Origin of the sequence: Kosakonia arachidis (assembly GCF_900116535.1) — a bacterium.
Taxonomy (GTDB): Bacteria; Pseudomonadota; Gammaproteobacteria; order Enterobacterales; family Enterobacteriaceae; genus Kosakonia; species Kosakonia arachidis.
The window spans coordinates 1-81,578 of record NZ_FPAU01000011.1 but is presented as its reverse complement, the minus strand read 5'-3'; the positions used below and the strand labels follow the sequence as shown (position 1 = coordinate 81,578).

The 81,578-nt window shown below is 53.4% G+C and carries 74 protein-coding genes and 6 tRNA genes; 19 read left to right on the top strand and 61 right to left on the bottom strand.

Translation table 11 applies throughout. The annotated features are described in order from the left end of the window. Nucleotides 1–387: 387 nt before the first annotated feature. From hemG to pepQ, 4 genes are read right to left on the bottom strand one after another with little or no spacing between them, the layout of a single operon-like run. Complete coding sequence (gene hemG, locus BM427_RS23605; protein WP_090126743.1) at nt 388–930, bottom strand: menaquinone-dependent protoporphyrinogen IX dehydrogenase; 543 nt, start codon at nt 928–930, stop codon at nt 388–390. An 11-nt stretch (nt 931–941) separates the two neighbouring features. After that, nucleotides 942–2,393: a Trk system potassium transporter TrkH gene (gene trkH / locus BM427_RS23600; RefSeq protein ID WP_090126737.1), complete on the bottom strand. Its 1,452-nt coding sequence runs from the start codon at nt 2,391–2,393 to the stop codon at nt 942–944. A 40-nt stretch (nt 2,394–2,433) separates the two neighbouring features. After that, nucleotides 2,434–3,048, bottom strand: coding sequence for an IMPACT family protein (locus BM427_RS23595; protein ID WP_090126734.1), 615 nt, complete (start codon nt 3,046–3,048; stop codon nt 2,434–2,436). Next, nucleotides 3,048–4,379 (bottom strand): Xaa-Pro dipeptidase, encoded by a 1,332-nt coding sequence (gene pepQ / locus BM427_RS23590; RefSeq protein ID WP_090126731.1) that lies wholly within the window; start codon nt 4,377–4,379, stop codon nt 3,048–3,050. The genes BM427_RS23595 and pepQ overlap by 1 nt, the downstream gene beginning before the upstream one ends. 188 nt (nt 4,380–4,567) lie before the next feature. Between pepQ and fadB the strand changes: the two genes are divergently transcribed. Both fadB and fadA read left to right on the top strand, forming a co-directional pair. Beyond that, nucleotides 4,568–6,757 (top strand): fatty acid oxidation complex subunit alpha FadB, encoded by a 2,190-nt coding sequence (gene fadB, locus BM427_RS23585; protein ID WP_090126728.1) that lies wholly within the window; start codon nt 4,568–4,570, stop codon nt 6,755–6,757. Nucleotides 6,758–6,766: 9 nt separating this feature from the next. Beyond that, nucleotides 6,767–7,930 (top strand): acetyl-CoA C-acyltransferase FadA, encoded by a 1,164-nt coding sequence (gene fadA, locus BM427_RS23580; protein WP_090126725.1) that lies wholly within the window; start codon nt 6,767–6,769, stop codon nt 7,928–7,930. Between the two features lie 185 nt (nt 7,931–8,115). On the opposite strand, the gene fre is transcribed toward fadA, so the two are convergent. Together fre and ubiD are read right to left on the bottom strand one after the other, a co-directional pair. Next, nucleotides 8,116–8,817 (bottom strand): NAD(P)H-flavin reductase, encoded by a 702-nt coding sequence (fre, locus tag BM427_RS23575; RefSeq protein WP_090126722.1) that lies wholly within the window; start codon nt 8,815–8,817, stop codon nt 8,116–8,118. After that, on the bottom strand, nt 8,814–10,313 hold the full coding sequence (gene ubiD / locus BM427_RS23570; RefSeq protein ID WP_090126719.1) for a 4-hydroxy-3-polyprenylbenzoate decarboxylase: 1,500 nt from the start codon (nt 10,311–10,313) through the stop codon (nt 8,814–8,816). The genes fre and ubiD overlap by 4 nt, the downstream gene beginning before the upstream one ends. Nucleotides 10,314–10,491: 178 nt before the next feature. On the opposite strand from ubiD, the gene rfaH reads away from it, so the two are divergent. Continuing rightward, nucleotides 10,492–10,980: a transcription/translation regulatory transformer protein RfaH gene (rfaH, locus tag BM427_RS23565; protein ID WP_035889526.1), complete on the top strand. Its 489-nt coding sequence runs from the start codon at nt 10,492–10,494 to the stop codon at nt 10,978–10,980. 7 nt (nt 10,981–10,987) lie between these two features. Here rfaH and tatD read toward each other — a convergent pair whose 3' ends face one another. The 9 genes from tatD to udp all read right to left on the bottom strand — a co-directional run bounded on the left by tatD (nt 10,988) and on the right by udp (nt 18,932). Beyond that, complete coding sequence (gene tatD, locus BM427_RS23560) at nt 10,988–11,770, bottom strand: 3'-5' ssDNA/RNA exonuclease TatD (protein WP_090126716.1); 783 nt, start codon at nt 11,768–11,770, stop codon at nt 10,988–10,990. A 39-nt stretch (nt 11,771–11,809) separates the two neighbouring features. Further along, nucleotides 11,810–12,574 (bottom strand): Sec-independent protein translocase subunit TatC, encoded by a 765-nt coding sequence (gene tatC / locus BM427_RS23555; protein ID WP_090126713.1) that lies wholly within the window; start codon nt 12,572–12,574, stop codon nt 11,810–11,812. A gap of 2 nt (nt 12,575–12,576) precedes the next feature. Beyond that, nucleotides 12,577–13,101 carry a Sec-independent protein translocase protein TatB gene (tatB, locus tag BM427_RS23550; protein WP_090126710.1) on the bottom strand — a complete coding sequence of 175 codons (525 nt, stop codon included), beginning with the start codon at nt 13,099–13,101 and terminating at the stop codon, nt 12,577–12,579. A 3-nt stretch (nt 13,102–13,104) separates the two neighbouring features. Beyond that, complete coding sequence (gene tatA / locus BM427_RS23545; protein ID WP_090126707.1) at nt 13,105–13,368, bottom strand: Sec-independent protein translocase subunit TatA; 264 nt, start codon at nt 13,366–13,368, stop codon at nt 13,105–13,107. A 115-nt stretch (nt 13,369–13,483) separates the two neighbouring features. Beyond that, a complete protein-coding gene (gene ubiB / locus BM427_RS23540) occupies nt 13,484–15,124 on the bottom strand; it encodes a ubiquinone biosynthesis regulatory protein kinase UbiB (RefSeq protein WP_090126704.1) in 1,641 nt (546 codons plus the stop codon). Then, nucleotides 15,121–15,726: a ubiquinone biosynthesis protein UbiJ gene (ubiJ, locus tag BM427_RS23535; protein WP_090126701.1), complete on the bottom strand. Its 606-nt coding sequence runs from the start codon at nt 15,724–15,726 to the stop codon at nt 15,121–15,123. Before ubiJ ends, ubiB begins: the two co-directional genes overlap by 4 nt. Nucleotides 15,727–15,737: 11 nt before the next feature. Continuing rightward, nucleotides 15,738–16,493: a bifunctional demethylmenaquinone methyltransferase/2-methoxy-6-polyprenyl-1,4-benzoquinol methylase UbiE gene (gene ubiE, locus BM427_RS23530; RefSeq protein WP_090126697.1), complete on the bottom strand. Its 756-nt coding sequence runs from the start codon at nt 16,491–16,493 to the stop codon at nt 15,738–15,740. 66 nt (nt 16,494–16,559) lie between these two features. Further along, nucleotides 16,560–17,996, bottom strand: coding sequence for a DNA recombination protein RmuC (rmuC, locus tag BM427_RS23525; RefSeq protein ID WP_425280071.1), 1,437 nt, complete (start codon nt 17,994–17,996; stop codon nt 16,560–16,562). Nucleotides 17,997–18,170: 174 nt separating this feature from the next. Next, nucleotides 18,171–18,932 carry a uridine phosphorylase gene (udp, locus tag BM427_RS23520; RefSeq protein WP_035889531.1) on the bottom strand — a complete coding sequence of 254 codons (762 nt, stop codon included), beginning with the start codon at nt 18,930–18,932 and terminating at the stop codon, nt 18,171–18,173. 261 nt (nt 18,933–19,193) lie between these two features. Between udp and BM427_RS23515 the strand changes: the two genes are divergently transcribed. Beyond that, nucleotides 19,194–20,000 (top strand): dienelactone hydrolase family protein, encoded by an 807-nt coding sequence (locus tag BM427_RS23515; protein WP_090126694.1) that lies wholly within the window; start codon nt 19,194–19,196, stop codon nt 19,998–20,000. Nucleotides 20,001–20,282: 282 nt separating this feature from the next. Here the strand turns inward: BM427_RS23515 and metE are convergent, their stop codons facing one another. Continuing rightward, nucleotides 20,283–22,544, bottom strand: coding sequence for a 5-methyltetrahydropteroyltriglutamate--homocysteine S-methyltransferase (gene metE / locus BM427_RS23510; RefSeq protein WP_090126691.1), 2,262 nt, complete (start codon nt 22,542–22,544; stop codon nt 20,283–20,285). Nucleotides 22,545–22,789: 245 nt separating this feature from the next. On the opposite strand from metE, the gene metR reads away from it, so the two are divergent. After that, the gene (metR, locus tag BM427_RS23500) at nt 22,790–23,743 is read left to right on the top strand and encodes an HTH-type transcriptional regulator MetR (protein WP_090126685.1); all 954 of its coding nucleotides are present in this window, start codon (nt 22,790–22,792) and stop codon (nt 23,741–23,743) included. Here the strand turns inward: metR and BM427_RS23495 are convergent. From BM427_RS23495 to pldB, 3 genes are all read right to left on the bottom strand, one after another. Beyond that, entirely contained in the window at nt 23,631–24,530 is a 900-nt protein-coding gene (locus BM427_RS23495) for a carboxylate/amino acid/amine transporter (RefSeq protein ID WP_090126682.1), read from the bottom strand. The genes metR and BM427_RS23495 overlap by 113 nt on opposite strands. 104 nt (nt 24,531–24,634) lie before the next feature. Then, complete coding sequence (gene yigL / locus BM427_RS23490) at nt 24,635–25,435, bottom strand: sugar/pyridoxal phosphate phosphatase YigL (protein WP_090126679.1); 801 nt, start codon at nt 25,433–25,435, stop codon at nt 24,635–24,637. A 22-nt stretch (nt 25,436–25,457) separates the two neighbouring features. Continuing rightward, complete coding sequence (gene pldB / locus BM427_RS23485) at nt 25,458–26,450, bottom strand: lysophospholipase L2 (RefSeq protein WP_090126676.1); 993 nt, start codon at nt 26,448–26,450, stop codon at nt 25,458–25,460. 108 nt (nt 26,451–26,558) lie between these two features. Between pldB and rhtB the strand changes: the two genes are divergently transcribed. After that, nucleotides 26,559–27,179, top strand: coding sequence for a homoserine/homoserine lactone efflux protein (gene rhtB, locus BM427_RS23480; protein WP_090126673.1), 621 nt, complete (start codon nt 26,559–26,561; stop codon nt 27,177–27,179). 81 nt (nt 27,180–27,260) lie between these two features. Here the strand turns inward: rhtB and rhtC are convergent, their stop codons facing one another. The 3 genes from rhtC to pldA all read right to left on the bottom strand — a co-directional run bounded on the left by rhtC (nt 27,261) and on the right by pldA (nt 30,709). After that, complete coding sequence (gene rhtC / locus BM427_RS23475) at nt 27,261–27,884, bottom strand: threonine export protein RhtC (RefSeq protein ID WP_090126670.1); 624 nt, start codon at nt 27,882–27,884, stop codon at nt 27,261–27,263. A gap of 61 nt (nt 27,885–27,945) precedes the next feature. Then, nucleotides 27,946–29,772 carry an ATP-dependent DNA helicase RecQ gene (gene recQ / locus BM427_RS23470; protein WP_090126666.1) on the bottom strand — a complete coding sequence of 609 codons (1,827 nt, stop codon included), beginning with the start codon at nt 29,770–29,772 and terminating at the stop codon, nt 27,946–27,948. A gap of 67 nt (nt 29,773–29,839) precedes the next feature. After that, a complete protein-coding gene (gene pldA, locus BM427_RS23465) occupies nt 29,840–30,709 on the bottom strand; it encodes a phospholipase A (RefSeq protein ID WP_090126663.1) in 870 nt (289 codons plus the stop codon). A gap of 160 nt (nt 30,710–30,869) precedes the next feature. Here pldA and yigI point away from each other — a divergent pair, with 160 nt between their 5' ends. Together yigI and rarD are read left to right on the top strand one after the other, a co-directional pair. Continuing rightward, nucleotides 30,870–31,337 carry an acyl-CoA thioesterase YigI gene (yigI, locus tag BM427_RS23460; protein WP_090126660.1) on the top strand — a complete coding sequence of 156 codons (468 nt, stop codon included), beginning with the start codon at nt 30,870–30,872 and terminating at the stop codon, nt 31,335–31,337. A 55-nt stretch (nt 31,338–31,392) separates the two neighbouring features. Beyond that, entirely contained in the window at nt 31,393–32,289 is an 897-nt protein-coding gene (gene rarD, locus BM427_RS23455) for an EamA family transporter RarD (RefSeq protein ID WP_090126657.1), read from the top strand. A 91-nt stretch (nt 32,290–32,380) separates the two neighbouring features. On the opposite strand, the gene corA is transcribed toward rarD, so the two are convergent. The 8 genes from corA to lptM all read right to left on the bottom strand — a co-directional run bounded on the left by corA (nt 32,381) and on the right by lptM (nt 39,373). Next, nucleotides 32,381–33,331 carry a magnesium/cobalt transporter CorA gene (gene corA / locus BM427_RS23450; RefSeq protein WP_007369161.1) on the bottom strand — a complete coding sequence of 317 codons (951 nt, stop codon included), beginning with the start codon at nt 33,329–33,331 and terminating at the stop codon, nt 32,381–32,383. Between the two features lie 153 nt (nt 33,332–33,484). Next, nucleotides 33,485–33,541, bottom strand: a complete 57-nt coding sequence (gene ysgD, locus BM427_RS26400; RefSeq protein WP_367888890.1) for a YsgD/CorL family protein — start codon at nt 33,539–33,541, stop codon at nt 33,485–33,487. A gap of 148 nt (nt 33,542–33,689) precedes the next feature. Continuing rightward, on the bottom strand, nt 33,690–35,852 hold the full coding sequence (gene uvrD / locus BM427_RS23445; protein ID WP_090126653.1) for a DNA helicase II: 2,163 nt from the start codon (nt 35,850–35,852) through the stop codon (nt 33,690–33,692). A 137-nt stretch (nt 35,853–35,989) separates the two neighbouring features. Then, a complete protein-coding gene (yigB, locus tag BM427_RS23440) occupies nt 35,990–36,706 on the bottom strand; it encodes a 5-amino-6-(5-phospho-D-ribitylamino)uracil phosphatase YigB (RefSeq protein WP_090126650.1) in 717 nt (238 codons plus the stop codon). Next, entirely contained in the window at nt 36,706–37,608 is a 903-nt protein-coding gene (gene xerC, locus BM427_RS23435; protein WP_090126647.1) for a tyrosine recombinase XerC, read from the bottom strand. Before xerC ends, yigB begins: the two co-directional genes overlap by 1 nt. Next, complete coding sequence (locus BM427_RS23430) at nt 37,605–38,312, bottom strand: DUF484 domain-containing protein (RefSeq protein ID WP_090126644.1); 708 nt, start codon at nt 38,310–38,312, stop codon at nt 37,605–37,607. Before BM427_RS23430 ends, xerC begins: the two co-directional genes overlap by 4 nt. Further along, a complete protein-coding gene (gene dapF, locus BM427_RS23425; RefSeq protein WP_007369166.1) occupies nt 38,309–39,133 on the bottom strand; it encodes a diaminopimelate epimerase in 825 nt (274 codons plus the stop codon). The genes BM427_RS23430 and dapF overlap by 4 nt, the downstream gene beginning before the upstream one ends. 36 nt (nt 39,134–39,169) lie before the next feature. Further along, nucleotides 39,170–39,373 carry an LPS translocon maturation chaperone LptM gene (gene lptM / locus BM427_RS23420; protein WP_090126641.1) on the bottom strand — a complete coding sequence of 68 codons (204 nt, stop codon included), beginning with the start codon at nt 39,371–39,373 and terminating at the stop codon, nt 39,170–39,172. Nucleotides 39,374–39,510: 137 nt separating this feature from the next. Between lptM and cyaY the strand changes: the two genes are divergently transcribed. After that, entirely contained in the window at nt 39,511–39,831 is a 321-nt protein-coding gene (gene cyaY / locus BM427_RS23415) for an iron donor protein CyaY (protein ID WP_090126638.1), read from the top strand. A gap of 43 nt (nt 39,832–39,874) precedes the next feature. On the opposite strand, the gene cyaA is transcribed toward cyaY, so the two are convergent. Then, nucleotides 39,875–42,418: a class I adenylate cyclase gene (gene cyaA, locus BM427_RS23410; protein ID WP_090126634.1), complete on the bottom strand. Its 2,544-nt coding sequence runs from the start codon at nt 42,416–42,418 to the stop codon at nt 39,875–39,877. A gap of 311 nt (nt 42,419–42,729) precedes the next feature. Between cyaA and hemC the strand changes: the two genes are divergently transcribed. Genes hemC through hemY form a run of 4 tightly spaced genes read left to right on the top strand, consistent with a single transcriptional unit; the run spans nt 42,730 to nt 46,789 of the window. Beyond that, nucleotides 42,730–43,671, top strand: a complete 942-nt coding sequence (gene hemC, locus BM427_RS23405; protein WP_139234458.1) for a hydroxymethylbilane synthase — start codon at nt 42,730–42,732, stop codon at nt 43,669–43,671. Beyond that, a complete protein-coding gene (gene hemD / locus BM427_RS23400; protein ID WP_090126628.1) occupies nt 43,668–44,408 on the top strand; it encodes a uroporphyrinogen-III synthase in 741 nt (246 codons plus the stop codon). Before hemC ends, hemD begins: the two co-directional genes overlap by 4 nt. A 21-nt stretch (nt 44,409–44,429) precedes the next feature. After that, a complete protein-coding gene (gene hemX, locus BM427_RS23395) occupies nt 44,430–45,590 on the top strand; it encodes a uroporphyrinogen-III C-methyltransferase (protein WP_090126625.1) in 1,161 nt (386 codons plus the stop codon). 2 nt (nt 45,591–45,592) lie between these two features. Further along, complete coding sequence (gene hemY / locus BM427_RS23390; RefSeq protein ID WP_090126621.1) at nt 45,593–46,789, top strand: protoheme IX biogenesis protein HemY; 1,197 nt, start codon at nt 45,593–45,595, stop codon at nt 46,787–46,789. A 528-nt stretch (nt 46,790–47,317) separates the two neighbouring features. Here hemY and BM427_RS23385 read toward each other — a convergent pair. The 17 genes from BM427_RS23385 to trxA form a co-directional block, all read right to left on the bottom strand. Beyond that, nucleotides 47,318–47,394 (bottom strand) — tRNA-Pro (locus BM427_RS23385). Between the two features lie 39 nt (nt 47,395–47,433). Then, nucleotides 47,434–47,520: transfer RNA gene (locus BM427_RS23380), tRNA-Leu, on the bottom strand. 28 nt (nt 47,521–47,548) lie between these two features. Further along, nucleotides 47,549–47,624, bottom strand: a tRNA-His gene (locus BM427_RS23375). Between the two features lie 69 nt (nt 47,625–47,693). Then, a tRNA-Arg gene (locus BM427_RS23370) sits at nt 47,694–47,770 on the bottom strand. A 102-nt stretch (nt 47,771–47,872) separates the two neighbouring features. Next, entirely contained in the window at nt 47,873–49,258 is a 1,386-nt protein-coding gene (thrP, locus tag BM427_RS23365) for a bifunctional threonine/serine APC transporter ThrP (protein WP_090126618.1), read from the bottom strand. Nucleotides 49,259–49,514: 256 nt separating this feature from the next. Beyond that, nucleotides 49,515–50,255 carry a lipopolysaccharide N-acetylmannosaminouronosyltransferase gene (wecG, locus tag BM427_RS23360; protein WP_090126615.1) on the bottom strand — a complete coding sequence of 247 codons (741 nt, stop codon included), beginning with the start codon at nt 50,253–50,255 and terminating at the stop codon, nt 49,515–49,517. Between the two features lie 11 nt (nt 50,256–50,266). After that, on the bottom strand, nt 50,267–51,619 hold the full coding sequence (gene wzyE, locus BM427_RS23355) for an ECA oligosaccharide polymerase (RefSeq protein ID WP_090126612.1): 1,353 nt from the start codon (nt 51,617–51,619) through the stop codon (nt 50,267–50,269). After that, complete coding sequence (locus BM427_RS23350; protein WP_090126609.1) at nt 51,616–52,695, bottom strand: TDP-N-acetylfucosamine:lipid II N-acetylfucosaminyltransferase; 1,080 nt, start codon at nt 52,693–52,695, stop codon at nt 51,616–51,618. The genes wzyE and BM427_RS23350 overlap by 4 nt, the downstream gene beginning before the upstream one ends. Then, on the bottom strand, nt 52,692–53,942 hold the full coding sequence (gene wzxE, locus BM427_RS23345; RefSeq protein WP_090126607.1) for a lipid III flippase WzxE: 1,251 nt from the start codon (nt 53,940–53,942) through the stop codon (nt 52,692–52,694). Before wzxE ends, BM427_RS23350 begins: the two co-directional genes overlap by 4 nt. 1 nt (nt 53,943) lies before the next feature. Beyond that, nucleotides 53,944–55,074 (bottom strand): dTDP-4-amino-4,6-dideoxygalactose transaminase, encoded by a 1,131-nt coding sequence (gene rffA, locus BM427_RS23340; RefSeq protein WP_090126604.1) that lies wholly within the window; start codon nt 55,072–55,074, stop codon nt 53,944–53,946. 4 nt (nt 55,075–55,078) lie between these two features. Beyond that, on the bottom strand, nt 55,079–55,756 hold the full coding sequence (gene rffC / locus BM427_RS23335; protein ID WP_090126601.1) for a dTDP-4-amino-4,6-dideoxy-D-galactose acyltransferase: 678 nt from the start codon (nt 55,754–55,756) through the stop codon (nt 55,079–55,081). Between the two features lie 17 nt (nt 55,757–55,773). Continuing rightward, entirely contained in the window at nt 55,774–57,036 is a 1,263-nt protein-coding gene (gene wecC / locus BM427_RS23330; RefSeq protein WP_090126596.1) for a UDP-N-acetyl-D-mannosamine dehydrogenase, read from the bottom strand. Then, nucleotides 57,033–58,163, bottom strand: coding sequence for a non-hydrolyzing UDP-N-acetylglucosamine 2-epimerase (wecB, locus tag BM427_RS23325; protein ID WP_090126593.1), 1,131 nt, complete (start codon nt 58,161–58,163; stop codon nt 57,033–57,035). Before wecB ends, wecC begins: the two co-directional genes overlap by 4 nt. Before the next feature lie 56 nt (nt 58,164–58,219). Further along, the gene (gene wzzE, locus BM427_RS23320; protein ID WP_090126590.1) at nt 58,220–59,266 is read right to left on the bottom strand and encodes an ECA polysaccharide chain length modulation protein; all 1,047 of its coding nucleotides are present in this window, start codon (nt 59,264–59,266) and stop codon (nt 58,220–58,222) included. 13 nt (nt 59,267–59,279) lie between these two features. Next, complete coding sequence (wecA, locus tag BM427_RS23315) at nt 59,280–60,383, bottom strand: UDP-N-acetylglucosamine--undecaprenyl-phosphate N-acetylglucosaminephosphotransferase (RefSeq protein ID WP_090126587.1); 1,104 nt, start codon at nt 60,381–60,383, stop codon at nt 59,280–59,282. Nucleotides 60,384–60,627: 244 nt separating this feature from the next. Then, nucleotides 60,628–61,887 (bottom strand): transcription termination factor Rho, encoded by a 1,260-nt coding sequence (gene rho, locus BM427_RS23310; protein ID WP_004386383.1) that lies wholly within the window; start codon nt 61,885–61,887, stop codon nt 60,628–60,630. A 343-nt stretch (nt 61,888–62,230) separates the two neighbouring features. Continuing rightward, nucleotides 62,231–62,560 (bottom strand): thioredoxin TrxA, encoded by a 330-nt coding sequence (trxA, locus tag BM427_RS23305; protein WP_090126584.1) that lies wholly within the window; start codon nt 62,558–62,560, stop codon nt 62,231–62,233. 144 nt (nt 62,561–62,704) lie between these two features. On the opposite strand from trxA, the gene rhlB reads away from it, so the two are divergent. Both rhlB and gppA read left to right on the top strand, forming a co-directional pair. Beyond that, complete coding sequence (gene rhlB / locus BM427_RS23300) at nt 62,705–63,973, top strand: ATP-dependent RNA helicase RhlB (protein ID WP_090126581.1); 1,269 nt, start codon at nt 62,705–62,707, stop codon at nt 63,971–63,973. A 5-nt stretch (nt 63,974–63,978) separates the two neighbouring features. Continuing rightward, nucleotides 63,979–65,463: a guanosine-5'-triphosphate,3'-diphosphate diphosphatase gene (gene gppA / locus BM427_RS23295; RefSeq protein WP_090126578.1), complete on the top strand. Its 1,485-nt coding sequence runs from the start codon at nt 63,979–63,981 to the stop codon at nt 65,461–65,463. A 29-nt stretch (nt 65,464–65,492) separates the two neighbouring features. On the opposite strand, the gene rep is transcribed toward gppA, so the two are convergent. Then, nucleotides 65,493–67,514 (bottom strand): DNA helicase Rep, encoded by a 2,022-nt coding sequence (gene rep, locus BM427_RS23290; RefSeq protein ID WP_090126575.1) that lies wholly within the window; start codon nt 67,512–67,514, stop codon nt 65,493–65,495. Nucleotides 67,515–67,776: 262 nt separating this feature from the next. On the opposite strand from rep, the gene ppiC reads away from it, so the two are divergent. Further along, nucleotides 67,777–68,058, top strand: coding sequence for a peptidylprolyl isomerase PpiC (ppiC, locus tag BM427_RS23285; protein ID WP_001140255.1), 282 nt, complete (start codon nt 67,777–67,779; stop codon nt 68,056–68,058). A gap of 32 nt (nt 68,059–68,090) precedes the next feature. Here the strand turns inward: ppiC and BM427_RS23280 are convergent, their stop codons facing one another. The 3 genes from BM427_RS23280 to ilvC all read right to left on the bottom strand — a co-directional run bounded on the left by BM427_RS23280 (nt 68,091) and on the right by ilvC (nt 70,522). Next, nucleotides 68,091–68,456 (bottom strand): DUF1360 domain-containing protein, encoded by a 366-nt coding sequence (locus BM427_RS23280; protein ID WP_090126571.1) that lies wholly within the window; start codon nt 68,454–68,456, stop codon nt 68,091–68,093. After that, on the bottom strand, nt 68,456–68,893 hold the full coding sequence (locus BM427_RS23275; RefSeq protein ID WP_090126568.1) for an RrF2 family transcriptional regulator: 438 nt from the start codon (nt 68,891–68,893) through the stop codon (nt 68,456–68,458). Before BM427_RS23275 ends, BM427_RS23280 begins: the two co-directional genes overlap by 1 nt. A gap of 153 nt (nt 68,894–69,046) precedes the next feature. Further along, complete coding sequence (gene ilvC, locus BM427_RS23270; protein ID WP_090126565.1) at nt 69,047–70,522, bottom strand: ketol-acid reductoisomerase; 1,476 nt, start codon at nt 70,520–70,522, stop codon at nt 69,047–69,049. 155 nt (nt 70,523–70,677) lie between these two features. Here ilvC and ilvY point away from each other — a divergent pair, with 155 nt between their 5' ends. Then, on the top strand, nt 70,678–71,568 hold the full coding sequence (gene ilvY / locus BM427_RS23265; RefSeq protein WP_090126562.1) for an HTH-type transcriptional activator IlvY: 891 nt from the start codon (nt 70,678–70,680) through the stop codon (nt 71,566–71,568). On the opposite strand, the gene ilvA is transcribed toward ilvY, so the two are convergent. From ilvA to ilvL, 6 genes are all read right to left on the bottom strand, one after another. After that, the gene (gene ilvA / locus BM427_RS23260; protein WP_090126559.1) at nt 71,565–73,109 is read right to left on the bottom strand and encodes a threonine ammonia-lyase, biosynthetic; all 1,545 of its coding nucleotides are present in this window, start codon (nt 73,107–73,109) and stop codon (nt 71,565–71,567) included. The two genes, ilvY and ilvA, sit on opposite strands and share 4 nt — an antisense overlap. 2 nt (nt 73,110–73,111) lie before the next feature. Next, entirely contained in the window at nt 73,112–74,962 is a 1,851-nt protein-coding gene (gene ilvD, locus BM427_RS23255; protein ID WP_090126556.1) for a dihydroxy-acid dehydratase, read from the bottom strand. A gap of 99 nt (nt 74,963–75,061) precedes the next feature. Next, nucleotides 75,062–75,991: a branched-chain-amino-acid transaminase gene (gene ilvE / locus BM427_RS23250; protein WP_090126553.1), complete on the bottom strand. Its 930-nt coding sequence runs from the start codon at nt 75,989–75,991 to the stop codon at nt 75,062–75,064. A gap of 17 nt (nt 75,992–76,008) precedes the next feature. Beyond that, nucleotides 76,009–76,278, bottom strand: a complete 270-nt coding sequence (ilvM, locus tag BM427_RS23245) for an acetolactate synthase 2 small subunit (protein WP_007369196.1) — start codon at nt 76,276–76,278, stop codon at nt 76,009–76,011. Continuing rightward, a complete protein-coding gene (gene ilvG, locus BM427_RS23240) occupies nt 76,278–77,921 on the bottom strand; it encodes an acetolactate synthase 2 catalytic subunit (protein ID WP_090126551.1) in 1,644 nt (547 codons plus the stop codon). The genes ilvM and ilvG overlap by 1 nt, the downstream gene beginning before the upstream one ends. 139 nt (nt 77,922–78,060) lie before the next feature. After that, nucleotides 78,061–78,159, bottom strand: coding sequence for an ilv operon leader peptide (gene ilvL, locus BM427_RS23235; RefSeq protein WP_015966468.1), 99 nt, complete (start codon nt 78,157–78,159; stop codon nt 78,061–78,063). 319 nt (nt 78,160–78,478) lie between these two features. Between ilvL and BM427_RS23230 the strand changes: the two genes are divergently transcribed. Then, nucleotides 78,479–79,999, top strand: a complete 1,521-nt coding sequence (locus tag BM427_RS23230) for a YifB family Mg chelatase-like AAA ATPase (protein ID WP_090126548.1) — start codon at nt 78,479–78,481, stop codon at nt 79,997–79,999. Nucleotides 80,000–80,023: 24 nt separating this feature from the next. Here the strand turns inward: BM427_RS23230 and BM427_RS23225 are convergent, their stop codons facing one another. Further along, nucleotides 80,024–80,362 carry a MaoP family protein gene (locus BM427_RS23225; RefSeq protein ID WP_090126545.1) on the bottom strand — a complete coding sequence of 113 codons (339 nt, stop codon included), beginning with the start codon at nt 80,360–80,362 and terminating at the stop codon, nt 80,024–80,026. Nucleotides 80,363–80,468: 106 nt separating this feature from the next. On the opposite strand from BM427_RS23225, the gene hdfR reads away from it, so the two are divergent. Beyond that, nucleotides 80,469–81,302 (top strand): HTH-type transcriptional regulator HdfR, encoded by an 834-nt coding sequence (gene hdfR / locus BM427_RS23220; protein ID WP_167518543.1) that lies wholly within the window; start codon nt 80,469–80,471, stop codon nt 81,300–81,302. 98 nt (nt 81,303–81,400) lie between these two features. Here hdfR and BM427_RS23215 read toward each other — a convergent pair. Both BM427_RS23215 and BM427_RS23210 read right to left on the bottom strand, forming a co-directional pair. Next, nucleotides 81,401–81,476: transfer RNA gene (locus BM427_RS23215), tRNA-Trp, on the bottom strand. An 8-nt stretch (nt 81,477–81,484) separates the two neighbouring features. Then, nucleotides 81,485–81,561 (bottom strand) — tRNA-Asp (locus BM427_RS23210). Nucleotides 81,562–81,578: the final 17 nt, after the last annotated feature.

Below are 81,578 nucleotides of genomic sequence, written 5' to 3'. Positions count from 1 at the left end.
AATCTGAGCCATGATCAAACTCTTCAATTTAAAGTTTGATGCTCATCGAATTAAACTTCGTAATGAATTACGTGTTCACCCGTGAGACTTGGTATTCATTTTTTGTCCGAAGACATCAAGAATCCATGTCACCTGAGTGCCCACACAGATTGTCTGATAAATTGTTAAAGAGCAGTGCCGCTGTATTTTCGCTGCGGCGCGGGGTGTGCATATTACGCTTTCCCGCTGTGAAGTCAACTGATTATTTTCAGATTTCTTCACCTGACAGGCCGGTGTGTTTGCCGTTGTGCCGTGTCAGTGGAGGCGCATTATAGGGAGTTAATTCCGGCTGACAAGCATAAAATTAAAAAAAGTTATCGTTCGCTCATTTTTCAGGCGTAGCGCCCATTAAACGCCCGATTTGCTGTTTAACTGCGCTATTTCACGGGCAAAATTCGCCACCTGCTGCCAGTCGGTATAGACAACTTCTTTACGCCTATCCGTTTCGCCTCCCGTCATCTTCATAATCAGTTGGATCATGAGTCGGTCGTACCATCGGTAATGCGGGTAACGCAGCGCACCAGCAAATACGGCGCAGTGATCCGGCTGCCAGGGCGACGACAGCAAAAACTTGCGCGTATAGCTGTTCGTTTGTGGCGAGCTTTTCTCCGGTTTGCGCGCGACCAGGTTGACGGAGAAGAAGGCCCCCGGCAGCTTGTTTAATTGTGAGAGGTGCTTTTTCACAAAATTGGCCAACGCCGGATGAAAGTGCCCATAACGGATGGACGCACCAATGACCACTCGCTCATATTTACTCCAGTCAATCTCTTGCGTGCGATTCAGGTTAACCACATCTGCACAGACGCCAAGATCGTTAAGCTCTGAAGCCAGATAAGACGCAATCTCCCGCGTTTGCCCATCCCGGGTCGAGAAAAGAATTAATGTTTTCACGTCACACTCCATTATTCGCGCCAGAAGGTCGGGGTAAACAGTACCAACAGCGTAAAGACCTCCAGACGACCAAACAGCATATTTGCGATGAGCACCCACTTGGCGACCGGATTCATACTGGCAAAATTATCCGCTACCACGCCCAGCCCAGGCCCAAGGTTATTGAGTGTCGCAACCACAGAGGCAAATGCAGAAAAATCATCAACCCCCGTGGCGATGATTGCCAGCATACTGACGATAAATACCAGCGCATAAGCGGAGAAGAAGCCCCACACTGCTTCAAGGATACGTTCCGGCAATGCACGATTCCCCAACTTAATGCTGTATACAGCATTCGGATGCACCAGTCTTTTCAGTTCACGGTTGCCTTGCTTAAACAGGAGCAGAATGCGGATCACCTTCAGACCGCCGCCCGTTGAACCGGCGCAACCGCCAATAAAAGCGGAACAGAGCAACAATACCGGCAAAAAAAGCGGCCAACGGGAGATACTGTCGGTCGTAAATCCGGCCGTGGTCGCCATCGAGACCACCTGGAAAAAAGCCTGGTTAATGGTCGTTAACGCCGAGCTGTAGATATTATGAAACCACAGCACCACGGTGCAGATGACCACCAGCGTCAGTTGTACCCCAATAAACATTCTGAATTCCGGATCGCGCCAGTAAACTTTCAGGCTACGCCCGCTCAGCAACGAGAAGTGCAGACCGTAGTTACACCCGGAAATCAGCAGGAAGATAGCAATGATGGTGTTGATAGTGGGGCTGTTGAAATAGCCAATGCTGGCATCATGCGTGGAAAAACCACCAATCGCGATGGTGGAAAAGCTATGCCCAATGGCGTCAAAAGCGGGCATTCCAGCAAACCATAGCGCCAGCGCGCAGGCTACCGTAAGCAACACATAAATAAGCCATAAGGTTTTCGCCGTCTCGGCAATACGCGGTCGCATTTTGTTATCTTTCAGCGGCCCCGGCATTTCGGCGCGATAGAGTTGCATCCCACCCACACCCAGAATTGGCAGGATGGCCACCGCCAGCACGATGATTCCCATCCCGCCGAACCATTGCAACATCTGGCGATAGAAAAGAATCGCGTGCGGCAATGAGTCCAGCCCAACCAGCGTGGTCGCCCCGGTTGTTGTCAGGCCTGAAAAGGATTCAAAAAAAGCATCTGTCACCGTCAGATTCGGGCTTTCGGCAAAGACGAAAGGCAGTGCACCCACACTCCCCAACACCGTCCAGAATAGCACAACGATCAAAAACCCTTCGCGGGACTTCAACTCCCCTTTCTCGCGGCGATTCGGCCACCAAAGAATGGAACCAATCACCAGTGCGACAAAGAAGGTCTGCGTGAATGCACGGCCCGCGCCATCACGGTATATAAGGGCTACCAGTCCGGGTAAGATCATCGTTCCGGAAAAGAGGATGACCAGCAGTCCAACGATTCGAGTTATGGCGCGAAAATGCATCTCTGCCGCTTCCTTAGGTGTTCAGAAAATCAGATGGGGATTATTCTTCAGTTTTTAACAATTGCAATGTGCCACGGCTGAAATCAGCGAGCCTTGTCGAAAATGCGTCCAGCCTGCTGTGAGGAAGCGCCACCCGCAGATACACGGTAGCCTGATACTCGCTCGCAACAATTTTCCCCTCAAATTGCTCAAGCAACGTTTCGACTCCGCTCAATTGTGCGTAATCACACCGCAAAGTATATTCGGTTAAAGGCATTTTGCGGGTTGTCGCAAGTTGATTAAGTGCCTGCTGAACACCGCCGCCGTAGGCTTTCACCAGCCCGCCAGTTCCCAATAAGATGCCGCCATAATAACGCACCACCACTGCCGTAATTTCGCCGACACCACAGCCCATCAACTGAGCCAACATCGGCTTCCCTGCGGTACCCGCCGGTTCGCCATCGTCAGAAAAGCCCAATTGCTGCGAATCATCCGGCGGCCCGGCAACCCACGCCACACAATGGTGGCGGGCGTCCGGGTGTTCCACCCGAACAGTTTCGACAAACGTCTTCGCCGCCTCAACGCCGTCGGTATGTGCCAACAGCGTGATAAAACGGCTCTTTTTGATCTCCTCATTAAAGGTGACCGGCGCAGCCGGTATCAGCCAGCTCTCCATTACGCCAGCTTCTGATCCCGCGTCATATTTTCAATACTGTTTTCATGGATAACCACGTTATCTTCGATACGGATACCGCCAAACGGTTTTAAGGCGTCAATTTTATGCCAGTTGAAATGTTTGCTAAGCGGCCCCTCGCGCCACGATGAGAGCAGTGATTCAATAAAGTAGATACCCGGCTCAATGGTCAACACCATACGCGGTTCGATCACACGCGTGCAGCGCAGGTAGGGATATTTTGACGGCGCAGCCAGATGCGTACCACTGTCATCCTGCATGAAGCCCGCGACATCATGCACCTGCAACCCCAGCGGATGCCCAATACCGTGCGGCATAAACGGCCCGGTGATGTCCTGCTCAACCATCGCTTCTTCGCTGATATCGGTGATGATTTGATGGCGACGCAGCAGCTTCGCGATACGCTGATGAAACTGAATATGGTACTCAACGTAATTGACGCCCGCTTTCATGGTGGCGATCAGCGCCAATTGCTCTTCATTTACGTCTTTCACCAACTGCGCATAATCGGTGTCGCTGTTCGCAGCCCAGGTACGCGTCAGATCGGCAGCATAACCATTGTATTCCGTGCCAGCATCCAGCAGAAAGCTACGCATCTCCGCCGGCGCACGGTGATCAAGTTTGGTGTAATGCAGCACCGCCGCATGCTCGTTTAGCGCCACAATATTGCTGTAAGGCACATCGGTATCACGATGGCCAGTCGCAGTCAGATAAGCCAGATTGATGTCGAACTCGCTCATTCCGGACTGGAAGGCTTCATGCGCCGCGTGATGGCCCATTACCGCCGTTTTCTGCGCTTCACGCATACAGGCCAGTTCATAATCGGTTTTGTAGGCTCGGTAGTAATGCAGGTAATCAATCACCCCTTTCGGGTTGATGTTGTTGGCGGCGATGTCGAGGCCCAACGCGCGTTCGGCAATCGGGCCAATGTAGGCGATATTGCCACGCGCCACAGGCAACTGGCTGCCAATGCCGTCCGCTTTCGGCAGCGCAATCACCTCAACCTCTTCGGTCCAGAATGAAGTCGGCAGCGGTTCAACGTTGTGCCAGTAATCCACTGGCAAGTAGAACCACAGCTTCGGCTTGTTCACGCCATCCACCAGCAGCCAGCAGTTCGGCACCTGCGTCACCGGCACCCAGGCTTTAAACTGTGGGTTCACTTTAAACGGATAGGGATGGTCATCAAGAAAGACGTTAAATAACTCGCCAGAGTGAATAAGTAACGCGTCAAGCTTAAAGCGCGCCAGCACATCACGGGTGCGTTCCTGTAACGTAACAATATGATTTTTATAAAGCGCTGCCAGTGAGTCCATCGTTTTTCCTTCTGTTTATTGCGACCTCAAGTCTCCGCATCTTAGCACACCTGCCCGTCACTGGGTGATTTCCACCGAGCGTGATCCGTCCGGCAATTTTTAATCATTTATTTGCAATTTATTAACATAAAAACCACACTTCGCTTCATCTGGTATGACCAGATCATCGCTGGATTCAGGAGACTGACATGCTCTACAAAGGCAATAACCTGTACCTCAACTGGCTGGAAGATGGCATCGCGGAACTGGTGTTTGATGCGCCCGGCTCAGTTAACAAGCTTGATACCGCTACCGTCGCCAGCCTTGGCGAAGCGCTGGCCATGCTGGAAAAACAATCAGATTTAAAAGGGCTGCTGCTGCGTTCAGAGAAAGCGGCCTTTATTGTCGGTGCCGATATCACTGAATTCCTTTCCTTGTTCCTCGTGCCGGAAGAGCAGTTGAGCCAGTGGCTGTACTTTGCCAACAGCGTGTTTAATCGCCTGGAAGATTTGCCCGTCCCAACGATCTCTGCGGTGAATGGCTATGCGCTCGGCGGCGGCTGTGAATGCGTGCTGGCGACAGACTATCGTCTGGCGACGCCAGACCTGCGTATTGGCCTGCCGGAAACCAAACTTGGCATCATGCCTGGCTTTGGCGGCTCAGTACGTATGCCACGCCTGCTGGGGGCAGACAGCGCGCTGGAGATCATCGCAGCCGGGAAAGATGTGGATGCCGAACAAGCGCTGAAAATCGGTCTGGTGGATGGCATTGTGAAGCCGGAAAAACTGCGGGAAGGGGCCATCGCCATTCTGCGACAAGCAATTAATGGCGATCTGGACTGGAAAGCAAAACGCCAGCCGAAGCTGGAGCCACTGAAGCTCAACAAAATTGAAGCTGCTATGAGTTTTACCATTGCCAAAGGCATGGTGATGCAAACCGCCGGGAAACACTATCCAGCACCGATCACGGCGGTCAAAACCATTGAAGCTGCGGCAAGATTTGGCCGCGACGAAGCGCTGAAGCTAGAAAACCAGAGCTTCGTTCCGCTCGCACACACCAACGAGGCCCGTGCGCTAGTTGGGATTTTTTTGAACGACCAATATGTAAAAGCTCAGGCGAAGAAACTGACCCAAAATATCGAAACGCCCAAACAGGCTGCGGTACTTGGCGCAGGCATCATGGGCGGCGGCATTGCTTATCAGTCAGCATGGAAAGGCGTGCCGGTATTAATGAAGGATATCAACGAGAAATCCCTTGCACTCGGCATTAATGAAGCAGGTAAGCTGCTGAATAAACAACTCGAGCGCGGCAAAATCGACGGTCTGAAGCTGGCCAGCGTGATTGCAACCATTCATCCCACACTAGAATATGCCGGTTTTGAACGCGCCGACGTGGTGGTCGAAGCTGTGGTGGAAAACCCGAAAGTGAAAAAAGCGGTGTTGGCGGAAACAGAGGACAAAGTCCGTCCGGATACCGTACTGGCCTCAAACACTTCCACTATTCCCATCAGCGAACTCGCCAGTGTGCTGAAACGTCCGGAAAACTTCTGTGGTATGCACTTTTTCAACCCGGTACATCGTATGCCGCTGGTTGAAGTGATTCGTGGTGAAAAAACGTCCAATGAAACCCTCGCTAAAGTGGTAGCCTGGGCGAGCAAAATGGGTAAAACGCCGATCGTGGTTAATGACTGCCCGGGATTCTTCGTCAACCGCGTACTGTTCCCTTACTTCGCAGGATTCAGCCAGTTGCTGCGCGACGGCGCAGATTTCCGCAAAGTCGACAAGGTGATGGAGAAACAGTTCGGCTGGCCTATGGGCCCGGCGTATCTGCTGGACGTTGTAGGCATCGATACCGCACATCACGCTCAGGTGGTGATGGCGACTGGTTTCCCGCAGCGCATGCAGAAAGATTATCGCGATGCCATCGATGCGCTGTTTGAGAAAGAGCGTTTTGGGCAGAAAAACGGTCTCGGTTTCTGGCGCTATAAAGAAGACAGCAAAGGCAAGCCGAAGAAAGAAGAAGACAGCGCTGTTGACAGCATGCTGGCAGAAATCAGTAAGGGCAAACAGGATTTCAGCGATGAAGAGATTATCGCCCGCATGATGATCCCGATGATCAATGAAGTGGTGCGTTGTCTTGAAGAAGGCATTATCGCCAGCCCTGCCGAAGCAGATATGGCGCTGGTGTATGGTCTTGGCTTCCCGCCGTTCCACGGCGGTGCGTTCCGCTGGCTGGATACGATCGGCAGCGCAAAATATCTCGATATGGCACAGCACTATAAGCATCTCGGGCCGCTGTATGAAGTACCGGCCGGGTTGCGCGAAAAAGCGCGCCGCAACGAGCCTTATTACCCTGCAGTAGAACCTGCGCGCCCGGTGGGCGAGTTAAAAACGGCTTAAGGAGTCACAATGGAACAGGTTGTCATTGTCGATGCAATTCGCACACCAATGGGCCGTTCAAAAGGCGGCGCTTTCCGCAACGTGCGCGCGGAGGACCTCTCCGCCCATCTTATGCGTAGCCTGCTGGCACGTAACCCGGCGCTGGAAGCGAGCGCTATTGACGATATTTACTGGGGCTGCGTACAGCAGACGCTGGAGCAGGGTTTCAACATTGCCCGCAACGCCGCGCTGCTGGCGGAAATTCCTCATTCCGTTCCTGCCGTCACCGTCAACCGGCTGTGTGGTTCATCAATGCAGGCACTGCATGATGCAGCACGGATGATTATGACCGGCGATGCACACGTCTGTCTGGTGGGTGGCGTTGAGCATATGGGCCATGTGCCAATGAGTCACGGCGTCGATTTCCATCCCGGCATGAGCCGCAATGTCGCAAAAGCGGCGGGCATGATGGGGTTGACCGCCGAAATGCTGTCGCGCATGCACGGTATTAGCCGTCAAATGCAGGATGCGTTCGGAGCACGTTCCCACGCCCGCGCCTGGCAGGCCACGCAATCCGGCGCGTTCAAAAACGAGATCATTCCCACCGGTGGCCACGATGCCGATGGCGTATTGAAGCAGTTTAACTATGACGAAGTGATCCGTCCGGAAACAACCGTTGAAGCACTGTCCACGCTGCGACCGGCTTTCGATCCGGTTAGTGGCACGGTGACAGCCGGAACATCATCCGCTCTGTCAGATGGCGCCTCCGCGATGCTGGTCATGAGCGCCAGCCGCGCCCGAGAATTGGGCCTGACGCCACGTGCCCGCATCCGTTCAATGGCGGTGGTTGGTTGCGATCCGTCAATTATGGGTTACGGCCCGGTTCCGGCCTCGCAACTGGCGCTGAAAAAGGCCGGACTGACCGCCAGCGATATCGATCTGTTTGAGATGAATGAAGCCTTTGCCGCACAGATCCTGCCGTGCATAAAAGATCTTGGGCTGATGGAGCAGATCGACGAGAAGATCAACCTGAACGGCGGTGCAATCGCTCTCGGCCATCCGCTGGGGTGTTCAGGTACGCGCATTAGCACCACGTTGCTGAACCTGATGGAACGCAAAGATGCTCAGCTTGGTCTGGCGACAATGTGTATTGGTTTAGGTCAGGGGATCGCTACGGTGTTTGAACGCGTATAACACTTTAAACGAATCTGTCTCAGGGCTATGTGTTCCAGAGCAAGGCGGCAACTAAATGAACCCCCGGTCACATAGATATACTATGTGATCGGGGTGAATGAAGGCAGCCAACACAGCGACGGAAGGTATGGCGAAGAGGGAATATCGTTGCCGTTTTTCCCGCCTGTCAGGGGCGGGTTTTTTGATCAAATGAAAGCAAACGCATCGCCAAACAGGCGATCTTCACGTGCGCCGCGCTCATTGCAGAACAGGTCACGGGCAATCTTCGCCATCTCGAAACGACCTGCGATATAGATATCGTGTTCGGAGAGCGAACCAAAATCCTGCATCACCGCTGCCAGCACCGTGCCGGAGCGACCACGCCAGCCCTCTTCCGGCTGCTCAACCACCGGCACCACACGCAGATTCGGGTGATCAACCGACAGGGCTTCCAACTCGGCCAAATCGTACAGATGCTTTTCCTCGCGCCCGCCCCAGTAAATACTTACTTCACGGTTCGGGTTTTGCGCGAGGGTGGTCAGCAGAATCGAGCGCGCATAAGAGAAGCCAGTACCGCCCGCGATCAGCACCATCGGGCGCTGCCCGTCATCGCGTAGCCAGGCATCGCCATGTGGAATATCGATAACAATTTCGCGGTCTTTCAGAATGCGATCCATCACCGCCATGGCATAGAGATTCAGCTCTGACGCACCAATATGCAGTTCAATATAATCATGCTGATCCGGCGTAGATGCCATTGAGAAAGGACGCTTATCCCGCTCATCCATTACCACCATCAGATACTGACCAGCGCGAAACGAAAAAGCCGCCTCCGGCACTAAACGGACACGATATACGGTATCAGTGATGGCATCTACCGAGGTCACTTTACAGCTTAAGGTTGTCATGCGCTCTCTCTGTCGGGTCTATTTTCGTCATTCAATATGGCCAGTTCATCCCAGATGGCGTCAATTCTCGCCGTCACCTGAGGATCTTTTTTGATTGGGCGTCCCCATTCACGCTGGGTTTCCCCTGGCCATTTATTGGTGGCATCCAGCCCCATTTTTGAGCCAAGACCGGAAACCGGCGAGGCAAAATCCAGGTAATCAATCGGCGTGTTTTCCACCAGGACCGTATCCCGCGCGGGATCCATACGGGTGGTGATCGCCCAAATCACATCATTCCAGTCGCGCGCGTTCACATCGTCATCGCACACGATCACAAACTTGGTGTACATAAACTGGCGCAGGAAAGACCAGACGCCCATCATGACGCGTTTTGCATGGCCCGCGTACTGTTTCTTCATTGTCACGACGGCCAGACGATAGGAGCAGCCTTCCGGCGGCAGATAGAAATCGACAATTTCCGGAAACTGCTTTTGCAGGATCGGCACGAACACTTCATTTAACGCCACCCCCAGCACCGCCGGCTCATCTGGCGGACGACCGGTATAGGTGGAGTGATAAATCGCGTCTTCACGCCGGGTAATGTGCGTTACCGTAAAGACCGGGAAATTATCCACTTCATTATAGTAACCTGTATGGTCGCCATACGGCCCTTCAGGGGCCATTTCACCCGGCTCAATGTAGCCTTCCAGTACAATTTCAGCGCTGGCAGGCACTTCAAGATCGCTGGAAACGCACTTCACCACTTCAGTTTTTGTACCGCGCAGTAGCCCGGCAAAAGCGTATTCAGAGAGCGTGTCCGGCACCGGCGTTACCGCGCCAAGAATAGTTGCTGGATCGGCGCCCAGCGCAACCGACACAGGGAAACGTTCGCCGGGGTGCGCAGCCTGCCACTCCTGGAAGTCCAACGCACCACCACGGTGGGAGAGCCAGCGCATAATCAGCTTATTTTTACCTATCCGCTGCTGACGATAGATCCCCAGGTTCTGCCGCTCTTTGTGCGGGCCACGAGTCACCGTCAGCCCCCAGGTAATCAGCGGTGCGGCATCGTCCGGCCAACACTGCATGATCGGGATGGTGGTCAAATCGACCTCGTCGCCCTGCAACACTTTTTGCTGACAGGGCGCGCCGCGCAGTCGTTTCGTCGGCATATTCAGCACTTGCTTAAACTGCGGCAGCTTATCGAAGAGATCGCGGAAACCTTTTGGCGGCTCAGGCTCTTTCAAGAACGCCAGCAGCTTACCCACTTCACGTAGCGCGCTGACATCCTCCCGCCCCATACCTAATGCGACGCGACGCGGCGTACCGAACAGATTACACAGCACAGGCATTGCATAACCTTTCGGATTCTCAAACAGCAACGCCGGGCCGCCAGCACGTAGTGTGCGATCGGCTATTTCGGTCATTTCCAGATAAGGGTCAACCGGCAGCGTGATGCGCTTCAGTTCCCCTTGCTGCTCAAGCAATGTCAAAAAGTCGCGTAGGTCGTTGTATTTCATGCGGTGTATTATCGCCTCCAGATAAGCGCTTTATTATACGGTGTTCAATCTGAGGTTGCTGTATTTTTGTTAAATCGACGTGAAATTAAGCAGCTCCTGGCGCGGACGTTATAATCAATTTAGCCATCATGCTGCGGTTTTGATATTCTTTCGCCCGAACTTACGGAAAAGAGTCATTATGCAATCCTGGTATCTACTTTACTGCAAACGAGGCCAGCTCCAGCGCGCCCAGGAACATCTCGAACGCCAGGCGGTCAGTTGCCTGACGCCGATGATCGCCCTGGAAAAAATCGTACGTGGCAAACGCACAATCGTGAATGAACCGCTTTTTCCCAACTATTTGTTTGTAGAGTTTGATCCCGAGGTGATTCACACCACCACCATTAACGCCACGCGCGGCGTCAGCCACTTCGTGCGTTTTGGTATGCACCCGGCCCGCGTTCCCCCCTCGGTTATCCACCAGCTTTCGGTCTATCAACCGGAAGGCGTGACCGATCCCGAAACGCCCTTTCCTGGCGATGATGTCGTGATTACTGAAGGCGCACTTGAAGGTTTGCAGGCCATCTTTAAGGAGCCTGACGGCGAAACACGCTCGATGTTGCTGCTGCATATGCTGAATAAGCAGGTGCTGCAAAGCGTCAAAAATACCGATTTCCGTAAGGCATGAAGCGGCGTTAAAACGCGATGCCAAACAGACGCTGCACGTTTTTATCCGTCACCGAATCCAGCCACTGAACCTCTTCGCCACGAAGCGATGCAACCGTGGCGAGAATATGTCCCAGCAACGCCGGTTCATTACGCCGCGATACGGGCTTCGGCACCAGATCGCGCGGCAACAGGTAAGGCGCATCCGTTTCGATAAGCAGCCGCTCGGCTGGGATCAGTGGCACCACTTCGCGTAATTCCTGCCCACGGCGTTCATCACACACCCAGCCGGTAATTCCGAGGTACATACCGCGATCGAGGCAATCTCTGGCCTCCTGTGCCGAACCGGTAAAGCAGTGCAACACGGCGCCTGGTAGCTTATTCAGCCACGGATCTAACAACGCGAGAAAGCGTTCATGCGCATCGCGACAATGCAGGAAAACAGGCATGTTCAGTTCGGCCGCCAGCGCCAACTGGGCGCTAAAGGCGTATTCCTGTTCACGCGGCGTGGAGAAATTGCGATTGAAATCCAGCCCGCACTCCCCCACTGCCACCACTTCCGGCAATGATGCCAGTGTACGGATAGCCTGCGCGGTTTCCGCCGTCCAGTAACTGCTGTCATGAGGATGCACGCCCGCTGTTGACCAGCAGTGACGGTAGCGCTGTGCTTGCTGTTGCGCCTGCCGACTCTCATGAAGATTGGTACCAGTTATCAACATGCCCGAGACGCCTGCCGCCTGCGCACGGAGGACCACCTCATGCTGATCTCTGGAAAACTGCGAACTGGTCAGATTGACGCCAATATCAAACATGCTCTTCCCCATACGAAAACCGCCCTGACGGGCGGTTTGTTACTCTTCACTGGTTTCTGTGTCGTTCTCATCATCGCGCATACGTCGCTTGCCGACGTAAAAGCGGGCGCAGAAAACACCAATTTCAAACAGGCAATACATCGGTATTGCCAGCAGCGTTTGCGAGAAGACATCCGGCGGGGTCAGCAGCATGCCAACTACAAATGCACCGACCAGCACATAAGGGCGCTTTTGTCGCAGATCGGCAGGCGTGGTAACGCCCATCCAGCACAGCAGCACAATGGCTACCGGCACTTCAAACGAAACGCCAAAAGCCATAAATAGCGCCATGACGAAGCTGAGATAGCTGGCGATGTCAGTAGAAACCTGCACGCCTTCCGGCGCGGTATGCGTCAGGAAACCAAACGCCAGTGGAAACACTACAAAGTAGGCGAATGCCATGCCGATATAGAACAGCAACGAGCTGGAGATCAGCAGCGGCACGACCAGGCGACGCTCATGCTTATACAACGCCGGGGCAACAAACGCCCATACTTGGTACAGAACAACCGGTGCCGAGAGGATCAGCGACACCATAAAGGTCAGCTTGATCGGGGTGAAAAACGGTGAGGCAACATCCGTGGCGATCATTGTCGCCCCGACCGGCATCTGTTTGATAAGCGGAGCGGAAACGAGCTGATAAATATCATTCGAGAAGTAAACCAGCGCGAGAAAAATCACCATGACGGCGATAATGCAGTTCAGCAGACGCTTACGCAGCTCTATAAGATGCGCAATAAGCGGTTGGGTATCATCTACAGCCATATTCAGGATTTATCACTTGAAGAAGGTGAGGAGTCAGAAACCGGGGCCGTCTCTTTTACCACCGGGTTCACCGTCGGCGATTTTTTCTCTTCATCGTCTCCGGGAGCTTGTTGCGGCGCGCTGACCTGATGCTCAGCGGTAGACGGCGTAACACCTTCGCGCTGCGCTTCGCTCTCTTTCACCACCGGGTTATGGATAGTATTTGCTTCATCGCTCGCTTTTTCCGTATCGTGAACGCTGTATGAGCGCTTCATCGATTCCGCCGCCTGGCGCAGTTCGTCCATTGACGCTTTTAATTCCGGCGTCAGGTTTTCCAGACTCGCTTTCTCAACCTTTTTCAGACTGTCCTGGAACTCCTGAAGCTTCAGTTCCTGCGTTAATTCATTCTGCACCGTTGTCGCCAGCGAGCGTAATGCGCGGACCCAGCCCGCAATAGTACGCACTGCTACAGGCAGACGCTGAGGCCCCAGCACAACGAGGCCGATAATAAAAACGAGTAACAGTTCGCCAAAACCTATATCGAACACGAATTACACCTGCTCTTTGTCGTGACGTTTTTCGTCTTTTTTAGCGTCGTTGGATTTTGCATCATCAGAGAGGGATTTCGCTGTGAAATCTGCATCTTGTGCCAATTTATCCTGCTTTTCCTCTTTATCGTCATCGCTGATAGCTTTCTTAAAGCCTTTGATGGAAGCACCGATATCGGAGCCAATCGAACCGAGTTTTTTCGTTCCGAACAGCAGCACGACGATAACTGCAATAATCAACAACTGCCAAATGCTGATACCACCCATACATAGTCCTCTGTAACAGATGATGTTAAAAACAGGCCCCAGTATACACATTATCCATTACGCTGCCTCTTTGTTGGCAGCGTCTGTGCTTCAGGCCCCCGATGCGCGCTAATGCTTAGCGTGTCTTGTACCAACCTACCAGCCAGACAGCAATACCGCCGGCGATACCCCACAAGGGAGCAAGCCCCCAGTCGGGCCGGTTGATCAGCAGTAGCGTCCCGCTAAGCAACAATGTTGCGCCAATACCAAACAGATAACGGGATTGCCCCTGACGTACATGGTTAGCCTGTAGTTCGCTGGCAATCTTATCAACGCTCAACTGCAAATACTTACCTTGCTGCAAACCGTTGTAGATCAGTTCAGGAAGCTCCGGCATTTTCTCTATCCAGAACGGTCCCTTCTCTTTTAACGCCCGGACCAGCGCAGGAATACCCACCTGATCTTTGATCCACGTTTCAAGAAAAGGTTTCGCCGTTTTCCATAAATCGAGCTGCGGATAGAGCTGACGGCCGACACCTTCAATGTAGAGCAAGGTTTTTTGCAACAGCACCAGTTGCGGCTGCACTTCCATATTAAAGCGACGGGCGGTATTAAAGAGATTCAGCAACACGTGGCCAAAGGAAATTTCCGCCAGGGGCTTCTCAAATATTGGCTCGCACACCGTGCGAATGGCGAATTCAAACTCTTCGACATTGGTGTCCAATGGCACCCAGCCGGAGTCGACATGAAGTTCCGCCACTTTGCGGTAATCACGGTTGAAGAAGGCAATAAAATTCTCCGCCAGGTAGCGTTTATCCTCTTTGTTGAGCGAACCCACGATGCCGCAATCAATCCCGATATACTGGGGATCTTCCGGATGGTCATAGCTGACAAAAATATTGCCAGGATGCATATCGGCATGGAAAAAACTGTCGCGGAAAACCTGGGTGAAAAAGACCTGCACGCCGCGCTCAGCGAGCAATTTCAGGTTGGTGCCATTCTTTTCCAACGCCACAACATCCGAGACCGGAATACCGTAAATGCGCTCCATTACCAGCATATTCTGGCTACAGTAGTCGGAATAGATTTCCGGCACGTACAGCATCGGGCTGTTCTCGAAATTACGCCGTAATTGAATCGCATTGGCAGCTTCACGCAACAAATCCAGTTCATCAATCAGCGTTTTTTCATATTCCCGTACGACTTCACGCGGACGCAAACGACGGCCATCCGGCAGCAGACGCGGAACCCACGCCGCCAGGCGGTAAATAAGCTTAAGATCGGCTTTGATCACCGGCAGAATATCCGGGCGGATCACCTTGATCACCACTTCTTTACCGCTCTCTTTCAACCGTGCGGTATGAACCTGAGCAATCGATGCAGACGCCAGTGGTACAATCTCAAAGTCATCAAACCAAGTTTCAACAGGCAGATCGCCCATCGCTTTTTCGATTTGCTGTTTGGCAAGGTGCCCATCAAATGGCGCGACACGATCCTGTAGCATCGCCAGTTGATCAGCAATCAGCGGCGGGAAAAGATCGCGGCGGGTAGAGAGCATTTGACCGAATTTGATCCACACAGGTCCAAGTTCCTGCAATGCAAGACGCAGTCGTTCACCAAGCGCTTTATCTTTGTGCCGGTTCGGCATCCAGAACAGCATCCTGCGCCAGATCCTCAGTGGCAGGGTGATACGCATTCTGGGAATGAGCTCATCAAGCCCGTAACTCAAGAAAGTCTGGATGATGAAATAGAGCCGCCGCAGTTCACCTGGCGTCATTTGCCCTCCAGTTTATCCAGCCGTTGAGCTAATGCTTCCGTTGCACGTTCCACGGCCATCATCTCCTCTACAAACCAGGCCACTTCAAGAGCGCCCGGCGCGACACGCCACTCTTCGGTTAACGCTTCAGCGACGTAGCGTTGTTGACGCTGAACGCCATGGCGCAGTATGCGAGCCCCACCGCGCAGGAATTTACTGATACCCTCGGCGGCAATATCACCCGTCCAGGGAGCAAGCACCTCAGCGGGATCGAACTCAGCGAGATCGGCAAGCGCTACCAGGTTTTGCACAACCTGTATATCCCCCTGTACTTCCAGCTCGCCGCTGCGGATAAGCGCAGTCATTTGCTGACGATCACGCAGTTTCGGTAACACCCGCAGTTGGGTAATAACCGAACAATCAGCCTCGCCTTCCCATTCGCTCAGGACGTCAATCTGCTGCTCACTGAACACCAACACAAACGGTGAGGAAAATTCCTGCAAAACAACGCGTAAAACTTTGCCGTACAGACGCTGACGCGCAGAAATCAGCGCGCTCTCTCGGTAGAGAAAGGTGTTCAGCACACGTTCGATTCCGGCGGCCACCATCGGCTTAAAAGGCATACGCACTCCTGTCAGAATTTGTAGCCACGGTGCAAAGCAACAATACCGGCGGTCAGATTGTAGTAGTCAACGTTTTCAAAACCCGCGTCCTGCATCATCGCTTTCAGGGTCTCCTGATCAGGATGCATACGGATAGATTCTGCCAGATAGCGGTAGCTTTCGGCATCGCTTGCTACCAGTTGGCCAATGCGCGGCAGAACATGGAAAGAGTACGCGTCATACACTTTGCTCAGAGGCTCAATAATCGGTTTGGAAAACTCCAACACCAGAAGGCGCCCGCCCGGTTTCAACACACGCAACATGGAGCGCAGCGCTTGCTCTTTTTCCGTTACGTTGCGCAAGCCGAAAGAGATAGTAATGCAGTCGAAGGTATTATCCGGGAACGGCAACGCTTCTGCGTTTGCCTGCACATATTCAACATTACCGATAATGCCGATGTTGCGCAGCTTCTCGCGTCCCATTTTCAGCATTGAGTCATTGATATCAGCCAGCACAACCTGCCCGGTTTCACCCACCAAACGCGAGAATTTTGCGGTCAAGTCGCCAGTGCCGCCAGCCAGATCGAGGACTTTCTGCCCACGGCGTACACCGCTGCAATCAATGGTAAAACGCTTCCATAAACGGTGTATTCCCATCGACATCAAATCGTTCATAACGTCATATTTTGACGCGACCGAATGGAAAACATGCGCCACCATGTCGGCTTTGTTTTCTTTGGCGACGGTCTGAAAACCAAAGTGTGTTGTCTCTTTTGAATCTTCCGCCATCTTAGTGCCTGCTGTTTAAGAATTTGTTTGTGAAGTGTATCAGATTGGACGCAATTGCCCTATGATTCAACCGCCCGATGAGGCCTTTGCGCCAGGTTCCTCGTGCTGTGTTGCATCGTCTAACTGATTGTCTTCATTATATTCGTTTAATGTTTCCTGCCCTGCCCTCAGGCGAAACTCTTCATCCTGCGCCTGCGCTTCAGCCGTTAATTCTGGATTAATCTCACGCTTGATCTCAACGCCAAGGCCGCGAAATGCCTCCGCCTGCGCCAGCACGTTGCCGCGCCCGGCGGCGAGTTTTTTCATCGCCTGGCGGTAGTTGTCCTGCGCTTTATCCAGGCTCTGGCCGATGGACGACATGTCATCAACAAACAGGCGCATTTTGTCATACAGCCGACTTGCCCTTTCTGCAATCTGCTGGGCGTTGCGGCTTTGATGCTCATAGCGCCAAAGGTTGGCAATAGTGCGCAACGCCACCAGCAGCGTGGTCGGGCTGACCAGCATAATGTTATTCTTCAGCGCTTCCGTTATCAGTTCGGGCTGCCTGTCGAGTGCGATCAGGAAGGCCGGTTCCACTGGAATAAACATCAGGACATAGTCGAGGCTTCGCAGGCCAGGCAACTGCTGATAATCTTTGCGCCCCAGCAGGCGAATATGATTACGTACCGAGGCGATATGCTCCTGCAACGCAGCTTCGCGGGTAAAATCATCCTCGGCGTTAAAGTAGCGCTCGTAGGCCACCAGCGCCATTTTGGCGTCAATCACCACATCCTTGCCCTGCGGCAAGCGCACAATCACATCCGGCTGCATACGCGCGCGGCTGTCGTTTTCCAGGCTGACCTGGGTTTCATACTCATACCCTTCGCGCAGACCAGAGGCTTCCAGCACGCGAGTCAACACTACTTCGCCCCAGTTGCCCTGCGTCTTATTATCGCCTTTCAGCGCGCGCGTCAGGTTGATAGCTTCCTGCGCCATCTGGGCGTTCAACTGTTGCAGATTGCGGATTTCATGCGCCAGCGTATGGCGTTCGCGCGCTTCCTGGCCAAAGCTATCCTGCACCTGGCGGCGAAAACCGTCGAGTTGCTCGCGCAGCGGTGTTAGCAGCCCGTTCAGACTCTGGCGGTTCTGTTCATCCACCCGTCGGTTGCTCTGCTCAAAAATGCGGTTCGCAAGGTTTTCAAATTGCTCGCTGAGACGCTGCTCGCTGCTGTGCATCTGGCGTAGCTTCTCTTCCGCATGTAACTGGGTGGATTCCAGTCGGGTGGTGACTTCACGAAGATCGGCTTCCAGCGAGCTGTTGATATGTTGCAGGCTGCGCAGTTCGTTATTGAGCAGTTCGCACTCTTCACGCCAGTGCTCGCTCTGAACTAACTGTTGACGGGCTGCGCTCAGTTCACTAAACACATCACGCTGCTCGGCAAGCAATTCCGCCTGCTGTTGCGCCCCACGCCAGCTTGCAGCCAGCCAGCCGACCAGTAGTCCAGCCACTACCAGCGCTGCCATGACGATGATTGAAGTCTCCACCACGCCTTCTCCATACCTTATCCGTACAAGCGGGAATTGTGCTGTATAAACGTCCAGTTGGGAAGGGCTTTTCCTGCGAGGCGCTACGCAGAAACGAAAGGGGTTTTGTCGGGCCCGGTAAACGCAGCGTTATCGGGCACCGGAAGAGGGGAATTACAGCAGGCGACGTGCGGCTTCTACCACGATTTTGACGGCGTGGCTTTCGGTCTGTTTCATCGTTTCTGCATTCGGGATCTCCTGCTGGGTACGGTTCACAATCACCCCAGCCACCATCCCGGCGCGCAGTCCCTGGCTTGAACACATGGTCAGCAGCGTCGCGGATTCCATTTCATAATTCATCACCCCCATTGATTGCCACTCTTCCATTGATCCTTTAAAGCTTTTCACCACGCGTCCGGAGAATGTGTCATAACGCTCCTGGCCCGGGTAAAATGTGTCGGAAGATGCCGTTACGCCAATATGTTTGGTTGCTCCAATCGCATCCGCCGCTGCAACCAGCGCCGTGGTGCAGGCAAAATCAGCCACCGCCGGGTATTCCATGGGTGCAAAATGCAGGCTGGCGCCATCAAGACGCACGGAGGCTGTGGTGATCAGTACATCGCCAACATTGATATGCGGCTGAATCGCCCCGGTCGTGCCGACACGCAGAAAAGTACGTATGCCAAGCTGCGCCAGTTCTTCGACGGCGATAGAGGTTGACGGACCGCCAATACCGGTGGAACACACAATAACCGGTTTGCCATCCAGTTCGGCACGCCAACTGGTAAATTCGCGGTGAGATGCCAGCTTGACCGGCTTATCCATCAGCGCGGCGATCTTTTCCACACGTTCCGGATCGCCAGGGACGATAGCCAGCGTAGCCCCTTGTAAATCGTTTTTGGTGAGACCGAGATGAAAAACGTCAGACCTGGACATAACAGACTCCTCTGTGGTTAGTTTTATCAGGAGAGGCAAAACGCCACTTTACAGAAGGCGCTTGTCCGTTTTCGTGATTGGCATCACCATGAAAGAAAATGTTTGCACACCATTTCACTAAATTAGTGACGCATATCACATTGATATACTGTATTTCACAACGCAGCAGCCAGAATAGTCGATGAAACGGGGATTTGCGCGCGCGACAGGCCTTCCCGTCTATAGTTATTGGAGCGCTAATAAAAGGGTATGGAGAATGCCATGACAACCAACAAACAACCGGGCTTTGCACCTGCGGCTTCGCCTCACGCTTCCACCATCGTTCACACACCGGAGGAGGCCCTAATCACAGGCGAAACCTCCATTCCCACGCAGGGCGACAATATGCCCGCATTTCACGCCCGCCCCAAAAATGCCGATGGCGCGTTGCCGATCGTCATTGTGGTACAGGAGATTTTCGGCGTACATGAACATATCCGCGATATCTGCCGCCGCCTGGCGCGGGAAGGTTACCTCGCTATTGCGCCTGAGCTCTACTTCCGCCAGGGCGATCCGAATGATTTCACCGATATCCAGACGCTACTGAGCGGGCTGGTCAGCAAGGTGCCAGATGCCCAGGTACTGGCCGATCTCGACCACGTCGCCAGTTGGGCGGCTCGCAATGGCGGTAACGCACATCAGTTGTTGATCACCGGTTTTTGCTGGGGTGGACGTATCGCCTGGCTGTATGCGGCGCATAACCCGCAGTTGAAAGCTGCGGTGGCCTGGTACGGTAAGCTGGTGGGAGAGAAATCTCTCAACTCGCCTCGCCACCCGGTAGATGTCGCGACCGATCTGACCGCGCCAGTGCTGGGTTTATACGGCGCACAGGATACCAGCATTCCGATCGAAAGCGTGGAAACCATGCGTCAGGCTCTGCGGGCAGCCAACGCCATTGCCGAGATTGTGGTTTACCCTGAAGCGGGCCACGCCTTTAATGCCGATTACCGCCCGAGTTATCATGAAGCGTCGGCAAAAGATGGCTGGCAACGCATGCTGACATGGTTTGCTCAGTACAGTAAAAAATAGTATCCGTGCCGGGGAAACTCCCCGGCCAATAATGTTGAAGAGATAAAGCGCTAATATGAGAGTTTCTTGAATTTCTGATCGTATTAAAAATGGGATGGAAACTGATTTATATGGAATCTTCTTTTTTCATTAAGAAAAGTTCCGTGGGATCAATAAACTGCTATTCCCTTGTCAGAAAAAAGAAATCACCCCACAAAAACACGCTACGACAGCATTCTGAACCATGACACGATCCCCATTAAAAAAACGCCGCCGAGGAACAACCCGGCGGCGCATGGCTGTTTACTGCTGACGCAAGTTCTGCGCGGCTTTCACCATATTAGCCAGCGCGGCGCGGGTTTCCGGCCAGCCCCGGGTTTTCAGACCGCAATCCGGATTCACCCACAGACGCTGTGCTGGAATGCGTTGTGCCGCTTTTTGCAGTAGGGCTTCAATCCATTCCACGCTTGGCACGTTCGGTGAGTGAATGTCGTATACGCCCGGCCCGATTTCGTTCGGGTATTCAAACTCTTCGAACGACTCCAGCAGTTCCATATCCGAACGCGAGGTTTCGATGGTGATCACATCCGCATCCAGCGCGGCAATGGAATCCATGATGTCGTTGAATTCGCAATAGCACATATGTGTGTGGATCTGCGTGTCATCCTTCGCCACCGCCGCATTAATACGGAACGCTTCCACGCCCCAAGCAAGGTAAGCCTCCCAGTCGCTGCGGCGCAGCGGTAAACCTTCGCGCAGTGCCGGTTCGTCGATCTGGATGATGCCGATACCAGCGGCTTCAAGATCGGCCACTTCATCACGCAGCGCCAGCGCGATCTGTTTGGCGATGGTTTCGCGGGTGACATCTTCGCGCGGAAAAGACCAGCAGAGGATAGTGACCGGCCCGGTCAGCATGCCTTTGACCGGTTTGTCGGTCAGCGATTGTGCGTACTTCGCCCACTCGACAGTAATCGCTTCCGGGCGGCTCACGTCGCCGATCACCACCGGCGGCTTCACGCAGCGCGAGCCGTAGCTCTGCACCCAGCCATTTTGCGTAAAGACGAAACCATCAAGGTGTTCACCGAAGTATTCCACCATGTCATTACGTTCTGCTTCGCCGTGTACCAGCACATCCAGCCCCAAACGCTCTTGTTCTATAATCGCTTGCTTAATATGTTCAGCGATGCCGGTGCGGTAATTGCCCGCATCTAAACGTCCCTGTTTAAAATCCAGACGCAAGCCGCGGATCTCGGTGGTCTGTGGGAACGAGCCGATAGTTGTGGTCGGCCACGCTGGCAGATTGAAACGCACGCGCTGCGCTTGCGCACGCTCCACATACGGACGTGCGCGCTGGCTGTCCTGCGCAGTGATCGCCGCCAGACGTTTTGCCACCGCCGGGTTGTGCACACGGGTAGAGTGGCGGCGCGCCTGGATCGGGGCGCTCCATTCATTCAGTTTTTCTGTGTTACCGCTGTTCAGAGCATCACGCAACAGCGCCAGTTCTTCGCATTTTTGCAAGGCGAAGGCGAACCAACTTTTTACTTCGGCATCAAGACGCGTCTCAACGCTCAGATCGACCGGGCTGTGCAGCAGCGAGCAGGAAGAGGCGACCCACAGCGGGCGTTTACCGACCACATCCTTAATCTGCGCATATTTCTCACTCAGATCGGTGCGCCAGACGTTACGGCCATTCACCAGACCGGCAGAGAGCAGCCAGTCGGCAGGCAGACGCTGATGCAACTGCGCAACGTTGTCTTTACCGTGTACCAGATCGACATGTAAACCCTGCACCGGCAACGCGGTAATGGTGTCCAGGTTCGGCGTAATGCCTTCGAAATAGGTGGTCAGCAGCAGTTTTACCTTGCCATTCAGCGCGTCATACGCCGTTTTGAAGGCATCCAGCCACGCTTGTGGTAGCTCCAGCACCAGCGCCGGTTCATCGATCTGCACCCACTCAATACCGCGTTTCGCCAGTTCGGACAGTACTTGCTGGTAGACCGGCAGGATGTCGTTCACCAGGCTTAAGCGGTCAAACTGTTCGCCTTTCACTTTGCCCAGCCACAGGTACGTGACTGGCCCAAGCAGCACGGGCTTCACCTTGTGGCCCAACACCAGCGCTTCGTCCACCTCATCCAGCAGTTGCGTCCAGGTCAGTTTGAACTGCTGACCTTTGCTGAATTCCGGCACCATGTAGTGGTAGTTGGTGTTAAACCATTTGGTCATCTCTGCCGCTGCTGCCGGTTCGCCAGTCGGCGCGCGACCTCGGCCGATACGGAACAGGGTGTCGATATCGACAGAGCCGTCTTTGTTCTGATGACGAGCCGGCACATTGCCCAGCAGCAGGCTGGTGGTCAGAACATGGTCGTACCAGGCGAAATCACCGACCGGAAGCAGGTCGATTCCGGCCTGTTTTTGCTGATCCCAGTGACGGGCACGCAGCTCGCGTCCTACCGCCAGCAGGTCTTCACGAGAAGAATTCCCCGCCCAGTAACTTTCTTGCGCTTTCTTCAGCTCGCGACGCAGGCCGACACGAGGAAAACCGAGGGTGTGGTTATGTATTGTCATGTCTTCTTCCTTTGTTTTTCTGATTCTGAATGTAAAACTCTAAATAGTTCGGCTGGCAGGAAGGCGGCAACGTAGTGCGTCCCCAGGAGCTTACTGAAGTAAGTGACTGGGGCGCGCAAGGCAGCCAACGCACCTGCAAGTCGAAATATGACGAGTTTAGACGTCCAGATGTTTACACATCCATATTGTAAAGGTACTGTATAAACCTCAAGCGCAAATTGTTCATGCCGGGGTGAAGGACATTCATGATCGAAATTAAACATCTGAAAACGCTACAGGCGTTACGAAACAGCGGGTCGCTGGCAGCAGCAGCGGCAACGCTGCATCAAACGCAGTCGGCGCTTTCCCACCAATTCAGCGATCTGGAACAACGCCTCGGCTTCCGTCTGTTTGTGCGTAAAAGTCAACCGCTGCGTTTTACGCCCCAGGGCGAGATCCTGTTGCAACTGGCCAGCCAGGTACTGCCGCAAATCAGCCGTGCGCTGCAGGCCTGTAACGAGCCACAGCAAGCCACATTGCGCATCGCTATTGAATGCCATAGCTGTATTCAATGGCTGACGCCCGCTCTTGAGAACTTCCGCCAGAATTGGCCGCAGGTGGAGATGGATTTCAAATCCGGCGTGACCTTTGATCCACAGCCCGCACTGCAACAGGGTGAGCTGGACCTGGTAATGACATCCGACATTCTGCCGCGCAGCGGTCTGCACTATTCGCCGATGTTTGATTTTGAAGTTCGGTTGGTGCTGGCACCGGATCACCCACTGGCGGCAAAAACACGCATCACGCCGGACGATCTTGCCAGTGAAACGCTACTGATCTACCCGGTGCAGCGTAGCCGCCTTGATATCTGGCGTCATTTCCTGCAACCGGCAGGCATCAGCCCGGCTCTGAAAAGCGTCGATAACACGCTATTGTTGATTCAAATGGTTGCCGCACGGATGGGGATCGCGGCACTACCGCACTGGGTGGTGGAGAGTTTTGAACGCCAGGGTCTGGTAGTAACCAAAACCCTGGGCGAAGGATTGTGGAGCCGGCTGTACGCAGCGGTACGCGATGGCGAGCAACGTCAGCCGGTTACGGAAGCGTTTATTCGCTCAGCGCGGAACCACGCGTGCGATCACCTGCCTTTTGTGCGGAGCGCGGAGCGACCCAACGGCGATGTACCCACAGCGAAGCCATTATCACCGAACCACCAATAATAAAGCTCGGCCAGTGCGGCTGTTCTTGCCAGATAGCGAGATTGACCAGCAGCCCGGCGGGAACATGTACATTGTTCATAATGCCAAGCGTCCCGGCGTCAACCTGCGTTGCGCCATAGTTCCACATAAAGTAACCCAGACCGGAAGCGACCACGCCCAGCCATACCAGCACGCCCCACTGCAGGGTGGTTGTCGGCAGCTTCTGCGGGTTACCCATCACAAACCACGCAGTGGCGGCAACGATAAACGCCCCCAGATAGAACCACGCAAAAGCGTTGTGCTGTGGCATGGGGCGCATTTCCATCAGGCGTTTATAACCGACCATGCCAATGGCGAAACTGATGTTTGCCAACTGCACCAGAATCAAACCGATCCAGAAGTGATCGCTGATTTTGTCATAACGAATAATCGCTGCGCCAATCACCGCCAGCCCGGCGCTTAGGGCGTAGCTCCAGCGCAGCCCACGCTTGCTCAGCAGATCGTAAATCAGCGTAACGTACAGCGGCGTGAAGACAGTAAACAGCAGGAATTCAGAGACCGTCAGGTAGAGATAGGCCTGGAAGCTAAACAGATACATGATGCCAAGCTGCATCGCGCCCACCATCATATACAGGCCAATGGTCTTCAGGTTGTGCCCGCGCGTGCGCAGGAACGGTAAGAACACCAGCGCCGCCAGCCCCACGCGCATCAACACGGAGAAATAGCTGTCGACATGGCCAGCAAGGTATTCGCCAATCAGGCTAAAGGAAAAGGCCCACAGGATCGTGGTGATGATCAGTAACGCCACAATGAAGCTCTCTCAAAATAGTAAGGCTTCATTGTAGCTAACTCAATTGCGCAAAGTTTGAGTATTTGGTTGACGTATGATTATTTAACAACCAAATGTCAATCTTATTGCAGGAACAATTTACGCAGGTAATGTGGCACGGCGTTATCCGCATTGGTGCCAATCACTTCCAGCTCCGGATACAGATCTTTCAGGCGCTGATGGGCATTGCCCATAATGCAGCCTTTACCGGCCATCGACAGCATTTCAGCATCGTTCATGCCATCGCCAAAGGCGATACAATCCTTCAGACCATAGCCCAGCGCACCGGCAACGGCTTCCAGCGCATGCCCCTTCGATACGCCGCCCGCCATCACTTCCAGGCAGGTTAGTGTCGAGAAACTGACGTTGACACGGTCTCCCCAGCGCGCATTGATCGCCTGCTCCATCGGCAGCAGTTTTTCATGGCTGTCACAGGTGAAAAAGACCTTGCTGATGCCTTCCGGTTCCAGTAAGCCCGGCTCATAAAGCGAATACTGGAACACCGCTTCTTTGAAAAAACGCATCTGATCAGGGCGATGGCGGTTCATGAACCATTCGTCGTTACGGTAGACATTGGTAATGATATCTTTCTCGTTGTGCATTACACCGAGCAGTTCGCTGGCGATATCGCGATCCAGATTGTGGCTAAAGACCAGATTTCCATCAGTATCGTGTACGCGCGCGCCGTTGGAGGTGATCATATACGCCTTGATGCCGAGATTATCGCGGATTTGCCCGACATCGACATGGTGGCGGCCGGTAGCAAAGACAAAATTGACGCCGTGGCCGGTCAGCAGTTTTAACGTTTCTTTCGCGAACGGTGACAGTGTGTGGTCAGGGGAGAGCAACGTACCATCTAAATCAGATGCAACAACTTGGTACATAGGAAAATTTTACCTCAATAATTTAGTTATGCCGGTCGAAGAATTCGACGATGGCGTTGAGTGCGACCGAGCGCATAGTGTCCTTTTCAAAAAGGATCTCATGGTACGCGCCGGGTATAACAAACGGTTTTCCCCCTTCACAAGGGTGGCCCGCCGCAGCGCGAATTTCGCAGAAGCGTTGTTGCATGCGGTTATCCACCACATGCTCCTCTTCCGCCTGAATAATCAATGTTGGCGTGTCATCGTTTGCCGCCCCGGCCAGTGCATGTTCTCCGGCCAGAATGCCTTCACGCACCCAGTGCCACGTCGGCCCACCCACACGCAGCGTCGGTTCGTCGGCATAAAAACGCAGATTGCGCCGGTAACGCTCGCGGCTGTGGGTCAGCACGTTAATCGCGAACGGCAGCGCGCGCCAGCTTCCGGTCCCGATGGCGTAATTTTCACGAAGACGCGGATAGCTTTCCGCCAAGTCAAGCAACGGGCGCACCATCCACTCCGGCAGACGAATGATAATTCCGAACATTGGCGCGCACAGGGAAATAGCATCACAGGCATGCGGATGACGCTGTAAGAAGAGCGTGGCGATCGCGCCGCCCATCGAATGCGCCAGTATATAACGTTTTCGCCAGGGACCATCGGCGACTTCCTGCTGCCAGAATGCAGCCAAATCATCGACATAATCGCTAAAGTTGACCACATGCCCCCGGTGCGTATCCGCCAACATCCGCCCGGAACGCCCCTGCCCGCGGTGATCGATAATCAACACATCGTAACCGAGGTAGAACAAGTCATACGCCAGTTCGGCGTATTTGACGTAACTTTCAATACGGCCCGGACAAACCACAATCACCCTATCGTGGCGATGATCGTGAAAGCGGACAAAACTGACGGGTACGTTATCGACACCGGTAAACACGGCTTCTTCACGCGAGCGCCAGAAATCCATTAGCGGCCCCGTGGTAAATGCTGCGAACGCTTTTTCTCTGGTTTCCCAGGCCGTTTTTTGCCGAAACATCGCAATTTCGCCCCTGTTAGCCATGTAAAATCGTTTTTTTGTGACCAATAGCAAAATCCACTAGCAATAGCGTATTGTGGCATAAAAACAGACAAGCAGGAATTTCTCATGACCTTCGAATGGTGGTTCGCCTATCTACTGACCTCAATCATTTTAAGCCTCTCGCCCGGTTCCGGCGCGATTAACACTATGACCACGTCCATCGGCTACGGCTATCGCGGCGCGGCGGCTTCTATTGCTGGGTTGCAGACCGGCCTTGGCATTCATATCGTGCTGGTCGGCGTCGGGCTGGGCACGCTATTTTCTCGTTCCGTGCTGGCGTTTGAAGTGCTGAAATGGGCGGGTGCAGCCTACCTGATTTGGCTGGGTATTCAGCAGTGGCGCACCGCTGGCGCTATCGATCTCAATACGCTGGCGAAAACCCAGTCGCGCGGTCGGCTGTTTAAGCGGGCGGTATTCGTTAACCTGACCAACCCGAAAAGCATCGTTTTTCTTGCCGCCCTGTTCCCGCAATTTATTGTGCCGCATCAGCCGCAGGTGATGCAGTATGTGGTGCTTGGGGTCACAACGATCGTCGTCGATATCATTGTCATGATTGGTTATGCGACGCTGGCGCAGCGCATTGCCGGCTGGATTAAAGGCCCACGCCAGATGAAGGCGCTGAATAAGGTATTTGGTTCGCTGTTCGTGCTGGTCGGCGCGTTGCTGGCTTCTGCCCGCCACGCCTGAGGCAGATGCCCGGTAGCGCTACGCTTACCGGGCCTGAAAAATCAGCATACCAGATAATGAAACACCATCCGGCAGATGAACTTAACGGGAGATAATCAGGTGGATGCCGAAGCCAGCAAACAGCGCGCCGGCAAAACCATCAATCCATTTCGCCAGACGCTGATAACCGCGACGCATTGCCGGCAGCGCGAACAGGCTGGCCACGATGGTAAACCAGGCCAGTGTTTCCAGCACAATCAGCACAAAAATACCCCAGCGCGCGCTGGTGCCGACGCTATCGCCGACAAACAGTGAAAATACCGAGCCGAAGTAAATGATCGCTTTCGGATTCGCCAGATTGGTCAGTAACCCTTTCAGAAAACTGCGGCTGCTGCTGGTCGCCAACTCCACTTTCGGTGCACCAACTGCTTTCTGACGCTTTTTCAACGCGCCACGCAGCATCTGATAACCCATCCAGCATAGATAAAGACCACCGCCGACCATAATAATGCTGTGCAACCACGCCATTTTTTCGAGAATCAGGTTCAGACCGAGCAGCGCCACGCCAGCCCACACCATTACGCCACAGGTGATACCGAACACACCCATCATCGCCTCTTTACGCGAGCGGCTAATGGCAGTTTGCGAAACGAAGAAGAAATCCGGGCCGGGGCTCATCAGGGCAACAATATGCACTAGCGCCACGGTAAGAAATAACATCAACATAGAGAACCTGCGGGAAGATAATTCAGTGAGTGACTATCCTGGCACTTTTCGACTGCTAAAACTACTCTTCGTCGCCATCGACATGCGCGCGGATAAGCGCCATAAACTCCTGGCCGAAACGCTCAAGTTTGCGCGTTCCCACGCCGTTCACGCTAAGCATTTCCCCCGGCGAAAGTGGCATCTGCTCGGCCATCTCGATCAGCGTTGCATCGTTAAACACCACATAAGGCGGGATATTCTCTTCATCGGCAATCGCTTTTCGCAATTTACGCAGCTTGGCGAACAGCTTGCGATCGTAATTGCCGACAGCGGCTTTCTGCATCACTTTTGGCTTCAGCGCCACCATTCGCGGCACCGCCAGCATCAGCGGTACCTCTCCACGCAGCAGCGGACGCGCTGCTTCCGTTAACTGAAGCGCAGAATGCTGAGCGATATTCTGGGTAGCAAATCCCATATGGATAAGCTGGCGGATCACGCTTACCCAGTGTTCATGGCTCTGCTCGCGACCAATGCCATACACCGGTAATTTATCGTGACCGAATTCACGGATACGCTGATTGTTCGCACCGCGCAGCACTTCCACCACATAACCCATACCGAAACGCTGGTTAACGCGATAAATGGCCGATAACGCTTTTTGCGCGTCCTGCAAACCATCGTACTGGCGCGGCGGATCGAGGCAAATATCGCAGTTGCCGCAGGGCTCCTGTCGTCCTTCACCGAAATAGTTGAGCAACACCAGACGACGGCAGGTTTGCGCTTCAGCAAATGCGCCCATCGCATTGAGCTTGTGCCGTTCAATATCCTGCAAAGGCCCAGCCGGTTTCTCTTCCAGACAACGGCGCAGCCACGCCATATCCGCCGGATCGTAGAACAGCATCGCTTCCGCAGGCAGGCCGTCACGCCCAGCACGGCCAGTTTCCTGATAATAGGATTCGATATTGCGCGGGATATCGAAATGCACCACGAAACGTACGTTGGGCTTGTTGATCCCCATGCCGAACGCCACGGTTGCCACCACGATTTGTAAATCATCGCGTTGGAACTGCTCCTGTACCCGCGCACGCAGTTCGTTATCCAGCCCCGCATGGTAAGCCGCCGCACTGAAACCACGGCTTTGCAGACGTTCGGCGGTGTCTTCAACCTTCGCCCGGCTATTGCAATAAATGATGCCACACTTGCCGCGCTGCTCCTGCACATAACGCAGCAGCTGATCGAGCGGCTTAAACTTTTCCATCAACATGTAGCGAATATTCGGGCGGTCGAAGCTGCTGACCTGGATCAGCGGATCGTTTAAGCCCAGCAGACGTTCGATATCGCGCCGCGTAGTGTCATCAGCCGTCGCGGTCAGGGCCATAAAAGGCACAGACGGGAGCATCTGGCGCAGATGGCCAAGCGCGGCGTACTCCGGGCGGAAATCGTGACCCCACTGGGAAATACAGTGCGCTTCGTCAACGGCCAAAAGCACCGGATTCCACTGGCGTAACTGGTCAAGGAAGTTGTCGAGCATCAGGCGCTCGGGCGCGATATAAAGCAGACGTATCTGACCGTTGCGACAGCCGTTGATCACGTCAAACTGCTGCTCACGGCTTTGGGTAGAATTCAGGCATGCCGCCGCAACGCCGTTGGCAAGTAGCTGGTCGACCTGATCTTTCATCAGTGAGATCAGCGGCGAAACCACCACCGTCAGCCCCTGCAGCACTAGTGCTGGAATTTGATAACACAGAGATTTTCCGCCGCCCGTCGGCATCACCACCAGACAATCGCGGCCACTCAGTACGGTGTCGATAATATCCTGCTGGCCCGGGCGGAATTGCTGGTAGCCGAAGGTCTCTTGCAAGACCTGCTTAGCCAGCGATTCCTGATTCAATACTTCCGCCTGCGCCACAATGACCCCATTAGCCTGAAATAAAAACAGGCGCTATTTTCAGCGCCTGCGACAGAAACTGCAATGCTTAAAACAGATCGTTGAGCATTACACCCACACCAACACGAGTTTGTTTGAAATTATAGTCAATCAATGATTCGCCGTAGCCGCTGTAAACCTGGGTGTAGAACCGGACGTGTCGGGTTATCGGATAGCTGATTCCGATTTCCGCACCGCCGTAACCGGTATTCCAGTTGTACTGCCCTTTGGCGCTGAGGATTGCCTCGCCCAGTTGATAACCAATCTTCAACTGGTAATAGCCCATGTATTTGGTGATGTCCGGGTTATCGTCGATGGAACCCACCACATACCAGGGCTTCACTTCAACCATCCAGTTGCCGTTTTGTGCCATCAGGCGGGTGTAGATGCGGTTCCAGCTACGCGACGTCGGGTCGGAGCGGCCGTTTGAATCGTGGTTATAACCCATCTCCACATCCCGTAACGTCCAGCCAGCAAACTCATAATCGGTGGAGAAACCGAGGAAAAGCTGCGGCTCGTAGTTGGTTTCGCGGAACGGAGCTGACTCGGCGCTATTGGAGAGCTGCCACCAGGATTTCTGCGTATAGGAAGCCCCAAAAACAGAATTGGGCCCCAGAATCCCTCGCCACAGAGGAAACGCCAGGCTGAGCTGAAACTTCACTTCGTCCTTACGCGCATTATCTGACCAGTTATAGGAGCGAATCGCATCTTTGTTCAGATCGCTGGTATCGGTATAGATCACATAGTTGGTGTCATAAGGATAAAGCGTGAACGGATTATCGTGATCCTGCAATAAATTGGCGATGATACTACCGCGCACGGCGGGGGCATCATGGACTTCCTTTACCGTAGCTTCTTGTGCGTATGCCATAAAAGGCAGTGCAAGCACTGCGAAAAACCAACCCAGAGAGGTCCGCATCGGTTTTATGCTCCCAAATCATATTGTTGAATTGAATAAGTTCCCCACAACTATTCTACATATTTATAGAGTCACTGCGCAGGTATCGGTTCTTAAACTGGAAATCAACAAATAACAGGCATAAAATCAACACCTCATTAACACATCGGATCAGATTGCTATGTCAGCCGTTCTCACAGCGGATCAAACCCTTAAGCTGGTGGGCGAGATTTTTGTCTATCACATGCCATTTAACCGTGCGTTAGGTCTTGAGCTGGAACGTTATGAAAAAGAGTATGCGGAGTTGAAATTTACTCATCAGCCAATGATGGTGGGCAACTGGGCGCAAAGCATTTTACATGGCGGCGTCATCGCCTCGGCGCTGGACGTCGCAGCCGGTCTGGTCTGCGTTGGCAGCACGTTAACCCGCCATGACACTATCAACGAAGAGGAGTTGCGCCAGCGTTTGTCGCGCATGGGCACCATTGATTTACGCGTCGATTATCTGCGCCCTGGGCGCGGCACACGCTTCACCGCAAGCAGCAGTTTGCTACGTGCGGGCAATAAAGTTGCCGTGGCCCGCGTAGAGCTGCATAACGAGGATCAACTGCATATCGCCAGCGCGACAGCCACCTATATGGTGGGGTGAGGCGGTTGTAGAAATCGGGTAACATACGGTTACTTTTCAGTAAAGAGTTTTCCCGATGGATGCAAAACAGACGCGGCAGGGTGTGCTACTCGCCCTGGCCGCTTATTTCATTTGGGGGGTTGCCCCGGCCTATTTCAAAGTGATTTGGTACGTACCGGCTGACGAAATTCTCACTCACCGTGTCATCTGGTCCTTCTTCTTTATGCTAGCGTTGATCAGCGCCAGCCGTCAGTGGAGCAACGTAAAAGCGTTGTTGCAAACGCCGAAAAAGATCCTGCTGTTGGCCATCTCCGCCGTGTTAGTTGGCGGCAACTGGCTGCTGTTTATCTGGGCGGTGAACCACAACCATATGCTGGAAGCCAGCCTGGGTTACTTTATTAATCCACTGGTGAATATTCTGCTGGGGATGTTGTTTTTGGGCGAGCGTTTCCGTCGTATGCAGTGGCTGGCGGTACTGCTGGCTGCCGTCGGCGTATTGGTGCAACTGTGGACGTTTGGCTCGCTGCCGATCATTGCGCTCGGTCTGGCATTTAGTTTTGCTTTTTACGGCCTGCTGCGTAAAAAAATTGCGGTCGATGCGCAAACCGGCATGCTGGTAGAAACGCTATGGCTACTGCCGGTTGCGGCGGTGTGGTTATTTGGCATCACGGATAGCCCAACCAGCCATATGGGGCAAAACAGCCTGTCACTGAACTTGCTGTTAATGGCCGCTGGTGTAGTGACGACGATCCCTCTGCTGTGCTTTACCGGCGCGGCAATGCGTTTGCGTTTATCGACGCTGGGGTTTTTCCAGTATATCGGTCCGACGCTGATGTTCCTGCTGGCGGTGGCTTTCTATGGCGAGCATCCGGGGCCGGATAAGATGGTGACCTTTGGTTTTATCTGGCTGGCGCTGGCGATTTTTGTCATGGACGCGGTATATACACAGCGCGGTTTACGCAAAAACGGATGATGAAAAGTTTGTGCCGCCTCTTTCCAAATACGCTGAAGCGGCGCGTGCAATCCAAGCTAAATGAAAAAGGGCAGCAGCGCCGCCCGTTGTCTTATAGCCAGTTGCGGCGCTTGAAGTAGAGATACGGCGCCAGTCCGGCGAGGATCATAAAGACAATCGCGCCAGGGTAGCCGAAGCTCCAGTGCAGTTCGGGCATAAATTCAAAGTTCATCCCGTAGCTGGATGCCACCAGCGTCGGTGGCAGGAACACCACGGAAACGACCGAGAAGATCTTGATGATGCGGTTCTGCTCGATATTGATGAACCCCATCGCCGCCTGCATCAGGAAGTTAACCTTCTGGAACAGGGATTCATTGTGCGGCAGCAGAGATTCGATATCGCGTAGGATCTCGCGCGCCTGCTCCAACTGGCCGGCCGGTAAACGCGCCTTGCGCACCAGGAAGTTCAGCGCACGCTGGGTATCCATCAGACACAGACGCACCTTCCAGCCGATATCTTCCTGCTCCGCAAGCGTTGAAAGCGCGTCGTCATATTCATCGCCCTGCTGGCCTTCCATAATGACGCGGCTCAGCTTTTCCAGATCGCTGTAGATGTTTTCGATCTCATCCGCCAGCTGTTCGATTTTGGTTTCGAACAGATCCAGCAACAGTTCATAAGCGTTACCATCAACCATCTCCTGGCTGCGGGCGCGCATACGATAGAGTCGAAACGCGGGTAATTCGCGCTCACGCAGCGTGAACAAGCGACCTTCGCGAATGGTGAATGCTACCGTTGAGTTACCGGCATGATCTTCAGCGTCTTCAAAAAAGAAGAAGGAGTGGATGTGCAGCCCGTCTTCGTCCTCGAAAAAACGCGCGGAGGCTTCGATGTCTTCCAGTTCAGGACGGGTGGCCAGGTTCTGACCCAGTTCCGTTTGCACACGGGTTCGTTCATCTTCGTCCGGCTCGACCAAATCAACCCAAACCGAGCTGGCAAGGTGTTTGATTTCGTCAGCCTCAAGACGGGTTAAACGATTGTTTTCCAGTTGAAATGCGCTCAGCATGGCCGGGACTCCCAGTGCAAAAAATATTGGACAGTTCGGTGGGCACACAAGAAACGAATTGGGTTTCAGACCATTAAACAGACTGACTCAGCGCGACGGGGAAACATGCAGGTCGCTGACAACCTCTGAGGCTATCAGCATGAGAAAATAGCCTTAGGAGTTGTTCCTGTGGAACAGGAGATTGAGCCAGTATCTACTGGGTGTGTCCAAGGCGAATGTCCTCTTAGCGTGTTCGTGCGCGCATGTTACGCCAGCACTCAGGAGGCGTCAACACGCAACGAAACGCGAAAGAGCAATATTTGCCCCTCAGCGTATAAGGCTAGCAGATTATTACAAAATAATGATATTTTTCTGAATGTTAGACGGTTTCTAGCTTCGCATAGGCGGCCACCAGCCATTTAATACCCTGCCCCTGGAAAGCCACCTGCAAACGGCTGTGTTCACCGCTACCTTCCATGTTCACTACCGTACCTTCGCCAAACTTCGCATGGCGCACGCGCTGGCCAAGTTTATAGCCGGTATCGCTCTGCGCAGTTGGCGTTCCCATGCGCTGATGACTGACCGGGCGACTGATACTGGCGCGTAAACGCACCTCTTCCACACACTCTTCCGGTAGCTCGCCGATAAAGCGTGAAGGACGGTGATAAACCTCTTTTCCGTACAGACGACGCGTTTCGGCGTAGGTTAAGGTTAGTTTCTGCATCGCACGCGTCACGCCGACATACGCCAGGCGGCGCTCTTCTTCCAGACGTCCGCCCTCATCCAGTGACATCTGGCTCGGAAACATGCCCTCTTCCATGCCAACAATAAAGACCTGGGGGAATTCCAGACCTTTTGCCGAGTGCAACGTCATAAGCTGCACTGCATCCTGCCAGGTGTCCGCCTGCCCTTCACCCGCCTCCAGCGCGGCGTGGGAGAGAAACGCCTGCAACGGCATCAAATCTTCATCTTCTTCGTTGTAGCTGAACTGCCGCGTGGCGGTGACCAGCTCCTCTAAGTTCTCAATACGCGTCTGGCCTTTCTCGCCCTTCTCCTGCTCGTACATCATGCGCAGACCAGAGTCGTTCACCACCCGGTCGGTTTGCACATGCAGCGGCATGTCGGCCGTTTCCTGGGCCAGCGCGTCAATCAGTTCCAGGAAGCGTTGCAGAGCACTTGCGGCACGGCCCGCCAGCGCTTTTTCCTGTAACAGCTCACGCGTCGCCTGCCACAGCGTCAATTGGCGATCGCGGGACGTCTGACGCACGACATCCAGCGTGCGATCGCCAATGCCGCGCGTCGGCGTATTCACCACGCGCTCAAACGCGGCATCATCATTGCGGTTGGCAATCAAACGCAGATAGGAGAGAGCATCTTTGATCTCCTGCCGTTCGAAGAATCGCATACCGCCATAAATGCGGTACGGCATACTGGCCTGCAACAGCGCCTCTTCCAGCACGCGCGACTGGGCGTTGCTGCGATAAAGAATGGCGCACTGTGTCAGTTGCCCGCCGTTGTCCTGCCAGGCTTTGATACGGTTTACCACAAAGCGCGCTTCGTCCAGCTCATTGAATGCGCAATAGAGTGAAATCGGTTCACCATCGACGCCGTCGGTCCACAGATTTTTCCCCAGACGCCCATTGTTATTCTCAATCAGGGCGTTAGCGGCGCTAAGGATATTACTGGTGGAGCGGTAGTTTTGCTCCAGGCGAATAGTCTGCGCGCCTGGAAAATCTTTCAGAAAGCGCTGGATGTTTTCCACCTGGGCACCGCGCCAGCCGTAAATGGACTGATCATCGTCGCCGACGATCATCACTTTGCCGGTATCACCCGCCAGCAGGCGAATCCATGCGTACTGAATGTTGTTGGTATCCTGAAATTCGTCCACCAGGATATTGGTAAAGCGTTCACGATAGTGCTGCAAAATATGCGGTTTGTTCAGCCACAACTCATGGGCGCGCAGCAGTAGCTCGGCAAAATCCACCAACCCAGCACGATCGCAAGCTTCCTGGTAAGCCTGATAAACTTTCTGCCAGGTCTGCTCAACCGGGTTACCGAAACTCTGGATATGATGCGGACGAATGCCCTCATCTTTCTGACCATTGATGTACCACATTGCCTGACGCGGAGGCCACTGCTTCTCATCCAGATTCATCGCTTTAATCAAGCGTTTCAGCAGCCGGAGTTGATCTTCACTGTCGAGGATCTGGAAATCCTGCGGCAGATTGGCGTCCATGTGGTGCGCGCGCAGCAAGCGGTGCGCCAGGCCGTGGAACGTACCCACCCACATTCCGCCCTGCGAGGTGCCCATCAACTGACCGATACGGTGGCGCATTTCTGCCGCCGCTTTATTGGTAAAAGTGACCGCCATGATCGAGTATGGCGAGCAGTTCTCTACGGTCATTAGCCAGGCGATACGGTGTACCAACACGCGCGTCTTACCACTCCCCGCCCCGGCCAGCACCAGCATATTGCTGCGCTCTGCGGCTACGGCGTCGCGCTGTTTGTCATTGAGGCTGTCGAGCAGATAAGAAACGTCCATAGGTACCGTCGTGTCGTCGTCAGGAATTGAACGAAGCGCCCGGTGGCGCTTCGCTTACGGGTCTACGTTACCGTAGGACGAATAAGCGTAGTGCCATCCGCCAAAAACCCTGGTATTTTATACAGAACAATTGGTGATTATATCAGCGTCGTGAGGGATGCCAACCGCGAAATTTCCATATGCGGTAACAAACGGCTGTTCGTCGCCTGTAGCAGATCGGCACCTTCCGGTTTGATCCAGCATGCCTGCATGCCGCAACGGATCGCGCCCGCAACATCTGTGGTCAAATCGTCGCCAACATGCAGAATATCCTCTACCGCTACACCAAGGCGATCTGCGGCCAGATGGTACATGTCGCTGAAGGGTTTTGAACGTCCATCCGGCCCGGCGCGCAGCACAAATTCAAAGTAATCGCCCAGCCCAAACAGTTCCGGCTGCGCGTTACCGTTGGTGATCGCCACCAGAGGCCACTTCGTTGCCAGCCTCTTCAGCGTGTCGTGGGTTTCCTGCGGCACATCAATGCGACTGCGCCATTTGGCAAAATTAACCATCGCGGCCTGTGCGCCCACGGCGGCTTCCTCGACTGTCAGCCCGGCGTTCAGCATCGCCTGTTCAACGGCACGTCGCCGCCATTCGGTAACGTCGTGATAGATCTCGGGCTCGGTTTCCCGCAGCGACCAGCGCAGACGCTTGAATTCTTCATTTTCCAGACCGTTCAGTGCCGGATGATAACGTTGCACAAATGCCAGCGCTTCCTGTTCGGTACGCTGGATCACCAGCCGGTTGTCGTAAAGGGTATCGTCCAGGTCAAAAGTGATCGCGGAGATCTGACCCAATGGGCGGTAAAAACGCATTATTTCCCCCGTTTGGCGCGCGGGTGCGCGGCGTCGTATACCGATGCAAGATGTTGAAAATCGAGATGGGTATAAATTTGTGTCGTTGAGAGATTGGCGTGACCGAGCAGTTCCTGTACCCCGCGTAGATCGCCGCTCGACTCAAGCATGTGTGTGGCGAATGAGTGCCGCAGTTTATGCGGATTTACGTGACTGTGAAGCCCCTGGCGGATCCCCCACTCGGCAAAACGTTTTTGCACATTACGCGCCGAAATTCGTTTCCCCAGCTTCGATAAAAACAGCGCATCCTCTTCTGCGCCAAACAGCCCACGCAGGTCGAGCCAGTGCTCGATCCAGGTCACCGCACTGCGACCAATAGGCAAACGGCGCTCTTTGCTTCCCTTGCCCATTACCCACACTTCACCACTTTCCAGATCCAGATGTTTGATATCCAGATTCACCAGTTCCGAAAGACGAAGACCAGCGCCGTACATCACTTCCAGCATGGCCCGATCACGCACTGCCAGAGGATCGTTAAGATCGATATCCAACAGTCGGTTCACATCATCAACGTCAATATTCTTCGGCAAATGCCGCGGCGCTTTCGGTGACGAAATGCCCTTTGCCGGGTTTGCCGGCAGCTCGCCCTGGCCGACCATCCAGTCAAAGAAACTGCGCAGCGCCGAAAGTCTCAGCGCCAGACTTGCCGGGCCGAGCCCGTTTCGTCGGCTGCGAACGGCAATTGCGCGCACCATTGCAGCATCACATTGTTGCCAGCTTTTCAGGCCGGTTTCACTGGCCAACGCAATGATGGCATCAAGCTGACGCTGATAATTAAGCAGCGTAATGGGGCTAAGTTGACGTTCAACACCAAGGTAGCGCAGGAATTTGCTGACGGCAGGTAATAACGGCGAATCGCTCATACGCGCTCGATCCAGCGTTCCAGAAGATCCGGCAGCATCTGCGCTATCTCATCTAAAAGCTGAGTGCCCTGACCTTGCTGGTAATGGTGAACATCACGGCTGCTGAACAGCACCACGCCAAGGGAGCCGTCCGGCCCCATTAAGGACATGGCCACAGAGCCGATGGCTTTCGCTTCCGGCAACAGCAACAGTAGCTCCGGCCCGTTTAATGAGCCGAGATAGTGGTGCTGCTGGCCTAAGCGTTGAATGCGCAATGATTCAAACGCCTGCCGGGAGAGCGCAAGATGTGTGTAGCGGGAAGGTGCGCCCAGACGCCAGCGATCGGGAAACAGGCGGATAGTCGCACCCGCCAGCCCCAGATCGCGCGCCCAGCGATGAAAACGGCTAAGCATCTCTTCAAGGCTGCCAGCGGACGCCAGCCGACTTTGCAGACGCAGCAAACGATAGAATAACCCTTCGTTTGCGCTCGCCTGTTCCATCAACAAGGTCATGTTCTCTTCCAGCGCATTGATGTGATTACGCGAGCGCGCCATGTGCCATTCCACGAGAGAAACCGTGCCGCGCACCGGGTGCGGCACGCGCATTTGCTCGACCAGTCGCGCATTGTGGATAAAGAATTCAGGATGGTGCAGCAGATACTCCGCGACCGCCTGGTCATCCAGTTCGGCCAACGGCTCCTGCTGCTCTTCTCCTATATGCTTCATAGATGAATAAACCCGTCATAGACATGTGCCGCCGGGCCAGTCATAAACAACGGTTGACCCGGTCCTTTCCACGCGATATCAAGCCGACCGCCCGGTAATTCAACACGAACATTCTCAGCCAGTAAATCCTGTTGAATACCGACTGCGACAGCCGCACAAGCGCCGCTACCGCACGCCTGGGTTTCACCTGCACCACGTTCAAAGACGCGCAGACGAATGTGATCCCGTGAGACAACCTGCATAAAACCGATATTGGCGCGCTCAGGAAAGCGCTCGTGGCTTTCCATCACCGGCCCCAAGGTTTCTACCGGCGCGGTGTCCACGTCATCAACCTGAATCACGCAGTGCGGATTACCCATCGAAACAACGCCGCACAGTATGGTTTGCTCCGCTGCCCGCATAATATAGGTCTTTTCCGCTTTGTTAGCGCGGAATGGCACCTGCGACGGTTCGAAGTTTGGCTCTCCCATATTGACGCGTACCAGTTCGTCTTCCGTTACGCTCAATACCATACGGCCATTCGCCGTACTGACGCGAATATCACGTTTATTGGTTAACCCTTTCAGGCGAACAAAGCGGGCGAAACAGCGCGCGCCGTTACCGCACTGCGACACTTCACTGCCGTCGGCATTGAAAATTCGGTAGTGAAAATCGAGTTCGGGGTCGTAGGGAGGCTCAACCACCAGCAGTTGATCAAACCCAACGCCAAGGTGGCGATCCGCCAGACGACGGATCAGTTCCGGTGAGAAAAAGACATTCTGCGTTACCGCGTCGACGACCATAAAATCGTTGCCAAGGCCATGCATTTTTGAGAACTGCATCATCTACTCCAGTTGCGCGGATACAGAACGGTAGCGTCAGTAATTCACCTGACTCGGAGAGCCCTCGTCACCACGATCGTTGCTATCCGGCGAGCTCGGCTGGATCGTGCTGGTTTGCGTTTTGATTGGCGGCGGCGCGTTTTTATCCGCAGGAGGAAAATAGAGCGGCCCCTTCAGACCACAACCCGTCAGGCTGAACAGAGTCAGCAGTACGGTCATCGCGCGAAACACATCTTTCATTATGAGTTGCCTGTAAGTTCATTCTTTCTGCTTTCTATCATCGCAGGAGAAGACACAAAAGCAAGAGTTTGCTGGTTTAGGGCATCGGGAAATATTTCGCGTTATACTGCTGCCATCATAAAAAACAGGAAAGCAGAATGAACGACAGTGAATTTCATCGCCTCGCCGACAGCCTGTGGCTCACCATCGAAGAACGCCTTGATGACTGGGATGGCGACAGCGACATCGACTGCGAAATCAACGGCGGCGTCTTAACCATCAGCTTTGAAAACGGCAGCAAAATTATCATTAACCGCCAGGAGCCGCTGCACCAGGTGTGGCTGGCAACCAAACAGGGCGGCTACCATTTCGATCTGAAGGGTGACGACTGGGTTTGCGATCGCAGCGGCGAAACCTTCTGGGATCTGCTGGAGCGAGCAGCCACGCAGCAAGCGGGCGAAACGGTGACTTTTCGTTAATATTACGCGCCGGATAAGGTGTTAATGATTTATCCGGCACGTGTTACGAGAAATATTGCTGCAACAGCGGTGCGTCGTTGTCCTGATTCGCCGGTGTTGCGGTGCTGATTGCCTGATTGCGGAACGGGATCACCTGCGCACGCCCTTCCGTATTCACAATTTGATAGAACTGCGGCAAGTTGAAGTTAATAAAGCTGGAGCCGTAAGTGAAGCGGTCATGGGATGACGAGTAGAAACGGCTTACATCCCGCACCAGCTCCTCTTTGCTGCCTTCACAGTGATGATAGACTTCCGCGCGGTTGCTCTCATCCAGGATATAGATGTTAAAGCCTTCTTCACCGGTCTCTTCAAAGAAGAACTGAATAATCCCTTCGCTGGCAAAACCATCCACCACCGCCGGTAATTCGACGTGATTGGTTTCAACCTGCACGGAAAGGCCATGCAGTTTGTTATGGGAAATCGCACCATAAAACTCGATCGCGTTTTCCAGCTTCTGTACCGACACATTCAGGCGTTCAAAGAACAGTCCCCAGGTCTGGCCTGCCACGCGCAATGCTTTAAAGCGTCCGGTTTCCTGGCGCGTACTGGAAAGACGCAGCTCAATACACTCAGAAATCAGTTGCTGGACACGGGTTCGAATCAGGCCGCGCAGGTGTTGGCTGTAGCAGAACACTTCAACGCTATCCGGCGGTGCCGCATCCTGGTGCATTTTGCCGAGAATCGTTTTCAGCGCTTCAATCATCGCCTGCTCGCCGTTGAAATGCAGAGTACGCACCTCATTCCACGAATTACGGTAGAGCAGATCCACACTTCCGACGAGGCAGTTTTGCTGCTCGCCGAAGCTGAAGACATCAAGCTTACGGAAGTCGAAATGCACCACCTGATTACGGAACGCCGCAGTCGGGTCGTACTCCAGATTGACGATGATAGCCAGGTGACGAATTTCGCACGGGCTATAAAGTGCTTTCGGAGTCGGTGCAGGCAGGCGCAGCGGGAAGTGATGCGATACATCCGCGACCATTTCCTGCAATTTCGCCAGATCGACCACATCATTGCCTTTAATAAACAGACGCGTGCGCGAGGTCAACAGCCCATTAAACCAGGCCCAGGCCACCAGCTTATTCAGATAACGGTTATATTCCAGCGGCTGATGGCTGACGATTGAATCCATGTTCGGCGCACGATTGTACAGATACCAGCCTGTGCGGTTGGCGCGGCCTGGAGGAACATGAATAAAGGTTAAATTGGGTTCAGAGAGATCCGGTGAAATCTGTGGGTTCACAAGCGTTACTTTGCCCGGCAACGCCTCAAAGGCGGCATACAGTTTACGGGTCAACACCCCAATATCCTGCGGGCTGGCGGAAACGCTCAGATTATTACGCCGGGCGAAACGGATCAGATTGCGGTAGCTCTGCATCATCGCGTCGAGCAGTTCATTGTGCGCTTCGCGTACCTGATCGATTTTCCAGTTGGCGCGGTTATCCAGCATGACCACGCGCGCATCATCCCAGCCCCACTCTTTCACCAACTGCGCGATCACTTCACGACGCCAGCCGACACAGGCCCGTTCACGGCTGAGCTTCTCGCACACTTTTAAGTAGAAACATCGACGCGCCAGATCGAGACGGGTGGTGTCTTCGATGGCAACCAGATATTGCGTTACGCGTTCCAGCATCATGCAGTAATGATCAAGACCGAAGGAGACGATCTCACCATCATGCAGACGCTGTTTAATATCTTTCGCCAGCAGGCGCGTATTAGGATATTCCCAGGAATACGCTTCCAGCAGCAGGGTTTTCAACACTGCTTTATACGGGGAATCGATACTTTTATAGAGCTGCCAAAGGCTGGCACCGAAGTACTCTTCCGCCGAAAGGGAACTTAAGCCGCCGAGATCCAGCCATTCATTTGGCGTCAGCACACCCTGCGCATAGAGCGTCATTACGTAGTCGTCGTAATGCTCTTCTTCATCGCCCGGCACCATATTCCAAAGAATACGTTTACCGGCGAGACGCACGGCGGTGCGGTAAAATTCGTCAAGCAACAATATATGCTGCGTCGAGCCACAATCCTCGCCGCCGAGACTGCCGCTTTCGTTATGGCGGAAACGGTTTTCATCAATCAAGAAAAAGCTCACTTCCACGCCCAGCGACGCAGCCCAACTTTCGAGCAGGCTACATTTACGCTGCAACAGTTGACGCTCTTCGTTATCGAGCCAGGATTGATGACATACCCAGATGTCCAGATCTGAAGAGCAACTTTGCCCAACGGATGACGTGCTCCCCATAGAGTAAACACCGGTGATCGGTAATTCGCCTTTTGGCGACTCCTGCGGCGGCAAACCACGGTGCAGTTCAAGTTCGTTCAGATAATGAAGTTGGTTTTCATCAGGCGTGTAAAGGCAAATGCCTTGTGGAACGTTACCCTCAAGGTAACCCGGCATCAGCGGATGATGGTAATGCAGTAATGTCGGCAGCAGACTGTAGACCTGCTGAAAAGCAGGCCCCATGGCAGCAAGAGCGCGTTCCACACGCAGTTGATTGATGGCATCCAGTCTCTGTTTCAGAGTCTCAATATAGAGGTACAAGACATATCGCCTGATGTTTACAGAAAATTCAAAGTCGCCGTTGCCATTTTTCGCCCTTATCTTTATAGGGGTACCGACGAAAAAATGGTCTAAAACGTGATCAATTTAACACCTTGCTCATTGACCGTAAAGAAAGATGCAGCACAAACCAGTGTAGCATCAAACACACTCTGTAAATTCTTAATTACGACCCGCGCTGCGCCTGTATTGCGGGACGAAGCTTTCTCTTTCCCCGGCAATCCGCCGCGAACACTGACACCCTAATGCAACAATGTTAGGATGGTCAACGGACGATAATGACGGTAACAAGCATGTTAGACAATGTCTTAAGAATTGCCACACGGCAAAGCCCCCTTGCGCTTTGGCAAGCACAATACGTTAAGCAACGCCTTGAAGTGAGCCATCCGGGGCTGACTGTAGAACTGGTGCCGATGGTAACCCGCGGCGATGTGATCCTTGATACGCCTCTGGCGAAAGTGGGCGGCAAGGGATTGTTTGTGAAAGAACTTGAGTTGGCACTGCTTGAAAACCGCGCCGATATCGCGGTGCATTCAATGAAAGATGTCCCAGTGGATTTCCCCGAAGGGCTTGGCCTGGTGACCATTTGTGAGCGCGACGATCCACGCGATGCGTTTGTGTCAAACCGTTATGCCTCGCTGGACGAAATGCCGCACGGCAGCATTGTTGGCACTTCCAGTTTGCGCCGTCAGTGCCAACTGGCGGAACGCCGTCCGGATCTGGTGATACGTTCCCTACGCGGCAACGTCGGCACCCGTCTGAGCAAGCTGGATAACGGTGAATATGACGCGATTATCCTCGCTGTAGCAGGCCTTAACCGCCTTGGACTGGCTTCACGCGTACGCATGGCGCTGCCGCCGGAAATCTCGCTACCGGCAGTCGGTCAGGGCGCGGTCGGCGTAGAGTGCCGCCTCGATGACACGCGCACGCGCACGCTGCTCGAACCTCTGAATCACAAGGATACCGCCGTGCGCGTTAAAGCAGAGCGGGCGATGAATACCCATCTTGAAGGTGGGTGCCAGGTACCTATTGGCAGCTATGCTGAACTTATCAACGGCGAGATCTGGTTGCGCGGGCTGGTGGGTTCGCCAGACGGTTCGATCCAGGTACGCGGCGAACGCCGCGGTAAACCGGAAGATGCAGAACAACTTGGGATCTCACTGGCGGAAGAGCTACTGGTGAATGGCGCCCGCGCTATTCTGGATGAGGTTTATAACGGAGAAGCACCTGTATGAGCATTCTGGTCACACGCCCATCTCCAGCCGGAGAAGAATTAGTCAGCCGGTTGCGTACACTGGGGCTGGTGGCCTGGAGCTTTCCGTTAATCGAATTTACGCCAGGCCGCGAGCTCGCTTCATTACCTGCGCGGCTCTCCGCGCTAACCGCAGACGATATGGTTTTTGCCCTGTCGCAGCATGCGGTGACATTCGCTCACGCCCACTTACAGCAGCTTGGTTTGCGATTTCCCCCTCAGCCTCACTATTTCGCTATCGGTCGCACCACTGCGCTAGCATTACATACCGTCAGTGGCATTGAGGTGCGCTATCCGCACGATCGGGAAATCAGTGAAGTGTTGCTACAATTACCTGAATTACAAAGTGTTCAGGGTAAGCATGCGCTAATCTTACGGGGTAACGGCGGGCGCGAATTGCTGGCAGAGGCGCTGGTAGCGCGTGGTGCCGAAGTTGAATTTTGCGAATGTTATCAACGCAGTGCAATATTTTATGACGGTGCTGAAGAAGCAATGCGCTGGCATACGCGTGGCGTGACGACACTGGTGATCACCAGCGGCGAAATGATGCAGCAATTATTTTCACTTATTCCCCCCTGGTATCGGGAAAATTGGTTACTTCGCTGTCGCCTGGTTGTGGCGAGCGAGCGTCTGGCACACCTCGCCCGGGAACTGGGCTGGCAGGATATTCGGGTCGCTGACAATGCCGACAACGATGCGCTGCTTCGCGCATTACAATAACTCTCATAATGGGAAGCCATAATGACGGAACAAAAAAACTCCTCCGCCGTGGTCGAAGAGACCAAAGCGGCTGACGGCGCAACGCCGCCGCCGGAAAAAGCAGAGAAGAATAGACGCGCTAACAGGACCAGCCTTGCGCTCAGCGCGATCGCCATTGCCATTGCGCTGGCATCGGGTGCCGGGCTTTATGGCTGGGTAAAACAGCAAGTAGCAACACTACATAGCAATAATGGCGAGATCGCCAATCAGGTTATCGCCTTACAACAATCGCAGGATAAGCAACGCGCAGAGCTGGAAGGCGTGATTAAACAACAAGCAGACCAGCTTGATGCTGCCAAACGTCAGAACGACGTCCTGGCGAAGCAGCTTGATGAAGTGCAGCAGAAAGTGGCAACCATCTCCGGTTCTGATGCGAAAACATGGCAACTGGCACAGGCCGATTTCCTGGTGAAACTGGCGGGCCGCAAACTGTGGAGCGATCAGGATGTCACCACAGCTGCCGCACTGTTGAAGAGTGCCGACGCCAGTCTGGCGGATATGAACGATCCAAGCCTGATTACCGCACGTCGCGCCATCACTGATGATATCGGCAGTCTGTCGGCAATCACTCAGGTGGATTACGATGGCATTATCCTCAATCTGAACCAGCTTTCGAATCAAATTGATAATCTGCGTCTTGCGGATAATAACGATGACGATTCACCGATGGATGACGACAGCAGCACCCCTTCCGGCTCGATCAGCGAATGGCGCGTCAATCTACAAAAAAGCTGGCAGAACTTTATGGACAGCTTTATCACTATCCGCCGTCGCGATGAAACGGCAGTACCGCTGCTCGCGCCGAATCAGGATATCTACCTGCGTGAAAACATCCGTTCACGTCTGCTCGTCGCCGCGCAAGCCGTTCCGCGTCATCAGGAAGAGACCTACAAACAGGCGCTGGATAATGTTTCTACCTGGGTACGTGCGTACTACGACACCGACGATGCGGCCACCAAATCCTTCCTTGAGGAAGTGGATAAGCTGAGCCAGCAAACAATTGCCATGAATTTACCGGAATCGCTGCAAAGCCAGCCAATTCTGGAAAAATTAATGCAAACCCGCGTACGCAATCTTCTGGCGCAGCCTGCCGTGACGTCTCAACAGGCGCCGACCAGTGCAGCCACAGCGCAGGGAGAATAAGCATGCTGAAAGTGTTATTGCTCTTTGCGTTGTTGATCGCTGGGATCGTGCTCGGCCCCATGCTCGCCGGGCATCAGGGTTATGTGCTGATCCAAACCGATAATTACAACATTGAAACCAGCGTCACCGGGTTAGTGATCATTCTGGCTCTGGCATTGGTGGCGATCTTTGCCCTCGAATGGGTGCTGCGGCGCATTTTCCGCACTGGCGCACATACCCGTGGATGGTTTGTGGGTCGCAAACGTCGTCGCGCACGTAAACAAACGGAGCAAGCGCTACTCAAGCTGGCGGAAGGCGACTATCAGCAAGTTGAAAAGTTGATGTCGAAAAATGCCGATCACGCCGAGCAGCCCGTGGTGAATTACCTGCTGGCGGCCGAAGCGGCGCAGCAACGCGGTGATGAAGCCCGTGCCAACCAGCATCTGGAGCGCGCGGCAGAGCTGGCGGAAAACGACCCCATCCCGGTAGAAATCACCCGGGTACGCCTGCAACTGGCGCGCAACGAGAATCATGCAGCCCGTCATGGTGTGGATAAATTGTTGGAGATCACCCCGCGTCATCCGGAAGTGCTACGCCTGGCTGAACGGGCCTATATTCGCACCGGCGCATGGACTTCCCTACTGGATATCATCCCTTCGATGGCGAAAGCCGATGTCGGCGACGACGATCATCGTGATGCGCTGCAACAGCAGGCGTGGATTGGCATGATGGATCAAGCGCGCGCGGATCAGGGCAGCGAAGGTCTGAAAAGTTGGTGGAAAAACCAGAGCCGTAAAACCCGTCAGCAGATGACGCTACAGGTGACTATCGCCGAGCACTTGATTGAGTGCGACGATCACGATACTGCACAGGAAATAATTCTTGATGGCCTGAAACGCCAGTATGACGATCGTCTGGTGATGCTGATCCCGCGGCTGAAAACCAATAATCCTGAGCAGATCGAAAAAGTTCTGCGCCAGCAGATTAAAACGCAGGGCGATCGCCCCCTGCTGTGGAGTACGTTGGGCCAGTCACTGCTGAAACATGGCGAATGGCAGGAAGCAAGCCTGGCCTTCCGCGCGGCGCTGAAACAGCGTCCGGATGCGTTCGACTACGCCTGGCTGGCAGATTGTCTCGATCGCATGCATCAGCCGGAAGAGGCCGCACTCATGCGCCGCGACGGTCTGCTGCTGACGCTGCAAAATAACCCTCCGGCCTGACGGCCAGCCAAAAAAAACGCCTGCCGGAAAGCTCAGGCAGGCGTTAAAACAGGTCTTTGACAACTAATGGGTGCTTCACTCAACGTTATGTCCATGGTGTTTGATGAGGCCGAAGCGACATCTGTCTGTGGACGATAAGCACCGTAAACGGCTCTGCATCATTCCTGAGTTTATGAAGCCAGAAGGCGAGCATAAGAGATGGAATGAGCATCTACATGAATATTATTGCACGTATCATGCCAGGTTTACACCCTCAAATGGAACGCAGCGCAAACTTTTAATAAGCCAATAAATTCAACCTACTCAGGGCGTCCTGCTTCCCTCTTCACCGCGATCATCGTCACAGTTTGTCGCCACAGAACGACATCTAATAAGGTAAATTATATTATTTGTTTAAATTCAATAAATTAGAAGTCTCTCTTAGGCGACAGTACGAGAAGGGGTTGTCGTTGATAGCCAACAGGCAGAAAACGCGGGGATTAAGGGAACACAGGAAACAAAAAACCCCGCTTTCGCGGGGTTCAAAATTGGTCGGCGAGAGAGGATTCGAACCTCCGACCCACTGGTCCCAAACCAGTTGCGCTACCAAGCTGCGCTACTCGCCGTTTTTACTGCTTTTTGAATTTTTTGTTCAATTTAAGTTGTGGTGCGAGGGGGGGGACTTGAACCCCCACGTCCGTAAGGACACTAACACCTGAAGCTAGCGCGTCTACCAATTCCGCCACCTTCGCATTCCACGAAACTTGTACTGCCAAATAATGGGGTGGCTAATGGGACTCGAACCCACGACAACTGGAATCACAATCCAGGGCTCTACCAACTGAGCTATAGCCACCACTGTAAATCTTTTCACGCGGTATCGTGACCAATCACGAACCACCGCAGCTCAAGCGCCGGGTTTAAATGGCGCGCCCGACAGGATTCGAACCTGAGACCTCTGCCTCCGGAGGGCAGCGCTCTATCCAGCTGAGCTACGGGCGCGTAGCGCCGTTGCGGGGGTGGATAGTACGGACTTCGGGCGCGGCTGTCTAGTGCTTTTTTTAAGAAAATGCGCGTTTGGTTATGCTTTGCGCATTTTGACTCTTATTCACCCACCTGACGCGTAACCGCGTGTCCATTGAGGCCAAATACCTTATACGCCGCGGTGACTACGGCAAGGAAGATAATGCCGACAAACAGCGACATACGGGTATCGTCATTGAATCCCATACCAATCAACACGCACGCCAGGAATGCCATGGTCAGCCAGTTCGCCCACGGGAACAGCATTGAGCGGAACGGATGCGTGACCATCGCCGCTTTGTGCGCTTTACGAAAACGCAACTGGCTAATCAGAATCACGAACCATGGCACCATACCCGGCAATACGCTGGCACTATAGACATAAACAAACACGCGCTGTGGGTTAGGAATAATGTAGTTCAGGCACGAACCGATCAGCAGAATAATAATAGAGATAGTCACGCCCGCAGCCGGAACGCCGCTTTTAGACACTTTCGCCACCGCAGACGGCAACTGACGGTTCTTCGCCAGCGCGTAAAGCATACGACCGCAGCTGTACATGCCGCTGTTACAACCCGAGAGCGCAGCCGTCAGTACCACAAAGTTGATGATGCCTGCCGCTGCGGTAATACCGATTTTGGCAAACGTCAGCACAAACGGGCTGCCGTTGGTGCCGATTTCATTCCATGGGAAGATGGTGACGATAACGAAGATGGCCCCCACATAGAAAATCAGGATACGCCACAGCACCTTGCTGACCGCACTACGCAGTGTTACCTGCGGATTTTTAGCTTCACCGGCAGTAATACCGATAAGCTCAACACCCTGGTAAGAGGCGACCACAATACAGAGCGCGGTTAAGAAGCCTTTCCAGCCACCGGCAAAGAAGCCACCATGTTCGGTCAGATTGCCAAAGCCAATCGAATGACCGCCGTTGCCAAAACCGAAAAAGATCACGCCAAGGCCAACAATAATCATCACGATGATGGTGGTGACTTTAATCATGGCAAACCAGAATTCAATTTCGCCATAAAGACGTACGGCCGCAAGGTTGGCCAGCGCCACCAGTGCCACCGCAATCAACGCTGGGATCCACTGAGCAAGCTCGGGGAACCAGAACTGGATATAGACGCCGATGGCGGTAATTTCCGAGATCCCCACCGCCATCCACATAAACCAGTAGGACCAGGCCGTCAGATAGCCAAAGAAGGGGCTCATATAACGATGTGCGTAGACGGCAAAGGAACCGGCTACCGGCTCAAGAAACAGCATCTCACCCATTGAACGCATGATAAAAAAGACGAAAAGGCCGGCGATGATATACGCCAGCAATACTGATGGGCCCGCCCACTTAAGCGTACTGGCAGCCCCCATAAACAACCCTACGCCGATGGTGCCGCCCAGGGCGATTAATTCGATATGACGAGACTCCAGACCGCGCTGAAGCTCCGGTTTATTTTCAGCCATAAATCCTCTGTTGTGTTTGCTTCTTTCTTACCCGCTCCGCGGATTATTGTTATGCGTTTTTCCTCGACTCATAACAGGCCATGCTGTACCGGCCCGGAAATGGCTGGCACAAAAACGCCGCGACACTGCAAATGAGTGAGCGAATGGTTTCTTAAATTGCGGGAAATGGCAAACGATGTATAAGAAAAATCGACCCGATGCACAATAAAACAGCAGTTGAAAGGAAAGCGGCAGCGTGAAACGCTGCCTGATAAGATCAGAATTTTCCGCTATAGTGCCAACGTAAATAACGCAGTAAGCGGAGCTGACGCTTGAGCCGCGTAGGCTGCGAAAGCAAGCGGTAGAGCCACTCCAGCCCCAGTTGCTGCCAGATCTTCGGCGCACGCTTTACATGTCCGGTAAAGACGTCATACGTCCCGCCCACCCCCATAAACAAAGCGTCGGCGTAAACAGCGCGGCAGTCACGCATAAAAATCTCCTGTCGCGGCGATCCCATAGCAACGGTGACAATTTTCGCACCGCTGTCCCGGATACGAGCAAACAGTGCCTCACGCTGATCCGCCGTAAAATAACCATTCTGGCTACCCACGATATTGACCTGCCACTGTGCACGCAATTTCTGCTCCGTTTGCGCCAGCACCTCAGGTTTTCCCCCCACCAGGAATACAGGCGTACCTGACTGCCCGGCGCGCATCATTAAATGTTCCCAAAGATCGGCGCCAGCAACGCGTGAGACCTGCGCCTGCGGAAATTTCTTGCGCAGAGAGCGAACCACGCTGATACCGTCAGCATATTTAAACTCCGCTGCCTCAATCAGCGCACGCACCAAGGGATCATCTTCCACGGTCAGCAGTTTTTCGGCGTTCATTGCCACCAGCGTGCCACGTTTTATTTCGCCGTCAGCATAGAGATAATCCAGCGCGTGCTGCATATCGCGCCAGCCAATGAGTTTCAGACCGCGCAGGTCATACAGCGGCGCTGCCGTCTTGTCCGTCATGTTATTCCTTTTTACAACTGGGAAAGGGGGTTCACCGCGCGCGCACTGCGATTACGTATCAGGCCAGCGCTATCAAACAACCAGTACAGCAATTTCGCCATCAGCAAGCAGAAACCGAAAACGACGAGGAAGAACACCACGCGGGAAACAAAAGCATCCAGTCCCTCACGCGCCAGCACGATCATATTGAAGATAGCGCCAAAACAGAAACTGTGCAGGATCGCCGCTTTATAGCGATTTGTTTCCCGATTGCCAAGTTTATATACCCAGTCAAACCACTTAATGATAAGACCCACTACCACCGCACCGAACGGGATAAACCAGACACCCCCCATCACCACCAGCGATCCAATAAGTGTCGGAGAGATAGCCAGCCCGGAGTGGTTATTCAATACTTCCCAGGTAAAGTAATTCGCCGAGTTCAGCACGATACTCGGGCGGCCATGCCACAGCCAGGAAGGGACGAAAACGTAGAAATCGCGCACAATCGGCGCCAGCCCCTGAAAATCGATCTTGTCATAGTTTTGCAGCAGCAGAGACAGATTTTCCCAGGGAGAAAAGGTATCGCGGGTCAGATACAAGAAAGTGTAAAAAGCTTCATCACCGCTGACATTAAGCCCATAGCGCTTCAATGCCAGCCAGAACATCCCAACAATACCCAGCACACCCGCGGCAGCCAGCATCCACAGCGAGATCCAGCCACGAATAATGCCGATAAACAGGAAGATAGCAAAAGCGATAATAATATTGGCACGTGTGCCGCCGACGATCATGTACGTCAACAAACCGAATGCGACCGTGCTGACGAGGAAAAACAGCCACGCCTGCGTGCTCTGCCGCAAAAAATAGACCACCAGCATGGCCGGAATAAAGAAGTAAAAGAAACGTTTCAATGCGACGCCGGAAACTTCGCTGGAGAAGATCTGGCTATAGGAGTGCAGACGGAACAGCAAAAACCCGTTGTGCATGAAGAAAATGCCCACGCTGACCAGCGCGATAACCATCAGCATGATCCACGTCAGGTGCGCCTCAACCCGATTAATGGTGAACAGTGGACGGCGCGATACCTGCTCACTTTTCGCCCGCAGCCGGGTTTTGTACGTCACATAATAAATCGCGTAGAAACAGGCCGCGGCCAGCAGTGACTGCATCATCACGCCCGGCGGCGCTACACCGACGTTAAAGCGGAACACCAGGGTGCTGGTGAGCGGGAAACCAAAGAAAAACGTCAACAAAAAAAGCAGTGAAAAGAAGACGTTAAAATTGAACCGTACCCGGCGAAACTCAAACCAGGTCAGCGTGGCGATAAATAGCGTTGCCACCAACCAGAGGATCAACAGACCGCAAAACTCAAGTGGACTCATCCAGCGATTCCCGCAGCATTGCGCAGCGCCTTATGCCAGAGCGCAATATAGTTTGGACTGAAGAAAGTGATGGCGTTTTTATCCACTGCGATCAATTGCCGCCGGGCTTCACGAATCACCGTCTCATTCAATGCATCCCCAGTAAACAGTACCGGAATATCTTCGGCCACCATATCACGCCAGAACGGATTTTCCCGGTTAAGCACGCACGGCACCCCAGCCTGAATCAGCAGACAAAGCGTACCGATCCCCTGCTGGCGGGCAAAAATAAAATACCCCAGATCGCACCGCCCAAGCAGCGACAGATAGTCATCAAAGGCCATTTTCTCACGCAGAATACACAGGTTTTCGGCGCTGAATAATGTCAGACCGGCGCGGCTGACCGCATCAATATAACTGTCATTATTGGCCGGGTAGCCCATCGGCACAATGATGTTCACCGTATCGCCGAACTGGCGGTGAATAGCCTCCAGCGCGGCAATATGTTCATTACTCGGATCACCGGAGTTACCCACCAGAATCGTCAGCTTGCCTTCCCGCTGCAACTCATGCGCTATGGTATTCAGCGCGGGATCCATACGCGTCGGGAAATAGAGCAACTCCCCGCGCACCGTGGGATGACGTTTCCCGTACCACGACAGATCGCCCCGGGTCGCAAAAACGCAGCCTACGCGGCTCTGAGCCAGCCTGCGCAGCGGATAAAAAAGACGGAACTTGAGGCTGTGCGAGACTTCGTATAGATCAGCACCCCAAACATGCCAGTAAAATTGCTCGCGTTTGATAGCGCCGCGCAATAACGCCAGCCACAGGCTGAAATTAAACTGGCCGTGGAAGAAAAAACGCTGTTGCCGATCCGCTTTTGCACGCACAACGACAGCTTTTGCCAGCGCCTTTTTGTCCGCATAAAAGTGCAGCGTCAGCGCCGGATATTCCGCACCTATGTCCCTGTCGCTGCTGGCAATCATAAACTCGCGAGCATGTGTACCCGACGCAGCAAGATGATCGTTAAAGAAGCGCAATACGGTCTGGTTATGGTGTGGGATATCCGATCCCAGTACATGAATCAGTGCAGTCATGCTTTTTTTCGCCAAATCAAAAACGCGCCACAACAGAGGGCGAAATAAATAATGTAAGTTGCCATATAAGCCTGTGCCGCACCGGCAGCACCGTGCGCGGGGATAAGCCAGCGCGAGAACAGCGTAAGCAGAGTGAACTGGCTGATTTCTGCCAGAATGTAGAAGCGTAGCGACGCTTTGGCAATCACCAGGTAACCAAAAACGTAAGCGCCCACTTTCAGTACATCCCCGACCAGTTGCCAGGCAAAGAGACCGCGCATAGCGGTGAACTTGTCAGAAAACAGCAACCAGATCGCCACATCGCGCAGTAGCCAGACCGTCAGGCTCACCGCCGCCACCGCTGGCAACACAAAGCGCAGCGATTTCACGATTTCGCGCGAAATCGCCTCTTTTGTCGCCAGCCTCGATAAAGTCGGTAGCAGATAGACACTAAATGAAGCGGTAATAAACTGAAGATAGGCATCGGAAATGCTGCTCACCCCCAGCCAGATCCCCACCTCTTCCCAGCTATAATGCGCCGCCAGCAGATTTCGCATCATCACATAGGCCAGCGGCAACGTTACCGATGTAATCAGCGCCATCAGCGTAAATTTGCTGAGCTGACCGGCTAAGCCATTGTCCCAGCGCGGTGCGAAGTACGCCAGCGGCACCGAACCACGTCGAATCAGTAGCAACACGGCCGGAATTATCACCAGCGCCGGAACCAGCGCCATTCCCAGTAAGGCCCCCTGGTAACCACCAAGCCGGAAACAGAGATACCAGGCCAGCACGCCAACCACGCTACCAATAATCAGCGACAGCGCATTGCTGGCGGCATCGCGGAAACCTTTCATCACCGCCAGCAGCAAGTTCGCCCATGCAATACCAAACTGTACCAGCGCCACCAGCCGCACCAGCCCCTGAAAATCAGGATGGCCAAATAACCCTTGGCTGACAGGCGCAGCGGCAAGCAAAAAAACGAGCGCCAGCAGGGTTGAGAAACCAAGCACCATGGTTGACGACGTGCCAACAACCGCACGCAGCCGCGCCGGATCATCGTGATACTGGGCGACGAATTTAGTAACGCCATTGAAGATCCCGGCGCCAGCCATTACGCCCAACACGGTAATTAACTGGCGGAAGTTACCAGCCTGCCCGACACCTGACGGCCCAAAGGATACTGCCAAAAGTTTGACCACCAGCAAGCCCGCGCCAATTTTGACCAGCGTGCTTGTCGCAGTCCATACCGATGCTTTTGCCAGCGACATGTCAGCGGAAATAGCTCAGAAGAGTGCTGATAACTGTGCGCTGGTTAACTGGCGCCAGATTGTAAAACAGCGGCAGGCGAAGCAAACGCTCACTTTCCACCGTGGTGTAGCGATCTTCGCCGTGGAATTCGCCAAATTTTTCTCCGGCAGGCGACGCATGTAGCGGAATATAATGGAATACGGCCAGGATCTCCGCCTCTTTCAGGAAAGCGATCAGCGCACGACGATCGGCTTCATCATGCAGCTTGATGTAAAACATGTGCGCATTATGGCCACAATCTGCCGGAATGGTCGGCAACGTAATACGCCCGGCGCGCGCCAGTGGTAACAGCGCGTCATAGTAGGTTTGCCACAGCGACAGGCGTTGCTGATTAATGCGATCTGCCGCTTCCAGCTGCGCCCAGAGATAAGCCGCCTGCAAATCCGCCATCAGGTAACTGGAACCGATATCCCGCCAGGTGTATTTATCCACCTGCCCACGGAAAAACTGGCTGCGGTTAGTGCCTTTCTCGCGGATAATTTCCGCCCGCTCCACCAGAGCGCGATCGTTAATCAGCGTCGCGCCGCCTTCGCCACCAGCAGTGTAGTTTTTGGTTTCATGGAAGCTAAAGCAGCCAATATGACCGATAGTGCCAAGCGCACGTCCCTTGTAGGTGGACATCACGCCCTGAGCAGCATCTTCCACCACAAACAGATTATGTCGTGTGGCGATATCCATGATGGTGTCCATCTCACAGGCTACGCCCGCGTAATGCACCGGTACAATCGCGCGCGTTTTATCGGTGATCGCCGCTTCAATCAGCGTCTCATCAATGTTCATCGTATCCGGGCGGATATCCACAAAGACGATTTTCGCCCCGCGCAGGACAAACGCGTTCGCCGTGGAAACGAAGGTATAGCTCGGCATGATCACTTCATCACCAGGCTGAATATCCAGCAGCAACGCAGCCATTTCCAGCGACGCAGTACAGGACGGCGTCAGCAGCACTTTCGCGCTATGAAAATGCTGTTCCATCCACTGCTGACAGCGACGGGTAAAACCGCCATCGCCGCACAATTTACCGCTACCCATCGCCGACTGCATATAGTCGATTTCTGTGCCTACTACCGGTGGTGCATTGAAGGGGATCATAGAGTCACCTGTATAACCACAAGGCGGTGCTTTCAATATTCGCGCCGCTCTGAATATATCGTTTAAGTGCCGCGGTATTCCCAAGTTGGGTCGCGACACGCACAAGAGTCAGTTGCCGCTGTCGTGCCCAGTGACACGCAGCCTGCATTAATTTTTCTCCGACGCCGTGCCCGGCCAGAAGGCCTATACGCGCCTCCTGTTCGTTAAGCTGGCGCAGAGAAACAAAACCTGCAATTTCGCCATTTTCACCGCGAAAAAGTAGACATTGATGGTCAAATACGCCTTTTACTGCGTTTTCAATCCACTGCGCATAAAATCGCCCGCTTGCATCAGCCGCATACCAGGGAGCACGAAAACGGCTCTGCACGAAGATCCCTGCTGCCAAACGGCGTAATTCAGGAATATCGTCGGCGGTAGCCACGTCGCCAGCGGGGTCAACGCCCTGCGGCGATACCGTCAGCGAAAAGTCGATCTCGCCCTCTACCAACTGAAAACCGAGCGTTTGCAAGGCGTCCAGTTGTGCTGTTTGCGACGCCGCCAGCTTTACCTGTACACGTTCCCAGGCACTAAAATCCGTCACGCTCAGCACGGGAGCCGCAGGTTGCAGGCGCACAATCGCACTGCGCACGCCAAAAAAGGCGTTTTCCCATGCCAGCTCTTCTAACGTTCCGTGAACTGCCATTTTGCCTCCTTTACGTCTTAGCGCCAGACGCCTTTGGTATCCACGATGTAGCGTTGCGTGATTTGGCTACTCTCTACAGCTTTAAATTCGTTGTGATCGACCAGCAACACCAGCACATCGGCCTGCGCCAACGCATCTGCGGTCGTTACCAGCGACGCATGGCTTCTCAGCGCTGCCGGAAGTTGATGGATGTTCGGCTCAACAACCAGCGTTTGCCCGCTGTGCCACTGCGCTATATCACCGGCAATTTCCATCGCCGGACTTTCGCGCAGATCGTCAATATTCGGTTTAAACGCCAGCCCGAAACAGGCGATTTTAATCTCGCTGGCACGTTTACCGCTGGCGGTCAGGCAATCGGCAATAGACGCTTTAACCTGGTTCAGCACCCAGTGAGGTTTATAATCGTTCACCTCGCGCGCCGTACGGATGAGCCGCGCCTGCTGTGGGTTCTGCGCCACAATAAACCATGGATCGACTGCAATGCAGTGCCCGCCAACACCCGGCCCCGGTTGCAAAATGTTTACTCGTGGATGACGATTTGCCAGGCGAATCAGCTCCCAGACATTGATCCCCTGTTCGGCGCAAATCAAAGACAGTTCGTTCGCGAAGGCGATATTCACATCACGGAAACTGTTTTCGGTGAGTTTGCACATTTCAGCGGTGCGGGAGTTGGTCACCACACACTCGCCCTCAAGGAAAATCTTGTACAGATTGCTGGCACGCGCCGAGCAGACAGACGTCATACCACCGATCACGCGGTCGTTCTTGATCAGCTCTACCATCACCTGCCCCGGCAGCACACGCTCCGGGCAGTAAGCGATGTTCACATCGGCCGCCTCGCCCGCCTGCTGCGGGAAAGTGAGATCCGGTCGAGCCGCAGCGAGCCAGTCAGCCATCTGCTCTGTTGCACCGACGGGCGAAGTGGATTCGAGGATCACCAGTGCGCCTCTCGTCAGTACTGGCGCAATGGATTTGGCTGCCGCTTCGACATAAGTCATATCAGGTTCGTGCTCGCCTTTAAACGGCGTCGGCACAGCAATCAGGTAAGCATCGGCCGTCACAGGCGTCGTGCTGGCACGCAGATAACCTCCATCCACAGCCGCTTTGACCACGCTACTCAACTCTGGCTCAACAATGTGAATTTCACCACGGTTAATGGTGTCCACAGCGTGCGAGTTGATGTCGATTCCCACGACCTGTTTGTGCCGGGAGGCAAAAGCGGCAGCGGTAGGCAGGCCAATGTAGCCAAGGCCGATCACGGAAATGGTTGTAAAGCTCATAGTGTTATCCGATTGTTTTTAAGTGCGTGCAAAATGCGTCCACAGGCCTGTCCATCGCCATAGGGGTTGTGCGCATGGCTCATCGCCTGCCAGGCATCGTTATCGCGGAGCAGATGCGTGACCTCTTCCACAATACGCTGGTGATTCGTACCGACCAGTTTTACTGTTCCCGCTTCGATGGCTTCCGGACGCTCGGTCGTATCCCGCATTACCAGCACTGGTTTACCTAATGAGGGCGCTTCCTCCTGAATGCCGCCTGAATCGGTGAGGATTAGCCAGGCGCGATTCATCAACCACAAAAACGGCAGGTAATCCTGCGGTTCAATCAGGATCACGTTTTCAACATGACCTAAAATTCGGTTTACCGGCTCACTGACGTTGGGGTTCAGGTGCACCGGGTAAACAATCTGCACATCATCATGTTGCGCGGCGATATCCGCCAGCGCATGGCAAATCTGTTCAAATCCATGACCAAAACTTTCGCGGCGATGCCCGGTGACAAGGATCAGTTTCTTATTGTCATCGAGGAACGGATAGCGCACTGCCAGCTCTTCATAGCGGCCAGAAGTGTTCATTACACTGTCGCGCACCCAGAACAGGGCATCAATCACTGTATTACCCGTTACAAAAATATGGTTGTCGGCAACGTTCTCGCGTAGCAAATTACGGCGAGAATTTTCTGTCGGCGCAAAATGATACATTGCCAGATGGCCCGTCAGGGTACGGTTGGCTTCTTCGGGCCAGGGCGAAGAGAGATCGCCAGTGCGCAGCCCGGCTTCCACATGACCAACGGGAATACGTTGGTAAAAAGCAGCAAGGCTCGCTGCAATAGTAGTTGTCGTATCACCATGCACCAGCACAACATCCGGGCGGAACGATTCAAGGATTGGTTTCAGCCCTTCAAGAATACCGCAGGTGATCTCCGTCAGCCCTTGTCCGGGGCGCATGATATTCAGGTCATAATCCGGAACAATCGAGAAAAGGCTCAACACCTGATCCAACATTTCCCTATGCTGCGCAGTGACGCAAACTTTCGCCTCAAAGTCAGGATCTTTTGCCAACGCATGCACCAGCGGAGCCATTTTGATAGCTTCTGGTCGTGTGCCGAATACGGTGAGTACTTTCACAACGATTCTCTTTGTCTTAGAGGATGAAGGCCCCGTGCCTTCATCTCAGGCGTCGCTTAATGTGTGCGGCGACGTGTTAATGCCACCCCGGCGCCGACTAATACCCCGACGATACCCCAGATGATCATCAGGAAAACACGGCGCGGGCTGTCACGTTTCACCGGCTCCTCCGGTGTACGCAAATAACGATAAGTCTGGAAACGCGGGTCCAGCGTAGGTCCAACGTTAAGGGTATTCAGCATCGCCCGGTTTTGATCATAGTCCAGATCGAACTGAGGCCCGACAGCTTGTAAGTTCTCAAGACGCGCCTGCAACATCGGGCGACCTAACATAAACAGTTCCGAATCAGGTAACTCGTCGGGTGGAACCTCAGTTTCATTGCGTGAAATATTATGCTGCTCAGCAACTTTCAGCGCCTGCTCAACATTATGCAGGCGACGGCTGTAAATCGCGTTTGCCACCTCTTCCTGGCGCTTAACCTGGGCTTTCATCTGGATGGTACGTGCAGCCCATGCACCTTTCAGCTCATCGTTTAAATGGCTGGCGGCGCGCTGGCTGGCGAAAGCCACGTACTGGCGCAACAAATTATTCGCATCCGGCGCGGTCTCAGCAATCAGCTTGACGTTGTCATTCAGATTGCGAACCGCATCGCCCGGCGTGTACTGAATATTGTTGATTAACTCATCCAGCATCGCAGCATCAGCTTTACTGTTACCAACCAGACGCTGCTTGTAATAGTCCGTCTGCAACCAAAAATCACGGCGCGTATCCCATGAAGCCAGTTGCACAACAAACTCTTTATAGGATTCATCCATTACCGAAAGTTGTTCGACGGGCGCCAGATTCGCCTTCACATCCAGATTACGTAAAAACTGCTGCTGGGAGTAAAATCCGCCAAGCATGTTAACCGTGGGGCTATCCGTAATGGCCGTTGCGCTCCATTCCTGCCGCGCAAAGAAAGTCCAGGCCAGCGCAATCAATGCAAACAGCAGCGCCATCCCCCCAATCCACAGCTTTCCAGCCCACAAAGTACGAAACAGTCCTCGAATATCCAGCTCATTTTCCGTACCCGCTGAAGGTGTTCCCGACAATGGTTGAGTCATCGCTTTCCCGGATTTACTTGGTTAATGTTGATTTAGACGCGCTGTGACGGCGCATTCTGCGTTTAACTCGTTTCATTAAGCGCGCGACTTTCCAGGCGCGTTTGATGCAGTAACCGTATAAAAAGAATGCTAGCAAAAATAATGCCAACATCACCCATTCAGGAATAAAATGAAGATACTCTGCCACGACGCCAATGCTAGCCAGTATTGCCGCAGCAAGCGTAATGAGCACAAATGCCTGACGGGAACTGAAGCCAGCCCGCATGATGAGGTGGTGAATATGCTGGCGATCGGGTGAGAACGGGCTCATGCCTTTACGCAGACGCCGGTAGGTAATCGCCACCATGTCCATCAAAGGGATAGCAATAATCCATAACGCCGTCACCGGACTTATCGGATGGGCCTTACCCTGAGTCGTTTCCAGTAAAATCCAGATGATGGTGAAACCAATCAGCGTGCTGCCTGCATCGCCCATAAACACTTTATAACGCCGCCCCAGCAGGCCAAGATTGAGCAGAATATAGGGCAGAATTGCCGCGATCATGGCAAAGCACCACAATGCCAGGCTGGTTTGGCCATCAAACCATAAAATAATACCAATCGCCGCAAACGAGACGCAGGAAAGGCCACCTAACAGGCCATCAATACCATCTACCATATTAAACGCGTTAATCGCCGCCCAGACGGCAAACAGCGTAAGCAAATAGCCAAACGGTCCCAGCACCATCTCCCAGGAGCCAAAGATATAGCCGAGGCTGCTAAGGTAGAGTTTGCCGGCCCACATCATCACAACAGCAATGACCGTCTGAATAGCTGCGCGGGTTTTGACACTGATATCGAAACGATCGTCCAGCGCCCCGACAAACGCCAGCACGCCTGCGCAGGCAAGATAAAGACCAACGTGGGGAATGTAGTAGTCTGTAATGCTGAAAGTGAAACAAATCCCGGCGTAAACTGAAATGCCGCCAACCAATGGGACTAGCCCCTGGTGTCGTTTTCGGGAGTTCGGTTTGTCTACCAGGCCAACGTGCTTCGCCATTTTCCGGGCGAAGAACAGGAAAACCGTTGTAAACAAGAAAATACCGAATAATTCAGTAATCGCAGTGGATAAACTCACAATGCATGCTCTCAGCAAATGTTGATCCTGGCAGTATAACGACGTTGCCACACTCCATAAAAGGAGAATGCAGGTCAATCACAGGCGTTATTGTTTGCTTTTCAGCCAAATGGAAGGTTTTGACCTTCGAAATGCCATCCAGCCGTCGCCAGTGTTGGACAATACCTGTCCTGGTGCATATAGCGTATAGCCCGAAAATGAAAAACGCCACGTAAAAACGTGGCGTTTCTGAGGTTTATTTGTATTAGGAGCGCTTCATCATGTCGAAGAATTCATCATTTGTTTTCGTCATCGCCAGCTTGTTGATGAGGAACTCCATTGCATCAATCTCACCCATTGGATGGATGATTTTGCGCAGGATCCACATCTTCTGCAGCTCTTCCTGAGTGGTGAGCAGTTCTTCTTTACGCGTACCGGAACGGTTGTAATCAATCGCCGGGAAGACACGTTTTTCTGCGATTTTACGAGAGAGGTGCAGTTCCATGTTACCGGTGCCTTTAAACTCTTCGTAAATCACTTCATCCATCTTCGAGCCAGTATCGATCAACGCAGTCGCGATAATGGTCAGGCTACCGCCCTCTTCCACGTTACGCGCAGCACCGAAGAAACGCTTCGGACGATGCAGGGCGTTAGCATCCACACCCCCTGTCAACACTTTACCGGAAGCCGGAACCACGGTGTTGTAAGCTCGCGCCAGACGGGTGATGGAATCCAGCAGAATGATAACGTCTTTCTTGTGCTCAACCAGACGTTTGGCTTTTTCGATAACCATTTCAGCAACCTGCACATGGCGAGAAGCTGGTTCATCGAAAGTTGAAGCAACCACTTCACCTTTTACCAGACGCTGCATTTCCGTCACTTCTTCCGGACGTTCGTCAATCAGCAGCACCATCAGTACGCAATCCGGATGGTTATACGCAATGCTCTGTGCAATGTTCTGCAGCAGCATGGTTTTACCCGCTTTCGGCGGCGCAACAATCAGACCGCGCTGACCGCGACCAATCGGCGATGCCAGATCCAGTACGCGAGCGGTTAAATCTTCGGTCGAACCATTACCACGCTCCATACGCAGACGAGAGTTCGCGTGCAGCGGTGTTAAGTTTTCGAACAGAATTTTATTACGCGCGTTTTCTGGCTTATCGAAATTCACCTCGTTAACCTTCAGCAGCGCGAAGTAACGTTCACCTTCTTTAGGTGGGCGAATCTTACCTGAAATGGTGTCGCCAGTGCGGAGATTGAAACGGCGGATTTGGCTGGGGGATACGTAGATGTCGTCAGGGCCGGCGAGGTAGGAGCTATCTGCGGAACGGAGGAAACCAAATCCATCCTGCAGAATCTCCAGCACACCGTCGCCAAAGATATCTTCGCCACTCTTCGCGTGCTGCTTCAGGATGGCGAAAATGATGTCCTGTTTGCGCATACGGGCCAGGTTTTCCAGCCCCATATTTTCGCCGAGAGTGATCAGCTCAGAAACCGGCGTATTCTTTAATTCGGTAAGATTCATAATGGTGTGGGTTCTTAAACTCGGGGTAAATCTCGAACTTAATGTTGTGAATGGTATGGCAGGGTCATCCATGCCTGTTAACGGCCATCAACTCATATCTGATCGGTGCCTGGTCACAAGAAAGTACGCAGAACTGAAACGATAAGACGGAATGAGTGATAAGCCCGGAATCTGTTTACTTCCGTCGCGGCAATATTGCTCTGCGGGAAGTATCGGGTAATGCAAGGTTCAAACAACTAAAGGTATGTTCAAAACGAAGTCAAAACTAAATTAGCACGGCAGAAGCCGGGCGTCCAGCGATCCTAAAAAATTAGGACGACTGGCGCACCGGCAGTACCTGAGATTATGCCAGGTTGGCGTCCAGGAACTCTTTCAGTTGGCCTTTGGACAAGGCCCCCACTTTGGTCGCCGCCACTTCACCATTTTTAAACAACAGCAGGGTTGGGATACCACGAATACCATACTTCGGCGCGGTGCCTGGGTTCTGGTCGATATTCAGTTTCGCAATGGTTAGTTTGCCTTCGTACTCATTAGCGACTTCATCCAGAATCGGGGCGATCATTTTGCACGGTCCACACCACTCTGCCCAGAAATCAACGAGAACAAGCCCGTCCGCTTTGAGTACATCCGTGTCAAAACTATCGTCAGTCAGGTGAATAATTTTATCGCTCATATATAACTCCACAGGAATAAGCCTGGTGTGTTGGTGTAGCATAAAACAGCAACGTATTGATGCCACAATAACCAACTAAAGGTTGACTTTATTTCACCGGATACGCTTTCGTAAAGCAATAGTAAGCTGATATTCTACCACACTATGAGCAAAACACATTTAACTGAACAGAAGTTTTCCGACTTCGCCCTGCACCCAAAGGTGATCGAAGCCCTTGAAAATAAAGGGTTTCATAATTGCACGCCTATACAGGCTCTGGCCCTTCCGCTGACGCTGGCGGGCCGTGACGTTGCAGGTCAGGCGCAAACCGGTACCGGTAAAACGATGGCGTTTTTAACGTCAACGTTTCATTATCTTCTCTCTCACCCGGCGATCGAAGACCGAAAAGTGAACCAGCCGCGCGCAATTATTATGGCGCCGACGCGTGAACTTGCGGTACAAATTCATGCTGATGCAGAACCGCTTGCGCAGTCAACAGGCCTGAAGCTGGGCCTCGCTTACGGCGGCGATGGTTACGACAAACAGCTCAAAGTGCTGGAAAGCGGCGTCGATATTCTGATCGGCACAACCGGTCGTATGATCGATTATACCAAACAGAACCATATTAACCTGGCTGCAGTTCAGGTCGTGGTGCTGGACGAAGCAGATCGTATGTACGATCTGGGCTTTATTAAAGATATTCGCTGGCTGTTCCGCCGCATGCCGGCAGTGACACAACGTCTGAACATGCTGTTCTCCGCCACCCTCTCTTATCGGGTACGAGAACTCGCATTTGAGCAGATGAACAACGCAGAATATGTCGAAGTGGAACCGGAACAAAAAACCGGCCACCGCATTAAAGAAGAGCTTTTCTATCCTTCTAATGAAGAGAAAATGCGTCTGCTGCAAACGTTGATTGAAGAAGAGTGGCCGGATCGCGCCATTATTTTCGCCAATACCAAACACCGCTGTGAAGATATCTGGGGCCACCTGGCTGCCGATGGTCATCGCGTTGGTCTGCTGACTGGCGACGTAGCGCAGAAAAAACGCCTGCGTATTCTTGATGAATTTACCCGCGGCGATCTTGATATTCTGGTCGCTACAGACGTTGCGGCGCGAGGTCTGCATATTCCGGCCGTTACCCACGTCTTTAACTACGATCTGCCGGACGACTGCGAAGATTATGTGCACCGCATCGGTCGTACGGGTCGTGCGGGTGCCAGCGGCAGTTCTATCAGCCTTGCTTGTGAAGAGTACGCGCTAAACCTGCCCGCGATTGAAACGTATATTGGGCACTCAATTCCGGTGAGCAAATACAATCCAGATGCATTGCTCAGCGAATTACCGCCGCCGAAACGCCTGACGCGTTCGCGCTCAGGTAACGGTCCGCGCCGCAGTGGTGGTGCGCCACGTAATCGCCGTCGTTCAGGTTAAAAAATATGCTTGGTTCCGCCTCGCTCTATGCCGCCATTGATCTTGGCTCCAACAGTTTTCATATGCTGGTTGTGCGCGAGGTGGCGGGAAGCATTCAGACGCTTTCCCGCATCAAACGCAAGGTTCGCCTGGCGGCGGGCCTGAGCAGTGAAAATCAGCTTTCCCAGGAGGCGATGGAACGCGGCTGGCAGTGTCTGCGTCTGTTTTCAGAGCGTCTTCAGGATATCCCGACACAGCAAATCCGCGTTGTCGCAACTGCCACGCTCCGCCTGGCGGTCAACGCCCAGGAATTCCTCAATAAAGCGCAAGTCATCCTCGGGTGCCCGGTGCAGGTCATCAGCGGCGAAGAAGAAGCGCGCCTGATTTATCAAGGGGTTGCACATACCACCGGCGGTGCGGATCAGCGTCTGGTAGTGGATATCGGCGGTGCCAGCACCGAACTGGTGACCGGTACCGGTGCGCAAACCACTTCGCTGTTTAGTCTGTCGATGGGCTGCGTCACCTGGCTTGAACGTTTTTTTACCGACCGCAATCTCGGACAGGAAAATTTCGACGCCGCAGAGCATGCTGCGCGCGAAGTGCTGCGCCCGGTCGCCGATGAGCTTCGTCGGCACGGCTGGAAAGTATGCGTTGGCGCATCCGGCACTGTGCAGGCCCTGCAAGAAATCATGATGGCGCAGGGCATGGATGAGCGCATTACTCTCGCCAAACTTCAGCAACTTAAGCAGCGCGCTATTCAGTGCGGGCGGCTTGAAGAGCTGGAGATCGAAGGTCTGACGCTGGAGCGCGCGCTGGTCTTTCCTAGTGGGCTGGCGATTCTGATCGCTATCTTCACCGAGATGAATATTACCAGCATGACGCTGGCCGGCGGCGCGCTGCGTGAAGGGCTGGTCTATGGTATGCTACATCTGACGGTTGATCAGGATATTCGCAGCCGTACGCTGCGCAACATCCAGCGCCGTTTTATTATTGATACCGATCAAGCCCGTCGCGTGACTGCACTGGCAAAACGCTTTGCGCTAAGTGTAGAAAAAGAGTGGGAACTTGATGCCTACAGCATCGAAATATTGCAAGTTGCCTGCGAACTACATGAAATTGGTCTAAGTATTGAGTTTAAACAAGCACCGCTTCATGCAGCATGGCTGGTACGAAATCTCGATCTTCCGGGCTTTACGCCAGCGCAGAAAAAACTGCTCGCCACGCTGCTGCTGAATCAGACCAACGCCGTCGATCTCTCTTCCCTGCATCAGCAAAATGCTGTCCCACCACGCGTTGCGGAACATCTCTGCCGCCTGCTGCGCCTGGCGATTATTTTTGCCAGCCGCCGTCGCGACGATTTGTTGCCAGAAATTATCGTCAATGCGCGAGGAGAAATACTGATGCTATCGTTGCCGCTGGGCTGGCTGAAATGCCACCCGCTGGGTGCGGAGTTAATCGAGCAGGAAAGCCAGTGGCAAAGTTACGTCCACTGGCCGCTGGAAATCCAGTAAGTATGAAACCCGGTATCGACCGGGCCTTTTTACTTCCCTTTTGCCTTCGCCAGCATAGCGCGAATATTTGCTACGTTGGCCTGGCCTTTATGCATCCTCTCTTCAGCGCTCACCACTTTGCGCTCTTGCTCCCAGTTCAGGTCATCCTGCGGTAATTCCAGCAGGAAACGGCTGGGCTCCGGGCGTATAAGTTCGCCATACTGACGGCGCTCCTTACAAAGAGTGAAAATCAGCTCTTTCTGCGCCCGGGTGATGCCTACATACGCAAGACGGCGCTCTTCATCGACATTATCCTCATCGATGCTGCTCTGATGCGGCAATAATCCCTCTTCCATACCGACCAGGAAGACATACGGAAATTCCAGCCCTTTGGAGGCGTGAAGCGTCATTAGCTGCACCTGGTCAGATTCGTCATCGCTCTCACCGCGCTCCATCATATCGCGCAGGGTAAAACGCGTGACCACTTCCGCCAGCGTCATTGGCTCATCCAGTTCGTTTCCTTCCAGCATTTCCGTCATCCATCCGAACAGCGTGTTGACGTTTTTCATCCGCATCTCAGCGGCTTTCGGGCTGGGCGAGGTTTCAAACAGCCAGGATTCATAGTCGATGCCGTGGATCAAATCACGTACCGCAGCAATTGGCTCACGCTCAGACAACTGCTGCACATCGCCAAGCCACTGCGTAAAGCGCGTCAATGATTCATAACCACGCCCAGTAAGCGTCTGATTCAGGCCAACATCAAAGCTGGCGGCAAAAAGGCTTTTGTTACGCAGCATCGCCCACTCCCCCAACTTTTGCAGGGTAGCTGAGCCAATCTCACGCTTCGGTGTATTCACAATCCGCAAAAACGCACTGTCGTCTTCCGTATTGGTTAGCACGCGCAAGTAAGCCAGCAGGTCTTTGATTTCCGGACGCGAGAAAAACGACGTACCGCCCGAGATCTTGTACGGGATGCGGTTCTGCATCAGGAATTTTTCAAACACCCGTGACTGATGGTTACCGCGATAGAGAATCGCATAATCTTTGTACTGGGTTTTGTTGACGAAGTGATGGGCAATCAGCTCTCCGGTAACACGCTCGGCTTCATGTTCTTCGTGATTCGCGCTAAGAATCTTCAGCTCCGGTCCGTAGCTCAACTCTGAAAAAAGGCGCTTTTCAAATACGTGTGGGTTGTTGGCGATCAGGATGTTTGCCGCCTTCAGAATACGCCCGGATGAGCGGTAGTTTTGCTCCAGCTTAATCACCTGCAACGCCGGAAAATCCTGACTCAGCAGCACCAGGTTTTGCGGACGCGCGCCGCGCCAGGAGTAAATCGACTGATCGTCATCGCCCACCACTGTAAAGCGCGCACGCTGTCCAACCAGCAATTTTACCAGCTCGTATTGGCTGGTATTGGTATCCTGATATTCATCCACCAGCAGATAGCGAATCTTGTTTTGCCAACGTTCGCGCACCTCTTCATTGCGCTGCAATAACAGTGTCGGCAGCAAAATCAAATCGTCGAAATCAAGCACATTGCACGATTTCATATGACTATCGTACAGGCCATAGCAGTGAGCAAAAATACGATCGCGCTCACCCTTTGCCTGTGCGGCAGCCTGCGACGGCGTCAACAGATCGTTTTTCCAGTTCGAGATCGTGGAGATCAACTGCTGTAACACCACTTTGTCATCGTCGATCAGTCCTTCGGTCAGATCTTTCAGCAGCGCAACCTGATCGGTATCATCAAACAGTGAAAAGTTGGATTTCATCCCCAGCGCGGCGAACTCACGTTTGATGATATTCAGCCCCAGCGTGTGGAAAGTGGAGATCATCAGCCCACGCGCCTCTTTGCGCCCTAGCGTCTGCGCAACACGTTCTTTCATTTCGCGAGCAGCTTTGTTGGTAAACGTTACCGCCGCGATATGTTTCGCCTGATAGCCACAGCCGCGGATCAGATGAGCGATTTTGTTGGTGATCACGCGTGTTTTACCGGATCCCGCGCCCGCCAGCACCAGGCACGGTCCGGTGACGAATTCGACAGCTTGTTGTTGTCCGGGGTTTAAACGCATAAAAAAATCACTCAATGAAAAGTCTGGAAGGGAAATATATACACAAAATCATTCAGACCGCGAATCTTCAGCCACTTACTCACGTCGGGATAACGAATCTGCCGGGAACAGATTTTAACGCGGCTTGTTGCGGCACCAAAGGTGCGAGGCCCACGAATAAGTCGAGACGCAGGCGCAACGCATAGCGAGGCAGAATGAAGATCGAAGTGTATAAACGCGTGGTAGTATAGCCAGCCAAATCCATACCACTCAAGGCACGATCATGGCAAAAACTGCAGCAGCACTGCATATCCTTGTTAAAGAAGAGAAACTGGCACTGGATCTTCTGGAACAGATCAAAAACGGCGGCGATTTCGAGAAGCTGGCGAAGAAACATTCTATCTGCCCATCAGGCAAAAAAGGCGGACATTTGGGCGAATTCCGCCAGGGCCAGATGGTTCCCGCGTTCGATAAAGTGGTGTTTTCCTGCCCGGTACTGGAGCCAACTGGCCCGCTGCACACCCAGTTCGGTTACCACATCATCAAAGTGCTGTACCGTAACTAATGATTAAGCCTCTCATTACAGAGAGGCTGCTTTTATTTGTGTGATTGGAGCTTCTGCTGCGCGTCATGCTTCATCACATGCATGCTGATTGCCGCCTGGAACACTTTAAACATCAGTCCATTAATCAACGTCGCCAGGGTAATGGTAATAAACGCCGTCATCACCCAGTCAATCAATGCGATACCGCTATGCAGCAGTGCAGGGCGGTACACCAACATGCCGCCAAATACCGCCCAGTGGCTGAGACAATAGAAACACTGAAACAAGTGCCCTATCATCGCGTTCTTTTTCACCGTCCATTCACGATAAGCCGCAAATAGCTCCGTTTGCGTTACCGTTATTGAAATGCTGCTGGCAGCCAGTGCAATCATCAGGCAGGTTGTTAAATTTTCAATCATCAGTGGTGCCCCTTTTCGCTGAAATAACTGATAAATTCCGCGCCGATATCTTGTAGCGTCAGGTTTTTAAAACGTTCGAGAATCAGTGATTGTGCGTCGGCAAGCGTCGATGACATCACCCGGTTCACCCCTTGCTCAACCAGACACTCAGGGTTCTCATTACGATTGCCTAATGCGAACAACGCAGGAGATCCCAGTGCAATGTAGATGTCGTAGAGAGTGACATGACTGGCGGAGCGACAAAGCCGCCAGCCGCCGTGGTGCCCTTTGGTCGCACAGACAATCTGCTTTTCCCGTAACCCGGCGAGCAACTTGCGAATAAACGCAGGATTACCGTCAATGTATTCAGCCATCTGTTCCGATGTCATCGGGCTATCGGCCTGTTCCATGTGGAGCAGGATGTGCAATGTCGCGGAAAATGAGTTATTTATTTTCATGTAACTAACAATATTACATAAGAAGGTATCCAACAAGCGAATGATCAAAAAAAGATCGTAACTGATGCCAGGACGTAAAAAAGCCCGGAGGCGTGCGTGCCTCCGGGCTTACATCTTAGCTTTACAGCCTGACGAATACCGCCTGCCGGGAAATTAACCCGCTACCGCGATACGTTTCATATCCGTCATGTAGCCACGCAGTTTCTGGCCAACTTTTTCAATCGCATGGCCGCGAATCGCTTCATTCACATCACGCAGTTGCGCGTTATCAACCGCGCCTTCCGCAAGCGCTTTTCCCAAATCGCCGGTTTGCAGCGTAGTCATAAACTCTTTCAGCAGCGGTACGCAAGCGTAAGAGAACAGATAGTTGCCGTACTCTGCGGTATCGGAAATTACCACGTTCATCTCATACAGACGTTTACGCGCGATGGTGTTGGCAATCAGCGGCAGTTCGTGCAGCGATTCATAGTAAGCGGACTCTTCGATAATGCCGGAAGCCACCATGGTTTCGAACGCCAGTTCAACGCCCGCTTTCACCATCGCAATCATCAACACGCCTTTATCAAAGTACTCTTGCTCGCTAATTTTGCCTTCAAACTGCGGTGCGGTTTCGAATGCGGTTTTACCGGTCTCTTCACGCCAGGTCAGCAGTTTTTTATCATCGTTGGCCCAGTCAGCCATCATGCCAGAAGAGAATGCGCCAGAGATGATATCGTCCATATGTTTCTGGAACAGCGGCGCCATAATACCTTTCAGTTGTTCGGACAGCGCGTAAGCACGCAGTTTCGCCGGGTTAGACAGACGATCCATCATCAGCGTAATCCCACCCTGCTTCAGAGCTTCGGTTACGGTTTCCCAACCAAACTGAATCAGTTTTTCTGCATAAGCCGGGTCAGTACCCTCGGACACCAGTTTGTCGAAGCACAGCAGAGAACCTGCCTGTAACATACCGCAGAGAATGGTCTGCTCACCCATCAGGTCAGATTTCACTTCCGCTACGAAAGAGGATTCCAGAACGCCTGCGCGGTGGCCGCCGGTGGCCGCAGCCCATGCTTTAGCAATCGCCATGCCTTCGCCTTTCGGATCGTTTTCCGGGTGAACAGCGATAAGTGTCGGTACGCCAAAGCCGCGTTTGTACTCTTCACGCACTTCCGTACCCGGGCACTTCGGTGCCACCATCACGACAGTGATGTCTTTACGGATCTGCTCGCCCACTTCGACGATGTTAAAACCGTGGGAGTAACCCAGTGCCGCGCCATCTTTCATCAGCGGCTGTACGGAGCGCACAACGTCAGAGTGCTGCTTGTCCGGCGTCAGGTTAACAACCAGATCCGCCTGCGGGATCAGTTCTTCGTAGGTCCCTACTTTAAAACCATTTTCAGTCGCTTTACGCCAGGAGGCACGTTTTTCTGCGATAGCTTCTTTACGCAGAGCGTAAGAAATATCCAGACCAGAGTCGCGCATGTTCAGGCCCTGGTTAAGACCTTGAGCTCCACAGCCGACAATGACCACTTTTTTACCCTGAAGGTAGCTTGCGCCATCGGCAAATTCCTCACGCGCCATAAAGCGACATTTACCCAGCTGTGCCAACTGCTGGCGCAGGTTCAGTGTATTAAAGTAGTTAGCCATGGTAAGACCTCATGATGTTGTGTTGTCGTGCTTATTGTTCAGTTCGCTGATTGCGAGATTGAACCCACTATATGACAGGAAATGCGTTGCTTAAATTGATATATTAACAATGTCACATTGCAATTTTTGCAATGTAAATTTGTGGAGTCTGTCTCATGGATTTACGCGATCTGAAAACCTTCCTGCATCTGGCGGAAAGCCGCCATTTTGGCCGCAGCGCGCGCGCTATGCATGTCAGTCCCTCCACGCTTTCACGCCAGATCCAGCGACTGGAAGAAGATCTTGGGCAACCGCTGTTTGTACGCGATAACCGCACCGTCACGCTGACCGATGCGGGAGAAGAGTTACGCACCTTTGCTCAACAAACGTTATTACAGTATCAGCAACTCCGCCATTCGATAGACCAGCAAGGCCCGTCACTCTCCGGCGAGCTACACTTGTTCTGTTCGGTCACCGCAGCCTACAGCCATTTACCGCCAATCCTCGACCACTTCCGTGCTGAACATCCGTCGGTGGAGATCAAACTCACAACCGGCGATGCTGCCGATGCCATGGAAAAAGTGGTCACCGGTGAAGCGGATCTGGCGATTGCCGGTAAGCCGGAAACGCTTCCTGGCGCGGTGGCGTTTTCAATGCTGGAGAATCTCGCAGTAGTGCTGATTGCTCCAGCGTTGCCGTGCCCGGTGCGTAACCAGGTATCGCAAACCGAGCCTGACTGGTCGACGGTGCCATTTATCATGGCCGATCAGGGGCCGGTGCGTCGGCGCATTGAGCTGTGGTTCCGCCGCCACAAAATCAGCAACCCAGCCATTTACGCGACCGTTGGCGGGCACGAAGCAATGGTCTCCATGGTGGCGCTGGGGTGTGGCGTGGCGCTGATCCCGGAAGTGGTGCTCGAGAACAGTCCGGAGCCAGTGCGGAATCGCGTGATGATCCTCGAACGTAGCGATGAAAAAACACCGTTTGAGCTTGGTGTATGCGTACAAAAAAAGCGGCTCTATGAGCCGCTTATCGATGCCTTCTGGAAAATTCTGCCGAACAACTAACCCGCCAGGAAAAAACGGAATGCCGGGTTATGTGTTTCATCGTGGCAGTCGTAACCCAGTTCATTGAGACGGGTTTCGAAATCCGGCTCGTGATCGCCCAGTTCAAACGCCGCCAGTACACGGCCATAATCCGTGCCATGGCTGCGATAGTGGAATAGCGAAATATTCCAGTACGTACCGAGCGTATGCAGGAATTTCAGCAACGCGCCCGGTGATTCCGGGAACTCGAAGCTGTACAAACGCTCCTGTAACGGTTTCGATGGGCGCCCGCCAACCATATAGCGTACGTGCAGTTTCGCCATCTCATCGTCAGAGAGATCCACCACGCTGTAACCACCGCCGTTTAGCAATGAAAGGATCTCCTGGCGCTCTTCCAGACCACGGCTCAAACGTACGCCGACAAAAATGCAGGCATTTTTCGCATCGGCGAAACGGTAATTAAACTCGGTGACGGAACGTCCTCCCAGCAACTGGCAGAACTTCAGGAAACTGCCCTTCTCTTCTGGGATGGTCACCGCCAGCAGCGCTTCGCGTTGCTCACCCAGCTCACAGCGCTCAGAAACATAGCGTAAGCCGTGGAAATTGACGTTTGCGCCAGAGAGCACATGCGCCAGCCGCTCACCATGAATGTCGTGTTTGGCGATATATTTCTTCATCCCCGCCAGCGCCAGCGCACCGGAGGGTTCCGCGACCGCCCGCACATCTTCGAACAGATCTTTCATCGCCGCGCAAATCGCATCGCTATCGACAGTAATGATATCGTCGAGGTACTCCTGGCACAGACGGAAGGTCTCTTCACCGATACGTTTAACCGCCACGCCTTCGGCAAACAACCCAACGCGGGGTAAATCGACTGGATGCCCGGCGTCCAGCGCCGCTTTCAGGCAGGCGGAATCTTCCGCTTCGACAGCAATCACTTTGATTTGTGGCATCAGTTGCTTAACCAGCACCGCTACACCCGCTGCCAGGCCTCCGCCACCGACCGGTACAAAGATCCGGTCGATATGTGCATCCTGCTGCAACAACTCCAGCGCCAGCGTTCCCTGCCCGGCAATCACCATTGGATGATCGAACGGCGGGACAAACGTGAACCCTTGCTGCTGCGACAGCTCAATGGCTTTGGCTTTCGCTTCATCGAAATTGGCACCGTGCAGCAGCACTTCCCCGCCAAAGCCGCGTACCGCATCGACTTTGATATCGGCGGTGGCCACTGGCATCACGATCAGCGATTTGATGCCGAGGCGCGTAGAAGACATCGCCACACCCTGCGCGTGATTGCCTGCGGATGCCGTGATTACGCCATGCGATTTCTGCTCGGCGGTTAACCCTGCGATCATCGCGTAAGCGCCACGCAGCTTGAAGCTGTGCACCGGCTGGCGGTCTTCGCGTTTTACCAGAATGACGTTATCCAGACGCGAAGATAGCTTGTCCATTTTTTGCAGCGGCGTCACCTGCGCCACTTCATAAACCGGCGCGCGCAATACTGCCCTCAAATACTCCGCCCCTTCGGGGGCGGCGGAGAGGGGTTGGGATTCGGCCATTATTAACCCCCAAGTTTGGATTTATCGCGCACCGCACCCTTGTCTGCACTGGTTGCGAGGCTGGCGTAAGCGCGTAGCGCGAAAGAGACCTGACGTTCGCGATCCACTGGCGTCCAGGCTTTATTACCGCGGGCCTCCTGTGCTTCACGACGCGCCGCCAACTGCTGCTCGCTGACCTGCAGTTGAATACCACGGTTCGGGATATCAATAGCGATGATGTCACCATCTTCAATCAGCCCGATGTTGCCGCCGCTGGCCGCTTCCGGGGAAACGTGACCGATGGAAAGGCCGGATGTCCCACCAGAGAAGCGGCCGTCGGTGATCAGTGCGCAAGCTTTACCCAGCCCCATCGACTTCAGGAAGCTGGTCGGGTACAGCATCTCCTGCATGCCCGGTCCGCCTTTCGGCCCCTCATAGCGGATGACCACAACATCGCCAGCCACCACTTTACCGCCGAGAATAGCCTCAACCGCCGCATCCTGGCTTTCATATACTTTTGCCGGGCCGGTGAATTTCAGGTTGTTGTCATCCACGCCTGCGGTTTTCACGATGCAGCCATTTTCGGCAAAGTTGCCGTACAGTACGGCCAGGCCGCCATCTTTGCTGTATGCATGCTCCAGCGAGCGAATACAACCTGCAGCGCGATCGTCATCCAGCGTGTCCCAGCGGCAATCCTGTGAGAAAGCCTGTGTGGTACGAATACCTGCCGGGCCAGCGCGGAACATGGTTTTCACCGCTTCGTCTTTGGTCAGCATGACATCGTACTGCTCGAGCGTTTGCGGCAGCGTCAGACCAAGCACGTTTTTCACGTCACGGTTTAACAGGCCTGCGCGATCCAATTCCCCCAGAATACCCAGTACGCCACCTGCACGGTGGACATCTTCCATATGGTATTTCTGCGTACTCGGCGCGACTTTACACAGTTGCGGAACTTTGCGGGAAAGCTGATCGATGTCACTCATGGTGAAATCAATTTCGGCTTCCTGCGCCGCCGCCAGCAGGTGCAGAACGGTATTGGTCGAACCGCCCATTGCGATGTCCAGCGTCATGGCGTTTTCGAACGCCGCTTTGTTGGCGATAGCGCGTGGCAGCGCCGAAGCATCATCCTGCTCGTAGTAACGTTTCGTCAGCTCAACAATGCGTTTGCCGGCATTGATAAACAACTCTTTGCGATCGGCATGGGTAGCCAATAACGAACCGTTTCCTGGCTGTGACAGGCCCAGCGCTTCAGTCAGGCAGTTCATCGAGTTTGCGGTAAACATGCCGGAACAGGAGCCACAGGTCGGGCATGCGGAACGTTCAACCTGTTCGCTCTGGTCATCAGAGACTTTGGGATCTGCGCCCTGAATCATCGCATCAACCAGGTCCAGTTTGATGATCTGGTTGGAGAGTTTGGTCTTACCGGCCTCCATCGGACCGCCGGAGACGAAAATCACCGGAATATTGAGGCGCAGAGAAGCCATCAACATCCCCGGGGTGATTTTGTCGCAGTTGGAAATACACACCATCGCATCGGCGCAGTGGGCATTTACCATATATTCAACAGAATCAGCAATCAGCTCGCGGGAGGGCAATGAATACAGCATGCCACCGTGGCCCATGGCGATACCGTCATCGACAGCAATAGTGTTGAACTCTTTCGCCACGCCACCTGCGGCTTCGATTTGCTCTGCAACAAGCTTACCAAGATCGCGCAGATGAACGTGCCCAGGCACGAACTGGGTAAATGAGTTCACGACAGCAATAATCGGCTTGCCGAAATCGGCGTCGGTCATCCCGGTTGCGCGCCACAGCGCGCGGGCACCCGCCATATTGCGCCCGTGAGTGGTGGTGGCGGAACGGTACTTAGGCATGCTCTTTTACTCCCGTCTGTCCTTCCCGTCACCCTTTGCGCCGCAGCGACGTTGGCTGCCTTGCTGCAACGCAAATGATTTAGGGAGGTAAATTTATAGTTATGGATTAACTTGATCCAACCAGCCCCACTTATCTTCCGTTTCACCAGTGAAGAGGCCAAAGAATGCTTGCTGAATACGTTTGGTGACCGGACCGCAACGACCTTCGCCAACCTGGATACCATCAACGCTACGAACCGGGGTGATCTCAGCAGCGGTACCGGACATGAATACTTCATCCGCCAGGTACAGCGATTCGCGGGACAGTACCTGCTCGCGAACTTCAATATTCAGCTCTTTCGCCAGCTTGATGATGGCATCACGGGTGATCCCCGGCAGTGCAGAAGAGGTGAACGGCGGAGTAAACAGGATGCCGTCTTTCACTTCAAACAAGTTTTCGCCCGCACCTTCAGAGATATAACCATTCACATCCAGCGCGATACCTTCCTGATAACCGTGACGGCGCGCTTCGCTGCCGACCAGCAAAGAGGAGAGATAGTTGCCGCCAGCTTTCGCGGCTGTTGGGATGGTATTCGGCGCAACACGGTTCCACGAAGAAACCATCGCATCGATCCCCTGATCCAGCGCTTCTGCGCCGAGGTAAGCGCCCCACGGGAACGCAGCGATAATCACGTCAGTGCTGTAGCCCGCAGGCGGGTTCACGCCCATACCAACGTCGCCAACAAAGATCAGCGGACGGATATACGCGCTGGTCAGGTTGTTTTTTCGGATCACTTCGCGGCAGGCTTCCATCAGTTCATCAATGCTCTGGGAAACCGGGAAACGGTAAATTTTGGCGGAATCATGCAGACGCTGCATATGTTCACGATGGCGGAAGACTACCGGGCCTTTGTGCGAATCGTAGCAACGGATGCCTTCAAAGACAGAGGTGCCGTAGTGCAGAGCGTGGGACATCACGTGAACTTTCGCTTCTTCCCAACGAACCATCTCCCCATTGAACCAAATGTAGTCTGCTTTTTTCGTCGTCATTGTTCTTCCTTTTGCGCTTACGCGCGGATTTGTTGTGATTGTGATGATGTTGCGCGCTGTCGGATATCAACCCGGGCAACGTCGACAAGTTTGCTCAGTTGGCTAAACAGTAATTCGACAGGCCGCGGACTGGCAACGGTCAATTCAATATTTATATTCTGCGCATCGCTGGCGGTTTCCATATTCATCGCGCATACCTGAAAACCACGGTGGCGTACCACACGCAGCACGCGTTCTAATGTTTCCGGATTGAAGCGAGCCTCAACGGCGACCTGATGTTGCATCATTATAATTTCTCCAGCATTTGTGAGTTACTGGCGCCGGGCGGCACCAAGGGCCAGACATTCTCAAGTTCATCGATTGAGACATGAAGCAGGTATGGCCCTGAGCTCGAAAGCATGGTGTCGAGTGCCGCTTCAACCTGGTCTTTACGGGTGATGTGCTGGCCCGGAATGCCAAAGGCGCTGGCCAGCATGAGGAAATCGGGGTTATCAGTCAGAATAGTTTCGCTATAACGCTCGTTAAAGAACAACTGCTGCCATTGTCGAACCATTCCTAAACGCTGGTTGTCCAGCAATACCATCTTCAGCGGTAACTGTTTGCGTTTTACGGTGCCCAGCTCTTGTACATTCATCATGAAGGAACCGTCACCAGAGATACAGATGACTGTATCCTCCGGGCGGGCGACTTGCGCGCCAACGGCAGCAGGCAGACCAAAACCCATCGTGCCTAAACCGCTGGAGGTGATGAAATTTTCCGGACGATCAAATTCAAGATGCTGCGCAGCCCACATCTGATGCTGCCCGACATCGGTCGTCACTACGCTGTTCGTCGGTTTACGTTCAGAAAGTTGCTTTAACAGCAGCGGCGCATAAATCGCCTCGCCAGGATGGTCATAACGCCATGCGTGCTCACGGCGTAAGTCTGCAGCGTACTGTCGCCATGCATCAATGGACAGCGCCTGTTGCAACGCCGGGAGCAACGTATTCAAATCACCCTGCAAGGCGACATGCGCCTGACGCAGCTTACTCATTTCCGCCGGATCGATATCCATATGAATCACTTTGGCATGCGGCGCAAAGGTATTCAGCTTACCGGTCACGCGATCGTCGAACCGCGCGCCAACAGCAACCAACAAATCGCACTCTTGAACCGCAAAGTTCGCCGCTTTAGTACCGTGCATCCCCAGCATACCGAGGTAATAAGCATATTCTGGTGCCACTGTGCCCAGACCTTTCAGTGTACACACCACCGGCATCTGTGTTGCAGCCAGGAACTCACGCAGAGCAGGAACCGCCTGTGCCATACCAACGCCACCGCCAACATACAACATCGGTTTTTTAGCCTGCGATAACATCTGGCGAGCCCGATCAACCAGCGCCTGCGGGAAGGAGATTACCTCATCAACGGTAGCGAAATAGGGTTCAAGATCGCCACTCGCCAGTTGGATGTCTTTCGGAATATCAACCAGAACCGGGCCAGGGCGGCCAGAACTGGCGACATGGAAGGCTTCAGCCATTACGCGCGGCAGCTCTTGCAGAGACTCAACCAGAAAGCTGTGTTTGGTGCAGGCCAGCGATAAGCCCAACACATCCACTTCCTGAAACGCGTCAGTTCCCATCAACGGAGCCGCAACCTGACCCGTAATTGCCACCACAGGAACTGAATCTAACAACGCATCGGCAAGGCCAGTAATCAGATTGGTTGCGCCCGGACCAGATGTCGCAATACATACGCCTGTTTTACCCGTTGCGCGAGCATAGCCAATAGCGGCCATCGCAGCGCCCTGCTCGTGCCGGCACAGTAGGTGTTCCACGCCGCCGTCATACAATGCATCGTAAACCGGCATGATTGCGCCACCCGGATAGCCAAAAACCGTATCCACTTTCTGTGCCCGCAAAGCATGTACTACCCACTGCGCCCCATTCATAGTCAGTTCCCCGCCGTATATCGGGAGAAACAGAATTCTGTACTGCAATTCATTCTCTGCTCCTCGATTATATTTTTAAGTCATAAAAAAACCCCCGGACCTTTCGGTGCGGGGGTCTTAGTTCGTTAAGGCTTGTTTTTTAAGCCTTTCCTCGTCCAAGTGCAGCCCCGCACGGTGGGATAATAATCACCACCACGCTAATCACGACCAGGCTAATCACTCGTAGAAGGGCTTTCATGTTTGTTCGTTCTTGCTTCATGTTCGAAGGAATACCTAAAGAGGTAACACAGATTTCAGACAAGACACAAGAAAAATTTATGACCGCTTTTGCGCTATTGCTCATAAGCTAGCAAAAACTCATTGTTTTATATAACAAAAAAAGCTCGTGAAAATATTTCACTGGTTTTTCAACGAAATCAATATTGCGAGCGCACTTCCAGTGCAATGAAAAGAGGGCGAACTTGCAACAAATTACCGGAAACGTCCACGTAAATGCTCAATATCACTAATGAAAGGTAAAAGCGACGAACAGATAATGACCATGGCAAGGAGGAACTATGGCATTGTCAGTCATTTATACCCGAGCGGCGCTTGGCGTTACGGCGCCATTGGTGACGGTCGAAGTGCATATCAGCAATGGACTTCCAGGGCTCACCATTGTCGGATTACCCGAGACGACCGTCAAAGAGGCACGCGATCGGGTACGCAGCGCGATCATCAACAGTGGTTATGATTTCCCGGCAAAGAGGATCACGATCAATCTCGCACCGGCCGATCTTCCAAAAGAAGGCGGACGATACGATTTACCCATCGCTATTGCGCTTCTGGAGGCCTCAGAGCAATTAACAGCACCAATGCTGAGTAACTACGAGTTCGTTGGTGAACTTGCCCTTACAGGCGCATTGCGTGGAATCTCCGGCACTATCTCTTGTGTCATGGAAGCAGTGAAAGCCGGACGTCGCATCATTATTGCTCAGGAAAATGAAGCTGAGGCCAGCCTTGCTGAAACGGAAGATTGCCACATAGCCGCCCATTTGCAGGAGGTATGCGCTTTTCTCGAAGGAAAACACGCCCTTTTAACACCATCCCCCGTTGAGGTCGTTCAGGAGAAGCACAGCGGGGATCTAAGCGATGTAATTGGACAGCAGCAAGGGAAACGCGCTTTAGAAATCACTGCGGCAGGCGGGCATAATTTATTGCTAATAGGGCCACCTGGAACAGGAAAAACCATGTTGGCTAGTAGACTCGGGGGATTATTGCCACCGCTTAATAATCAGGAAGCCCTGGAAAGTGCAGCAGTGATGAGTGTATTCAACAGCAATAGCCCCATTCGCCACTGGCGACGACGGCCATTCAGAACGCCGCATCACAGCGCCTCGCTGACAGCAATCGTTGGGGGAGGGGCATTACCAGGGCCCGGTGAAATTTCGCTGGCACACAACGGTGTACTGTTTCTGGATGAACTACCTGAGTTTGAGAGGCGCGTACTGGATGCTCTACGCGAACCGATGGAGTCAGGCCAGATTCATATTTCACGGACAAGAGCGAAAATCACTTATCCTGCGCGCTTTCAGTTGATTGCAGCTATGAATCCCAGCCCAACCGGGCACTATCAGGGTAACCATAATCGCAGCACGCCTGAACAGACGCTGCGGTATCTGGGAAGGTTATCAGGCCCTTTTCTCGACCGGTTTGATCTCTCGCTGGAAATACCGCTGCCTGCTCCCGGCTTAATGAGCCAACCCCAGCAGAAGGGTGAATGCAGTGAGGTTGTGCGCTCACGTGTTATTCAGGCTCATGCTCGTCAGCATAAACGACAAAAGAAGCTCAACGCCCAGCTGGAAAGCAGCGAAACAAAACAGTTCTGCTTGCTTGCAAAAGAGGATGGGGAATGGCTGGAAGAGACGCTAACACATCTGGGTTTATCTATACGGGCCTGGCAACGCCTACTGAAGGTTGCAAGAACTATCGCTGATCTGGAACAACAGGATGAGATCCAGCGAACACACCTGCAAGAAGCACTAAGTTACCGCGCAATCGACAGGTTACTCATTCATCTGCAAAATATGCTGACGTAAAAAAGGGGCATTCGCCCCTTTCTCTTAATCGTCAGACTCAGTGTAATCTTCCGCGCCTTCCATCTGCGGTTTTCCACCCGACAAGGTGTGAAAACGCTTCGGTCGCTTAATGCGAGCCATATACTTGAGCCAGACACGTTCTGCTTCCGTGTTGGGTTCACGCTCTCCACGACAAACTGCGACGAACTGCGTTTCTTCATCGGTCACTGGTTCACGTTTTCCAAGCTCCAGCTCGTTAAACGCATAGCCGTGACGCTCAAGCAGTTGAGCCTCTTTGATGGTGAAGTCACCGTGGCGCGAGAACCCGCGTGGATAATTTTTATTGTCGAAAAAACGATTCGTCGTCGTAAAGCTTTCCGCCATCCTGCACGCTCCTAATTCTTTGGCCGAGCTATTTATGGCGCGGAGTATTAGTTACGCTTGACAGAGTGTAAAACAAAACATTTAAATCATTACGACAAATATTTTTGTGGAGAAAACCGTGGATACGGAATTGCTAAAAACTTTCCTGGAAGTAAGCAGGACTCGTCACTTCGGCCGTGCGGCGGAATCACTCTACCTAACACAGTCCGCAGTGAGTTTTCGTATTCGCCAGCTGGAGAACCAGCTTGGGGTTAATCTCTTTACTCGTCACCGTAATAATATTCGTCTTACGGCGGCTGGAGAGAAGCTTCTGCCCTATGCAGAGACGCTTATGAGTACGTGGCAGGCTGCGCGGAAAGAGGTTGCACATACTTCGCGGCATCACCAATTTTCTATCGGTGCCAGCGCATCATTATGGGAATGTATGCTCAGTGACTGGCTAAGCAGGCTTTATGAGCTCCAGGGAAATCTGCAATTCGAAGCTCGTATTGCACAACGTCAGTCATTAGTTAAACAGTTACATGAGCGGCAACTGGATCTTCTGATCACCACCGAAACACCGAAAATGGATGAATTCAGCAGTCAACTATTGGGGCATTTTACGCTCGCGCTCTATTCTGCTGAGCCGGGTAAAAATAAAGCGGAACTAAATTACTTGCGGCTGGAGTGGGGGGCTGATTTTCAGCAGCATGAAGCGGAATTGATCGCCAGTGACGATGTACCCACATTGACGACCAGTTCTGCGGAAGTCGCGCATCAGCAATTGTCACATCTAAATGGATGTACCTGGCTACCGGTGTTGTGGGCAGAACAAAAAGCTGGTTTACATCTGGTCGCCGATACCGCAACCCTTTCTCGTCCACTTTACGCCATTTGGTTGCAGAACAGCGATAAACAGAACCAAATCAAAGATCTTTTAAAGATAAAAGTGATCGATTGAAATATGAAGCAAGGATGCCTGCTAAGCTGGCATCTTCCGTATGAAGGTCGCTGAAAAAAAAGCAAAAAAAATCCTTAGCAAACGCTAAGGATTGTTTCTGGCAGGGGCGGAGGGACTCGAACCCCCAACACCCGGTTTTGGAGACCGGTGCTCTACCAATTGAACTACGCCCCTAATTAGGGTGGCGGAACGGACGGGACTCGAACCCGCGACCCCCTGCGTGACAGGCAGGTATTCTAACCGACTGAACTACCGCTCCACCGAATTTCTTTACAA

Coding starts and splice junctions, on each gene's coding strand:
- ilvA (WP_090126559.1), bottom strand. CDS start 73,109: ATGGCCGAATCCCAACCCCTCTCCGCCGCCCCCGAAGGGGCGGAGTAT.
- tatA (WP_090126707.1), bottom strand. CDS start 13,368: ATGGGTGGTATCAGCATTTGGCAGTTGTTGATTATTGCAGTTATCGTC.
- rffC (WP_090126601.1), bottom strand. CDS start 55,756: ATGGCAGTTCACGGAACGTTAGAAGAGCTGGCATGGGAAAACGCCTTT.
- tatC (WP_090126713.1), bottom strand. CDS start 12,574: ATGGCTGTAGATGATACCCAACCGCTTATTGCGCATCTTATAGAGCTG.
- rho (WP_004386383.1), bottom strand. CDS start 61,887: ATGAATCTTACCGAATTAAAGAATACGCCGGTTTCTGAGCTGATCACT.
- rhlB (WP_090126581.1), top strand. CDS start 62,705: ATGAGCAAAACACATTTAACTGAACAGAAGTTTTCCGACTTCGCCCTG.
- ubiE (WP_090126697.1), bottom strand. CDS start 16,493: ATGGCGGAAGATTCAAAAGAGACAACACACTTTGGTTTTCAGACCGTC.
- hemY (WP_090126621.1), top strand. CDS start 45,593: ATGCTGAAAGTGTTATTGCTCTTTGCGTTGTTGATCGCTGGGATCGTG.
- BM427_RS23230 (WP_090126548.1), top strand. CDS start 78,479: ATGGCATTGTCAGTCATTTATACCCGAGCGGCGCTTGGCGTTACGGCG.
- BM427_RS23275 (WP_090126568.1), bottom strand. CDS start 68,893: ATGAAAATAAATAACTCATTTTCCGCGACATTGCACATCCTGCTCCAC.
- ilvY (WP_090126562.1), top strand. CDS start 70,678: ATGGATTTACGCGATCTGAAAACCTTCCTGCATCTGGCGGAAAGCCGC.
- dapF (WP_007369166.1), bottom strand. CDS start 39,133: ATGCAGTTCTCAAAAATGCATGGCCTTGGCAACGATTTTATGGTCGTC.
- rhtC (WP_090126670.1), bottom strand. CDS start 27,884: ATGTTGATGTTATTTCTTACCGTGGCGCTAGTGCATATTGTTGCCCTG.
- fadA (WP_090126725.1), top strand. CDS start 6,767: ATGGAACAGGTTGTCATTGTCGATGCAATTCGCACACCAATGGGCCGT.
- yigB (WP_090126650.1), bottom strand. CDS start 36,706: ATGCGTTTTTACCGCCCATTGGGTCAGATCTCCGCGATCACTTTTGAC.
- lptM (WP_090126641.1), bottom strand. CDS start 39,373: ATGAAAGATGTGTTTCGCGCGATGACCGTACTGCTGACTCTGTTCAGC.
- corA (WP_007369161.1), bottom strand. CDS start 33,331: ATGCTGAGCGCATTTCAACTGGAAAACAATCGTTTAACCCGTCTTGAG.
- pepQ (WP_090126731.1), bottom strand. CDS start 4,379: ATGGACTCACTGGCAGCGCTTTATAAAAATCATATTGTTACGTTACAG.
- rfaH (WP_035889526.1), top strand. CDS start 10,492: ATGCAATCCTGGTATCTACTTTACTGCAAACGAGGCCAGCTCCAGCGC.
- trxA (WP_090126584.1), bottom strand. CDS start 62,560: ATGAGCGATAAAATTATTCACCTGACTGACGATAGTTTTGACACGGAT.
- yigL (WP_090126679.1), bottom strand. CDS start 25,435: ATGTACCAAGTTGTTGCATCTGATTTAGATGGTACGTTGCTCTCCCCT.
- wecC (WP_090126596.1), bottom strand. CDS start 57,036: ATGAGCTTTACAACCATTTCCGTGATCGGCCTTGGCTACATTGGCCTG.
- BM427_RS23350 (WP_090126609.1), bottom strand. CDS start 52,695: ATGACTGCACTGATTCATGTACTGGGATCGGATATCCCACACCATAAC.
- BM427_RS23225 (WP_090126545.1), bottom strand. CDS start 80,362: ATGGCGGAAAGCTTTACGACGACGAATCGTTTTTTCGACAATAAAAAT.
- fre (WP_090126722.1), bottom strand. CDS start 8,817: ATGACAACCTTAAGCTGTAAAGTGACCTCGGTAGATGCCATCACTGAT.
- rhtB (WP_090126673.1), top strand. CDS start 26,559: ATGACCTTCGAATGGTGGTTCGCCTATCTACTGACCTCAATCATTTTA.
- rmuC (WP_425280071.1), bottom strand. CDS start 17,996: ATGGCAGCGCTGGTAGTGGCTGGACTACTGGTCGGCTGGCTGGCTGCA.
- uvrD (WP_090126653.1), bottom strand. CDS start 35,852: ATGGACGTTTCTTATCTGCTCGACAGCCTCAATGACAAACAGCGCGAC.
- ubiJ (WP_090126701.1), bottom strand. CDS start 15,726: ATGCCTTTTAAGCCGATGGTGGCCGCCGGAATCGAACGTGTGCTGAAC.
- hemD (WP_090126628.1), top strand. CDS start 43,668: ATGAGCATTCTGGTCACACGCCCATCTCCAGCCGGAGAAGAATTAGTC.
- trkH (WP_090126737.1), bottom strand. CDS start 2,393: ATGCATTTTCGCGCCATAACTCGAATCGTTGGACTGCTGGTCATCCTC.
- hemX (WP_090126625.1), top strand. CDS start 44,430: ATGACGGAACAAAAAAACTCCTCCGCCGTGGTCGAAGAGACCAAAGCG.
- wzzE (WP_090126590.1), bottom strand. CDS start 59,266: ATGACTCAACCATTGTCGGGAACACCTTCAGCGGGTACGGAAAATGAG.
- thrP (WP_090126618.1), bottom strand. CDS start 49,258: ATGGCTGAAAATAAACCGGAGCTTCAGCGCGGTCTGGAGTCTCGTCAT.
- pldB (WP_090126676.1), bottom strand. CDS start 26,450: ATGTTTCGGCAAAAAACGGCCTGGGAAACCAGAGAAAAAGCGTTCGCA.
- ilvM (WP_007369196.1), bottom strand. CDS start 76,278: ATGATGCAACATCAGGTCGCCGTTGAGGCTCGCTTCAATCCGGAAACA.
- ilvE (WP_090126553.1), bottom strand. CDS start 75,991: ATGACGACGAAAAAAGCAGACTACATTTGGTTCAATGGGGAGATGGTT.
- rffA (WP_090126604.1), bottom strand. CDS start 55,074: ATGATCCCCTTCAATGCACCACCGGTAGTAGGCACAGAAATCGACTAT.
- udp (WP_035889531.1), bottom strand. CDS start 18,932: ATGTCCAGGTCTGACGTTTTTCATCTCGGTCTCACCAAAAACGATTTA.
- ilvD (WP_090126556.1), bottom strand. CDS start 74,962: ATGCCTAAGTACCGTTCCGCCACCACCACTCACGGGCGCAATATGGCG.
- BM427_RS23595 (WP_090126734.1), bottom strand. CDS start 3,048: ATGGAGAGCTGGCTGATACCGGCTGCGCCGGTCACCTTTAATGAGGAG.
- BM427_RS23515 (WP_090126694.1), top strand. CDS start 19,194: ATGACAACCAACAAACAACCGGGCTTTGCACCTGCGGCTTCGCCTCAC.
- wzxE (WP_090126607.1), bottom strand. CDS start 53,942: ATGTCGCTGGCAAAAGCATCGGTATGGACTGCGACAAGCACGCTGGTC.
- hemC (WP_139234458.1), top strand. CDS start 42,730: ATGTTAGACAATGTCTTAAGAATTGCCACACGGCAAAGCCCCCTTGCG.
- ilvG (WP_090126551.1), bottom strand. CDS start 77,921: ATGAATGGGGCGCAGTGGGTAGTACATGCTTTGCGGGCACAGAAAGTG.
- ilvL (WP_015966468.1), bottom strand. CDS start 78,159: ATGAAAGCCCTTCTACGAGTGATTAGCCTGGTCGTGATTAGCGTGGTG.
- wzyE (WP_090126612.1), bottom strand. CDS start 51,619: ATGAGTCCACTTGAGTTTTGCGGTCTGTTGATCCTCTGGTTGGTGGCA.
- ppiC (WP_001140255.1), top strand. CDS start 67,777: ATGGCAAAAACTGCAGCAGCACTGCATATCCTTGTTAAAGAAGAGAAA.
- yigI (WP_090126660.1), top strand. CDS start 30,870: ATGTCAGCCGTTCTCACAGCGGATCAAACCCTTAAGCTGGTGGGCGAG.
- metE (WP_090126691.1), bottom strand. CDS start 22,544: ATGACAATACATAACCACACCCTCGGTTTTCCTCGTGTCGGCCTGCGT.
- pldA (WP_090126663.1), bottom strand. CDS start 30,709: ATGCGGACCTCTCTGGGTTGGTTTTTCGCAGTGCTTGCACTGCCTTTT.
- ilvC (WP_090126565.1), bottom strand. CDS start 70,522: ATGGCTAACTACTTTAATACACTGAACCTGCGCCAGCAGTTGGCACAG.
- ubiB (WP_090126704.1), bottom strand. CDS start 15,124: ATGACGCCAGGTGAACTGCGGCGGCTCTATTTCATCATCCAGACTTTC.
- tatD (WP_090126716.1), bottom strand. CDS start 11,770: ATGTTTGATATTGGCGTCAATCTGACCAGTTCGCAGTTTTCCAGAGAT.
- fadB (WP_090126728.1), top strand. CDS start 4,568: ATGCTCTACAAAGGCAATAACCTGTACCTCAACTGGCTGGAAGATGGC.
- gppA (WP_090126578.1), top strand. CDS start 63,979: ATGCTTGGTTCCGCCTCGCTCTATGCCGCCATTGATCTTGGCTCCAAC.
- ubiD (WP_090126719.1), bottom strand. CDS start 10,313: ATGAAATACAACGACCTACGCGACTTTTTGACATTGCTTGAGCAGCAA.
- rarD (WP_090126657.1), top strand. CDS start 31,393: ATGGATGCAAAACAGACGCGGCAGGGTGTGCTACTCGCCCTGGCCGCT.
- wecG (WP_090126615.1), bottom strand. CDS start 50,255: ATGACGGACAAGACGGCAGCGCCGCTGTATGACCTGCGCGGTCTGAAA.
- BM427_RS23430 (WP_090126644.1), bottom strand. CDS start 38,312: ATGAAGCATATAGGAGAAGAGCAGCAGGAGCCGTTGGCCGAACTGGAT.
- xerC (WP_090126647.1), bottom strand. CDS start 37,608: ATGAGCGATTCGCCGTTATTACCTGCCGTCAGCAAATTCCTGCGCTAC.
- rep (WP_090126575.1), bottom strand. CDS start 67,514: ATGCGTTTAAACCCCGGACAACAACAAGCTGTCGAATTCGTCACCGGA.
- metR (WP_090126685.1), top strand. CDS start 22,790: ATGATCGAAATTAAACATCTGAAAACGCTACAGGCGTTACGAAACAGC.
- BM427_RS23280 (WP_090126571.1), bottom strand. CDS start 68,456: ATGATTGAAAATTTAACAACCTGCCTGATGATTGCACTGGCTGCCAGC.
- cyaY (WP_090126638.1), top strand. CDS start 39,511: ATGAACGACAGTGAATTTCATCGCCTCGCCGACAGCCTGTGGCTCACC.